Here is a 110,738-nt window from a genome sequence, read left to right as displayed (position 1 = left end):
TCGGCGGCCTGCAGGGCCAGTTCGAGCTGAACGTGCGGATCCCGCTGATCGCGCGCAACCTGCTGCAGTCGATCGACCTGCTGTCGAACACCGCGCGGCTGTTCGCCGAGAAGTGCGTCGACGGGATCGAGGCCAACCTGCCCGGCTGCGAGCGCTCAGCCGAGTCGACGTTGGCCGTGGCCACGGCCCTGAACCCCTTCATCGGCTACGACAAGGCCGCCGCGATCGTGAAGGAGGCGGCCGCCTCCGGACGCCCGCTGCGCGAGGTCGCGCTCGAGGCGGGCGTCAGCGAGGAGACGTACAACGAGGCGATCGACCTGCGCAGAATCGCGCGCGGGAGCGCCGGCTAGGAACCCAACCGCGGCCAGAGGTCGTAGGCCGGATAGGGCGGCTCGAACGGCGTCAGCACGCCGTTCGCGTCGCCCCGCACCGGCCCGCGCAGGCTGCTCTGGAAGCGCAGATCCTTGTCGTTGACGAGGTACTGGCTCCACAGCCGCACCGGCAGTCGCTCCATCGCCCGCCAGTTCTCGCGCAGCAGGTCGACCTGCTCGGCGAACACGTCGGTCGCGCGCGGATCGGCCGTCTTCGCCGGGTCGACGACGTAGACGTTCGGCGCCGTCGCTCTGACACCGAACTGGTACCCGCCCTCGGTCAGCCACAGCGCCGGATCGGGCCAGCCGCCGTCGCGCAGCAGCGCGATCGCCTCCTCCGCCCGCCACAGCCCGCTGCCGGGTCCCTCGCGCTGCACGCCGTACTTGACGTCGGCGTAGTTGTGCTGGGACCAGCCGACCGGCGTCGGCGGCTCCCAGCCGTCGAGCTGCGTGAGCAGGTCGCGCGTGAAGTCGCGCCACGGCGTGCCGAAGCTGCTGTCGGCGGTGACGACGTCGGCGGTGTTCGGCATCAGCAGCTCCGGGCCGCGCGGTGTCGCGGCGGTGCGGTAGCGCGCGGCGACGGCCGCCGCACTGCGCATCATCTCGGCGACGGCGGAGGCGAGCGTGCCGTCGGGGTAGAGCGGCGAGGTCTGCGGCCACCATGCGAGGTTGGGCTCGTTCATCGGCTGCAGCCAGTCGAGCCGCGCTCCCGCCGGGTTCCCCGTGCTCGCGCCGCCCCGACCCGGGCCGGGAGTTCTGACGCCGCCGGTGTCGGCCCAACGGGCGCAGCACCAGGCGACGAACCACGCCCACGGTCCGTCCTCGGAACGGTCATCGGGAACGCGGGCGCCGGCGTTGAGCCGACCGGCGCCGGGGTAGCCGGGCCCGCCGACGTCTCTCGACAGGCGCGGGTCGAGGCAGCCGGCGCTCGGATGGGTCCAGTCGGGAAAGCCCTGGTAGATCGTCAGTCCGGTGCGGCGGCCGTCGGCGTTGGCGCGCGCGATCTGCGCGTCGATCGACGCGATCTTCGCCGCCGCCGGGCCGGCCGGGTCGCTCAGCTGCGCGAACGACTGCGCCAGCGTCAGCGGGTCGGGCCGGTGCGGCTGCAGCTCGGGCCAGACGACCCACAGCGTGACGACCTCGGTCGGGCGCGCGCCGCCGAGCAGGTAGGGACGGACGCCGAGCGCGTCGTCGTAGGGATTGACGTCGCCGATCAGCGAGACGCCTTTGAGCATGCGCTTGCTCGGGAGCGTGACCGGTGGCGGCGCGGAGGCCGCGGCCGGTGCGCTCGACGACTGCGCGCCGGCCGGCAGCGCGTCGAGCAGCAGCGCCGCGCTCGCGGCGCCGGCACCGCGGGCCAGCAGCTGCCGGCGGGTGAGGCGATCGCGGCTGTGGGACACCGGTTAGAGGTATCCCCCGCTCGGGAGGAACGGCCGCAGCGGGCCGAGCTGACCGCGCGTGAAGAGCGGCCCGTCGAGCCGCAGCCGCAGGCCGGCGCGCACGACGACGTCGAGCGCCCACTGCTGACCGTCGCCGATCCGCTCGACGACCGCCTCGACGCCCGGCGGCGTCTCCGCCAGCACCCGCCACAGCAGCGCCTGCGCCGCCAGCTCGTCGGTCGCCGCGAGCGTGATCAGCCGCCCCTGGCGACCGACCGCGTAGCCGCGCTCGCCGGCGAGGAAGAGGTGGGTGTCGGGGACGGTCAGGAGCGTCGCCAGATGGGCCGATCGCGCACCGCCGCGGATCGCGCGGTCGATCGGCACCGTCCGCTCGACCGCGGCGGCATCGGCCTGCGCGACGGTCGCGTCGAGGCCGGCCGGCAGCGCGGCGCGCGTGATCGGCCCATCGGCGGCGACGACCGGGTGCAGCGCGAAGCCGGCGGTCGCGTAGAGGCGCAGTGCGCGCGGGTCGTCGCTGGAGGCGATCAACGCGCCGCGGCAGTCGTCGCCGTACGCCAGCGCCCGCTCCAACAGGCCGCGGCCGATCCCGCCGCTCTGCGCCGCCGGCGCGACGGCGAGCAGCCCGAGCACCCACAGCCCGTCGCTGCGCAGCGCCAGCGCGACGCCGACGGGAACGTCGCCCTCGCGTGCCAGCCAGAGACCGCCGGGGTCGCTCGCGAGCGCGCCGGCGAAGCGGCCTCGCTGCCGTTCCAGCCGCCCCTCCGGCGTCTCGGTCCCGCCGACCGGCGGCGGCAGCGCGGCCGAGGTGACCTCGGCCGCATCGTCGACGTCGGCGGCGCGCAGCGGCGCGAAGACGACCGCCATCAGGTCGCGACGGTCTCCGTGCCGAGCTGCTCGGTGAGGGCGACGTCGGGCGAGTAGTCGATCGGCAGCACGAGCAGCGACGGCACGTCGAGCGTCAGCGCGTGGCGGAAGCGGGCGCCGAAGTCGTCGATCGACTCGGCCCGCCACGCCGGCAGCCCGAACGCCTCCGCCAGCTTGACGAAGTCGGGGTTGGTGAAGTCGACGCCGAAGTGGCGGCCGAACTTCTTGTCCTGCTTCCAGACGATCGAGCCGTACTGCCGGTTCTCCCAGATCACGTTGACGAACGGCGTTCTCAGCCGCATCGCTGTCTCCAGCTCCTGCGCGTTCATCAGGAAGCCGCCGTCGCCGCTGACCGTCACGACGTTGCGCTCCGGGTGGACGAGCTTCGCGCCGATCGCGCTCGGGACGGCGAAGCCCATCCCGGCGAGGCCGTTGGCGATCATCACCGTGTTCGGTTCATGCGCGGGGAACATCCGCCCGATCCACAGCTTGTGCAGGCCGACGTCGGAGATGAGGATGTCGTCGCGGCCGAGCGCCTTGCGGATCTCCAGCAGCACGCGCGGCGGCTGCGCGGGGAAGGCGTCGTCGTGCGCTGCCGCCTCCAGCCGCCCGCGGACGAGGTCGCGCAGGTCGTGCGAGCCGCCGGTGTGGCGCGTGTCGCGGCATTCGTCTGCCAGCCGCGCCAGCACGCCGTAGATGTCGCCGATCAGCTCCACGTCGGGCACGAAGTTGGCGTCGATCTCCGCCGGCACGGTGTCGATCACGACGATCCGCTTGTCGCGCAGGGGGTTCCAGTGCTTCGGCGCGTGCTCGACGAGGTCATAGCCGATCGCGATCACGACGTCGGCCTCCTCGAAGCCGGCGAGCGCGTAGTCGCGCGCCTGCAGGCCGACGGTGCCGAGCGCGAGCGGCGACTCGGCGTCGAGCACGCCCTTCGCCATGAACGTCTCGGCGACCCTGATCCCGGTCGCGCGGGCGAACTCGCGCAGCGCGGGGGCGGCGCCGCCGCGCACGACGCCGTTGCCGGCGAGCGCGACCGGCCGCTGCGCCGAGCGGATGATCTCGGCGGCGCGCAGCAGGTCGCGGGCGCGCGGCTCGGTGCGGACCGGCTGCTGGCGCGGCAGCGGCGTCGAGGCGGCGACGTCGCTGCCGTCGACCGCAGCCATCATCACGTCCTCCGGCAGCTCCAGATGGGTCGCGCCGGGCTTCTCCGCCTCGGCCAGCTTGAACGCCTTGCGCACGACCTCGGGGACGATGTCGGGGCTCGACACGCGCGCGTTCCACTTCACGACCGGTCTGAGGATCTGCACGAGGTCGATGTACTGGTGCGACTCCTTGTGCATCCGCTCGACGTCGGCCTGGCCGGTCAGCGCGACCAGCGGCGCGCGGTCGAGGTAGGCGTCGGCGACGGCGGTGATCAGGTTGGTCGCGCCGGGGCCGAGCGTGCCGAGGCAGACGCCGGCGCGGCCGGTGAGACGACCGTACATGTCGGCCATGTACGCACCGCCCTGCTCGTGGCGGACGGGGACGAAGCGGATCGAGGAGTCCTCGAGCGACTCGTTGAGGTCGAGCGTCTCCTCGCCGGGGATGCCGAAGACGTACTCGACCCCTTCGGCTTCGAGGCATTCGACGAACAGGTCGGAGGCGCGGCGCGGAGAGGGCATCGCCCATTCAACGTAACACCGCCCGCGCAGGCTCAAACCGGGAAGGCGAGCCGCCAGGCGAGCGTTCCCAAGGCTGAGCAAGGCCTCCGGCCGCAGCTCAGCCCGCGTAGATGCGTACGAGCGTCTCGGCGACGCAGACCGGCTTCTCGCCGCCGTCGCGCTCGAACGTCAGCGCGGTCGCCATCTGGATCCCGCCGGGGATGTCGTCGACGGAGGCGATCGTCGCGCGCATGCGGACTCTGCTGCCGACCGGCAGCGGCGACGGGAAGCGGACCTTGTTGACGCCGTAGTTGAGCGCGAAGGCGACGTTCGTGACCTCGTAGAGCGCGTAGGAGAACTTCGGCGCCAGCGAGAGCGTGTAGTAGCCGTGCGCGATCGTGCCGCCGAACGGCGTCTGCGCGGCTCTCTCCGGATCGACGTGGATCCACTGGTGGTCGCCGGTCGCGTCGGCGAAGGCGTCGATCTTCTCCTGCGTGACGTCGTCCCAGTCGCTGACGCCCAGCTCCTGCCCGACGCGGGCCTTGATGTCGTCGATGCCGTTGAGCGTGATCACGCGGTCTCTCCTCGATCCGTGGGGCTGGGACCGCGCAAGGCTAGTTCGCGCGCTCGCCGCGCCGCGCCGCTTCTACAGCGTCGCCGCGATCGGCTCCATCTCGCCGTCGGCGTGCCGGTCGTGGTAGTGCTCGGTGTAGATCCGCGCGACCAGCTCGCCGCGGCCGGTCACGCCGACCTTCTCGTAGATCGCCTTGAGGTGATCGCGGACGGTGTGCGGAGAGAGGTGCAGCGCCGCCGCGATCGCGCCGGTCGCGCTGCCGCGCGCGACGTGCGCGGCGATCTCGCGCTCGCGCGGCGTCAGCTGGTAGGCGGCGGCGATCAGCGGCGCGACCTCGACCGGGCGCGCGCGGTCGATGATCAGCGCCGCCCCGGCGACCGCTCCGCTCGCGTCCTTCGTGCAGGAGGCGTGCAACACGATCCACTGGCCCGAGCGGGTCCGCACGCGCGCTCGCGCCGCCGGACCCTCGCGGCCGGCGGCGAGCGCACGGGCGCGCGCGACGACGACATACGCCGCTGTCGGCAGCGGAAAGCCGAGCGCGGTCGGGACGACGTTGACCGGGTCGAGGTCGGCCAGCCACTCCTGCGCCTCCGGCGTCGCGGCGGTGAGGCGCCCGTCGGCGGCGAACATCAGCAGCCCCGGGGCGTCCGCTCCGCCTTCCTTCGCCTGCTCCGCCAGCAGCGCGTTGCGCAGCCCCTCCGCGACGTCGCGCGAGATCGACCGCACGAACGCGATCTCGCCCGCGTCGAAGTCGGCTCTGCCCTGCTCGCGCAGGAGGTTGCCGATCCCCCAGGTGCGGTCGCCGGCGCGGAAGACGCAGCGCAGCTCCGCCTCCAGGCCGAGTCTGCCGTTGATCTCGACATGGCGGGCGCTGCGCGAGTGCTTGCCGCCGGTCGCGTCCGTCAACGTCGCGACGCCCTCGGCGCTCGCCGCCAGCAGCGCGAACTTGTTGAAGTCGTCGACGAGATACTCGTTGTCGAAGTACGGCTGGCAGCACCAGTGCGGCATCTCCTCGACGATCGCCGCCGACATGAACAGCATCGTCGAGGGGTCGACACCTGTCAGGAAGCAGGCGTCGAACGGCACGGCCAGCTTCAGCGCACCGGCGACCCGCGCCAGCAGCTCGTCGGCCGGCAGGTCGGCGCACGAGAGCGAGATCAGCTCGCTGCGCACACGGGCGCGGAGGGCAGCGCTGGGGGCGGACATGAACGGGAGCGTACGCGGACGGCGCCCACCGGTCCATCCCTCACATGTAGGGGGTGCGATCACCCCGCCGCAGGGGATGGGAAGCGCGGCACGGCACGGCCAAGCTGGCGGCCATGAACCCGCTGATCCACATCCCCACCGATGCAGCCGCCGACGTCCGCCACGCCAGCTGGACGATGGATGCGCTCGTGATCGACCTGCTGACCGGCGCCGAGAGCGCCGACGCGTGCGCCCAGCAGCTGCACGTGATGGCGCGCGGCTTCGCGACGCCGCTGCACCGCCACACGAACGAGGACGAGCTGTTCCACCTGATCGAGGGCGAGCTGACGCTCTTCGGCGAGGACGGCGAATCGACGCTGCGAGCCGGCGAGAGCGCCTTCCTGCCGCGTGGCCGCGCGCACGCCTTCACCGTCCGCTCGCAGCGCGCGCAGCTGCTGGTGACGATCACGCCGGCCGGCTTCGACCGCTTCTTCCACGCCGTCGGCGAGGCCGCGCCGGAGCGCGACCTGCCGCCGGCGGGACTCGGCACGCTCGGTCCCGAGGCGCTCGGCGCGATCCTCGCCGAGTACGGCGTCGCCGTCGAGGGCCCGCCGCAGGTGGCGTCGTGAGAACCGTCCGCCTGCTCAGGCGCGGCGCGCTTGCGGCCGCGCTCGTCGCGGCAGCCGCGCCGGCGGTCGCGAGCGGCGACTCGCTCGTCTACGTGCAGAACCACGACATCTGGCTCGCACGGCCTGACGGCAGCGGCCAGTACCGCGTCACGACCGACGGCAGCGCCGCCGCGCCCTACCGCTCACCGTCGCAGGCCGACGACGGCACGATCGCCGCCGGCCACGGGACCGAGATCGTGCGGCTGCGGCAGAACGGAGAGGTGCTGAGCCGCTTCGACCCGCCGGCGCTCGTCAACTCGGCCGGCGACTGGGTCGACGGCCCGCCGGTCCAGGTCGCGCTCGCGCCTGACGGCGCACGGATCGCGTGGACGGTCGTCTCCAACAGCTGCCCGGTCGGCGTCAGCTGCGGGATCCGCTCCGCGACGGCGGTCACGTCGGCCGACGGCACGGCGTCGCCGGACAGAGAGGCGATCACCCACCTGCGCCAGCCGTCGTGGGCGACGAGCACGCGGCTGCTGCAGTTCGGCGGTTACGGCTCGCACGTCAACGTCGTCGACCTCGGCGGCGGCGGGCCAGTCCACTGGTTCGACGACCAGGACACCGTCTCCGGCGCGGGGACCGACCTCGGCGACGGCGAGCTGTCGCCCGACGGGCGACGCTTCGCGGCCGTGCGCGGCTACGCGGAGAGCACCCACCTCGTCTGGTACGACGTCAGCGGGTCGGCGCTGAGCGGCGCCCCGCCGGCGGCGCCGGCGATGCGTTGCGCGACCAACGAGGTCGCCGGCCTCGCGGGCCCGACCTGGTCGCCGGCCGGCGACGCGCTCGCCTGGGCGATCCCAGAGGGCGTGCTCGTGAAGCGCGGCCCGGACGACTGCGGCAGCCCACAGCCGTCGGTCGTGCTGCCGGGCGCCAGCCAGCCCGACTGGGGCCCGGCCGACGTCAATCCGGGGCCGCGCCCGGTGACGCCGATGCCGCCCGCGCCGCGCCCGGCTGTCCCTGTCACGCCGCCCGCTGACGGCGGCGGTCAGCAGCCGGCGAGACGAACGCGGCCGGGCGGCGGCGCGGCCAGGCTGACCGCGCGGCTGTCCGCGGCCTCGCTGTCGCGCGCGCTGAGAAGCGGCCTGGTCGTGCGCGTCCGCGTCCCCGGCGCGGGCACGCTGAAGGCGCTTGCGACCACGAGCGCGGGGCGCGTGACGATCGCGAGCGGTGGCGTGAGAGCACGCCGCGCCGGCGAGCTGCCGCTGACGCTGCGGATCGGCGCGCGCGGGAGAGCGGCGCTGCGCGGCAGAAGAACGGTGCGCGTGACGGTGCGGGTGACGTTCACGCCGCGCAACGGCGCCGCGCGCGCGACGACGGTCGCGACGACGCTGCGGCGGTAGCGGGCAGAGTCGGGGTGGACGTTCGCTGGGGCCGTTAGGCTCCCCGCCATGCCCGCCCCGCTGCTCGCCGTCGACGCCCCGTCGCTGCTCTACCGCGCCTGGTTCGCGCTGCCGGACAAGATCACGGGGGTCGACGGGATGCCCGTCAACGCGCTGCTCGGCGCGACCAACGCGATCCTGCGGATCGTCGCCGACCGCCGGCCGCGCGCGGTCGTGATCTGCAACGGCGCGGAGGCGGCGAGATATCGCGTCGAGCGCTACGGCGGGTACCACGCCGACCGGCCCCCGGTCCCCGACGGGCTGGCGGCGCAGTTCGCGCGCGCCGGCGAGCTGTTCGAGGGCTTCGGCTGGACGCTCGCCGGGACCGACGAGCTGGAGGCCGACGACCTGCTGCACTCGTTCGCGCTGAGCGAGGTCGAGGCCGGCGGCGAGGCGCTGCTGATGACCGGCGACCGCGACATGTTCCAGTGCGCGACCGATGCCGTCACGGTCCTCTACCTGAAGACCGGCGTGAGAGGGTTCGAGCCGATGACGCCGGCCGCCGTGGAACAGCGCTACGGGATCCCGCCGGCGCTCGTGCCCGACTTCATCGCGCTGCGCGGCGACCCGTCCGACGGCCTTCCGGGCGCGAGAGGGATCGGCGAGAAGGGCGCGGCCGACCTGCTGCGCCGCCACGGCTCGCTGGAGGCGGCGCTGGCCGATCCCGACGGCGAGAGACCGCGCGTCGCCAGAGCGCTGCGCGAGCAGGCCGGCGAGCTGCGCGACTACCTCGCGATCGCCACGCTGCAGCGCGTCGAGGTCCCCCGCCCGGCCGATCGGCCGCTCGACCTCGCCGGCGGCGCCGACGCCGCCGAGGCGCTCGGGATGAACAGACTCGCCAGACGCCTGCGCGACGCCGGCGACCCGTCGCGGCTCTGACGCAGAATCGTCACGTTCCGCGTCCCACGTGACGCGATTCGCTCCCTAGCGTTTCCGGGGTGCCAGCGCCGAGCGCCGACGAGCTGATCTACGACGAAGCCCAGCGGGCGATCGGGCGGCAGCAGGCAGCCGCATCAGAGATGCGCAGTGGCGCGAGCCTCTTGATCGCAACAGCCGCGATCGCGATCTCGCTGTTGGACGAGCGGGCCTTCGAGGGCTCCTCCGCGCTGTTCGCCTGGTGCGCCATCACGGCGTTCCTCCTGGTGACCGCCAGCGCGCTTGCGGTGATCTGGCCGCCCGGTCGAGTGCCGAACGGCCTCAGCATCGATGTCTTGGTCAGATCGCTGACGATCGCGGCGCTGCCACCAGGCCAGTCCGCTGAGCGCGATCTGTGGTTGCACTTCATCAGAGGTCTGGCGTTGCACCAGAAGCTGCTGTCACAACGCACGATGGTCGTTTCGCGGTCATTTCGACTCGGCGCGATCGGCCTGCTCATCCAACTCGCCGCGACCGTTGCGAGCCGAATCTTCACGACCTAAGGTGCCTGCATGTTCAAGAAGCGCGACGACATCGACTGGCCGCCCGAGGCTGACGAGATACCGCTGCTCGACATCTACGGTGAGCCGGTGACGCCAGAGCGGATGACGTTCCGGCAGTACATCCGCTGGTTCTTCTTCGGGTGAGCGCGCGCCCCGCTACGGCGTGAACTTGACGGTGATCACGTCGCCGTCCTGCATCACGTAGTCGCGCCCCTCGACTCTGAGCGTGCCCTTCTCTCTCGCGGCGGCGTAGCCGCCGGCGTCGAGCAGCGCTCTCCAGCCGATCACCTCGGCGCGCACGAAGCCCTTCTGGATGTCGCCGTGGATCTCCCCGGCGGCGTGCCAGGCGGTGAGGCCTCTGCGCAGGTGCCACGACTGGGCGCGGACGCCGCTGCCGACGGTGAAGAAGGCGTTCAGGTTGAGCAGCTCGAAGGCGCCGCGGACGATCCGCTGGAGGCCGGACTCGGCGATCCCCAGCTCGTCGCGCATCACCTGCGCCTCCTCGTCGTCGAGCTCGGACAGCTCGGCTTCGATGCGGGAGGAGATCGCGACCGCCTTCGCGCCGTGCGCCTCGGCGTGGGCGAGGATCGCGGCCGGCACCTCGTCGGTGCCCTCGTCGACGTTGGCGACGAACAGGACCGGCTTCGCCGTCAGCGGCTGCAGCTCCTTGATCGCGTTCGGCGCGTCCTCGGGCGCGGGCACGGTGCGGGCCGGTCTGCCGGCGTGGAGCGCCTCGATCAGCGCTCTCAGCCACGCCTCCTCGGCGATCGCGACCTTGTCGCCGCCGCGCGCGGCGCGCACGACGCGGCCGTGGCGGCGCTCGGCCTGCTCGAGGTCGGCGAAGATCAGCTCGGTCTCGATCGTGTCGATGTCGGAGAGCGGGTCGACGCGGCCCTCGGGGTGGATCACGTTGTCGTCGTTGTGAGCGCGCACGACGTGGACGATCGCGTCGGTCTCGCGGATGTTCGCGAGGAACTGGTTGCCGAGGCCCTCGCCCTCGTGGGCGCCTCTGACGAGCCCGGCGATGTCGTGGAAGTCGATCGAGTCGTGGACGATCTCGGAGGAGCCGAGCATCTCCGCGAGCGCGTCGATCCGCTCGTCCTGCACCGGCACCACCGCGACGTTCGGCTCGATCGTCGTGAACGGGTAGTTGGCGGCCTCCGCGCCCGCGCGCGTGAGCGCGTTGAAGAGCGATGACTTGCCCGCGTTCGGCATGCCGACGATCCCGACCTTCATGTGCGTGCTCCCTTGCCGATCGCCGTGCCGAGCGCGGCGCCTATGACGATGTCCGACGGCCAGTGCACGCCGAGGTAGAGCCGCGAGCCCGCCATCGCGAACGCCGCCGCCTTCAGCGGCCCGGCCGGCAGCAGCCCGGCGTACGCTTGCGCCGCCGCGAACGACGACGTCGCGTGCGCGCTCGGAAAGCTCAGCTGCGTCGGCGTCTGCATCAGCTGCGGCAGGTCCGCCAACTGCGGCCGCGGACGGCGGACGGCGAACTTGATCGTCTGATTGGCGACGTAGGCGACGCCGACACCGGCGACCGCCCGGACCCACTCCGCTCGTCGCGGCCGGTCCAGCGCCGCGCCGGCGACGCCAAGCGCCAGCCAGCCGGCCGCGTACTGCCCCAGCTGCGAATAGCCCCGCACCGCCCGCTCCAGCGCCGGCGTGTGGCCGAGCGTGCGCGTCAGGCGCAGACCGGCGAGGTCGAGCGCCTGCAGCGAAGCGGGGAACGTCACCATCGTCGTCGGGGCTCCGGCCGGACGGGGCTCAGCCGAGCCCGAAGCCGACGCGCTGCTCGTGCGCGTCGGTGCGCACGTACTCGACCTTGCCGAGGTCGAGGAAGATCGAGCCGTCGTCGGTCTTCAGGTCGTACCAGCCGGTCTGACCGTTGCCGAGCGCGCCGATCAGCTCGGTGACCTGGTCGGGCGTGGCGCGCACGGGCAGCGTCTGCCCGCGGAAGCCGATCGTGATCTTCTGCTCGCCTGCCATCAGTGTCCCTCCGCGGGTTGGACGATCTCGGTCAGCACGCCGCCGGTCGCGGCCGGGTGCACGAAGGCGACCTTGGAGCCGCGGATGCCGATGCGGGGAGTCTCGTCGATCAGGCGCAGGCCGGAGGCCTTCAGCGACGCGAGCGTCGCCTCGATGTCCTCCACCTGGTAGGCGACGTGGTGGATCCCCGGGCCCTTCTTCGCGAGGTACTTGCCGACCGGCGTGTCCGGGCCGAGCGGCTTCAGCAGCTCGACGTGACCTTCGCCGACGTCGAGCAGGATCGCCTCGACCCCCTGCTCCGTGACCGTCTCACGATGGACGACGGGCATTCTGAGCGCGCCCTCATAGAGCGCGAGCGCGGCGTCGAGGTCCTCGACGGCGACGCCGATGTGATCGATGCGGCCGAGCATGCGCGCCGGAGCATAGCGAGCGCCGTCGCGCGCCGAGCCCGACGCGCGCGCCCGCGCCGCGGCACGACGCCGCGCCGCCCCTACTCGACGCGCGCCAGCCGCGGGTTGGGCCGCTCGCGCCGCCCCGCCTTCGCGCACGGCGCGCCGTCGACGCGCACGACGTCGGCGGTGTAGTCGTTCTGGCCGCGGATCAGCGACGAGCCGACGCCGTAGGCGTCGACCGGCACGCCGTCGGCCTCGAAGGCGCGGATCCGCTCAGCGTCGAACCCGCCGGAGGCGACGATCCGCACGTGGCCGAAGCCGCCCGCGTCGAGCGCGCCGCGGACCTTCTCGACCAGTCGCGGATTGACTCCCGCGGGCTTGAAGTCGCCCAGCTCGTGCCACAGCGAGCGGTCGACCATCTGCTCGCCGGTGTCCAGCCGCACGCCCCAGAGGCGGTCGCCGAGCGCCTCCGCGACCGCCAGCGCGGTCGTGACCGAGTCGTTGTCCCAGTCGACCAGCACGGTCACGTTGACGTCGGGATCGAAGCGGTCGGCGAACTTGGTGGCCGCCAGCACGGTGTCGCCGCCGTACGCGGCGATCAGGCCGTGCGGGACGGTGCCGATCCCGCGACCGCCCCACCACGACGCCTGCGCCTCGGTCGAGACGCCGATCGCGCCGGCGACGTGCGCCGCCCAGCCGTCGCCGGTCTGCACCAGCCAGTGGTCGTGACGGGCGGGGAAGAACAGCACCTGCTTGCCGCCCGCGGCCTCGACGACCTCGCGCACGTTGCGCATCACCAGCGAGCGGCGCGCGAGCGTGCCGAGGTAGACCGTCTCGAGGTGGGCGAACAGCGTGTAGTCGCCGGCGATCGTCAGCACCGCCTCGCGCGGAGCGATCGCGTCGCCCTCGTGGAGGGCGTGGACCTCCAGCTCCTCCCAGCCCGGCAGCCACCTGCCGTCGGCGGCGCGGCGACCGGCGCACAGCTTCAGGATCGCGATCGCCTCATCGATCCCGCCGAGCAGCGAGTCGCGTTTCTGGAAGACCTGCAGCAGCACGCGCGGGTGACGGTCGTCGTCTTCGAGCAGCTGCTTCGTCGAGACGAAGTAGGCGTCGGAGTACCAGCCGTCGCGAATCCGCTCGACCGGCAGGCGGAACGTGTCGGGATCGAGCCGCTGTCGCTGCGCCACTATCTGAGCAGTTCCCGCGCGACGTCCTTGTAGAACGTCGCCGCGAAACCGAGATCGCGCACGTCGATCCGCTCGTTGGCGCTGTGCACGAGCGGCGCGGTCTCGAAGCGCGTCTGGTGCTGCTGCGGGAAGAAGCCGTAGGCGACGCAGTCGGGGAAGGCGGCGCGGAAGTGGCGCGAGTCGGTGAAGCCCGGCAGGATCAACGGGACGGTCGAGGCGGCCGGGTCCTGCGAGGAGATCCAGCCGTTGATCGCCTCGCGCAGCCGCGAGCCGACCGGCGAGCCGTTGCCGCTGATCCGCGAGTCGAACTCGAGCCGGTAGCCCTCCTCGGGGCCGAGCACCTCGGCGAGCGCGCGGCGGACCGACTCCTCGCCGAGCCCGGGCGGCACGCGGCAGTCGACGCTCAGCCGCGCGCGGCTGGGGATCACGTTGATCTTCTCGGAGGCCGAGACCTTCGTCGGCGTGAAGGTGACGCCGAACATCGGCTCGAACATCGGGATCAGGCGCGGGTCGGCGGCGGCCATGCGCGCCACGGCGGCCTGCGGGTCGGCGGGGTTCTCGCCGAGGCCGCGGAGGAAGGCGGCGGGCGCCTCGGTCAGCTCGTAGGAGGGCTGACGTGTCGCGAAGGCCTCCAGCAGCGGCGCCAGCTTCAGCAGCGCGTTGTCACCCATCTTCGGCTGCGAGGCGTGGCCGGCGACGCCGTCGGTCGTGAGCGTGAAGCGGAAGACGCCCTTCTCGGCGGTGCAGACGCCGTAGCGGCGTCTGCCGCGGTATTCGAAGACCTCGCCGCCGCCCTCGTTGAGGAGGTAGTCGCAGCGGACCTTGTCGGGGTGGTTCTGCGTCAGCCACTGCGCGCCGAGCGCGCCGCCGGTCTCCTCGTCGACGACCGAGACGACGAGCAGGTCGCCCTTCGCCGGCCGCCAGCCCTCGCGCGCGAGCGAGACGGCGGCGGCGACCTCGGCCGCCACCTGCGACTTCATGTCGAGCGCGCCGCGACCCCACAGGTAGCCGTCGGCGAGCGCCCCCGACCACGGGTCGTGCTCCCACTCGTCGGGGTTCGCGAGGACGGTGTCGACGTGGCCGAGCAGGCAGAGCGTCGGGCCCTCCGCTTCGCCGCGCAGCCGCGCGACGAGGTTCGGCCGCTCCTCCACCGCGCCGAGCAGCTCGACCTCGAAGCCGGCCGCGGTCAGGTGCGCGGCGAGGTACTCCTGGCAGGCGCGCTCGTTGCCGGGCGGGTTGACGGTGTCGAACTGGACGAGCCGCTGCAGCAGCTCGGTCGTCTCCTGCTGAAGGTCTGCGGGCATCGCGGGGGACTCTACGGCTTCACGGCGAGCCCGCGCAGGAGCCGCGCGAAGACGCCCTCCAGCGTCCTGGTCGCGTACTCGTGGCTGGGGCTGCCGCTCGTCAGCACGGCGACCGCGACGCTCTGCCGGCCGCGTCGCAGCAACGCGACCTGGTGCTCGACGGCGCCGCTGCCGCTGCCCCAGCCGCCCTTGAAGTACAGCGCCCAGCCGCGCGGCCGCACCTGCCCGATCCCCCAGCGCTGCGCCGGCACGACGCGCGCCAGCAGCCGCATCGCGTAGGCGCGGTGGCGTCGGACGACGCGGCGGTCGATCGCGCTGAAGAAGCGCGTCTGGTCGTCGGCGTCGATGCGGCTGCGGCCCCAGATGATCGGGTCGAGCACGAACCGCCGCATGCCGGCGCGATGGGCGACCGAGGCGACACCGCCGCTGCCGACGATCCCCAGCACGCGCGTCGCACTGCCGTTGTCCGACCAGCGGATCATCGGCTCCAGCAGCGCGCGGTCGCCGGCGTGCAGCGGACGGCCGCGAACCGGCGGATGGTCGAGGTAGGCGACCAGCAGCATCGCCTTCAGCACGCTCGCGGAGCCGACGCCGTCGCGCGCGTGGTGGCCCCACGCTCTGCCGTGCGCGCGCACTGAGATGCGCACGTCGCCGCTGCGGCCGCGCGCCCACGCGACGGCGGCGTGCAGCGGCGGTCTCCACGCCGCGGCACGCTGCTCGGCGAGCGCACGCCGTTCGGCGGCAGCGCGCCGCTCCGCGGCGGTCCGCTGCTCGTCGGCCGCGCTCGCGAGCGCCGGTGCGCACAGCAGCGCGAGCGCGAGCGCCGCCAGCACGGCGCGGCTGACGAGACGTGGCATCGCGGCAGTCTCCCGCGCGACCAGGACGGCGCGCACCGGACGGCATCGCCGGCGTGCGCCAGACTGCATCCCCATGAGCAGCCTCTTCGAGCCGCCCGAGCCCGACGCCGCGACGGTCCGCGCGAACGCGCCGCTGGCCGCGCGGATGCGGCCGCGGACGCTCGACGAGTACGTCGGCCAGGGTCACCTGCTGCACGACGGCTCGCCGCTGCGGACGGCGATCGAGTCGGGCCGGCCGCACTCGATGATCCTGCACGGCCCACCGGGGACCGGCAAGACGACGCTGGCGCGGATCGTCGCCGACAGCGCCGACGCCGTCTTCGAGGAGCTGAGCGCCGTGCAGGCCGGCAGACCGGAGGTGCGGGCGGTGATGGAGCGGGCGCAGCAGCGCCGCCGGCTCGACAGACGGACGGTCTTCTTCCTCGACGAGATCCACCGCTTCAACAAGGCGCAGCAGGACGCGCTGCTGCCGGCCGTCGAGGAGGGGCTCGTGACGCTGATCGGCGCGACGACCGAGAACCCCTCCTACGAGGTCAACGGCGCGCTGCTGTCACGGGCGCGCGTCTACGAGCTGAGAGAGCTCAGCGACGACGACGTGCGCACGCTGCTGCTGCGCGCGATCGAGCGCAGAGAGCTGGGGCTGGTGACGGTCGAGGACGAGGCGGTCGAACTCCTCACGGCCCGCGCCGCCGGCGACGCCCGCACGGCGCTCGGGGCGCTGGAGCTGGCCGCGACGACCGCGCCGGAGAGCGTCGTCACCGTCGCCCACGCCGAGGACGCGCTGCAGGGCCGGATCCTCCACTACGACCGTGCCGGCGACAACCACTACGACACGATCTCGGCCTGGATCAAGTCGACGCGCGGCTCGGACCCCGACGCCTCGCTCTACTACCTCGCGGTGATGCTGGAGGGCGGCGAGGACCCGCGCTTCATCGCACGCCGGATGGTGATCCTCGCCAGCGAGGACGTCGGCAACGCCGATCCGCAGGCGCTCCAGGTCGCGACCTCGACGGCCGCCGCGGTCGAGCTCGTCGGGCTGCCGGAGGGCGCCCACGCGCTCGCGCAGTGCGCGGTCTACCTGGCGCTGGCGCCGAAGTCGAACGCGGCCTACAAGGCGCTCGGCCGGGCGCGCGAGTACGTGCGCGACAAGGGCGCGGCGCGGCCGCCGGTGCCGCTGCGCTCGGGCGGCCGCGGCAAGGGCTACGACTACCCGCACGACCGGCCCGGCCACGTCTCGCCGCAGGAGCTGCTGCCGGAGTCGGTCGCCGGTCAGCGCTTCTGGCAGCCGAGCGCGACCGAGAGAGCGCTCGGCGAGCGCCACGAGCGGATCCGCAAGGCGCGGGGCAAGCAGCCCTAGGCGGTCTGCGGCAGGCGCGGGTTGGCGTACCGCAGCCGGCCCGGCAGCAGCGGCACGAGCACGCGGCGGGCGTACTCCTGGCCGCCGCGCAGCGCCAGCCCGCGCGCCGGGTCCCAGCGGAAGCCGTAGAGGCGGCGGATCTGCTTCGGCAGCAGGCCGACGGTGGCGAAGTTCGCGTACTCCAGCAGCGGCCGCACGTGCAGCGGCACCGGCGGCCGCATCACGATGTCGATCGCGGTCGCGCGCGCCGCGGGGCCGACGTGCAGGTCGCCGCCGTCGAGCATCCCGCGCATGTACTGGTCGAAGCCCTCGATCGTCTGCGGCATGTCGCGCTCGCGCAGCCCGAAGAGGCGGCCGAAAACGCGGTAGTCGCGCCAGTAGGCATCGCGTTCGTCACGCGTCAGGCGGCGCACGTAGCGCTCGTGGACGGTGATGCCGGAGTCGACCAGCGTCGCGAGGATCCACAGCAGCAGCGCCGGGTCGTCGGCCGCGTACGGCGTGCCGGCCGGGAAGCGGCCGGCCGGCTCGCTCAGCTCGCCCCTGATCCCGCCGTGCACTCTGCGCACGATCGCCGTCACCCGTTCGGCCTCGGCGCGCGGCCCGAAGACGACGAGGTTGACCGCCATCGCGGTGCGGTGGAGCCGCTCGTACGGCTCGTCCATCGCGCCCGTGTGGGCGAAGAAGCCGGCGAACGCGACCGGGTGCGCGGCCTGCATCAGCAGCGCGCGCGGTCCGGCCAGCGCGACGACCTGCTCGCGGTGGATCCGCCGGATCGTCGCGTCGTCGTCGTAGACCCCCTCGGCGCTCATCTCTCTCAGAGTACGAATGCGCGACGGCGATGGATGGAATGCTGACACCGTGAGCATGGACGCAAGCGAGCAGATCGAACGGCGGCTGTCGGAGCTGCGCATCCGCTGGGGCGGCTTCTGGCCCGACGACGACCTCTCGGCGATCGCCGCCGACGTGCGCCGCCGGATCGGCAGAGCCCGCGACGGATGGGCGCTGAGCGAGCTGGAGCCGCTGCCCGACGGCCACGTCGCCTTCGCGGCGCGGACCGAGCGCGACGGCGAGGCGGTCGTCCTGAAGGTCAACCCGCGCGAGCACCCCGACGCGCGCGATCTGCTCGCCGAAGGTCAGGCGCTGCGCTTCTGGGAGCCGACCGGCGCCGCCGCGCGACTGCTCGACGAGCGCGACGACGGCTTCACGCTGCTGCTGGAGGAGCTGCGTCCCGGCACGCCGCTCGACGCCGCCGGGCTGTCGTGGGAGGAGCGGCTGACGACGATCGGCCGCCTCGTCGCGCGCCTGCACCGCGCCGGCACGCCGCCGGCCGCGCTGCCCCGCCTCGGCGCCGGCTACGCCGACGGCTGGCGCAGCGCGCTGGCCGACGACAGACCGGCGCTCGCCGAGCTGGAGCTGCTGCTGCGCCCCGACGCCGACGACCTGCTGCTGCACGCCGACCTCCACGGCGGCAACGCGCTGCGCGCCGGCGACGAGTGGCGGGCGATCGACCCGCACGCCCTCCGCGGCGACCGCCATGCCGACGTCTGGGCACTGATCGATCCGCTCGCGCCGGCGCTGCCCGACGCGCCGCGCGCCGCGGCGGAGGAGGCGCGGCGCTGGCTCGAGCTGTACGCGGCCGCCGCCGAGCTGGAGCCGGAGCGGGCGGCCGCATGGACGTGCCTGCGGGCGCGTGCCGAGGCGCTCGCGATCGACCGCGACGGCTTCACCGCCTCCGACGAGGACCGCGCCTGGGCGACGCGGCTGCACCGGATCGCGAACGCGCTCGCCTGACCGGCGCGGAGGGTGCCGCGCTCGTCTGACGCGGTGCCGCTGCGCAAGCCGGGTACCCTGGTTCCAATGCCAGCACAGGCCTATACGGGCAAGGAATGCGTCTGCCAGTACCGCAAGGGAATCTGCGACCAGACCTGCGTCCGCGACATGCTCGACACGCCGTTCTACATCGCGTGTCTGAAGCTCAGAGGACGCCGCAGCCTCGTCGTCGGCGGCGGTGACATCGGCCTCGAGAAGGTCGAGGGGCTGCTCGCCTGCGACGGCGACGTGACGGTCGTCGCGCCCGACCTGCAGCCCGAGCTGCAGCGGCTCGCCGACGAGGGCTCGATCAACTGGATCGCCCGCCGCTACGAGCCCGCCGACCTGGAAGGGACGTTCATGGTGATCGCCGCCACGAACGACTCCGAGGTCAACATCGGCGTCTACGACGACGCCGAGAAGCGCGCGATGCTCGTCAACGTCGTCGACGTGCCGCCGCTGTGCAACTTCATCCTGCCCGCGATCGTGCGGACCGGTCCGCTCGCGATCGCGATCTCGACCGCGGGCGCCTCGCCGGCGCTGGCGAAGCGGATGAAGCACGAGATCTCGCAGCTGTTCGGCGAGGACTACGCGCGCCTGGCGGTGATCCTCAACGACGCCCGCGGCTGGGCGAAGTCGACGCTGCCGACCTACCAGGAGCGCAAGGACTTCTTCGAGTCGATCGTCAACGGCACGCCCGACCCGATCGAGCTGATCCGCGCCGGCGACGAGCAGGCCGTGCTCGACATCGTCGCGGCCGCGCAGCGGACCCACACGCCGGCGTAGGCGGGGCGGTGTCCGCTTTCGCGCGCGGACTCCGTCTCAACAGGTGACATGGATCTCGACCTCCTCATCGCCACCCACCGCCGCCCGATCGAGCGTCACCTGCGCCGCTACGTCGGCGACGCAGGCCTCGCCGAGGATCTCGCCCAGGAGGTCTTCCTGCGGGCCTGGCTGCACGTGCCCCGCGACATCTCGGAGGAGCGCCAGCGCGCCTGGCTCTTCCGCGTCGCCCGCAACGCCGCGATCGACGCGCTGCGCGCGCGCCGCCCGCACGACGACACCGCGCTGCTCGACGGCCTCGGCGCCGCAGCCGCGGCGCCGGCCGAGGACCACGACGAGCGGCTCGCGATCGAAGCCGCGCTGGCGCAACTGCCGGCGCGCGAGCGGGCGCTCGTGACGCTGCAGTTCGCCGGCTTCGGCCCGACCGACGCCGCGCGGTTGCTGCAGACGACGCCGGAGGCCGCGCGCAAGCGGCTGACGCGGGCGCGCGAGCGCTTCCGCGTCGCCTACGCCGGGCTGCGGCCGGCCGGAGAGCCGCCGCTGGTGCTGCTCGTCGCGCGCGACGACAACCCGGAGATCTACGAGGGCTGGCTCGGCGCCGGCGACGTGCGCGTGCGCCGCGTCGCGCCCGAGGACGCCTCGCGCCAGCTCGCGACCGCCCACGCGCTCGTGCTGACCGGCGACACGCACGACGTCCACCCGGCGATCTACGGGCAGCCGATCCGCGCCGCGCGCAACCCGCGCATCGAGGCCGACCGCACCGATGTCGCGATCGTGCGCGAGGCGCTCGCGACGCGGATGCCGGTGCTCGGGATCTGCCGCGGCCACCAGCTGATCAACGTCGCCCGCGGCGGCTCGCTGCACCAGGACCTCAGCGAGATCGGCCACGGCGACGGCGAGGAGCACAGTGAGGGCACGCACGCGATCGGCTCGCGTCGCGAGACGCTGTCGCGGCGGATGCTCGGCGCGCACGCCGCCGTCCCGACGCTCCACCACCAGGCGGTCGACCGCCTCGGCCGCGGGCTGACGGTCGCTTCGACCTCCCGCGACGGCCTGATCGAGGCGATCGAGGATCCGCGGCTGCCGTTCGCCGTCGGCGTGCAGTGGCACGCCGAGCTGCCGGAGGCGAGCGAGGCCGGCCGGCTGCTGCGCGACGGGCTGGTAGAAGCCGCGCACAAGCACGCCCTGGCCGCCTGAGGAAACCGCCTCGCGGCGCCGGACACGACCCGCCGAGCCTCAAAGGCCTCCGGCTTGATCGGCCCGGCCGGCCCGCGCCCGGCATCCACGATCCGGCTCCCTCCGGCGGCCAGGTAGCCTGAGCTGATGGCCGAGCTGACCCATCTCGACGACGAGGGCCGCGCGCGGATGGTCGACGTCGGCGCCAAGGCCGTCACCGACCGGCGCGCGGTCGCCCGCGCGACCGTGCGGATGGCGCCGACGACCGCCGCCGCCGTGCGCGACGGGAACGCCCCGAAGGGCGACGTGATCGCGGTCGCGCGGATCGCCGGGATCCAGGCGGCCAAGCGCACCTCCGAGCTGATCCCGCTCTGCCACGGGCTGCCGCTGTCGTTCGTCGACGTGGTCGCCGAGGTCGACGTCGAGGCGGGCATCGTGACGCTCACGACCGACGCCCGCACGAGCGCCCAGACGGGCGTCGAGATGGAGGCGCTGACAGCCGCGTCGGTCGCCGCGCTGACCGTCTACGACATGGTCAAGGGGATCGAGAAGGGCGTCGAGATCGCCGAGGTCGTGCTGCTGGAGAAGTCCGGCGGCCGGTCGGGCACGTGGCGGCGCGGCGGCTGACCGCGACGATGCGGCCGGCGGCGACGCTCTAGGCTGCGCGGCGATGCAAACGGCGATCCTGACGATCTCGACGACGCTCGCGCGCGGCGAGGGCGAAGACCTCTCCGGCGCCGAGCTGGAGCGGCTGGCTCGGGAGGCCGGCTGCGAGGTGGTCGCGCGCGACCGCGTCACCGACGATCGCTCGGCGATCGCGTCGATGTTGCGCGGCTACGCAAGCGAGCGGCTGCCGCTCGTCTTCACGACCGGCGGCACCGGCCTGACGCCCGACGACCACACGCCCGAGGCGACGCGCGACGTGATCGAGCGCGAGGCGCCCGGCTTCGCGGAGGCGCTGCGCGCCGAGTCGCTCAGATTCACTCCCTTCGCGATGGCCTCGCGCGGCGTCTCTGGGATCGCCGGCCGCACGCTGATCGTCAACCTGCCCGGCAGCCCGAAGGCGATCGCGCAGCTCTTCCCCGTCCTCGCGCCGACGCTCGCCCACGTCGTCGCGCAGCTGAATCGCAGCGGTGGACGCGGCGCCGGCCATTGAGCTGCGCGGCGTCGGGCGCCGCTATGGCGAGCGCTGGGCGCTGCGCGACACGTCGGTGACGGTCGCGTCCGGCGCGACGCTCGTCGTCTTCGGCCCCAACGGCGCCGGCAAGTCGACGCTGCTGCGGGTGCTCGCGACGCTGCTGCGGCCGCACGCCGGCGACGTGACCGTGCTCGGCGAGTCGCTGCCGAGAAGAGATTGGGCGGTACGCGGCAGAATCGGCCTGCTGGCGCACGACGCGCTGCTCTACCGCGACCTCAGCGCGCGCGAGAACCTGCGCTTCCACGCGCGCCTGCACCGCCTCGGCGAGGAGCGCGTCGAGCAGCTGCTGGAGCGCACGCGGCTGACCGGCCGCGCCGACGATCCGGTGCGCACGCTCTCGCGCGGCCTCCTGCAACGCGTCGCCGTCTGCCGCGCGATCCTGCACGACCCGCCGCTGCTGCTGCTCGACGAGCCGCGCGCCAACCTCGACCCGGCCGCGACCGAGCTGATCGAGCCGCTGATCGGGCGCGAGAGCGGCCGCACACGCGTGATCACCAGCCACGACCCGGCCGGCGGCCTCGCCGAGGCCGACCTCGCGCTGGGCCTGCGCGACGGCAGACCGGCGCTGCTGGCACCGGCCGCCGAGGTCGACGTCGTCGCGGTGGAGGCCTTGTATCGATGACGGGCGATCGCTCGGCCGGAGGCCTCGAATCGCCTTCGAGAACTCGCCAGGGGGCTCGTTCTCGCGCGTCTCGCCCGATGCGCCCCACGATGGTGCTGCTGCGCAAGGATCTGCTGCTGGAGCGGCGGGCGCCGGAGTCGGTTCCGGCGATGATGCTGTTCTCGATCGTCACCTTCGTGCTGTTCCACTTCGGCCTCGGCAGAGACGAGGTCGACGGCTCGCTGGCGGCAGGTGTGCTGCTCGTGACGATCCTCTTCGCCGCGATCCTCGGGATCAACCGGCTGTTCATCTCCGAGCATGCCGAAGGCGGCTTCGACGGCGTGCTGATGGCGCCGATCGACCGCACCGCGCTCTTCCTCGCGAAGGCGACCGCGCTCTTCCTCTTCCTCACGCTCGTCGAGCTGGTCGCGGTCCCGGCCTTCGCGATCCTGCTGCTCGGCCCCTCGCCGTGGGGCGCGCTGCCGGGCCTGCTCGTCACGCTCGCGCTGCTCAACGCGGCGCTGTCGCTGGTCGGCGCGCTCGTCTCCGCGCTTGCGATCCAGACCCGCTCGCGCGACCTGATCGTGCCGATCGTCGGGCTGCCGCTGCTGGTCCCGGCGCTGATCGGCGCGGCGCGCGCCTGCGCGCCATTGCTGGCCGACGGGGGCGCCTCCTGGCCGGCGGCGAAGTGGCTGTTGATGCTCGGCCTCTATGATCTCGTCTTCGGGCTTCTCGCCTACGCCGTGTTCGATTTCCTCCTGGAGGACTGACCGCATGTACGGGAAAGGGCTGCGAACGCTCACGTTCGCGACCCTCATCGCACTCTCCGCAACGTTCGCCCTCGTCGTCTTCTGGGCGCCGAACGATGCGGATCAGGGCTTCATCCAGAAGATCTTCTACGTCCACGTCCCCGTCGCCATCGTCACGCTCATCGCGTACGTGGTGGCCGGCGTGTTCGCGGTCAAGCACCTGCGCTCCGACGACCGCAGATGGGATCTGCGCTCGTACGTGGTGATCCACATCGCGCTGATCTTCAACATCGTCGGGCTGCTGACCGGCGCGATCTGGGCGAAGGCCTCGTGGGGCCACTGGTGGGTCTGGGACGAGCCGACGCTCGTCTCGTTCCTGATCGTGTTCCTGCTGTACGCGACCTACCAGCCGCTGCGCTTCTCGATCGAGGACCCGGAGAAGCAGGCGCGCTACGCGTCGGTCTTCGCGATCATCGCCGGCGCCTTCGTGCCGCTCAACTTCATGGCCGTGCGGATGGCGACCAGCCTCGTCCACCCGCGCACCTTCGCGACCGCCGAGGGCGGCCTCCCCGGCGAGATGATGTTCGTCTTCCTCGTCTCGATCGTCGCGATGAGCCTGCTGTTCTGGCTGATCGTCAAGTACGAGATCACCCAGAAGAACGTCACCTGGCAGCTGCGCGCGCTCAGACGCCGCCTGCTCGGCGACGACGCCGTCGCACCCCTCGGCCGCTCCGCCGCGCCGACGATCGCCCCGGAGAGAGCCACATGAACCCCCTCGCCCTGCTCGCCGCCGCCCCCGCGGTGCCGTACGACAAGGCCGGCCGCTACGTCGCGGCCGCCTTCATCGTCCTGTTCGCCTGCGTGCTGATCTACGTCGCGATCATGGCGACGAAGCTGCAGCGGCTGGAGCGCGAGCTGACCGACATCAACCGCGCGCTCGACGAGCGCGACCGCGCGCGGGCCGAGGCGCCCGACCCGGTCGGCCCGGCGGTGGGAGCCGCGACGACGCAGGAGACCGCTTCGTGAGCGAAGTGCTCGCGATCGGCGTCTCGCACAAGACCGCGCCCGTCGCGGTCCGCGAGCGGCTCGCGCTGACGCCCGGGAGGGTCAGCGAGTTCCTGCGCGACGTGCACGCCGTCGGCGACGTGCAGGAGGCGGTCGCGATCTCGACCTGCAACCGCACCGAGGTCTACGTCGTCGCCGGCGACCCGGTCGACGCCGAGTCGGCCGTGCTGAGCATGCTCGCGCGCAAGGCCGGCATCCGCCCGACCGAGCTGGCCGGCTCGATCTACTCGCTGCGCAACTGCGACGCCGCCCGCCACCTCTACCGCGTCACCAGCGGGCTGGAGTCGATGATCGTCGGCGAAGCCGAGGTCCAGGGCCAGGTCAAGCGCTCCTACGACGACGCGCTCAGCTCGCACTCGACCGGCCCGCTGACCAACCACCTCTTCCGCTCCGCGCTGGCGACCGGCAAGCGCGTTCGCAGCGAGACGAAGATCGGCGAGCGCCAGATGAGCGTCTCGTCGGTCGCCGCCGCGCTCGCGAGCGAGCAGCTCGACCAGGTCGAGCACGGGCAGGTGCTGCTCGTCGGCGCCGGTGAGACGAGCGAGCTGGCCGCCCGCGCGCTCGCCGCCCACGGCGTCGAGGCGATCTTCGTCGCCAACCGCGGCCGCGAGCGCGCGATCAGCCTCGCGCAGCGGTTCGGCGGCCAGGCGACCAGCTTCGACGCGCTGCCGGCCGAGCTGGAGCGCGCCGACGCCGTCATCTGCACGACCTCCTCGCCCCACGCGCTGCTCGGCGCCGACGAGATCGCGGCCGTGATGGAGCGCCGCGGCGGCCGTCCGCTGCTGATCCTCGACCTCGCCGTCCCGCGCGACGTCGAGCCCGAGGTGCGCGACGTGCCGGGCGTCTCGCTCTACAACGTCGACGACCTCAGCGCTGTCGTGCGCCGCAACAGATCGGTCCGCCAGGTCGAGGCGCAGCACGCCGAGGGGATCGTCGAAGAGGAGATCCAGCGCTTCGCCGAGTGGCTCGGCCAGCTCGAGGTGCTGCCGACCGTCGGCGCGCTGCGCGCCCGCGGCCAGGAGATCGCGCGGCAGATCGTGCGCGAGAACGCCGGCCGCTGGGAGACGGCGTCGGAGAAGGACCTGGAGCGTGTCGAGGCGCTCGCGCAGGCGGTCGTCAACCGCATCCTGCACGAGCCGACGCTGCGCATGAAGGGCATGGCGGACGACCGCATCCACCTTCGCATGCAGGTGATCCGCGACCTCTTCGGGCTCGAGGAGGAGCAGGACGAGCCGGCGGCCGAGCGGCCGCTCGCCGAGGTGCGTGCGCTGCGCCCGGGCCGGCGCGCGCAGAGCTGATGCGCGTCGGCACGCGCGGCAGCGCGCTGGCGCTCGTGCAGGCCCGCCACGTCGCGACGCTGCTCGGCGGCGAGCGCGCCGGTGTCGAGGTCGTGCCGATCACGACCAGCGGCGACCGCGGCGCGCTGCTGGGCGACAAGTCGCGCTGGGTCAAGGAGCTGGAGGCCGCGTTGCTGGCCAGGGAGATCGACCTCGCCGTCCACTCCGCCAAGGACGTGCCGGCGGAGCTGCCCGACGGGCTGGTGCTGGCCGGTGTTCCGGCGCGCAAGGACGCGCGCGACGCGCTCTGCGGCGCCCCGTCGCTGGCAGCCTTGGCGCCGGGCGCCGTCGTCGGCACGAGCAGCCTGCGGCGCGCCGCCGAGCTGCGCGCGCTGCGGCCCGACCTCGACGTCGTCGCGCTGCGCGGCAACGTCGACACGCGTCTGCGCAAGCTCGCCGACGGCGACGCCGCCGCGATCGTGCTGGCGGTCGCGGGGCTGGAGCGGCTCGGCCGCGCCGACGCGATCGACGCGCTGCTCGATGAACTGATCCCCGCCCCCGGCCAGGGCGCCCTGGCGCTGGAGACGCGCGCCGACGACAACGCCGCGCGCGAAGCCGCGGCGGCGATCGGCGACCGTGACGCGACCGCCTGCCTGGCAGCCGAGCGAGCGCTTGTCCGCAAGCTTGGCGCGACCTGCCACACGCCGCTCGGCGCGCACGCGACGCGTGGCGCCGACGGCGGCATGACGCTGCGCTCGTTCATCGGCCTGCCGGACGGCTCGCAGTGGCTGCGGGACGAGCTGAGCGCCGCGGCGGGTATCGATCCCGAGGTCTTCGGGACCGCCGCCGGCACGCGCCTGGAGGCGGCCGGCGCACGCGAGCTGCTGGCCGCCGCCGAGGCGCTCGCCGCCGGCTCCCCACCACCGGCATCGACACCTGAAGGGGTCAGACTTTGAGTCAGCCAGGGCGCGTGTACCTCGTGGGCGCTGGTCCCGGCGACCCCGGCCTGCTGACCGCGCGGGCGCTGGAGCTGATCGCGCGCGCCGACACGATCCTCTACGACCGCCTGATCCCCGTCACGTCGCTCGACGGCGCCCGCGCTGACGCCGAGCTGGTCTACGTCGGCAAGGAGGGCCGCGGCCCGTCAATGCCGCAGGAGCAGATCGACCGCCTGCTGGTCGAGCACGGCGGCGCCGGCAAGCAGGTCGTGCGGCTGAAGGGCGGCGACCCGTTCGTCTTCGGGCGCGGCGGCGAGGAGGCGCTGGTCCTGCGCGCCGCCGGGATCCCGTTCGAGGTCGTCCCCGGCGTCACCTCGGGCGTCGCCGCGCCGGCCTACGGCGGCATCCCCGTCACCCACCGCGACCGCGCCAGCGCCGTCGCGCTGATCACCGGCCACGAGGATCCCGCCAAGCCCGAGTCGGCGATCGACTGGCCGGCGCTCGCCGCCTTCCCCGGCACGCTCGTCTTCTACATGGGCGTCAAGCAGCTGCCGCGGATCGCCGAGCAGCTGATCGGCGGCGGCCGCGCCGCCGACGAGCCGGCCGCCGTGATCGAGCGCGGGACGCTGCCCGGCCAGCGGACGGTCGTCGCGACGCTCTCGACGATCGCCGACGAGGCGGCCGAGGCCGCGATCAGACCGCCGTCGATCACCGTCGTCGGCCCGGTCGCGGGGCTGCGCGACGAGGGGCTGCGCTGGTTCGAGGAGCGGCCGCTGGCCGGCCGCACCGTCGCGGTCACGCGCGCGCGGGCGCAGGCGAGCGGCCTCGCCGCACAGCTGCGTGAGCTGGGCGCCGAGGCGCTCGAGACGCCGGCGATCCGGATCGTCCCGGTCGACTCCGGTCTCGCGCTCGACCCGTCCGGCTACGACCTCGTCTGCCTGACCTCGCCCAACGGCGTCAGACACCTGTTCGAGCGACTCGCCGCCGGCGGCCGCGACGCACGGGCGCTGGCGGAGGCGACGGTCGCCGCGATCGGCCCCGGCACCGCCCGCGCGCTGCGCGCCCACGGCGTGATCGCCGACGTCGTGCCGGAGAGATTCGTCGCCGAGTCGCTGATCGAGGCCCTCGCCGAGGTCCCGGTCAGACGGGCGCTGATCGCCCGCGCGCGGGTCGCGCGCGACGTGCTGCCCGACGCGCTGCGGGCGCGCGGCGCCGAGGTCGACATCGTCGACCTCTACGAGACGGTCGCCGAGCGGCTCGATGGCGACGCTCGCGCCGCGGCCGGCAGCGCCGACTACGTCACCTTCACCTCCTCCTCGACGGTCCGCTTCTTCCTCGACGCGCTCGGCGGCGCCGACGCGATCGGCCCCGCGACGCGCTTGGTCTCGATCGGCCCGGTGACGAGCGCGACGCTGCGCGAGCTGGGCCTGGAGCCGCACGTCGAGGCGAGCGAGCACGACGTCGACGGCCTCGTCGCGGCGCTGCTGGCCGACGCCGCGGCGCAGGCGGCCGCGAGATGAGCCCCACGACGCAAGCAACCGTGTGAGCGCGCGCGACGCCGTGTACACCGGTACTCATCCGCTCGGCCTGCCGCGGCTGCACCACCGCACGATCGGTTCGACCAACGCGCGCGCACAGGCGCTGGCGGCTGCCGGCGCGCCGCACGGCACTCTCGTGACGAGCGCCGAGCAGACGGCCGGCCGTGGCCGGCAGGGACGGGCGTGGGCGACGCCGGCCGGCACGGCGCTGGCGGCGTCGATCGTGCTGCGCGACCCGCCGCCGCTGCTGACGCTCGCCGCCGCGCTCGCGGTCGCCGAGGTCGCGGCCGCGCTCGACGCGGCCGGGCGCGAGCCGGCGATCAAGTGGCCCAACGACGTGCTGCTCGACGGCCGCAAGGTCTCGGGGATCCTCGCCGAGGGGCGACTTCAGGACGGCTGGGCGGTGCTGGGGATCGGCATCAACGTCGCGATCGACCAGGCCGACTTCCCGCCCGAGCTGGCGGCGCGCGCGACGACGCTCGGGCGCCGGCCGGACGAGGTCGAACGGGCGCTCGAGCTGCTGCTGGCGGCGCTCGAACGGTGGCTCGACGCCGACAGCGCGACGCTGCTCGACGCCTACCGCGGACGCGACGCGCTCGCCGGCCGCGTCGTCAGCTGGGATGGCGGCAGCGGCACGGCCGCCGGGATCGCCGACGACGGCCGCCTGCGCGTGCGCGGCGACGACGGCGCCGAGCACCTGCTCGACGCCGGCGAAGTGCACATCGGCGCGCTGCCGGGCTGAGCGCCGGGCGGCGCCCTTCGGCGCATGGGCGCGACGCGATGCCGCGCCGCGGACGCCCGCGCTACTCGTCGGCGGTCGCCGCGGCGACCGCTCTTCTGGCTCTCGCGGCTCTTCTGGCCGGCGCTCTTCTTGCGGCGGCTCTGGCGGCAGCTCTGCTGGCCGGCGCTCTTCTCGCGGTGGCTCTGGCGGCAGCTCTTCTGGCGGGCGCTCTTCTCGCGGCGGCACTTCTCGCCGGCGCTCTTCTGGCGGCCCCCGCGACCGGCGCTCTTCTCACGGGCGCGGCTCTTCTGGCGGCCGCTCTCGCTCTCGGCGCTCTCGCGACCCTTTCTATCCCGACCCTCGCCACCGCGGCTCTCGCGGCCGCTCTTCTGGCGGGCGCTCTTCTCGCCGCGGCTCTCGCTCTCGGCGCTCTCGCGGCTCTTGCGGCGGCTGCCGTTCTCGTCGCCGGCGCCCTTCTCGCGGCCGCTCTGCGCGGTCTCGGGTCGGTGCCGTTGGCCGCGACGCGCACGGCCTCCGCCGCCGCGGTGACGGCGTCGAGGATCCCCGGTGCCGTCGACGAGCGACGGGCGCGCGGTCTTCTCTGCAGCTCCTCGACGACCGTCGGGACCAGCTCGAGCTGTTCGGTCGCTGCCGCGCCTCTTCTCGCGCGCGCTCGTCTCGCTCTCGGCGCTCTCGCCGCCTCAGCGTCGCCAGTGCCTCTCGCGCTCACAGCGGCCAACTCGACATCGGCGCCGCCGGCTCTCCTCGCCGTCCGGCGCGCGCGTCTCGCTCTCGGCGCGGGCGCGGCGTCGCTCGCCGCCGCCGTGCCAGCTGCCTCGGGCATGCCGGACTCGGCCGGCGAGACCGGGGCCTCCGGCGCGGGCGCCTCGGCGCCGGCCTCGGACGCGGGGGCAGCCGGCGCAGCCGACTCCGGCGCGTCGGCCTCAGCCGTGCGCTCACCGTCGCGGCGCGGACCGCCGTCGGGCGCTCCGCCGCCTCTGCGGCCGCGCGAGCCGCGCCGCCGACGCGAGCCCCTTCTCGAACGTTGCTGATCGCCGTCGCCGGAGCCGACGACGGCCGCCTCGCGGCCGTCGGCGAGCGCCTCGTCGAGCACGTCTGATTCAGGCCCGCCCGCCCCGTCGCCGTCGTGATCGAGCGCGTCGGTCGCGACCGCGGTCGCGGCCAGCGCCTCCTCGGGCGCGGCGCCCTGATTCGCTCCCTTGCGACGACGACGCGCCCCGCGGGAGCGCCTGCCTCTGGGGAAGTTCCGCAGCAGCTCGCGCGCGAGCGCCGAGGGCTTGCGCGCCATCCTCGTACGGGCGCCCCGAAGGGCCTCCTCGGCCTCCGGCGTGTGCGCGAGCGCGGCGGCGAGCAGCGCGGCGGAGAGCCGGCGGTCCTGTCTCCTCGACGCGTGCACGAGCCGGCGCGCGTTGCGCGCATGCGCCCCGCCGGAGGAGTTGACGAGCAGGCCCAGCAGGCGCTTGGTCTCGGGCCAGCGCTGCACGGCGTACTCCTCGTGCACCTCGCGCGTGTACTCGGCCATCCGCCAGATCCAGGCATTCGCTTGGTCCCTACGGCCAATCCTCTTCTCGGCGAGCGCCTGCAGCATGATCTTGACGCCCTCGCGGCGCTCGTCGCGCGGCCAGGTGCCCATCAGGTCGATCGCCTGGTCGAACGCCTCCGCATCCCTCGCGGCGGCGATCTCCTGCAGCGCCCGCAGGCGCAGCTGCGCGTTGCGGTTGCGCTCGACGGCGGTGATCAGGAAGCGGCGCTTGAGGTCGCCCTGGCGGTCGAAGTGCAGCATCGCCTTCGCGCGCCGCCAGCCGTTCGGCGCCACGCGCGCGCCGGCCAACGCCGCCCACACGTGCTGCTCGCCGTAGTCGAGGTGGTCGACGGCGATCCGCCACAGCTCGCGCTCGAAGACCTCGGCACGTCTCTCGGGATCGGGCGTCACCGGCAGCACGCGGCGCTCGACGCGCACACGCCGGCCGCGGCCGCGGCGGACGGGCCCGACGACGATCGCGCCGCCGCGGTAGACGTCGCGGTCGAGCAGCGAGTGAAGCGTGATGACCGACTCGTCGTTCTTCGTCGCCGGGTGGACGAAGTCGACGACGATGCCGGCCTCCTTGCCCTGGTGGCGACGCGTGACGCGGCCGACGCGCTGCTGGTAGATGCGCTTGGAGGCGGTCGGCGCGAGGTGCATGCAGACGGTCGCGCGCGGCGAGTTCCAACCCTCGGCGAGCAGCTGCGCGTTGATCAGCACGTCGATCTTGCCGCGCTCGTAGTCGGCGAGGATCCGCGCCAGCTCGCGCTTGGGAGTCTCGCCGGAGACGGCCTGCGCCTTCATGCCGACGTCGCGGAATGCCTGCGCGACGTTGTAGGCGTGGCGCACGCCGGCGGTGTAGACGACGCCGGGCACGCCGTTGAAGCGCGTCTTGTAGAGGTCGGCGATCGCGAGGTTGAACGGCAGCTGATCGAGCAGCTCGGCCAGCATCTCCTGGTCGAACTCGGTGTCGACCTCGCCGCGGCGCAGCGGCACCTTGGCGATCGTGCGGACGCCCGGGCCGGGCGGGATGCGGATGCAGCGCAGCGGCGAGATGACGCCGCGGCGGGCGGCCTGCGCGAGGTCGAAGCGCGAGGTCTGCGTCGGGAAGAGGTCGGTGACGTGGCGGGCGATCAGCGCGCCGGTCGCGGTCATGCCGACGAAGACGGGGCCGGCCCACTGACGGATCGAGCCGCTCGTCTTCTCGCCGAGCGCCGTGTGGGCCTCGTCGCAGATGACGATCGTGTAGGCGTCGGAGATTCTGCCGGCGTTGCGGACGAACCACTGGTAGGTCTCGACGGTGACCGGGCCCCTCGGGCTGTCCTGTCCGGCCAGCAGCGGCGCCGATATGCGGTCGGCGTACCCGCGCTCTCTCAGCTCGCCGTGGAACTGGTCGACGAGGTTGCGGCGGTGGGTCAGGATCAGCACGCCGCCGGTGCGCGAGGCCTCGACGAAGCCGAGCGCGGCGACCGTCTTGCCGGCGCCGGTCGCATGCTCGAACCAGAAGCGGCGGGCGGCGTTGGGATCCTCGGGCTGCTCGGCGAGCTGGACGTTGTCGTCCTCCTCGCCCTGGTCGTCCTGCCAGTCCTGCGGCTCCTCGTCGGGCTCGCCCTCGTCGAGGTCGATGTCCTCCTCGCCGGGGATCGCGGAGGAGGCCAGCTCGGCCGGCTCCTCGACCGGCTGCGGCGTCCCGTTGGACCCGTTGCCGGTGCGTTGAACCTCCGCCATCAGGGCGGTCAGCGTGCCGGAGAGCGCGTCGACCTGGTGCGGGTTGAGCAGCGTGCCGTCGGCGAGGTGCGCCTCCTCCTCGCTCAGCAGCCGTTCGAGGCCGACGAGCAGCGAGTACTCGCGCCGCCACGCGACGGACGGCACCTTGGCGCCGCCGGCGATCTCGGCCAGAGCAGCGTCGAGCGCGCGCCGACGGGCGCTGCCGGGCGCGAGCGCGTCAGCGGGCTCTTCGCCGTCGTGGACGAAGCGCTCTCGCGTGAAGCGCTCAGCGCTCGCAATTGATCTGGCGTCAGGAAGGGACGTTGATTCAGCCATCAAACGGCGTACAGGCGTAGCCTCGAGTTGGACGTTGCCTCTGAGACAAAATGAGCCGCGGTGGTGCTTTTCGGCGACTCAGAGGACCGGCGTCGGCCGGGCACGGAGGGGGTTCCTCACAGTGCTCCCCCCGTGCAACACAGCAGGATATCCGTATTGAAGCAGATAGGGCGTCCGGATCGACCGATGTGCCAAGCTTTTCGCGATGCGCCGCCTCCCCGTCCTGATCGCCTGCTGCATGCTCGCGGCGGCTTTGCTCACAGGATGTGGAGGGGACGAGCCGTCGGGCGACGTGCCGACCCCCGCCGAGGCGAGAGCGGCGCTGAGAGGGTCGCCGCCGCCGCTGGCGGCGCTCCACGCCCAGGCGAACGAGCTGCTGCCCGGTGAGACGGCCGCGTTCGAGAGACGGCTGGCAGAGCTGAGGGGCTATCCGGTCGTCGTCAACGCGTGGGGGTCGTGGTGCGGCCCGTGCAAGGAGGAGTTCCCCGTCTTCCAGCGGCTGGCGACGAGATACGGCAGATCGGTCGCCTTCCTCGGCCTCGACGTGACCGATCCCGAGGACGACGCCCGCGCGTGGCTGAGAAGAAACCCGGTGCCGTATCCGAGCTTCCTCGACCCCGACGAGAAGGTGGCGCGCAAGATCGGCGCGCGCGTCGGCCTGCCGACGACCGTCTTCTACGGCAGAGACGGCGAGGTCGCGACGATCAAGCAGGGCCCGTTCCGCGACGACGCCGACCTCGAGACGTACCTGCAGCGCTACCTCGGAGCGGTTCCGACGTCATGACGGTCGAGATCCGGCGCGTCGCCGGCCGTGCCGAGATGGAGGCCGCGCTGGCGGTGCGCGACCGCGTCTTCTGCGTCGAGCAGGGCGTTCCCAAGCGCGAGGAGCAGGACGGGCGCGACCGCGAGGCGCTCCACCTCGTCGCCGTCGAGGAGGGCGTCGTGATCGGCACCTGCCGGCTGCTGTTCGTCGACCGCACGGTGCAGTTCAGCCGCCTCGCGGTCGAGCAGACGGCGCGCCGTCGCGGGATCGCGTCACGGCTGCTGCAAGCCGCCGACGCGGAGGCGATCGGCGCCGGCGCGCGCCGGATCGTGCTGCACGCGCAAACCTACGCCGCCGACCTCTACCTCGCCGACGGCTACGAGCCGCGCGGTCACGTCTTCGTCGAAGCGGGCATAGAGCACATCGCGATGGAGAAGCGGCTTGTCTGAGATCCGTGTCGATCCGCTCACCGGCCTGCGCACGATCATCGCCGCCGACCGCGCCAACCGGCCGGGCGCCGGCCTCAGCGCGACGCCGGCCGAGCCGCTGGACCCCGCGACCGATCCGTTCGCCGAAGGCCACGAGCAGCAGACCCCGCCCGAGCTGTACGCGCTGCGCCCCGGCGTCGAGCAGCCCGCGCCCGACACGCCCGGCTGGAGCGTGCGCGTCGTGCCGAACCGCTACCCGGCGCTCGCCGCCGAGGCGCCGGAGCCCGCGCTGGAGGCCAACCGCGACCTCTTCACCGCGGCGCCCGCGCGCGGCGCGCACGAGGTGATCGTCAACGCGCCGCAGTCGGTCACCGCGCTCGCCGACCTGCCGGTCGAGCAGGTCGTGACGGCGATGGAGGTGTGGCGCGAGCGGATGCGCGCCCACGCCGGCGCCGCCTGCCGTCACCTGCTCGTCAACGAGCGGCGCGAGGCCGGCGCCTCGCTGCCGCACACGCATGCGCAGCTGTACGCGCTCGACTTCGTGCCGGCCGCGATCGCCCGTGAGCGCGAGCGCTTCGGCGCCTACGCCGTCCGCACGATGGGCGGCAACCTGCTCGCCGACCTGCTCCAGGAGGAGGTCCGGCGGCGCGAGCGGATCGTCGCGATCGACGACGAGGCGGTCGCGATCGCGCCGTACGGCAGCCGCCTGCCGTACCAGCTGATGATCGTCCCGCGGCAGGCGCGCGACCGCTTCGAGGACGACGGGCCGATCGCGGCCGCGCTGCTGCACGACGTGCTCGGCCGGCTCGGCCGTCAGCTCGGCGCCAACCCGCCGTTGAATCTGTGGGTGCGCACGGCGCCCAGCGGCGCCGACCACTTCTGCTGGCGGATCGACGTGCTGCCGCGCCTGACCCACCTCGCCGGGCTGGAGCTCGGCACCGGCGTCAACCTCAACATCGTCGCGCCCGAGCGCGCCGCCGCCGAGCTGCGCGAGGCGTAGGAGCGGTGCGCGCCCTCGTCCAGCGCGTCTCGCGCGCGAGCGTGCGCGTCGACGGCGAGACCGTCGGACAGATCGGCCCGGGGCTGCTCGTGCTGCTCGGCGTCACGCACGACGACGGCGAGCGCGAGGCCGACCGGCTCGCCGACAAGCTGCTGGCGCTGCGGCTCTTCCCGGACGCCGACGGGCGCATGAACGAGCCGCTCGGCCCCGCTCGCGGCATCCTCTGCGTCAGCCAGTTCACGCTCTACGGCGACACGCGCAAGGGCACGCGCCCGAGCTGGGGCGCGGCGGCGCCCGGCGAGCTGGCGCAGCCGCTCTACGAACGCGTCTGCGAACGGCTCGGCGCCGAGCGCGGTGTCTTCGGCGCGCAGATGGAGGTCGAGTCGGTCGGCGACGGACCGGTGACACTGCTGGTCGAAGTCGCCGCGCAGTAGGCTCCGCGACCATGCCGCCGACCGATCGCTACGTCATCCGCTTCGCGGCCGAGCCGCCGCAGGAGACGCTCCCCTACGGCCGCTGGGCCGACACGCTCCGCAGCTGGTTCCTCGAGGCCGTCGACGCGATCGACCCGGGCGAGGACGAGATCGGCGAGCCCGGCGACGTCGTCTGGTTCCCGGACCGCAGCTACGGCGGCCGCACCTACGTGCCGGCGACGGCGCGCACCTCGACCGGCCTGGAGCTGTTCGGCTACGTCTCCTTCGCGGAGGGGGCCGGCGGCGCGCCCGACGACTTCGCCGCCCACGCCGACTTCACCAGCGAGACGGCCGACGCCAACCCCGAGTGGCAGATCGACCTCAACGAGGAGGTCGTCGGCAGCTGGCGCGGCCACAACGGCAGAACGGCCGACATGACGCTGATCTGGGGGATCCCGCTCGTCAAGAACGGCGCGATCGTGACCGCGGAGCTGGCCGACCTCGCCGTCGACCAGTGCGAGCTGGTCGACTACCGCTTCACGCTCATCGCCCCGGACGCCTACCGCTCCGACTACCTCGACGTGAAGCTCTTCTCGGCCGCCGGCGACGAGCTGGCGCGCGAGTCGCTCTACGTCGAGGACGACGACGAAGACGAGGAAGAAGAAGCCTAGGTCCGGACGCGCGGGTCGAGGTAGGCGTAGACCACGTCGACCACGAGGTTCGCGAGCACGACGAAGAGCGCGGCCAACAGGACCGTGCCCTGGATCACGGGGAAGTCGGCGTAGCGGATCGCATCGAGGCTGAGGCTGCCGATGCCCGGCACGTTGAAGACGGTCTCGGTCAGCAGCGCGCCGCCGAGCAGCACTCCGAGGTCGATCCCCAGCAGCGTCACGACCGGCGTGATCGCGACGCGCAGGCCGTGGCGCAGGACGACCTGCCGCTCCGGGATCCCCTTCGCGCGCGCCGTACGGACGAAGTCCTCGCTCATCGTCTCGATCAGGCTGGAGCGCAGCATCCGCGCGTAGACGCCGGCGAAGGCGCCGGCCAGCACCAGCCACGGCAGCAGCAGCGAGCCGAACCAGCCGCCGGGATCCTCCGTCAGCCCGACGTAGGAGTTGGCGCCCGGCAGCAGCGGGAAGCGGCCGATGTCGTCCGCGAACAGGTAGAGCGCGAGCAGGCCGACCCAGTAGACGGGCGCGGAGATCGCGATCAGCGCCCCGCCCATGAAGAGGCGGTCGACCCACGTCCGCCGCCGCAGTGCCGAGACGATCCCGATCGGCGTCGCGATCGCGACCCACAGGACCGCGGCGCCGACGGTCAACGCGAGCGTCGCCGGCAGCCGGTCGCGCAGCAGCGAGGAGACCGAAGCGCCGCTGTAGTAGCTGTAGCCGAGGTCGAAGTGGAGGAAGATCCCCTTCACGTACGTCCAGAACTGGGTGTAGACCGGCTCGTCGAGGCCGAGCTGTGCGCGGATCTGCGCGATCGTCTCCGGCGAGGCGTTCTTGCCCGCGCGCAGCACCGCCGGGTCGCCCGACGGCAGCAGGAAGAAGAGCGCGAAGGTGACCGCGCAGACGCACAGGAGCACGACGACCGACCACAGCAGCCGCCGGACGATGTAGCCGATCATCGCCGGCGCGCCCCGTCGAGGGCGCGCCGACGCTGACGCGGCCCTATCTCAGGGAGCTGAAGGCGAGGTCGCAGTGCCCCTGGTTCCACAGCTGGTTGGCGCAGCGCACGTCCTCCGAGGAGACGACCGGCTGCTTGTCCCACAGCCATGGGATCGCAGCACCGGTCTCGGTGATCATGCGATCGATGTTCGCCCACGCCTCGGCGCGTTCCTGCTCGTCGACGATCAACTCGGCTCTCGCCATCGCCGCGTTGATGCTCGGATCGTTGAGCTGCGGCCAGTTGGGGTTGCTGCCCTCCTCCATGCTGATCGCGGCGCCGTTGAAGGCGGCGTCGAGCACCGTCTGGGCGTCGGCGAAGTCGCGGATCCAGCCGAGGTTGGGGCAGACGTTGACTCTCGCTCTCGGCGACGCGCAGTAGCGGCCCATCATCGTGCCGGCGTCGACCAGCTGCAGTCTCGTCTTGAAGCCGAGGCTTCTGAGCGCCTCGTCGACCAGCTCCGCGTTCTTGTCGGAGGGGTCGCCGGAGTCCCCGACGACCGAGATCGTCTCCTCGCCGGTGTATCTGCCGTCCGGGTAGCCGGCAGCGGCCATGTATCTCTTCGCGACGTCGGGATCGCCCGCTGGGTCGGCGAGGAAGTCGACGCCGGTCCCTCTCAGCCCGCCTGCCTGCTCGAAGCCGGGGACGCCGGGGTAGAGGAAGTGCGTCGCGACGTCGCCGAGCACCTCGCCGCCGCGCACGAGCCGCATCTGCTCGCGGTCGAGCTGGGCGGCGACCGCCTTGCGCAGGTCGGGATCGTCGAACGGCGGGATCGCCGTGTTGAGCGCCGTGTAGCGGTTGCCGGCGCCGGGGCTGAAGTAGATCTGCTCGGGGCTCTGCTGGACGGCGCGCTTGACGATCGCGGCCGTCGGCGTGTCGCCGAGCGTCATCCCGTCGCCCTCCAGCACCTGCCGTCCGGCGACGTTGGGGTCGTTGCCGACCGACCATTCGATCCCATCGAGGTAGGCCGGGCGGTCGTCGGTCGCCGGATCCCAGTTCGGGTTGCGCTTCAGCACGTATCTGCGGCCGGGCACGATCCCGACGCCCTGGACCGTCCCGTCGGGCTTGGCGTCGAACATGTAGGGGCCGGTCGCGACCTGGTGGGCCGAGTACTCGCTGACCCCTCCGGACGGTCTCTCGTCATATCTGCGCGCGACCTCCGGCGGGACCGGAGCCGACAACGGCAGCACGGTCGCCGCCGCCAGCACGGTGCCGGTCGGGCGCGTCAATCTGAAGACGACCGTCTGGTCGTCGGGGGTCGTGATGCCCGCGATCGGGCCGCCCTCAGCTCTGTCGGCGCCGATGACGTCACCGTAGTAAACACCGGCGTACCCGTTTGCGACCGACGGGTTGAAACCGCGCTCGATCGCGTACTTCACGTCTCTGGAGGTGACCTCACGGTTCACCGGCGGGCTGTATCTGACACCTCTGCGAATTCTCACGGTGACGGTTCTGCCGTCGGCGGAGACCTGCGGCGGTCCGTCCGCGAGGTCCGGCACGGCTCTCGTCGGGTCACTCGGCTCGTAGCGGTAGAGCGGCCGAACCGTCCCGCCGAGCACGTTGAACGCGGCGCTGGAGTAGGTCGCGCCGGAGTCCAGCGGCGCCGCCAGGTCCTCCTCGGTGACGACTCTCAGCACGCCCCCTCTTCTCCCGCCCGCGCCGTCGTCCGCTCTCGCGGTGTTCTCGGCGACGGTGCCGCCGTCCGTGCCGCCGTCGTCGTCGCCGCCGGAGCCGCAGGCGGCCAGCAGCGATGCGAGGGTCATGCAGAGGAGGCTCACGAGGAGCATCCGCACGACGGATCGCGGCATGGTGGGTCCTTTCATGGGCAGGTGAGAAAGAGGTTTCACAGTTGAGTTCTCGGATCGAGTGCGTCTTGCACGCCGTCCCCCAGCAGGTTGAACGCCATCACAGTGACGAGCAGCGCCAGCCCGGGGAAGAGCATGTACCACCATTGCGTATCGAAGTTCGGTGCTGCGTCAGAGATCATCGAGCCCCAGCTCGGTGTCGACGGTGACACTCCCACTCCCAGGAAGGACAGCGCCGCCTCGAACAAGATCGTCTGCGGGATCATCAGACTTGAGTAGACGATGATCGTGCCGGCGAGATTGGGCACGATCTCGCGCACGACGATCTGCCGGTCGGAGGCGCCCGCGAGCCGCGCCGCGTCGACGAACTCGCGCTCGCGCAGCGATATCACCTGACCGCGCACGACGCGCGCGATCACCGTCCAGCCGATCACCGCGACGACCAGCAGCACCGTCCGCAGTCCGGGCTCGATCAGGCCGCCGGCGCAGCCGTCGCCGAGCGTGCAGGCGGAGGCGATCCCGAGGCCGAGCAGCAGCACGGGGAAGGCCAGCATCACGTCGACCAGACCCGACAGCAGCGTGTCGACCCAGCCGCGGTGCCAGCCGGCCAGCAAGCCGAGCGTCACGCCCATCACTACGGCGATCGCGGTGCCCGCGAAGCCGACGAAGAGCGAGACGCGCGCGCCGTAGACGGTGCGCGAGAAGACGTCGCGGCCGAAGTCGTCGACGCCGAAGAGGTGCTCGGAGCTGGGACCGGCGGGGGCGCCGAAGGCGTCGAGCGCGTCGCGGTCGCGCACGTTCGGCGGCGGTGCGCCGACGAGCTTCACGACGAGCGGCGCCAGCAGCGCCACCAGCACCAGCGCGACGATCACGGCGAGCGCCCCGAGCGCGACGCGATCGCGCCGCAGCCGGATCCAGAAGAGCTGTGCGGGGGAGCGGGCGTGCAGTCCGGCCGCTTCGCCGAGCGGCAGATCGGCCGGCGGCTCGTGCAGGAGACCTGGCGCGCCGACGCTCATCGGACGGCCCCCGCCGTCCGCGATTCAAGCCCGAGAGTTGCATCGCCGATGGCACCCATCCGAACCGTTCCCTGTTCGCGCACGGGGGTTCGTCTCCTGTCTGGAACCGTGACATAGCACAGGCTCGCGGCGTATACATGAACCATTACGCTGTGCCATGCGCCCCGGTAGCTCAGTTGGATAGAGCGACTCCCTCCTAAGGAGTAGGCCGCTGGTTCGAATCCAGCTCGGGGCATCGAGGGGCGGTCAGACGTTCATCGACCGGGGCGCGAAAGGTACGGAGCCGACGCGGATCGGCGCATGCGGGCATGCTGTTTGACGTGCTCGAACCGGCGCGCAGACGGATGCGGCTGAGCAGCCGCCTCGACGACGTGCGGCGCGCGGCGCTGCCGATCGCGCAGGCGACGCTCGCGGCGGGCGCGGCGTGGTTGCTGGCGACCGAGGTCTTCCATCACCAGCGGCCGTTCTTCGCCCCGATCTCGGCGATCATCTGCCTCGGCGCGACCTACCTGGAGCGCGGCCGCCGCACCGTCGAGCTGATGATCGGCGTGACGCTCGGGATCGCCGTCGGCGACCTGCTGATCGCGGCGATCGGCGTCGGCACGCTGCAGCTGATGGGCGTGATCGCGCTGGCGATGGCGGTCGCGGTCTTCGTCGGCGGCGGTCCGATCCTGATCACGCAGGCGGCCGTCTCGGCGATCCTCGTCGTGACGCTGCAGCCGCCGACGGAGGGGATCTACTGGGGGCGGATGATCGACGCCTTCACCGGCGGCCTGCTCGGGATCGCCGTCTCGATCCTGATCCCCGTCGACCCGCTCGCGCTCGCGCGCCGCACGGTCCGCCCGCTGCTCGACGAGCTGGCCGGGGCGCTGGAGGACGTCGCGACCGCGCTCGACGAGGGTCGCACCGACGCCTGCGAGCGAGCGCTCGCGCGGGCGCGCACGCTCGACACGAAGTCGGGCGCCTTTCACAGCGCGGTGATCGCCGCCGGTGAGACGGCGCGGCTGGCGCCGCCGCGCTGGAGCGCGAGGGATCAGCTCGTCCACTACGCCGAAGCCGACCCGCAGCTCGACAACGCCGTCCGCAACGTGCGCGTGCTCGCGCGCGGCGCGCTGCGCGCGCTGCAGCTGCACGACCACGTGCCACCCGACATCCCGCTCGCGCTGCGCGAGCTGGCGGCCGCGGTGCGCGGCTTCGACGATGCGCTCGCCGACCCGCACGGCCGCGCCGCGAAGGCGCCGCGCGCCGCCGCGCTGCGGGCCGCGGCGCGCGCGACGCTGGTGCTGGAGCGGACCGGCAACATGTCCGTCAGCGTGCTCGTCGGGCAGGTGCGCTCGACCGCCGTCGACCTGCTGCGCGGCCTCGGACTCGACGGCGACGAGGCGCGCGCGGCGGTCCGCGCGGCGGCGCAGGAGGTCGCGGCCGAGGAGCTGGAGGGTGCCGGCGCGGGAGTTCCCCACCGGTCGCTGCACTAGGCTGGAGGGATGTCCAGGACGGGGCGACGCGTCGTGCTGCTGACGGTCTGTGCGCTGTCAGCCGGCGTCGCGACGGTGAAGGCGTTCGGCGGCCTCGGCGACGACGGCGCCGCGCGCACGATCACGACGACGGTCCCGGCGGAGACGGCGCAGGTGCCGCTGGCGCCGGCCGGCCCGACCCCTTCGCTGCCCGACGGCTGGCGCCGCGTGCGCGACAGACAGGGTGGCTTCAGCGTGGGGCTGCCGCCCGGCTGGGCGGCGAGACGCAGCGGCGGCACGCTGGTGCTGCGCTCGCGCGACCGCACGCTCGCGATCGCCGTCGGCGCCGATCGCAGCGCGCCGGGCAGAGTCGCCGCGCCGAGCGCCTACGCGCGCGAGGCGATCGAGAGCCTGAGGGGCTACAGAGGGCTGCGCTCCTCGCCGTCGCGCACCGTCCAGACCGCGCCGTATCCCGGCGCCCTGGCCACGGCGACCGGCACCTACGCCGACACCGGCGTCAAGCAGGCGATCACGCTCGTCGCGCTGCAGCGCAGAGGCGACGCGACCTTCACGCTGCTCGCCTTCCGCAGCGCCCAGTCGCCGCAGTCGCCGGCCCAACGCGTCGTCGACAGAATCGTCGACACGGTCCACGCCGAGCGGCCTGCGTAGCGGCGCCGCTCAGCAGCCCCACGCCGACGCCGACGCGGAGCGACTCCGCGCTCCCTACTTGTCCGGGCGGCCGGGGTAGACGTCGTCGATCGTGCTGAGCGCGACGTACGGCGCCTGGGCCGCCTGCTCGATCGCGGCGGCGCCGCCAGCGAGGCGGTCGCAGATCGCGACGACGCCGCAGATCTCGTAGCCCTCGGCGCGCACCGCCTCGATCGCCTTGACGGTCGAGCCGCCGGTCGTGACGACGTCCTCGACGATCAGGCAGCGGTCGCCGGCGGTCAGCAGCGGACCCTCGATGCGACGGGAGAGCCCATGCGCCTTCGTCTCCTTGCGGACGAAGAAGGCCTTCACGTCGGCGCCGCCCGCGAGCGCGGCGCAGGCGAGCGGGTCAGCGCCCATCGTGAGGCCGCCGACCGCGGTCGCGCCGAGCGCGCGCGCCTGTTCGGCGATCAGCACGCCGGCGGCGAAGAAGCCCTCCGGCAGCAGCACCGCGCGCTTGACGTCGACGAGGTACTGCGCGGTCGCGCCGCTGGTCAGCACGACCTCGCCGATCACCAGCGCCTCCTGGCGCAACGCCGCGACGAGGCGCTCGCGCGCCTCGTCAGCGCCGTACGGGGGCTCGACGACCGCCACCGGGCTCAGTAGTAGACGTCGATCTGATCGCCGAGCTGCACCCAGTTGTAGATGTCGAGCGCGACGCGGATCGGCACCCGCAGGCAGCCGTGGCTGGCGGGGTAGGTCGGGACCGACGGGTAGCCGTGAATGGCGTAGCCGCGGATGAAGTAGCTGGAGTGGACCATGCCTCTGTTGTTCACGCCGGGCTGCTTCCAGTAGAAGCGGTAGTTGCCGAGCACGGTCGGCGTGACGGAGGCGCCGGAGCTGGTCGTGTAGGTGCGCAGCACTCTGCCGTTCTCGATCAGCGCGAGCACCTGCTGGCTGAGGTTGGCCTCGACGTGGCGGCCGTGGTCCGGGTAGCGGATCTTGAAGCCGCCCTGGCCGCGCAGCAGCTTGTCGACGACCGCGCCGTCGATCGTCTTCAGACGCGCCGAGCCGAGCACCTTGCGGTAGGCCTCGACGGCGTCGCCGGTGCCGGCGTCGTAGACGCCGGACCGCGGGACGGCGTAGCCGAGGTCGGCCAGCTTCTGCTGCAGCAGCGCGACGAACGGGCTGTTGGTGCCGAAGCCCGCGAGCGGCGCGACGACGGCGACGGAGGCCGCCTTCGACTGCGCCGCCGCCTGCTGGGGCGACTGCTCGTGGACGGCGAAGACTCTGACGTCGCCGAGCTTGCCGGCGGTGAACTTCGCGCGGAAGGTCGCCGTCTGCTTCGTCTTCGTCGGCTTCGGCGTGACCGTCACCTGCTTGGCCAGTCTGTCGCCGAGCCAGATGCGCACTCTGACCTTCTGTCCCGGCACGTACGGCACGATCCGACCGGTGATGTGGACGACTCTGCCGGGCACCGTCAGCGTCGAGGAGCCGACGCGGTAGACGCCGCTCTCGAACGAGGTGCCGATTCTCGCTCTCGCTCTGCGCACCGCTCTTCTCGGCGCGGGCGGCGTCGGCGTCGGCGTGGTCGTCGTCGGCGGCACCTGCTCCGCGCCGGCTCTGGGAGCGGCAGCGGCGGCGACGGCGGGATCGACGGCGGCAGGCTCGGCGGGCGCGTCCTGGGCGAACGCGGCGGCCGGTGTCGCGGCGATCGCAAGCGTCGCGGCGAAGGCGGAAATTGCGGTGCGACCGGTCATGAGGCGGACAATCCTAGATGAGGGGTGTGATGTCACGTCGCCGCGCCGATCGGACGGTCAGATCGACGACCGGCGAACGGCCAGCAGATCAGCATGCAGGCGCCGACCGAGCCGAGCACCAGCAGCACGATCGCCCAGGCGTCCCAGCCGGCGGCGGTGACGCCGAACGCGATCGAGTTGTTGACGGCGTGCAGTGCGATGCACGGGAGCAGCGAGCCGGTTCTCCAGCGCAGCAGGCAGAGCAGGAAGCCGAGCAACATCAGCGGCGGCAGGAACTCGGCGTCGGTTCCGGCGGCGTGGATGCCGCCGAAGATCACGCCGGTGATGATCGCCGCCGGCCACACGCCGCGCCAGTTTCTGAGCGCGCCGAACATGTAGCCGCGGAAGAGGAACTCCTCCGCCAGCGGGGCGACGACCGTCACGAGGATGCAGACGCCGATCAGCGCATAGGTGCTCTCGTCGACGCCGAGCGAGTCGGGCAGCTCGTCGGTCGCGCCGGTGTCGATGATCGCCGCCCATACCGCGCTGAGGAAGTAGAAGGCGAGCATCGTCGCCAGCGCGGCGCCGATCGCCGGCCACAACGGCGTCTTGCGCAACCCGAACTGGGCGGGCGTGACCGGGCCGACGGAGCGCGCGAAGAAGATAGCCGCGCCGATGAAGGCGAAGTCCTGGAACAGCGTCGAGAGGATCAGCACCGCCGGCGGCGGGTCCTCGATCGTGGCGCCGAAGAGCGTGGCGACCGCGGCGATCACGAGCTGCCCCGCGAAGGCCGCGAAGAAGCCGGCGATCAGCGCCGCGAAGGCCGTCCACGGACGCCACGCCGTCTCGCGCTCCGGGGCGGCAGGCTCATGCGACTGCGGCGCGATGAAGCGTGGGGGCGGGGCGCTGCTCACAGTCGAAGAGCTTACGCAGCCGCGATCCCCGGCAGCTCGCGCAGCGAGCGGACGGTCGCGACGCCGGCCGGCGCGGGGGCGCCGTCGCGCAGCACGAGCCGCGCGTCGATGCCGGCGGCACGGGCGCCGCCGACGTCGGCCTCGAGGTCGTCGCCGACGTGCAGCGCGGCGGCCGCCTCGACGCCGGCCAGCGCGAGCCCGCGAGCGAAGATCTCGCCGCCCGGCTTGGCGCTGCCGACCTCGGCAGAGGTAACGACGCCGTCGAGCAGGGACGCCAGCCCCGTCTGCTCCAGCGCGTCGTGCAGCGAGACGTCCCAGTTGGAGACGACGACGAGCCCGATCCCCGCCGCGCGCGCCCGCCGCAGCACCTCCGGCACCTCCGGGAAGGGGCGGAAGCGCAGCGCCGCCAGCAGCGCCTCGGTCAGCGCGTCGAGGTCGAGCCCGGCCGCGGCCGGCGGCAGCGCGTCGCGCAGCGCGCTCGCGGCGCCGCGCCGCAGCCGCGCGAGCGTCGCGCGGTCGTGGGCGATGTCGTGGTTGGCGCGGTAGAAGCGGATCTCGGCCTTCATCGCCGCGCCCGCCTCGGCCGCGGTCAGCCGCAGCCCGAAGCGCTCGGCCAGCGCTCGCCGCAGCGGCTCCACCGGCGGCTCCAGCTCGAGCAGCGTGCCGAGCGCGTCAAGCAGGTACGCCTGCGGCGCATCAGCCATGGAATGCCTCCAACCGGGAAGGCGAGCCCCAAGGCGAGCGTTCCCAGTGGCGCAATGGGCAAGCCCCCTGGGCGCAGACCATTACGCCACGAAGCCCCAGCGCGCGAACTGCGCCGTCAGCAGACCCAGCAGCACGGCGCTGACGGCGACGCCGCGCTCGACGGCGCCGTCGCCGCGCGCACCAAGCCAGCGCGCCAGCCACATCTGCAGCGGGAACAGCACCAGCAGGAAGCGCGGCAGCGACATCAGCGGCTGCGCGTCGACCGGGTAGGAGAGCGTCAGCGCGAGCGCGACGAGCGTGTAGGCGCCGTAGGCAAACGGCAGCCGTCGCAGCACCCCGACGAGCGCGATCAGCGCGAAGACGAGGAAGGCGAACAGCATCAGGTTCTGCCCGGCGGTCGCGAACGGGTCGCCGCCCGACTCGCTGAAGTAGACCGGCGTCGCGGTGCCGTGGACGAGCTGCCGGAGGCCGAGCCAGGCGGCGCGGGCACCGTCCCAGATCCCGCCGAGCGGGACGAGGTGGCGACCCCACAGCCCCTGCGCCGAGAACGGCGCGAAGAGGTCGTCGAGCACGACGCCGCAGTAGACGAGGAAGCCGGCGAGCGCGGCCGGGATCAGCGCCAGCCAGGCGATCGACGGCGCCAGCGGGTAGCGCGGCCGCCACCACGCGCGCGGCCCGGGCAATGGCGGCCGATCCTCACGCGGCCCATAGAGGTAGATCAGCAGCAGCGGCAGCAGCAGCACGGCGCCGCTGTTGCGCGTCAGCGCGGCGAGTGCGCCGGCGACGCCCACCCACGCCCACCTCCCCTGCCGCGCCGCCAGCACGGCGCCGACCGACAGCAGCAGGAAGAGCGACTCGGCGTAGACGGCAGAGAAGAAGAAGGCCGACGGGAAGAAGGCGGTCAGCAGCAGCGTCGAGCGCGCGTCGCGCTCGCCGAGGTCGAGCGTCGCGAGCTTGTGCAGCAGCACGAGCGCGCCGAAGAAGCAGGCGAGCGAGATCAGCAGCCCGGCGACCAGCGGCGCGCCGACGACCCACCCGAGGACCTTCGTCAGCAGCGGGTAGAGCGGGTAGAAGGCGGCCTTCCCACCGTCGGCCGTGTCGCCGTAGCCGTCCTGCGCGATCGACAGGTACCAGACCGTGTCCCAGCGCGCGGCCGGTCCGATCAGCAGGTCGGCGAACGGCGAGAACGGCCTGGTCAGCCCGCCGGGGTCGAACTGCTCGGCGCCCGGCGCCTGGCCGAGCCACAGCAGCCCGAGCAGCCCCGCGCCCCAGACGACCGCGCGCGACGTCCAGAAGACGCGCCACGCCTCGCCGATGCTGCCAGTACGCTCGCGGTCCATGGTCGTCGCCGATGTTGTCATCCCGCTCGCCCAAGCGACGGAGCCAGGGTTCCTCGACGAGCACAGATGGCTCGGCGCGCTGCTCGCGATAGCCGTCGCGGTCGTGCTCGCGTGGGCGGTCGACAGGGCGATCCTGCACCGCGGTCAGCGGATCGCCGAAGCGGTCATGCGCGACGATCTGACCGCCGCCGTCGATACGCGGATGCGCTTCCTGCGGCGGCTGACGACGCTCGTGATCCTCGTGATCGGCGTGATGACCGCGATCGCGCAGTTCGACGGGCTCAACCGGATCGCCACGACCGTGCTCGCCTCCAGCGCCCTGCTGGCGGCCGTCGTCGGCTTCGCGGCGCGGCAGACGCTGGCCAACCTGATCGCCGGCGTGATGCTGACGATCGCCCAGCCGCTGCGGATCGGCGACGCCGTCACGATCGAGGACGAGAGCGGCACGGTCGAGGACGTGCGGCTCAACTACACCGTCGTGCGCGGCGCCGACGGCCACCGCCTGTTCGTGCCGAACGAGCGGCTCGCCTCCGGCGTGCTGCGCAACGACACGATCGTCGACCCGCAGGTGGCGCTCGAGGTCGAGCTGTGGCTGCCGCTGGAGCTCGACGCCGACGCCGTCCTCGCCGCCTTCGCGACGCTCGACGGTCCGCCGGTCGCGCGCGTCGCCGAGATCGCCGTCGAGGGCGTCCGCTACACGCTGGCGCGCGGCCTGGTGCCGCCGCGCGAGCGCCCGCTGCACGCCGCGGAGCTGCGCGCCGACGCGCTGCGGGCGCTGCGGGCGCAGGGCTTGCTTGCAAGCGCCGCTGCGCCTTGAAGGAGTCGCGCCTTACCTGGGCGAAAACCCCGTCTGGCTATCCTTTCCGGACCGGCGTCGCAGCCCCGCGACGCTTCGCCTGCCTTTAGACCGTGAGTCGTCGAGAGCGACAGAAGCGCCGCAAGCGCAATCGCGGCCGCCCCGTGCGGCGCGCTGTCTTCGCCATCTTGGCGTTGTTGCTGCTGGGCGGCATCGGCGCCGGCGTCGTCGGCGCGACGTGGGTGATGGGCGTCGTCGACGACACGCCCGACATCGAGCAGATCCGCCCCAAGCCGGCCGGCGCGATCTCGACCGTCTACGCCGCCGACGGCACTCGTCTGGGCTTCATCGCCGGCGGCGACACGCTGCGCACACCGGTCGACGGCAGACGCATCCCGCTGCTGCTCAAGCGCGCGACCGTCGCGATCGAGGACAAGCGCTTCTACAAGCACAGAGGCGTCGACTACGTCGGCGTCGTGCGCGCCGCGGTCAAGAACGTGACCGAGGACGCCGCCTCGCAGGGCGGCTCGACGCTGACGATGCAGCTCGTGCGCAACCTGTACATAACGGCGAACAGATACAGAAAAGACATCACCCGCAAGATCCGCGAGGCGAAGCTCGCCGACGAGCTCGAGAAGCAGCACTCGAAGGAGTGGATCCTCGTCTCGTATCTGAACAACGTGCCGTACACGACGGTCGGCGGCCAGGAGTCGGTCGGCGTGCAGGCGTCGGCGCGCGTGCTGTTCGACAAGGACGTCTCGAAGCTGAACCTCGCCGAGTCGGCGCTGCTCGCCGGCCTGCCGCAGGCGCCGAGCGACTACAACCCGTTCTCGAACCCGAGAGGGGCGAAGAAGCGCCGCGGCGACGTGCTGCGCGCGATGGTCGACTCGAGATACATCACGCAGGCGGAGGCCGACGAGGCGACCGCCGCGCCGCTGGGCGTCAAGTCCAACGCCTTCTACCAGCAGCGCAAGGAGCCGTTCGTCTTCGACTACGTCAGAGAGCAGCTGATCGCCAAGTACGGCAACGACGTGCTGCGCGCCGGCGGCCTGAGGGTCTACACGACGATCGACCTCAGAAAGCAGGAGGCCGCGCGCGCCGCGATCAGAAGCGTCCTCTACGACCCGGCCGACCCGCCGGCCGCGATCGCGACGATCGACCCGGCCAACGGCCACATCCTCGCGATGGCCTCGTCCGCCATATACGGCGACGAGAAGGACGGCAAGACGAACTACAACTACGCCGCGACCGCGCAGCGCCAGCCCGGCTCGACGTTCAAGACGATGGTGCTGATGGCCGCGCTGCGCAAGGGCATCAACCCCGACTCGACGTACTACACGTCGAAGAAGCTCGAGCCCGGTTGGCTGTCGAGCGACCCGACCTACGAGGTCGCGACCTTCGGCCACAGCTACAGCGGCAGCATGAGCATCACGAGCGCGACGCTCAGCTCGGACAACACGGTCTACGCGCAGCTCGACGCCGACGTCACGCCCGAGGCGGTCCGCCAGGCCGCCTACGACATGGGCGTCACGTCGAGACTGGACGCCTACCCGGCCGAGGGCCTCGGCGGCCTCACCAACGGCGTCACCGTGCTGGAGATGGCCAACGCCTACGCGACGATCGCCAACGGCGGCATCCGCCGCACGCCGACGATCTTCACGAGAGTGAAGCTGCGCGACGGCCAGGTCCAGGACCTCGGCAGAACGAGAAGCAAGCGCACCTTCACGCCGGCGCAGGCGGAGAAGGCCCGCGAGGTGCTGGAGAAGAACGTGCAGTCGGGCACCGGCGTCAGCGCCGGCTACGGCTGCTCCGCCGCCGGCAAGACCGGCACCACCTCCGACATCAAGGACGCCTGGTTCGTCGGCTTCACGCCGAAGCTGTCGACCGCCGTGTGGATGGGCTACAAGACCCCGACGCCGATGGTCGTCCACGGCATGTCGGTGCAGGGCGGCACCTTCCCGGCGCCGATCTGGCATGAGTACATGTCGGTCGCCTCCGACGGCTACTGCGGGTCGGACTGGCCCGAGGGCGGCACCTTCGAGTCCGAGCCGTTCTTCGGCAGATTCGCCTCGACCGGCTCCGATGACGACGACGACTACTCCTACGACGGGACCGACGACGGCACCACCGACGACGGGACGACCGACGGCACGACCGGCACCGACGACGGCACCACCGGCGCGACCGACGGCGAGACCGGCGTCAACCCCGATCCGGGCGCCTACGCCAGGCCGCCCCAGGGCGAGCCCGACATAGACACCGAGGGCGGCGGCGCCGCCGCTCCCGGCAACTGACGCGCACAGCTCCCGGCGCCCCCGCGGCGGTCGCCGCGGCCGGCCGCCCCTCGCCGGCTCCGGCGGAGGCTGGTACCGTTCGTCTGTCGGCGCACGTGCGCTTCATGCGCGTGCCCACATCCATCCACCGCCAGATAGGACACGGTTTGTCGAAGGAAGAAAAGGTCGAGCTCGAAGGCGAGGTCATCGAGGCCCTGCCGAACGCAATGTTCCGCGTGAGACTCGACAACGGCCATCTGGTCCTCGGCCACGTGGCCGGCAAGATGCGCCGCTTCCGGATCCGCATCCTGCCGGGCGACCGTGTGCGCGTCGAGCTGTCGCCGTACGACCTCGACCGCGCGCGCATCGTCTACCGCCACCGCTGAGCGGTCGGCGTCCGCGCCGGCCTCGGAACGACTGATGCGAGAGCTCGCGCTGATCGAGGCGCTGAGCGAGATCCTCAAGCATGACCACGACCGCGTCGTCCGCCATCTCGGCGACGACGCAGCCGTCGTGCGCGCACGGCCGTTCTCTGTCACGTCCGTCGACACGATGGTCGACGGCGTCCACTTCCGCCGCTCCGGCCCGGGCGCGACCGCGACGCTCGCCGACGTCGGCCACCGCGCGCTGGCCGGCGCGCTCTCCGACCTCGGCGCGATGGGCGCCGACCCCGGCGAGGCATACCTCGCGCTGGTGCTGCCGCCCGGCCTGGAGCAAGACGACGTGCTGGAGCTGTTCCGCTCCGCGCAGGCGCTCGCGAGCGACTGCGGCGTCACGATCGCCGGCGGCGACCTCGCGCGCGGCCCCGTGCTGGTCGTGTCGGTCACGGTCGTCGGCTGGGCCGACAGCGCCGAGCAGCTGGTCGGCCGCGACGGCGCGCTGCCGGGCGACCTGGTCGGCGTGACGGGGACGCTCGGCGGCTCCGGCGCCGGCCTCGCGCTGCTCGACGGCACCGTCGGCGATGACGTCGTCGCCGACCCGCAGGTGCGCGAGCAGCTGGTGCGGGCCCATCTGCGGCCGCGGCCGCGGATCGCGGCCGGCCGTGCGCTGGCGGCCGCCGGCGCGCACGCGCTGGTCGACCTCTCCGACGGCCTCACGACCGACGCCGGCCACATCGCCCAGCGCAGCGGCGTGCGACTCGCGCTCGAAGCGGAGCGGCTGCCGCTGGCCGCGGGCGTCGCGGCGGTGGCGACCGCGCTCGGGCGTGCGCCCGCGATCTTCGCGGCGACCGCTGGGGAGGACTACGAGCTGTGCGTCTGCGTGCCGCCGTCGGCGCGCGCCGCGGCGGAGCGGGCGGCGCCGGTCACGTGGATCGGGACGGTGCGGGAGGCCGGCGACGCGGGCCCCGGAGCGTCACTGCTGTCGGCCGGCGACGACGCGGACGAGTCCGCGCCGCCGCGCGGCTACGAGCACGACTTCCGCGGCCCGCCGCCGATCTCGTCGTAGGCGTCGCCGAGCAGCTCGCGCACGTCGGCGCGCCGCAGCGCACCGTGCACGACGAGCATGCGGGAGACGAACGCCTCCGCAACCGCGTCGACGTCGACGTCGTAGTCCGCCCGCTCGATGCGAGCTCTGAGGTCGTTGATCTTCACTGTCTTGGTGTCCATTGAAAGAGCGGACGTGGTCGGCGCCCGGCGAGACACGGCGACCCGCTTTCTGCGGCCCGCCGTCACCGGATGCCCGTCCGTACCCTGTCTATCGCCAGCCAGGCGTTGGCACATGAGCAACCGTGTTCGCGGTTGGACATCCGGCCAGGCGCCTCCCGCCGGTTGGCGATGTTCGCCTTTTCAGGAGGTCGCGGCGCGCTGCGGCGGCTTCTGCTGCGCCGCGCCGCGCTCCTCGACTCTGCTGAGTCTCGCGAAGACGATCAGCCGCTCGGCGGCGCTGAAGAGCGGGTGGCAGGCCGACAGCACGAGCTGCTCGTAGCCGACGTCTCTCGTCACCCACGTCGCCGTCGGCTTCACGATCAGCTGTCTCGTGAAGACGTAGGTGAAGCGGCCGTAGGGCATCTCCACCACCAGCTCGTCGCCCTTGCCGAGCTGGTCGATGTTGCGGAACGGCGCGCCGTACGTCGTGCGATGGCCAGCGATCGCGACCGTCCCGCCGAGCCCGGGGAAGGTCGTGTCCGGGTAGTGCCCCGGCCCCATCCGCAGGTCGTCGGGCTGCGTGCCGTTGACGACGACCGAGTCCTGGTCGATCGACGGGATCCGCAACCTGCCGAACGGCTCGCCGTCGGTCGCCGTGCGGCGCGAGACGCGCGCGAGGAAGGCGATCCGGTGTCTGTCGGTTCTGAGCTGGGCGAGCGCCCGTCTCTGCACCGGCGTCGGCGCTCTCTGCTCGATCTGCTCCAGCTCGTCGGCGAGCTTCCCCTGCTGCCTGCTGGCGAGGAAGGCCGAGACCGGCTCCTGCCATGCGAGCGTGATCGCGGCATCGGCGATCAGCAGCACGCCGGCCACGATCAGGACACTGGAGAGAGCCCGCAGGGCGCGCCGCATCGCTTCAGTATGCCGTCTTCGCGTCGCCGGCGGCCTGGGTTCAGCGCCGCAGCGCCGACTCGGTTCCGCCCAGCGATCCCGGTCCGGCGTAGCTCGTCGGACCGCGCACCGTGACGTGCGCCTCGGCGTCAGGGCCGCCGCTCCAGTTGCGCAGCACGATCGTCAGGACCGCTCCGGCGCAGCCGAGCAGCAGCGCCCACACGAGCGCCCCGAAGACGTTGACCGAGCCGCCCGCGACGAGCAGCATCCCCATCCACGCCAGCTCCAGCGGGTCGAGCCCGAACTGGCGCGCGTAGGCGTAGGCGACCAGCAGCGGCGGCAGCAGGCCGATCAGGAACAGCCCCAGCGCGGCGAACGGATGCAGTCGCACCTCGGGTGCGATCGCCAGCAGCCACAGGTGCAGCGCCGGAATCAGCAGCAGCGCGGTGTAGGGGTTGACGACCCAGACGACGAGCGCGATCCCGCACAGCACCAGCAGCACGGCCGCGGCGGCGCCGGGCGCGGCGGGGTCGCCCTTGGTACCGCTCAGGCGCGTGACCAGCGGCCGCAGCGCGAACCAGCCGAGCACGATCACGACGAGCACGCTGATCAGCGCCGCCAGCGCGGTCCCGTCGCGCGGGATCTCGCCGGCGGCGACCGGTCCCGGCGGCGCGGCGCTCAGCAGGCCCGTCAGCTTCAGCACGAGCGTCAGCAGCAGCGCCAGCACGAACGGCAGCGCGCAGGCGCCGACCCAGCGCAGCCAGCGCCCGACCGGCTCGTGCCGGCGGCGGACGCGCGCGAAGCCGTCGACGGCGGCCAGCAGCACCGGCAGCAGCAGCGCGGCGCCGAGCAGCCGCACCGGCCACTCCGGCAGCAGCTTTCTCTCGATCAGGACGTAGGCGCTCGGCGCGGGCATGTCGCGCGCGCCGTCGAGCGCGCTGAGGCTGCGCAGCGCGGCGCGGCCGAAGACGGTCATCCGCGCCGCCGAGACCTCCTGGTCGGCCGCGGGCGTGCGCTCGCCGCTGGCCGACAGCAGCACCGCGGGCAGCCCGTGCGCGATGAACGGCCCTTGCAGCCCGAGCGTCAGCGGCGCCGACAGGCGCGCGTACTCGACCGCCGGGCGGGCGCGCCGCGAACGGATCGCGGTCTCTGTCGCGACCGCCGTCTCGACGGTGCGGCGCAGCTCCAGCGGCGCGACGGCGGCGTCGGAGCCCCACGGCACGACGAGCGGCTGGCGTGTCTGCGTTCCCGCCATGTCGCCGAGCACGATCACGGCGTCGACGGCGCCGCCGGGATCGCGCGCGAGCTGCTCGGCGGCCTCCGGGCCGCCGGAGACGGAGGCGAGCACGAGCGTGCGGTCGAGCGTGCGAGCGCCGAGCACCCGCGCCAGCTCCAGCAGCGCCGCGGTGCCCGACAGCTGCGCCTTCGCCGGCGACGCGATCGCGTCGCGCTGCGCGACGACGAGGATCCGGCGGCTGGAGAAGCCGGTCCGCTGACCCAGCACCGTCTCGACCTGCCGCTCGCCGACGCTCGTCTGCGCCTGGAAGCTGCGCGAGCTGACCTCGAAGCCGCTCGCTCTCAACCCCGCGCGGACGCGATCGGCGACCCGCTGGTCGCCGGCGGAGCCCGGCTGCCGGCTCGGCGCGGCCTCCGCGAGCGCGTCCAGGGACGCGAATGCGGCATCGCCGTCAAAGGCGTCGGGGGCGAGCGTCGTCGTGACCCCGCGCGGCTGATCTCGCAGCGAGAAGCCGACGAGCACCAACACGAAGAGGATGGGGAGGAACGCCGCGCGGTAGATCCGCGGATCGAGCACACGCGGAGGTTATCCACCCGATCACGTCGACTCGCCTTCCCGCCTGTGCGCCATGCCACTAACCTTCCGGGCGGAAAGCGGATGACCGAACGATCCACGCGCATCTTGCTGGTGGACGACGAGCAGTCGATCCAGACGTTGCTCTCCTACCCGCTGCGCAGAGACGGCTACGAAGTCGTCCAGGCGACGGACGGGCGGGAGGCACTCGAGCGCTTTGACGAGCGCCCGTTCGATCTGGTCGTGCTCGACGTCATGCTGCCTCAGCTCGACGGGCTGGAGGTCTGCCGCCGCCTGCGCAGCCGCAGCTCGGTCCCGATCATCATGCTGACGGCCAAGTCGGAGGAGATCGACAAGGTCGTCGGGCTCGAGATCGGCGCCGACGACTACATCACCAAGCCGTTCTCGATGCGCGAGTTCCGCAGCCGCGTGAAGGCCGCGCTGCGGCGCTCGGAGCTGACCCACGCGGCCGAGCGCGACGGCGGCACGCTCGACTCGCACGAGCTGAAGATCGACCCCGACAAGCGCACCGTGACCGTCCGCGGCGAGGCGATCACGACGACCTTCGTCGAGTTCGAGATCCTGTTGACGCTCGCGCGCAGCCCCGGTCGCGTCTTCACGCGCGACATGCTGCTCGCGCGCGTGTGGGGCGACTCGGCCTACCGCGACCCGCGCACGATCGACGTCCACATCCGCCACCTGCGCGAGAAGATCGAGCGGGACGCGAAGGAGCCGGAGTACCTCTTCACCGTGCGCGGGGTCGGCTACCGCTTCCGCGACACGGACTCCGCCTGAGCGGGCCGCGCGCCGCGCCCGTCGCCGATGCGCTCGCTCCGGAACCGCCTCGCGTTCCTCTTCTTCGCGATCACGCTCGCGGCGATCGGCGTCCTCTACCTCTACATCGCGCCGCAGCTGGAGACGCGCCTGCGCGACGAGAAGGTCACGCAGCTGCGCGCAGCTGCGCTGCAATCAGTCAATGACATCGAGAGGGTCGCCGGGTCGGAGCAGCGCGCGGATGCCGTCGAGGCAGCCGTGCGGCGCGCCGGTGAACGCGCCAACGCGCGCGTCACGCTCTTCCGCATCAACACCTTCGGCGGCGAGCCGCGTCCCGAGTCCGAGCCGGTCGCCGACTCGAGTGCGCCGCAGGAGAGACCCGATCCCACGATCGCCGAACGGATCGTGATCGCGCAGCGCGTCGCGCGCAGCGACCGTCTCGACACCGGGACGCAGACCCTCAACGACGATCCGGTCGCGATCGCGGCTCTGCCGATCAGACGCGACGGCCAGATCGGCTACGTCGCCGTCTACTCGACGCCGACGACCGACGTCGAGGGCAACGTCGCCGTCGTGCGCCAGCAGATCCTGATCGCCGGAGCGATCGCGCTGGCGTTGGCGGTGCTGGCCGGCTGGCTCGTCGCCCGCGCGCTGGCGCAACGCGTCAAGCGGCTGGAGGAGGCGGCCGAGCAGGTCGCCGCCGGCGACTTCTCGCGTCCGATCCCGGTCGACTCCGACGACGAGCTGGGCCAGCTCGCACGCGCCTTCAACGACATGCAGCGCCAGCTCGCGCAGCTCGACCGCGCGCGCAAGCAGTTCATCGCGACCGCCTCGCACGAGCTGCGCACGCCGCTCTTCTCGCTCGGCGGCTTCGTCGAGCTGCTGGAGGACGAGGAGCTCGACGAGGAGACGCGCAGACGGTTCCTGGCGCAGGTGCGGATGCAGGTCGAGCGGCTGCGCAAGCTGACCGTCGACCTGCTCGACCTGTCGCGCCTGGAGGCCGGCTCGCTGGAGCTGCGGCCGGAGCCGGTCGACCTGTCGGAGCTGGCCAGCGCGGTCAGCTCCGAGTTCGAGCCGGTGCTCGCGCAGCGCGACGCCCACCTCGAGGTGCGGCTGACGAGCAGGCCGGTCGAAGCACTCTGCGATCCTGTCCGCGTCGCCCAGATCATGCGAATCCTCATCGACAACGCGCTCACCCACTCGCCCGCCGGCACCGACATCGTCGTCTCCGCGACGCGCGACGACGGCTACGCGCGGCTCGCCGTGCGCGACCACGGCAGCGGCATCGAGCGCCAGGCGCTGTCGCAGATCTTCGAGCCGTTCTACACGACCGACGACGCGCAGGGCTCAGGCCTCGGCCTCGCGATCGCCAGCGAGCTGGCGGAGCGCATGCACGGCCGCCTCGGCGTCGAGTCGCGTCCCGGTCGCACCGTCTTCACCCTGGAGCTGCCCGCGTGAGCATAGCCCGTCCCACCGTCCTCGCGACCGGCCTCACGGCCGCGACGCTCGCCCTCGCCGGCTGCGGCGGCGATGACGACGCCGGCGACGGCCTCGCCGGCGGCCCGGTCAGCACCGCGACGACGCGCGTCGAGGTGATCTCGCAGCTGTCCGAGGGCCGCTTCGACCCGAGCGCGATCTACGCGCGCGAGGCGCCGGGGGTCGTGACCGTGATCAGCCTCTTCGCCGGCGACAGAGGCGACAGACTGCCGACCGGGGAAGGGCTCGGCTCCGGCTTCGTCATATCCGGCGACGGCCGCATCGCGACCAACGCCCACGTCGTCACCAACGGCGAGGGCAGCGCGCTCAGACGCGCCGAGTCGGTCTACGTCCAGTTCGCCGACGGCAACCAGGTGCCGGCTGAGATCGTCGGCACCGACTTCAACTCCGACGTCGCGCTGATCAAGGTCGATCCGGCCGACCTGACGCTGCGCCCGCTGCCGCTCGGCACCAGCAGAGGGCTGACGGTCGGCGCCCCGGTCGCCGCGATCGGCAGCCCCTTCGGCGAGCCGCAGTCGCTGTCTGTCGGCGTCATCTCCGGCACCAACCGCACGATCGACTCGCTCAACTCCGGCGGCGCGGCGAGCGGCGGCAACTTCGCGATCGGCGGCGCGATCCAGACCGACGCCGCGATCAACCACGGCAACTCCGGCGGCCCGCTCGTCGACGCGCAGGGCCGCGTGATCGGCATCAACGCGCAGATCCAGACGACCGGCGGCGGCGGCGAGGGCGTCGGCTTCGCGATCCCCGCCGACACCGTCAGACGGTCGCTCGACCAGCTCGCCGAGCAGGGGCACGTCGACTACGCCTGGATCGGCGTCTCGACCGTGCCGGTCTTCCCGCAGCTGGCGAGACGGCTCGACCTGCCGACCGCCGAGGGTGCGCTCGTGCAGTCGGTCAGCGACGACGCGCCGGCGGCGATCGCCGGGCTGAGCGACGGCGACGGCGATGAGCAGGTGCTGTTCCAGGGCACGCGCTACCGCGTCGGCGGCGACCTGATCACCGCCGTCGACGGCAGAGCGATCACGAAGGCCAACGATCTCGCGACCGCGATCGCCGAGCGTTCACCGGGCGAGTCGGTCACGCTCGACGTTTGGCGCGACGGCGAACAGCGCACCGTTCAAGTGACGCTCGGAACGCGACCCGGCTGAGCCCTTCCGGCACGGCTGTGCAGCCGGTACGCTCCGCGCGCCCGCTCCGATCCCCGAGCCAAAGCGCCCATGCTCCAGCCAGTAGCCGTCGGCCACAAGACACTCGCTGACTACTCCAGCATCGTCGGTCGCACGCTCGTCGAGGAGATCCGCGAGCTGGCGGAGCCCCTGCGCGGGAAGCGCGTCCTCCACCTCTCGGCGACCGCGTTCGGCGGCGGCGTCTCCGAGATCCTCTACACGATGGTCCCGCTGATGCGCGACGTCGGGCTCGACGTCGAGTGGCACGTGATCTACGGACGCGAGGAGTTCTTCAACGCGACGAAGGTGATGCACAACGCGCTGCAGGGCAACCCGCTGGACCTGACCGAGGACCAGTGGGAGTCGTGGCGCCGCTACAACGAGATGAACGCGCGCGAGCTGTCGCGCGGATGGGACGTCGCGATCGCGCACGACCCCCAGCCGGCGGCGATGCACACGCTCGCGCCGGAGAAGGCGCGCCACTGGATCTGGCGCTGCCACATCGACCTCTCGACGCCGAACCCGGGGACGATCGAGCGGCTGCTGCCGTACGTCCAGACCTTTCCCGACTCGATCTTCCACATGCAGCGGTACGTCCCGCCCGGGATGGACGGCCGCGTCCACATCGTGCCGCCCGCGATCGATCCGCTGGCGCCGAAGAACATGGCCTTCTCGCCGGAGGACGCGATCTACATCTGCGACCAGTTCGGGATCGACGTCGACCGTCCGCTGATGTGCCAGGTGTCGCGCTTCGACCCGTGGAAGGACCCGCTCGGCGTGATCGACGCCTACCGGATCGTCAAGCAGGCGGTCCCGCAGGTGCAGCTCGCGCTCGTCGGCTCGATGGCGACCGACGACCCCGAGGGCTGGGACTTCTTCAACGCGACGGTCGCCCATGCCAACGGCGATCCCGACATCCACATCCTCAACAACTTCAACAACGTCGGCGCGATCGAGGTCAACGCCTTCCAGTCGCACGCCGACGTGCTGATCCAGAAGTCGACGCGGGAGGGCTTCGGCCTGACCGTCTCGGAGGCGATCTGGAAAGCGCGGCCGTTCATCGGCGGCGACGTCGGCGGGATCCCGCTGCAGGTGGACGACGGCGTCTCCGGCTTCCTCGTCTCCAGCGTCGAGCAGTGCGCGGCGCGCGCACAGCAGATCCTGGAGGACCCGGGCCTCGGCCGCAGACTGGGGCTCGCCGGCAAGGAGCACATCCGCAAGCACTTCCTGATGCCACGTCTGCTGCGCGACTGGCTGAAGATATTCACCGAGCTCGAGAGGTAGTCCGCTGTCGTCTGAAGAAGGTGCACCGCTCGTCCTGGTCTCCAACCGTGGACCCGTCACGTTCCAGGAGGGCGGCGAGGTCAAGCGCGGCGGTGGCGGTCTCGTCACCGCCCTGACCGGCCTCGCCTCCCACCGCGACGCGATCTGGATCGCCTCGGCGATGACCGAGCAGGACATCGCCGTCACGGAGGAGCACGGCGGCAGACCGTTCGTCGCGGAGCTGCCCGACGGCGGCAGCTACAAGGTTCGCCTGGTCGCCTCCGACCCGGGCGCCTACGACCGCTTCTACAACGTCTTCGCGAACCCGATGCTGTGGTTCATCCAGCACTACCTGTGGGATCTCTCGAACGCGCCGGACATCCGCCGCGAGGAGGTCGAGGCGTTCGAGTTCGGCTACAACGTCGTCAACGAGGACCTCGCGCGGGCGGTGCTGGAGGAGATCGAGGGCCAGAGCGAGCCGGTCGTGATGGTCCACGACTACCACCTCTACACGCTGCCGGGACTGATCCGGCGCGAGCGGCCCGACGTCTTCCTGCATCACTTCGTCCACATCCCGTGGACGCAGCCCGACGCCTGGCGCGTGCTGCCGACGAAGATCCGCACCGAGATCTACGAGGGCCTGCTGGCCAACGACATCGTCGGCTTCCACACGCGCTCCTATCGGCGCAACTTCCTCCAGTGCTGCCGCGACCTGATGGACCTCGAGGTCGACTTCGAGCGCGGCGTCGTGCACTGCCCCGACGGACACGAGGTGTGGGTCCGCGCCTACCCGCTGCCGATCGACGCCGAGCAGACGCGCGCCGTCGCCAAGCGGCCGCGGACCGCCGAGTTCGAGGGCGAGCTGCTGCGCCGCCGCCGTGAGCACCTGATCCTGCGCGTCGACCGCGCGGACCTGTCGAAGAACGTGCTGCGCGGCTTCACCGCCTTCGACGTCTTCCTCGAACAGCATCCGGAGTTCCGCGAGCGCGTCACGTTCGTGGCGCAGCTGATGCCGTCGCGGACCGACGTGCCGGAGTACGCCGAGTACCTGGAACGGATCGAGGCGGTCGTCGCCGTCGTCAACCACCGCCACGGCACGCCCGACTGGATGCCGATCCACCTGAAGCTGCGCGACGACCTCGAGGAGGCGGTCGCGGCCTACAAGAACTACGACCTGCTGCTCGTCAACGCGATGTTCGACGGCATGAACCTGGTCGCGAAGGAGGGCCCGCTCGTCAACGAGCGCGCCGGCGTCTCGATCCTGTCGGAGAACACCGGCGCCCACGAGGAGCTCGGCGAGTTCGCGCTGTCGGTCAACCCGTTCGACATCCAGGAGCTGGCCGACTCGATCCACGCCGCGCTGACGATGCCGCGCGAGGAGCGCGAGCGGCGCCTCGACGGCCTCAAGCGGATCGTCACCCAGCGCAACCCCGGCGACTGGATCGACGACCAGCTCGCCGACATCCGCAAGAAGGAGCGCGCCAACGACGGCTGAGCCGTCGCCGGCGCGCCTACTCGAAGGCGAACTCCCCGCCGGCCGGGGCGCTCGGCGGCGGCGTCGATGCCTGCGGAGCCGCAACCGGAGGTGCCGGCGGGGCGAGCGGGCGCGTCCTCACCGGTGATCGCCGCGGGGTCTTCTTGCGCACCTCCCGCCGCACCGATCTGCGTCTCGGCGTCACGACGGGCCTCCGCCGCGGCGCCGCTCTCCGCGGCTGCGCCCGTCTGGGAGCCGGCCGCGGCCGCGACATCGGCGCCTCGGTGACGGGCGCTGGCTCCGGCGGGGTCGCGACCGGCGCCACCGGAGCGCCAAGCTCGTCGGTGACCGGGAGCGGGGCGGGAGCGCTGCCGCCGCGGCTCCACGCGATCAGCGCCAGGACGGCCGCGACGGCAGCCGCGGCGCGGGCGAGGTTGGCCCAGCGGACGCGGCGGGAGAGCGGCGCGGGCGCGGGCGCGCCAGCGGACGAGCGGTCGGAGGGCATCTCATACAGAGGGGACCGGACGCCAAAGTTCGCCCCCTTGGTATAGTGCTCCGCCGCTGTCAAGCCGACGAAAGTCCCATGGCCGAACTCACTCCCACTTACGACCTCATGCTCCTGCTCCGCACGTCGGTCGACGACGAGCGTCGAGCCACGATCCGTGCTGAGGTCGAGCAGACCATTGCCGAGCACAACGGCACGATCGAGCTTGCTCAGGAGTGGGGCATCCGTCATCTCTCCTACGAGATCGACCACACGAGAGACGCCGAGTACCACCTGCTGCAGTTCAGCGGTCCGGCTGCCCTCGTCGAGGCGCTGTCGTACAACCTGAAGATCTCGGACGGCGTCCTGCGCCACCGGATCATCAAGGCCGCCCCGGGCGAGGCCCCCGAGCCGCCGGCCGGTGCCGTCGGCGCCGTCCCGGTCGCCGCCGAGCCGGTCGAGCAGCCGGTCGCTTAATCGCGACCGGCGCGCGCTCTGCAACAGGACTCGCACACCGCCGTGAACTTTCAGCGCAGTTTCCGGGGTCAGGCTGGCAGCCAGCCCCGGAACGCGGTCTAGACTCGAACGCCGCTGGTATCTGCCGCCGAAAGGAGCCTCTTCATGGCCGCCACGAACATCAACCGCGTCGTCATGACCGGGAACCTCACGCGTGACCCCGACCTGCGCCACACCGGCAGCGGGATGGCCGTCTGCAGCCTGCGCATCGCGTGCAACACGCGCCGCAAGGGGGCCGGCGGCGAGTGGGAGGACAAGCCCAACTTCTTCGACGTCACCGTCTGGGGCGCGCAGGGCGAGAACTGCGCCCGCTACCTCGCGAAGGGCCGTCCCGTCGCGATCGACGGACGTCTGGAGTGGCGCGAGTTCGAGGACAGAACCGGCCAGAGACGTCAGGCGATCGATATCATCGCCGATTCCGTGCAGTTCCTCGGCGGCCGCGACGACGTCGGCGGCGGCTCCGGCAACGGATTCTCCGGTCCGCGCGACGTGACCGGTGGGAGCGACGTTCCCGTCGACTCCCAGGACTTCCGTTCCGCTCCCGCGCCGGTCGCACCCGCCGACGACGACATTCCGTTCTGATCAACCGAGGTAAGGCCAAGAGTGGCGAAGCAACGCAGAAGGCCGACGAGAAGCCGGCGCGACAAGAAGGGTGGTTTCGGGTCCAACCGGCGCAAGCCGTGCCCGTACTGCAAGGAGAAGATCGAGCAGGTCGACTGGAAGGACGTCGACGGCTTGAGAAAGATGGTCTCCGAGCGCGGCAAGATCCGCTCCCGTCGCATCTCCGGCACCTGCCGCCGCCACCAGAACCAGGTCTCGACGGCCGTCAAGCGCGCGCGTGAGCTCGCCCTGCTGCCGTACGTCGCCGAGGGCGCTCCCGAGCGCGCCGGTGGCCGCCGTGACCGCAGCGACCGCGAGGAGCGTTGACGATGCCCCAGGCGATTCTGCTTCAGGACGTCGAGCAGTTGGGTGAGAGAGGCGCCGTCGTCGACGTCTCCCCCGGCTACCTGCGGAACTTCCTGATCCCCCGCAAGCTGGCGCAGCCGGCGACGAAGGGCGCGCTCGAGATCGCGCAGCAGCGTCAGGCTGCCGCCGACAAGGCCGCCAGAGACGCCAGAGATCGCGCGCAGGAGAACGCCGCGACGCTCGGCCGCACGGTGCTGACGATCGCGCAGCAGGCCGGCGACGACGGCCGCCTGTTCGGCTCGGTGACCGCGCAGGACATCGCGGACGCGATCCGCGAGGCGCGCGGCCTCAGAGTCGACAAGCGCAAGATCCAGCTCGAGGAGCCGATCCGCAACATCGGCACCCACATGGTCGTCGTCGAGGTCGACGAGGGCGTGCACGCGACCGTCAAGACGATGGTCGTCGAGCAGAAGTAAGCAGCGCCCCGCAGCACCTGCACGGAACCTTGCCTCGCACGAAGCGCCGCGTCTGACGCGGCGCTTCTTCGTTAATCGCCCAGTTTGCGACCGCCGCGCCGACGGCGGGCGCGCGGGCGCGTCGAGGCGCGCGGCTTCGCCTAAGCTGCTGCGTTCGTGTCCGCCACCGAGCAGCACCAGCACCCTCTCGCGCCGCCGCACAACCTCGAAGCCGAGCAATCCGTGCTCGGCGCGATCCTGCTGGCCGACACGACGCTCTACGGCCTCGTCATCAACGAGGGGCTGAAGCCGGAGCACTTCTACCGCACCGAGCACCAGGCGGTCTACCAGGCGATGCTCGATCTCTACGGCGAGAGCCGCGAGATCGACGTGCTGACGGTGACCGAGCAGCTGCGCTCGATCGGCAGACTCGACGAGGTCGGCGGGCCCAACGTCGTCGACGCGCTCGCGGGCGCCGCGCCGGCGGCCGGCAACGTGCGCGAGTACGCGCGCATCGTCCACAACAACGCGCTGCTGCGGCGGCTGCTGAAGACGACGCAGGAGATCCAGGCCAACGTCTACGGCCACGCCGCGCCGGCGCGCGAGGTCGTCGAGTGGGCCGAGCGCGACATCCTCGACGTCGCCCACGACGACCGGCAGAAGGACTTCCGCTCGATCGGCGCGGTGCTCGACGACGAGATCGACAAGCTGCAGCGGCTGTCGGTCCAGCACACGTCGATGACCGGCACGCCGTCGGGCTTCAAGGACCTCGACGAGATCACCGGCGGCTTCCAGCCCGGCAACCTGATCATCCTCGCGGCGCGTCCCTCGATGGGCAAGTCGGCGTTCGTCACCAACATCGCCGAGAACGCCGCGATCGAGCACAGAAAGCCGGTCGCGCTGTTCTCGCTCGAGATGTCGGAGGCAGAGCTCGCCCAGCGCTTCGTCGCCTCGCAGGCGCGCATCAAGGGCGAGGACCTGCGCAAGGGCAGAGTGGCGGAGAACCGCTGGCCGAAGATCCTCGAAGCAAGCCAGCGCTTGGCCGACTCGCCGCTGTACGTCGACGACTCCTCCGACATGAGCATGCTGGAGGTCCGCGCGAAGGCCCGCCGCCTCCACCAGCAGAACCCCGGCGGGCTCGGCTTGATCATCGTCGACTACCTGCAGCTGCTGCGTCCCGACGGTCGCGTCGAGAGCCGCGTCGAGCAGGTCGGCCAGATGAGCCGCGGGCTGAAGATCCTCGCGCGCGAGCTGCAGGTCCCCGTGATCGCGCTGTCGCAGCTGTCGCGCGCCGTCGAGACGCGCACGGACAAGAGACCGATCCTCTCCGACCTGCGCGAGTCCGGCCAGATCGAGCAGGACGCCGACCTCGTCATGTTCATCTACCGCGACGAGTACTACGACAGAGAGTCCGAGCGCGAGGGCGAGGCCGACGTGATCATCGCCAAGCACCGCAACGGCGGGCTCGCGGACGTCGTCCTGACGTTCCAGAAGGAGTACCCGAAGTTCATGAACTTCGCGGGCGACCGCTTCGGTTAGGGCTTCCCTACACTGTCCAGCGTGTCCGGAATCGTGATCGTGGGCGCCCAGTGGGGCGATGAAGGCAAGGGCAAGATCACCGACCTGCTCGCCGAGCGGGCCGATGCGGTGATCCGCTTCCAAGGCGGCAACAACGCCGGCCACACGATCGTCCGCAACGGCGAGACGTGGAAGCTGCACCTGATGCCGTCGGGAATCCTCTACCCCGGCAAGACGTGCGTGATCGGCAACGGCGTCGTGATCGACCCGAAGGTGCTGACCGACGAGCTCGACGAGCTGCGCAGGCGCGAGGTCGACACGAGCGGGCTGCGGATCTCCGCCAACGCCCACATGATCATGCCGTACCACATGATGCTTGACGACGCCGGCGAAGCGAGACTCGGCAAGCTGAAGATCGGCACGACGCGCCGCGGCATCGGTCCCGCCTACGCCGACAAGGCGTCGCGCATCGGCATCCGCGTGCAGGACCTGCTCGACGAGAAGATCCTGAAGAAGAAGATCGTCGCGGCGCTGGAGCCGAAGCGACTCGCGCTGCGCCCGTACGCGCGCGATCCGAGACTCGACCTGCAGGCGATCACCGAGGAGTACCTCGCCTACGGCCGCCGCCTGTCGGAGTACATCGCCGACACGACGAGCCTCGTCTGGGAGAAGCTCGACAAGGGCGACATCGTGATCTTCGAGGGCGCCCAGGGCGCGCTGCTCGACATCGACCACGGCACCTATCCCTTCGTCACCTCCTCGAACCCGATCGCCGCCGCGGCCTGCATCGGCAGCGGCGTCGGCCCGAAGGACATCGACGAGGTCTGGGGCATCGCGAAGGCATACTCGACGCGCGTCGGCTCCGGTCCCTTCCCGACCGAGCTGCACGACGACATCGGCGAGGACCTGCGCAGAAGAGGCGGCGAGTTCGGCACGACGACCGGCCGTTCGCGCCGGATCGGCTGGCTCGACCTCGTCGCGCTCAAGTACGCCGCCCGCCTCAACTCGCTGACGGCGCTCGTCGTCACGAAGCTCGACGTGCTCTCCGGCCTCGACACGATCAAGGTCTGCGTCAGATATCGCGGCGAGGACGGCGCGGAGTTCGACACCTTCCCGTACCACCAGACGGTGCTCCACCACGCGACCGGCGACTACGTCGAGCTGCCGGGCTGGAGCGAGGACATCAGCGACGCGCGCAGCGAAGACGAGCTGCCCGAGAACGCGCGCGCCTACCTGCGCTACATGGAGGAGGCGATCGGCGTGCCGATCGTGCTCATCTCCGTCGGCCCGGGTCGCGAGCAGACGATGTGGACCGAGGCCGGTCTCGCGACCGCGCCCGGCCAGACCGTCGCCGCCGGCTGAGGCCGCCGCGGGCCGCGCGAGCGGCTAGCGCCAGCGCTCGATCAGATCCTCGTCGGGGACCTCGCGCACGACGCGCGCGGGGACGCCGATCACGACCGCTCGCGGCGCGACGTCGCGGGTGACGACGGCGCCGGCGGCGACGAACGCCTCCTCGCCGACCTCGACGCCCGGGACGAGCACGGCGCCGCCGCCGATTCGGCAGGCACGTCGCAGCGTCGCGCCTCTCAGCGGCGCGCCCTTCGCGATCCGCCCCATCGCGTCGTCATTCGTCGTCATCGCGCACGGCCCGACGAAGACGTCGTCCTCGACGACGGAGAAGGCCGTCAGGTAGACCGAAGTCTGCACTCTCACGCGCGCGCCGATCGTGACGTCGTTGTCGACCGCCGAGCCGCGCCCGATCACGCTGCGCTCGCCGACGACGGCGCGCTCGCGGACGTACGCCTGGTCGCCGACGATCGCGCGCGGGCCGATCGAGGCGCCGTTGAAGACGATCGCGCCGCAGCAGATCGTCGCGCCCGCCGCGATCGTCAGCGGCTGACCGCCGCCGGCGGCAGCGGCCGCCGAGCCGGGCGCCAGGCGCGGCCCCTTGCCGAGCACCACGCCGTCCTCGATCGTGACGCCGTCGCCGATCACGACGCCGTCATGGACGACGACGTTGGCGCCGAAGCGGACCTCTTCGCCGATCACGGCGGTTGGGCTGAGGACGAGACCGGGTGCGCTGGACATGCGCGAAGCGTAAGCGGTCGAAGGGCGGCGTCACTGACGCGGTCGCGGCGCGAGCGAGCGCGACGCGCGTCGCGATCCGCGGGCCAGGGCGGTCGACGCGCGCCGACAGATACCCTTTCGCGCGGCCCCATGACCCACTCCTCCCCCGCACCCCTCCGCGCCGCCGTGCTCGGCCTCGGCATGATGGGCCGCCACCACGCGCGCATCCTGCAGGCGCTGCCCGGCGTCACCTTCGCCGGCGCCGTCGACCCTGCCGGCGACAGACACGACGCGGTCCGCGACCCCGCGCTCGTCTTCCCGACGCTGGAGGCGCTGCTGGAGGCCGGCCCGCTCGACATGGCCGTCGTCGCGCTGCCGACCGAGGAGCACCTGCCGGCGGCGCTCGCGCTCGCATCCGCCGACGTGAACATGCTGATCGAGAAGCCGCTCGCCGCCTCGACCGAGGATGCCGAGCTGATCATCGCCGCTGTGAGGCGGCGCGGCCTGGCGGCTGCGGTCGGCCACGTCGAGCGCTTCAACCCGTCGCTGCTGGCGCTGCGCGAGAAGCTCGGCGAGGGTCTGCTCGGCGACGTCTTCCTCGTCGCGACCGAGCGCGTCGGCCCCTTCCCGGAGCGGATCCGCGACGTCGGCGTCGTGAAGGACCTCGCGACGCACGACCTCGACATCGTCAGCTGGGTCGCCGGCGCGCCGATCGCGACGGTCGCGGCGCAGACGGCCCACCGCACCGGCCGCCCGCACGAGGACCTCGTGCTCGTCAACGGCCGCCTCACCACCGACGTCCCCTTCAACACGATCGTCGACTGGCTGACGCCGACGAAGACGCGCCGCACGCGCGTGCTCGGCGACCGCGGCATGCTCGTCGCCGAGACCGTGACGGCCGACCTGACCTTCTACGAGAACGGGCGGATCACGTCGGACTGGGGCAGCTCGCAGGCGCTGCGCGGCGTCACCGAGGGCGACGCGACCCGCTACGCGCTGGCGCGCAGCGAGCCGATCCGCAGCGAGCTGGAGGCGTTCCGTGACCTCGTCGCGGGCGATCCGGACGCGCCGGTCGTGACGCTCGCGCAAGGACTCGCGGCGGTGCAGGCCGCGGAAGCGGTGCTGGAGAGCGCGCGCAGCGGCCAGAGCGTGCAGGTCGCGCCGTGAAGGTCGTCGTCGTCGCGCTCGGCAAGATCGGGCTCCCACTTGCCGTCCACGCCGCCCGCGCGGGCCATCAGGTCGTCGGCTGCGACGTCAACGCGACCGTCTGCGAGCTGGTCAACCGCGCCGAGGAGCCGTTCCCCGGCGAGACGGGCCTGAAGGCCGCACTGGAGGAGGTCGTCGGCGACGGCCGGCTGCGCGCCCAGACCGACACGACCGCCGCCGTCGCGGAGGGGCCCGACCTCGTGATCGCCGTCCCGCCGCTGATCGTCGATGCGGCGGCCAGACCGGACTGGACGATCCTCGACAGCGTCGTCGGCGACATCGCCGGCGGGCTGAGAGCGGGGACGACGGTCTCGATCGAGACGACCGTCCCCGCCGGCACGACGCGCGAGCGGATCGCGCCCGCGCTCGCCGCCGGCAGCGGCCTCGAGCCGGAGCTGGACTTCTTCACCGTCTTCAGCCCCGAGCGCGTCTACAGCGGCCGCATCTTCAGAGACCTCGACACCTACCCGAAGCTCGTCGGCGGCCTGTCGGCGGCCGGCGAGGCGCGCGGCGTCGAGCTGTACCGCGCCTTCATCGGCGGCAACGCGGAGGTGTGGCCGATGGGCTCGGCGGAGGCCGCCGAGCTGACGAAGCTGGCGGAGACCACCTACCGCGACGTCAACATCGCGCTCGCGAACGAGTTCGCCCAGCACGCCGACGTGCTCGGTGTCGACATCGGGCGCGTGATCGACGCGGCCAACAGCCAGCCGTTCAGCCACATCCACCGCCCGGGCGTAGCGGTCGGCGGCCACTGCATCCCGGTCTACCCGCACTTCTACCTGCAGGGCGATGCCGCCGCTCAGCTGCCCTCGGCGGCACGCCGCGTCAACGGCGAGATGCCCTCCTACGCCGTCGGACTGATGCAGACCGAGCTGGGCGGGCTGCGCGACAGGCGCGTGCTGATCCTCGGCGTCGCCTATCGCGGCGGCGTTCGCGAGACGGCCTTCTCCGGCGCCTTCGGGCTGCGCGACGCGCTGCGCGCGGCCGGCGCGACGCCGCTGGCGGCCGACCCGCTCTACAGCGACGAGGAGCTGCGCGCGCTCGGCTTCGAACCGTGGGACGGCAACCCGATCGACGGCGCGATCCTGCAGGCTGACCATGCCGAGTACAGCGCGCTGACGCCCGCCCAGCTGCCGGGGCTGCGGGCGCTCGTCGACGGGCGCGACGCGCTCGATCCCGATCCGTTCCGCGCCGCCGGCGTCGCCGTCCGCCGCATCGGCCGCCCGTAGCCCGGGCGCGTCCAGCCCGCGGTGCGTGCGTGACGCGGCTCAGGCGAGCGTCGCGAGCGCGTCGACGACGCGCTGCCCGGCTTGGCCGTCGCCGTAGAGCTGCGGCCGCTCGGCCGGCGGGGTCCGCTCCAGCGCCGCCAGAGCCGCGTCGGCGTCAAGGTCGACGAGCACGTTCCAGCCGGCGTCGACCGTCTCGACCCACTCGGTGCTGGGGCGCATCGTGACGCACGGGACGGCCGCGAGGTACGCCTCCTTCTGCACACCGCCGGAGTCGGTCACGACCGCCTGCGCGTTGCACAGCAGCGCGGTGAAGTCGAGGTAGCCGAGCGGCGGCGCCAGCCGCAGGTGGGCCGCCCCCTCCAACGCGGCGAGCAGGCCGGACGTCTCCAGCCGTGAGCGCGTGCGGGGGTGCAGGGGGAAGACGGTCGGCGCCGGCAGCGCGAGCAGCAGCTCGACGAGCTGGGCCAGCCGCACGGGATCGTCGACGTTGCCGGCGCGGTGCGCGGTCGCCAACAGGTAGCCGCCAGGCTCGACGCCGTACGGAGCGAGCGTCTCGACGCGCGCGCGGGCGCCCGGCTGCAGCAGCTGCGCGACGTCGACCATCACGTCGCCGACCAGCTCGACGCGGCCGGCGACCGACTCGCGCGCGAGGTTCTCGGCGGCCGTCTGCGACGGCACGAGCAGCAGCGTCGAGAGGTGATCGGTGACGACGCGGTTGACCTCCTCGGGCATCGCACGGTCGAACGAGCGCATCCCCGCCTCCACGTGCGCCACCGGCACGCCGGCCTGGACTGCTGCCAGTGCACCCGCGAGGGTCGAGTTGGTGTCGCCGTAGACGAGCACGGCGTCTGGTCTCGTCTCGGCGAGCAGCGGCTCGAGCGCGGCCAGCATGCGGGCCGTCTGCGCGGTGTTCGTGCCACCGCCGACGCCGAGCATGTGGTCGGGCGGCGGCAGCTCCAGCTCGTCGAAGAAGACCTGCGACAGCTCGCGATCGTAGTGCTGCCCGGTGTGGACGGTGATCTCCTCGCCCAGTCTCCGCAGCCGCGACGAGACGGCGGCGGCCTTGATGAACTGCGGCCGGTTGCCGATCACGGTCAGGACGCGCATCGCCGCTCAGCCCTCGCGCAGCTCGGTGCGGATCAGCTCGTGCAGGCGGGCGGCGACGTCGCGCGTGACGGCGCCGGCCTCCAGCTCGGCGTCGTCTATCCCGGCGATCGGGACGATCTCGTGGGCGGTGGAGGCGAGGAACGCCTCGTCGGCGCGCTTGAGCTGGTCGAGCGCGATCGCCTGCTCGCTGGCGCCGGTCAGCGCGACGACGCGGGCGCGCGTGACGGCATCGCGCACGTGGTCGGAGAGCGGCGTCGTGCGCAGGTGACCGGAGGCGACCCAGAAGATCGTCGCCGACGGCGCCTCCAGCACGCGGCCGTGCGGCGTCACCAGCAGCGCCTCGTCGAAGCCGCGCTCGACAGCCAGGCGCGTCGCGAGCGCCTGCGGCGCGCGCGAGGTCGACGCGATCTCGTCGAGCAGCCGCGACGGCGCGTAGGTGACCGACGCGAGCCGCAGTCTGCCCGGACGCGCGGGCAGCGGCTCGGTCAGCAGCAGCTGCCGTCCGCTGCGCGTCAGCACGATCCGCAGCAGCGCGTGCTCTGAGCCGGTGCCTGCGGCGGTCAGCAACGTCGCGACGTCGGCATGGACGGAGTCGAGGTCGAGCGGCAGCCGCAGGTTCGCGGCCGAGCGCTCCAGTCGCGCGAGGTGGTCGGCCAGCGCGAACGGCCGGCCGCCGTAGAGACGCAGCTGCTCGACGACGCCGTCGCCGTGCAGCAGACCCTCGTCGGTGGCGGGGATGCGCGCCTCGGCGGCCGGCATCACGACGCCGTCGAGGCAGGCGAGCTGGACGGTCGGCATCGGCGAGAGATGGTCGCAGGTTGCACGACGGGCCGCTTCCGGGGAGACTGGCCAGGCAGCCAGTCGTCCAGCCCACGAGGAGGATCGCACGAGATGGCCAAGCAACCCCGCCCGCTCACCGGCAAGGTGGTGGCGATCACCGGCGGCGCCCGCGGCATCGGCCGCGCGACCGCCGCAGCCCTGATCCGCAAGGGCGCGAAGGTGGCGATCGGCGATCTCGACCTCGCCGTCACCGAGCAGACCGCAGCCGCGCTCGGCGGCGGCACCGTTGCGCTCCAGCTCGACGTCACCGACGCCGGCTCCTTCGAGCGCTTCGTCGCCGAGACCGAGCGTCAGCTCGGCCCGCTCGACGTGCTCGTCAACAACGCCGGGATCATGCTCGTCGGCCCGTTCTCGGAGGAGACGGCCGCCGGCGCCCAGGCGCAGGTCGACATCAACCTGCTCGGCGTCATCACCGGCTCCAAGCTCGCGCTGGCGCGCTTCCTGCCACGTCGCACCGGTCACCTCGTCAACGTCGCGTCAACGGCCGGCAAGGCCGGGATCCCCGGCGGCGCGACCTACTCGGCGACCAAGTTCGCCGTCGTCGGTCTCACCGAGGCGATCCGGGGCGAGGTTCGCGGCACGGGGATCGAGACGAGCGTCGTGATGCCGGTGCCGGTCAGAACCGAGTTGGCGGCCGGCCTTCAGAAGGGCCGCGGCGTCGGACTGGTCGAGCCGGAGGACGTCGCCGACGCGATCGTCGACGCGCTCGAGTTCCCCCGCCACGACGTCTTCGTCCCGCGCCAGATCGGGCGGATCACGCGGATCGGCGCGCTGCTGCCGCGCAAGTGGACCGAGGCGGTCGGGCGCGCGATGAGAACCGACCACGTGCTCGGCGGCGCCGACCGCTCGGCGCGCGCCGCCTATGAGCAGCGTGCGAAGGCGAGCGACGCGGCTGTGAGCGAGCCCGCAGCGGAGAAGAGAGAACAGCCGGCGTCGGCCGAGGTGGGCGCCTGAGGCGCCTGCCGTCGCCGGCGGGCGGCGACGGAGCAAATGGGCCGTGAAGGAATCGAACCTTCAACCTTGGGATTAAGAGTCCCCTGCTCTGCCAATTGAGCTAACGGCCCGAGAACAGCCGGGCGCAGGGCCAGGCCGCCGGGAAATTCTAGAGGGTCCGGCGCGAAGGCGTCGTCTCGGGCGCGCGCCGCGGGGCGGGCGCCCGAGCGCCGGTCATCTGCCGGTTCTGATCGCCCCGCTGTCGATCGCGTCCTGCACCTGCTGCTCCTGGATCTCTCTCTTGGTTCTCTCCAGCTGCACTCTGACGACTCTGCGCTGCTGCTCGGGAGCCAATTCGACCGCCTTGGCCGCCGCGAGGTCGCCCTTGCGGTCCTGACCGGCGTAGTAGGCGTACGTCGCCAGCTGGCTGTACGCGGCGCTGGAGGGATCCTCTTCGGTCACGATCTCGAGCGCGTCGGCCGCGTCGGACGGTTGGTTGAGCGCGGCGTACGCCTGCGCCATCAGACGAGCGACATTGGCGTCAGGTCTCGCGGGTCTCAGGAGGATGTATCTCTCCCACGCCTGCGCGGCTGAGCCGAGCTGCTGCTGACCGCTCTCGGTGAAGGTCTGCTGCGTCTCGTTGAAGTTGTCGCCCTGTCCGGCGCGCAGATAGCGGGCGCGGGCGAGCTCGGCCCATGCGGCGGCGTCCTGCGGGTTGACTCTGACCGCTCTGGCAGCGCGCTTCTCGGCGTTGCTGACCTGGGCGCTGGTGTCTTGCGAGTCATCGCTGAATATGTCGAGCAGGCCGCCGCCACCGGTCCCGGTCCCGACGCCGAACAGCACGAGGCCGCCGCCGATCAGGATGGCGAGGCCGAGATAGACGATCTTTACGACGGTTCTGCGCCGTCGGCTCTGCAGGTCGAACAGCATTGCTCAGCTTCCCTCGGAGTCATCGCCGTCGAGCGGCTCCAGCGCCGCGATATCACCGCGGTCCCCCCGCCGCCGATCAGCGATCGTGAGAAGAACGATACTGAGCCCGTACAGCAAGAGCAGCGGAACCATCAGGATGCACGTCGTCACCGGGTCGACGCCAGGCAGGATCGCCGCCACCACTGCGATCCCGACGATCGCGTAGCGCCAGCTCGAGCGCAGTTGGCGCGCGCTGAGGATCCCGACGCGGTTGACGGCCAGCAGCCCGACCGGCAACTGGAAGATCAGGCCGCACGACAGCAGGGCCATCGCGGCGAAGCGGTAATAGTCTCTCGCCTGCAGCAGAACGTCGAAGTTCGTGTCGTTGAAGTTCTGCAGGAAGTTGATCGCCGGTGGCAGCACCATGTAGTAGCCGAAGGCGACGCCGCCGACGAACAGGAACGGCACCATCATCATCAGCGGGACCGCGGTTCTTCGCTCGTCCGGGCTGAACGCCGGCAGGATGAACGCGTACGCCTGGTAGAGCAGCACGGGCAGCGAGATCAGCAGCGCGAAGTACGCGACGACGGTGAGGGTCGCGGTGAACGGCTCGCCGACGCCGGTCGTGATCGGCACCCGCTCCGGCGTCGTTCTCGGCAGCGCGTCGACGGCGGCGCGGATTCTCGGCAGCGCCGCCCCGAGCGCCTGCTTGGTCGTGCCCGAGATCGCCGGATCGGCCTCGATCGCTCTGACGGCGTCACCGACGGCGTCGAGACCGCCCGCGACTCTCGCCTGCGCCGCGGCGGCCTGGGCGATGCGGCCATTGCCCTTCGCGTCCTGCGCGGTCGGCGTGCTCTCCTTCAACGGCTCGTTGAGGAAGTCGAGCAGTGCGTGGTTCTGCCAGAAGCAGACCGCGAACACGACGACGAAGACGATCGCGCACGTCATCAGCCGCGTGCGCAGCTCGTCGAGGTGGTCGACGATCGTCAGCCGGTCGTCATGTGCGATCGGCTTGAGGGCAGTCGCCATCGGCGTCGCCTGCGGCGTACGGCTCAGCCGCGCTGCTCGGGCGCTGCGTCGGCGGGCGTGGCGGGGGCGGCGTGCTGCTCGACCGGGGCGGCGACCGGCTCGTCGGCCTCCGCCTTCGTGATCGCCGGGCGCCCGGTCGCGTCGGTCTTCTCGTCGTCGTCGTCCTTGCCGGTGATCGAGTCCTTGAACTCGCGCATCCCGCCGCCGAGCTGCTTGCCGAGCGACGGCAGGCGCTTGGGCCCGAAGATCAGGAGCACGATGACAAGGACGACGATGAGTTCAAGTGGGCCGATGTTCGGCATTGGTTCCTCCGCTGAAGTCCTACGGAAGGGTACCGGGTCGAGATCACCGCCATACGTAAATCTCACTCAAGTCCGGCGCCACATCGGCCGATTCTGAGAGCACACCATGAGCCGCCCCGCCGATCACCGCTCCGTTCGCCGCGTCGTCCTCCCGAGCGGCAAGACCATAGAGGTGCTCTACTTCGAGGCGCATCAAGGCGCCGTCGGCGATCCGAAGCTCTCAGAGCAGATCGATGGGCTCCACGTCTGCCCCAGCTGCTCCTCGCAGCTCGTATCTCCCGTCGCGTGGGAGGAAGCCGGCAGCTCTCACTGGGACGTCACCCTTCACTGTCCGAACTGTGACTGGCTTGGGAACGGTGTCTTCCCGGAGGCGGCCGTCGAGAGCTTCGACGAGGAGCTCGATCGCGGCACCGAGGCGCTGGTGCGCGACCTGCAGCGGCTCATGCGCGCCAACATGGAAGACGAGATCGATCGCTTCGTCGCGGCACTCGCGGCCGATCAGATCTGGCCGATGGACTTCTAGCGGCGCTTCGCCGCTCTACGCGTAACGTTCGACGACGCCGTCGGCGACCAGCTCCAGCGTCGCCCGCTGCGCCGGGGGCAGCGAGGACGGCAGCGCCGACTTCGCGTCGGCGACGACCGTGAGCGCCCGCGCCTTGGCGTCCGCGAGCGCGCCCGTCGCCGCGATGCGATCGCAGATCGCCTCCGTCTCGGCGCCCGAGCGCAGCGCGCGCAGGTCGGTCGCAGCGAGCTGGGGATCGCGCTCGCGCGCGACGATCAGCGGCAGCGTCACGGTCCCATCGAGCAGGTCGGTGCCGCGTGCCTTGCCGGTGCGGCTGGCGGGCCCGGAGACGTCGAGCACGTCGTCGAGCAGCTGGAAGGCGAGCCCGATCGCACGGCCGAAGGCGGCCAGCGCGTCGGCCGGACCGCCGCCGGCGAGCGCGCCGAGGCGGCAGGCGGCCTCGAACAGGGCGCCGGTCTTCAACTCGCAGCGCTGCAGGTAGCGCGCGAGCGGGACAGCGACGTCCCAGGCGTCCTCGCGCTGCATCAACTCACCCTGCGCGAGCGCGGAGCTGGCCGCTGAGAGCGCGCGCACGTCGTCCGCCTCGCCGCCGGCCGCCAGCTCGGCGAAGGCGCGGGAGAAGAGCAGATCGCCGGTGGCGGTCGCGGCCGTCCGCCCGGCGGCAGCGAAGACCGTCGGCTGTCCGCGGCGCGTCGGCGCTCTGTCGAGCACGTCGTCGTGGACGAGGCTGGCGCTGTGGATCAGCTCGACGGCGACGGCCGAGCGCAGCAGACGGTCGGCGGCCTCTTCCGGCGGGTCGCCGGCGGCCAGCAGCACGAGCAGCGGGCGCAACCGCTTGCCGCCCGCGGCGATCGTCTCGCCGGCGTGGTGCGAGAGCAGCGGGCCGTAGCCGGTCGCCAGCGCGGCCAGCCGCGCCTCGACCCGCTCCATCAGCGATCCGAGCTGCGGACCGGCAGCGCGCACGACGGCGTCGAGCGTCGCCGCGGTCGCCATGGCTAGGAGGGGACCTCGCCGACGTGGGTGGCGATGATCCCGCCGGCCGTGAGCACGTAGCGGATGTTGACGAGGCCCGCCCGCTCCATCGTCGCGGCGAGCTCGTGCGGGCCGGGGAAGCGGCGCACCGAGCTGGGCAGGTAGGTGTAGGCGTCGCTGTCGCCCGCGACGCGGCCGAGGTTCGGCACGATGCGATCGAACCAGAAGCGGTAGAAGGTCGACAGCGGTGGCTTCGTCGGCGTCGTTATCTCCAGCACGACGACCTTGCCGCCGGGTCGCACGACGCGCCGCATCTCGCTGAGTCCGCGCTCGAGGTCGGAGAAGTTGCGTGCGCCGAAGCCGACGGTCGCGGCCGCGAACTCGCCGTCGGCGTACGGCAGCTCGAGCGCGTTGGCCCACTCGAAGCGAACCCCTGCCGCGAGCGCCTGCTCACGGCCGGCCTTCGCGCGCGCCAGCTCCAGCATCTGCTCGGAGAAGTCGCAGCCGATCACCTCGCCGCCGGCGCCGACACGGCGCGCCAGCTCCAGCGAGAGGTCGCCGGTGCCGCAGGCGACGTCGACGACGCGGTCGCCGGGGGCGACCTGCGCGAGGTCGACGGCACGGCGCCGCCACTGGTGGTGGAGGCCGGCCGTCATGACCGAGTTCATCCGGTCGTAGACGCGCGCGATGCGATCGAACATTGCGCGCACCTGCGGTTCTTCGAGCCGACCCGCGGCGGGGCTCTGCTCGGCGCTGCCGCCGCTCACCGGCGGCTCCCTACTTGAGCGAGCCGAGGAAGGCGACCATCGCGTTGAACTTCTCGGGCTGCGACTCCGCAAGTCCCTGGAACGATGGCATCGGAGCCGTCGGATTGCGCAGCGTCTGCGCGATCGCGGCGGCGGGCAGGTCTCTCGCGACGTGCGTCAGTCTCGGGCCCGGACCGTGGTTGCCGTTCTCGCCGATCGCGTGGCAGGCCAAGCAGCCCGACTGCGCGACGACGAGGCGGCCCTGGTTCCACTCGGTCAGCGCAGCGCCCTTGAGGTCCGCGGGCGGCTCCATGTCGATCTGGTTCGGCGAGCCGGCGTTGGCGCCCAGGAACGTCAGGTAGGCCATCGCGAAGATCGTCAGGATGCCGGCGGCCGTCGCGATCGGACGACGTTCGGGACGCCGCTCCGCGCTGCGGTCGTAGAACGGCAGCAGGAACAGCAGGATCATCGCGAGCGTCGGGATGCCGATCGTCGCCATCGGGACGTACTCCGGCGGCTTGATGACGCGCAGCACCTCGAAGAGGAAGAAGAAGTACCACTCCGGGCGGGGCACGTAGGTCGTCGTCGTCGGGTCGGCCTTCGGGCCGAGCTCGGCGCCGAGCACCAGTGACATCACGATGATGACGATCAGGACGATGACCGCCATCGCGGAGTCCTTCGCGATCGCGTACGGGAAGAAGGGCTTGCCCTTCGTCTTCAGCAGCGCGTATTCGCGGAGGTACTCCTCCTTTTCGAGCTGATTCATCGCCTAGACCTCATCCTCGGTCAGGGTCTTCTCGCGCTCAGCTCTCATCCACGGCGGCGCGGTCGTGCCGAGCTTCGCCACCAGGTAGAGGTGCGCGCCGATCAGCGCGGCGATCAGACCCGGGACGAGCATCATGTGGATCGCGTAGAAACGAGACAGCGTGGTGGCGCCGAACTCGGGCCCGGCACGCAGGAAGTCGGACAGGTACGGACCGACGAGCGGGCCGGTGCCGTTGATGTTGACGCCGACGATCGTGGCCCAGTAGGAGCGCTGATCGAACGGGAGCAGGTAGCCCGTGAACGACATCGCCATCGTGAGGATCAGCAGCGCCACGCCGATGACCCAGTTCAGCTCGCGCGGGTACTTGTACGCGCCGAAGAAGAACGTTCGCGCCATGTGCAGGAAGACGAGGATGACCATCACGGACGATCCCCATCTGTGCATCCCGCGCACGAACTCGCCGAGGAAGGCGTCGTTGACGATGTAGCGGACCGACTCGTACGCGCCGGTGGGCGACGGGTCGTAGTACATCGCCAGGAAGATTCCTGTGACGGCCTGCGACAGGAAGGCGAACATCGTCGCCGACCCGAGCGTGTAGAACCAGTTGGTCCCCTTGGGGACCTTGCGGAACATCATCCAGCGCAGACCACCCGAGAGCGAGGTGCGCTCGTCGAGCCAGTCGACGACGTGGATGCCGCCCTCGGCGGCGGTCTCGACCGGGGTGGCCGGACCTCTGGCGGAGCCGGGCCGCTTGGGCTTCGGCTGCAGGGCCGCGGGGGGAGATGGAAGCTTGAATCTGGGCATGGACTACTTCTCCGGCGTCGAGAAGCGGGCCGGGTACAGGTACTGGCCGATGCCGTCGACCGGCTGGCCGGGGTCGCGCGGCGAGAAGCGCTTCAGCTCTGAGTTGACCGAGTAGCGCGCGCCGACGACGACGCGGCTGTCCTCGATTCTCGTGTAGAAGCGATCGAGTGGACGGACCGGAGGACCGCCCTCGCGCAGGCCGCGGAAGTCGTAGACGCCGCCGTGGCACGGGCAGAGGAACTTGCCGGCCGCGGGGGTGAAGCGGACCGGGCAGCCAAGGTGGTTGCAGCGCGTGGAGATCGCGATCACCCGGTTGTACTGGTCCTCGGGCTCGGTGTCGATCGCGGGATTGCGCAGGCGCACGTAGGCGGTCGTCTTGCCGGCCTCGCCGATGCCGTTCACGATCGTGAAGACACGAGGGATGTACTCGTCCTCGTTGAAGTCGGCGAGCGGGCCGATGTCCTGCCACTGCATCTTCGTGCGCTCGAAGACCGGTCCCAGTGCGAAGCCGAGAGCCGGCAGCGCGAAGGCCGCGACGGCGACTCCGCCGAGGCCCTGGGCGGTCACGTTCATGAATCGGCGCCGAGTGACGGTCTCCCCCTCGAACGCGCCGGGGATTCCACGATCGGCTGTGTAGGGGGAGGTCTTCTTGTGCTTGTCGCTCACGATGAAAGTCCGTAGGGGCGACCCGGATGGATCGCGGCGGGAACCATAGCGACAACGACACCCGCTGCGTCGCACGGGTGCCGTCCGCCCCAGCAGCTATGGGAGATTCGGAACATCAGCAGCGTCCCGCAACGCGGCCTCCGCGTCCACTTCCCCGGCGCGCGCGCGCTCCTTCGCGCGCGTGTGCGCGAGCCGCGGACCGTGACCGATCGCGGTTGCCGCCGCGTGCCAGGCCGCGTCGGCGAGCGCCTGCGCGCCCGCGTCGTCCTCGGCGGCGCCGGCGTGCGCCTGCGCGCAGAGCGAGATCAGGTCGGCCAGCTCGATCACGGCGTCGAGATCGCCGAGCGCGGCGAGGCGCGCGAGACCGAGGGCGAACAGCCGATCGCCGCCGAGCAGGCCGAGGTCGCGCTCACGCGGCCGCACGACGTCGCCGGCCGCGTCGCCGTAGTGCAGCAGGTAGCCCTCGCGCACAGCGGCGAGCACGACGGCGTAGTCAGCAGGGGCGCGCTCCCCGCGCGGCCCAGCGACTGTCGCAGCGGCCAGCGCTTCGACGTCGAGCCCGGCACGCGGCGCGGCGCCGTCCGGCGCGAGCGCGGCGGCGAGCAGCCCGCCCTCTTCGCGCAGCGCCTGCGCGAGGTCGCCGCGCGCGCTCACGGCGCCGTCTCCTGGAAGGCCGCCGCGGCGGCATCGAGCGTGCGCCGCACGACCGCGTCGTCGTGCGCCAGTGACGGGAACCAGGCCTCGAACTGCGACGGCGGCGGGTAGACGCCGTGGGCGAGCAGGGCGCGGCACCAGGCGGCGTGGGCGTCGCGGTCGCTGGCGGCGGCGTCGGCGTAGTCGCGCACCGGGCCCTCACGGAAGAAGACGGTCAGCAGCCCAGGCACGTCGACGACCTCGACGGTGCGGCCGGCCGCCGCGGCGCCGTCGCGCAGCCCGGCGGCGAGCGCCGTCGTCGTCGCCTCGAGGCGGTCGTAGGCATCGCCGTCGAGCAGCCGCAGTGTCGCGAGACCGGCGGCGACCGCGAGCGGATTGCCTGACAGCGTGCCGGCCTGGTAGACGTCGCCGGCTGGAGCGATCTGCTCCATCAGCGCCCGTGGGCCGGCGTAGGCGGCCGCCGGCAGCCCGCCGCCGAGCACCTTGCCCATGATCGTCAGGTCCGGTCGGATCTGCTCACGCGCCTGCGCGCCGCCGCGCGCGACGCGGAAGCCGCTGATCACCTCGTCGAGGATCAGCAGCGCCCCGCTGGCATCGGCCTGCTCGCGCAGCAGCGCGAGGAACCCCTCCCGCGGCAGCACCACGCCCATGTTGGCCGGGTACGGCTCCGCGACGATCGCGGCGAGCCGGTCGCCGTGCTCCGCGACCGCGGCGCGCAGCGCCTGCGGGTCGTTCCAGGGGACGATCACGGTCGCGGCGGTCGCGGCCGCCGGAACTCCCGGGCTGGCCGGGATCCCCTGCGTCGCGAGCCCCGAGCCGGCCTCCGCCAGCAAGCCGTCGACATGGCCGTGGTAGGCGCCGGCGAACTTCAGGACCTTCTCGCGGCCGGTGGCGGCGCGCGCGAGCCGCAGCGCGCTCATCGACGCCTCGGTCCCCGACGAGGTCATCCGCACCATCTCGACGGAGGGGAAGCGCGCGGCGACCTCCTCAGCCAGCTCGACCTCACCGGCCGTCGGGGCGCCGAAGCTGGTGCCGCGCGCGGCAGCGGCGCTGATCGCGGCGACGACCTCCGGGTGGGCGTGCCCGTGGATCAACGGACCCCACGAGCAGACGTAGTCGATGTAGCGATTGCCGTCGGCGTCGACGATCTCGGCGCCCTCGCCGCGTTCGACGAAGAGCGGATCGCGGCCGATCGCGCGCATCGCGCGGACGGGCGAGTTGACCCCGCCCGGCAGCACCTTCAACGCCTCGGCGTAGAGCGCGGCCGAGCGCGCGTCGGTCAGTGGCGGCGACATGCGCGGGAGGGTGTCACACGCCGGTGTGCGCGCGCTCCCACGCCTTGAACTCGTCGGTGAAGTAGAGCAGGCGGATCTTCTTGAACTCGGTCGAGGAGTAGAGCGTCGCGCGCTCCCCCGGCCCGTCGATCCCGTGCGTCTGCGCGATCGAGTCGAGGATCGCGTCGCACTCCTCCTTCGAGCGGCCGTGGGCCATCGTGAAGACCGAGTACGGCCAGTCCTCGTACGTCGGGCGCTGGTAGCAGTGCGAGATCCCGCGCACGGCGGCCATCTGACGGCCGACCTCGAGGATCTGCTCGTCGGGGACCTTCCAGACGCCCATGCCGTTGGCGGAGAAGCCGGCGCGGCGGTGGTAGAGGATCGCGGCGACGCGGCGCAGCAGACCGCGCTCCTGCATCCCCGCGAGGTGGTCGAGGAAGCGCTCCTGCGTCACCCCCAGCTCAGCAGCGGCGGCCGCGTACGGCTCCTCGACGACGGCCATGTCGCCCTGCAGCGCTCGGATCACGGCGACGTCGAAGTCGTCATAGGGCTGGCGCTCCAGCTCGACCGGCTCGGCGGCGACGGCCTGGGCCGCGAGCGCTCTCGTGTCGCCCTCCATCTCCAGGTCCATGCGGATCTTGAACAGCTTCAGCGTCGGCAGCTGGCGCACGGATGTGGCGCCCGCCTCCTCCGCCAGCGCGTTCAGCGTCCCCTCCAGACCGAGCTTCGAGTCGGGCTCGGTCGCGATCGTGAACCACATGTTGAAGTCGTGGTTGCGCAGGTAGTTGTGCGAGACGCCGGGGTGGGCGTTGATCACCTTGGCGGCGCGATGCGGGTTCTCGGCGTCCACCTTCGCCGCGACCAGCATCGACTCGTAGCCGAGCGCGCGCGTGTCGAAGATCGGCGTCACCTGACGGATGATGCGCTGGTCGAGCAGATGCTGGACTCGCTGCATCACGGTCGTCTCGTCGACCTCGGCCAGCTCTGCGACGCGCTGGTACGGGCGCGGTTCGAGCGGGAACTTGCCCTGCATCAGGTTGAGCAGCCGTCTGTCGAGCTCGTCGAGCGGGATCGCCGCGCCGAATCTGCGGCTGCGGAGCTTGGGCGTCGCCTGTCCGGCGTTGGTCATGTCGACTCCTGGAGCCAGCGGGCGGCATCCTTGGCGTGGTAGGTGATGACGACGTCCGCGCCGGCGCGGCGGAACGCGGTGAGGGTCTCGAGCACGGTCGCGCGCTCGTCGATGTAGCCGGCGGCCGCGGCCGCCTTCACCATCGCGTACTCGCCGCTGACGTTGTAGGCGACGAGCGGCAGGTTGTGCGTCTCCTTGACGCGGCGGATCACGTCGAGGTACGGCAGCGCGGGCTTCACCATCAGCATGTCGGCGCCCTCCTCGACGTCGGCGGCGACCTCGCGCATCGCCTCGTCGCCGTTGGCCGGATCGAGCTGGTAGCTGCGACGATCGCCGAAGGCCGGCGTGGAGTCGGCCGCCTCGCGAAAGGGACCGTAGTAGGCCGAGGCGAACTTGGCCGAGTAGGCGAGGATCGGGATCTCGGCGAAGCCGGCCTCGTCGAGCGCGGCGCGCAGCGCGCCGACGCGCCCGTCCATCATGTCGCTCGGCGCGATCACGTCGGCGCCGGCGCGCGCCTGCGACACGGCCGTGCGTGCGAGCAGCTCCAGCGACGCGTCGTTGTCGACGTAGCCATCGCTGCGCACGACGCCGCAGTGGCCGTGGCTCGTGTACTCGCAGAGGCAGAGGTCGGGGATCACGAGCAGATCGGGATGGGCGTCCTTGATCGCGCGGATCGCGAGCTGGACGACGCCCTCGTCATCCCACGCGCCGGAGCCCTCCTCGTCCTTGTGGTCGGGGATGCCGAACAGCATCACCGCCGGGATCCCCAGCGCGGCCGCCTCGCCGGCCTCGGCGACGGCGTGGTCGATCGAGAGGCGCGCGACGCCGGGCATCGCGTCGATCGGCGCGCGCACGTCGCTGCCGTGGGTGACGAACAGCGGGAGCACGAAGTCGCCCGCGTCGAGCTGCGTCTCGCGCACGAGCCCGCGCAGCGCGCCGGTGCGCCGGAGGCGGCGCAGGCGGGTCAGAGGAAAGGCCATCTCCGGCTCAGGATAACGTCGCCTTCTCGCGGCTCCGCGCCGAACGTCAGCGCGTCGCCCGGCAGGTCAGCCGAATCGCCGCAGCGCGAGCCGCGCGATCGCCACGTAGGCGGCCGCGAGCGCGGCGAGGTGCAGCAGCGGCACCGCGAAGCTCGACGGCGCGTCGTTGATCGCCACGTCGAGCGCCTGCAGCGTCGGCTTGAACGGGAAGATCGCGCAGACGACGCGTATGACGTCGTAGGCCCAGCCGGAGACGGAGCTGCTCGGCACGAGCGCCAGGAACGCGATCGGCAGCGACAGCGTGAAGGCGAGCAGCGACGCGGCGCGCACCTCGCGCGCGAGGCCGCCGAGCGCGACGCCCAGCGCGCCGAAGGCGGCGCTGCCGAGCGCGAGCGCGACGACCCACAGCGGCAGCCGCGCGAAGTCCAGCTCGACCCAGAACAGCCCCAGCGCGACGAGCAGCAGCAACGTCACGAAGAGGCCGCAGAGCGCGGCCAGCGCCGCCTTCTCCAGCAGCAGCCCGACACGCGAGACGAGCCCGCGCACGAGCCGCGCGAAGGCGTGCTCCTCGCGTTCGAGCGCGAGCAGGCCGGACGCCAGCAGCACCGTCAGGAACATCAGCGAGATCGTCACCGCGACGGCGATCGCGTAGGCGTCCAGCGGCGTCCGTCTGCCGCCGATCACCGTCTGTCTGACCGCGAGCGGCTCGGCGACCGAGCGCAGCACTCTCGTCGAGACGCCGAGGTTCTCGATCGCGAGGCGCGCGAAGCGGTCGACCTGCTCCAGCGCCGTGTACTCGGGCGACGATCTCGGCAGCGTCGCCATCACGCCCGCGATCAGCCGCTGCGACGTTCTCAGGCCGAGGATCGAGACGTCGGTGCCGAAGACATTCAGCGAGCCGCCGTCGCGCAGCATCTCGATGTAGTCGAGCGTGATTCTCTGGTACTTCTCGCGCAGCGCTGTGTTGGCGTCGGCGATGCGGGCCTTGATCAACGACTCGACGAACTGCTGCTTGACCGGATCCTCGCCGTTGTAGGCGACCTCGAGCGTCGGCTGCTCGCGACCGCTCTGCAGCTGCTGCGCGATGTCCGGCGGCAGGATCAGCGCGGCCAGAACCTCACCGTCCTTGACCAGCTGCACCGCCTGTTCGCGCGAGGTCGCTCTGATGATGTCGACCGATCTCGACAGCTCCGGCAGGAACTCGTCGGCGTTGACCGCGGAGCCGCCGACGTCGAAGGTGCGCTGCTCTCTGGGAACCCCGCTGAAGAGCGCGATCGACGGGTTGCCGGGACCTCTGGAGAGCGCGCTGCCGATCAGCAGTGCGATCAGGATCGGGTAGAGCACCAGCAGCGCCACCAGCAGCGGCGAGCGGCGCAGGATCTGCACGTCCTTCAGCAGGAGCCAGCGCATCGGTCAGTGCCCGCGCTCGTGGAGGAAGCGCACGAAGGCGGCCTCGAAGTCGCGCGGGCCGGCCGCGTCACCGCCGACGGTCGCCTCCAGCTCGCCCGGCGTGCCGTTGAACAGCAGCTCGCCGTCGGCGAGCACGAGCACGCGGTCGGCGTAGCGCTCCGCCTCCTGCACGTTGTGGGTCGAGTACACGACCGTCGTGCCGGCGGCCGCGAGCCGCGCGATGAACTCCCACAGCCGCTCGCGCTGGCGCGGGTCGAGCGACGAGGAGGGCTCGTCGAGCAGCAGCACCGGCGGCGCCGCGAGCAGCCCGACGGCGATGTTGACGCGCTGCTGGTTGCCGCCGGAGAGGCGTCCGACCTCGTCGCCGGCACGATCCTCCAACCCCGTCTGCGCGAGCATCGCGGCGACGACGGCGTCCGGCTGCGGCACCTTCTCCAGCCGCGCGAAGAGGCGCAGGTTCTCAGCGACCGACAGCTTCGAGTAGACGGCCGGCTGCTGCGGCACCCAGCCGATCTCACGACCGCTGCGCGAGACCGTCCCCTCGTCCGGTGGCTGGATCCCGGCGAGGATCGAGAGCATCGTCGTCTTGCCGGCGCCGTTCGGTCCGATCAGCGCGACCAGCTCGCCCGGCGCGGCGTCGAAGCCGACCCCGCGCAGCGCGACGCGCTCGCCGTAGCGCTTCGTCAAGCCGGCGACCGCCAAGGCGGGTGGGGCGTCGGTCTCGACGGATGGCATCGCCCGTAGGCTAACCGGGCGCGGCCGGGACGCGACGCAGCATCCGCTATACACGCCGGATGAACATCCTCTTCGTCGGCGACGTCGTCGGCAGCGCCGGCCGCCGGCTGCTGCTGCGCCTGCTGCCCGAACTGCGCGAGCAGCACGATGCGACCTTCGTCGTCGTCAACGGCGAGAACGTCGCCGGCGGCGTCGGCATCACGCCGAAGATCGCCGACGAGCTGTTCGCGCACGGCGTCGACGTGATCACGCTCGGCAACCACACCTACCGTCAGCGCGCGATCTACCCCTACCTCGATCGCCACGACGCGATTCTGCGGCCGGCCAACTTCCTCAAGAGCCAGCCCGGCCACGGCCACTGCGTCGTCGAGCGGGCCGGCGTGCGCCTCGGCGTCGTCAACCTCTCCGGCAACCTCTTCCTGAAGGCGGGCCGGCCGGCCTTCGCGGAGGCCGACGCGGCACTGCACGCGCTGCGCGGCAGAGTCGACCACGTGCTCGTCGACATGCACGCCGAGGCGACGAGCGAGAAGGTCGCGATCGGCTGGCACCTCGACGGCAGAGTGACGGCCGTCGTCGGGACGCACACGCATGTGCCGACCGCTGACGCGCGCGTGCTGCCGGGCGGGACGGCCTACATCACCGACGTCGGCATGACCGGCGCCCGCGGCGGCGTGATCGGCGTCAAGAAGGAGCTGGCGATCGAGTCGCTCGTCACGCAGATGCCGGTCCGCTTCGAACCGTCCGAGGACGATCCGTGGCTGATGGGCGTCGTGATCTCGGGGACGTCACCGCTGCGCGCCGACAGGATCGAACAGCTGCTCGTGCCCGCCCCCGCCGGCTTCCGCTGAGCCGCTCGCGGCCGCGGGCGGCGGCGAGCCGGGATCGCCGTAGCGGCCGAACAGCGCGACGATCACGAACGGGAAGAACCACACCAGATAGAGGTAGAACCAGTAGGTCAGGCTGAGCTGGAGCGCGATCAGCACGACGGCGCCGAGCGCCGCCGTCTGCACGAGCGTACGCTGGCGCCAGCAGAAGGCGAGCGAGAGCGCGAACAGCACCGCCGCCAGCTGCACCGCCGTCTGGACGGTGTCGAGCCCGTCCCACAGCCCCCAGATCGAGAACGGCGAGCCGCGGTCGCGCTGGAACGCGAGCGTGTGGTCGAGGAAGGTCGACCAGTTGCCCTCCAGGATCACCGGCAGCATCGCGACGGCCGCCGCGACGAGGAAGCCGAGCGCGTAGCCGAGGAATGCACGCGGCCCCCGCCGCGCGACCGCGGCGCCGCGCGGGACGGCGTCGATCGGCGTGCGCATGAACAGCGGCGCGAGCGCCAGCGAGGCGAACTTCGTCAGGCCGCCGAGGGCGGTCAGCGCCCCGCGCGCGCCCGGCCGTGCGGCGACCAGCAGCGTGCAGACGAGCAGCAGCGCCACGAGCGCGTCGTTGCCGTTCGTGTTGGAGACGTAGAGCGTGAACGGGAAAGCCGCCCACAGGTAGGCGAAGACGATCCCCAGCGAGGGCCCGCGGATGCGACGGCCGAGCAGGAACAGCGCCCCGATCGTCAGCAGGTCGAAGACGACCGCGGCGGCGTGCGCGGCCGGCAGGTCGTCCCAGCGACCGCTCCAGCCGAAGATCCGCTCGAACGGCACGTAGGCGAGGTAGTTGACCGGGCCGTAGGTGTCGCCGTGGGCGTTGTCGGTCGGCCAGCCGCCGTAGAGCGGCTCGCCATCGACCAGCTTGTTGGCGCCGATCACGCCCGAGTAGCCGACGTCGATCACGTTCGAGTTGGTGACGTTGAGCCCGACGCGGAAGCCGATCAGGAAGACGAGCGCGACCGCCAGCCACGAGACCGGCACCAGCAACCGCAGCGGCTCAGGCCGCCCGCCGCGCCGCGCCACGACGAGCATTCGCGCGATCAGGTAGAGCAGCGGCGGATAGATCAGCGGCGTCGAGAGGCCGATCCGCGCGTGGTTGAAGAAGGCGAGCGAGACCGAGAAGGAGAGCAGCACCAGCAGGTCGAGGTGCAGCCACGACGGTCGCCGCCGCCACGGCAGGAACGGCGCGACGAACAGCAGGCACAGCGGGACCCACACGTACCAGGCGTTGACGCGGCGGCCGAACGCTCCCTCATAGCCGCGCGCCATCGTCCACGGCACCTGGTAGCCGGTCCACGCCTCGCGCACCGCGCCGGTCAGGTCATCGAGCGTCACCTGACCGATCTCGGAGCGCTTTCTGTCGAAGTAGCTGACCTGCCACTGCGCCGTGCCCTTCGTGTACGCCGTCGGGTAGGCGCCCGGGTGCTCGGCGACGACGCGTCTGATCTTCGGTACGGCGTCCGCGATCGCGGTCGCCTGTCTCGACGTGAGGCGGAAGCCGGGCGGCGGGATCGACGGGCTCGGCGGCGTCGCGAGCGCGTTCGGATCGGTCGCTCTCGCGGTCGCGGTGGTCGTCGTCGTCGCCAGCGGCGTCTGCGAACCGCCGAGCGGCGTCGAGCTGACCAGCGGCGGCGGCACCGCGACCGAGGTCGCCCCGGTGCCCGTCACCGCGGGCGTCTGCGCGCCGGTCAGCGCCGGGGCGAGCAGGAGCGCGAGCGCCGCGAGCAGGGCGGCCGCGGCGAGGCGCGCCGCGGCCGGCGTCATCTGCGGAAGCTCCAGAGCTTCTGGCCGAGGAAGTTCAGCGGCGTCGCGGCGACGATCGCGATCGCCTGCGCCGGCACCTCCGGCAGGCCGCCGACCTCGACGAGCGTCACCAGCACCGCGTAGTTGAAGCCGAACGCGATGACGCTGACGAGCAGGAAGCGGGCGGCCTGGAAGCCCGCGTGGCCGCCGCGGCCGTCGAAGGTCCAGTGGCGGTTCCACCAGAAGTTGTTCAGCACCGAGACCAGGAACGCGAGCACCGAGGCGATCCGGTAGCCGATCTCGAACGAGTGGACCGCGAGCGTGAAGACGGCGAGGTTGACGACGTAGCCGCTGGCGCCGACGAGCCCGAAGCGGACGAGCTGGAACCAGTTTCTCGGATGGCGCATGCCATGGCGGACCCGCCGATGCAGCGGCGATGCGACAACGGTCGTGTCCTTCGGCATGCCGGACAGCGTACCCCGCCGCCGCATCAGATTCCGCTGAGAGCGGTCAGGTGCCAGTGGTGCGCGCGACGCCGAAGTGGTCGGCGACGATCGGCAGCACGTCGCGCAGCGTCCACTGCTCGTGAGCATCCCGCGTCGGCGGTCCTGTGCCGCACCACAGGAGCGCGCCGAGCGAGTCGCTGCGATGCAGCGAGCCGTGGCTGCCGCCGCCTGGATGCCAGGCGCCGCCCCAGTCGACGAACTCGTACGCCGGACCGGCCGACAGCAGCACGTCGCCCGCCGTCGGACAGGTCAGCGCCGACCAGACGCGCCCGAGCGCGTCCGGGTAGTCGGGCGTCACAAGTCTGCCGTCGTGCACCTTGGCGGAGATCGCGGCGAGGTCGCCGTCGACGCTCCATCTGCGACCGCGCGCGTCGACGAGGTCGCCACCCGGAGCGAAGTGCAGCTCCCCGCGCTCGCTCGCGATCACGCCCTCCCGCGGCGCCGCGCGACGCATCGCGAGGTCGACGCCCGGGACCGTCAGCGCGACCTTCGCCGCCTCAGCGGCCAGCTGCGCACGCCGCTCCTCCGCCAGCACGTAGACCATCGCCGACCGCTGCGCCGGGCTGATCGCGATGTCGCCCTCGGTCGCCCGCCCGCCGTTGGGGCGCGCGACCGACCAGTCTGCGAAGGCGAGGTCGAGCTGGATCTTCTCCTCGACCTGGGTGTGCGAGTGATCGGCCATCACGACCATCGCGTGGTCGTCGAGGAAGCGGTCGATCCCGCCGCCGGCGTGCACGAGCCGCTCCAGCTGGCGGTCGGCCGCGGCGATCGAGGTGACCTGCGCGTGCGGCCCGTTGCGGTGCGACCAGGTGTCGTTGTCGGGCAGCGAGAAGAGCATGAAGTCGTAGAGGTCGTGCTCCTCCATGTACGCGCCGACGCAGCCGGTGTGCGCGTCGCGGGCGCCGGGCATCCCGAACTGCCCGCGGCAGCCGGTGCGGCGGCTGGCGAAGAGGTCGGCGTAGAACAGCTCCCGCGGCCCCTTCACCGGCTCTCTGAAGACGGTCGCGTTGGCGATCCGCGCCAGCGGCGTGTCGGTCGTCACGTGGTGCTCGTGGCGGCCGCGGTACATCAGGTACGTCGTCCCCGCCGTGCGCACGCCGGCGTCGTCGAGCAGCTCGAAGCACGTCGGCGTCTCGCGCGCCAGATGGACGGCGTTCATGTTGTAGACGGTGTCGGTCAGCGACCGCAGCACGCCGAACTTGCGCGAGGCGGAGAAGCTCGAGCCGTACTCGACGTAGCGCTGCTCCTCGCGCGAGAACCAGTTCATGCTCGGGATCCGGTGTCTGTCGGGCCCGGTCCCGGTCGCGATCGAGGCGGCGCAGACCGGCGTCACCGACGGGAAGGCGGCGCAGCAGTCGTCGACGTAGGCACCGCGGTCGCGGATCGCCTTCAACGTCGGCGCCGTCCCGCTGGCGATCGCTCGCTCCAGCATCGCCGGCTTCATGCCGTCGATGACCGTGAGAACGAGCTTCTTCGACATCGTCAGAACGCTGACACGTCTATCGCAGGACGCGCAGGCCGGCGTACTTCTGGCCCTCGCGTCTGCGCTGGCCGAGCAGCAGCCAGGCGAGGAAGGCGAGCGCGATCAGCGACAGCGGCGGAAACAGCACCGCCAGGCCCGCGACGGCGACGCCGGCACCCTCGGCGTAGACCGGCAGCGCGACCGCCGCGTCTCTGTCGAGCCGGGCGCGGGTGCGGCGGAAGAAGATCCGCGCCGTTGCGGCGGCGAGCGCGGCGCAGGCGAGACCGCCCACGATCCCCGGCCACCACGTGTATCCGTCGTTAGCGAGCGCGCCGGCGAAGAAGAGCGCGCCAAGGCCGAGCGCGATGCCCCCGACGGCGGCGCCGAGCGGTCCGGCCTCGACTCTGTCTGCGCCGACGCGACGCTCGGCGACGACGAGCACGACCACGCCGATCAGCAGCGCCAGCAGGAAGATCGGCGCCTCCAGGAAGGAGAGGTCGGTGCCCTCGAAGTCGATCCCGAGGTCGCCGCGCGCGAGCGCGCCGACCAGCAGGGCGGGCAGGAACGGGCGCAGGCCGACGCCGAGCGCGAGGCCGATCCCGAGGCAGATGGCGAGGAAGAGAGTCATCCGGTCCGGTAGCTTGAAGTTGGCATGACGATAGTCGACGGGCCGAGGTGTTCGGTCCGCTGCGGCGAAGTCCACACGGAGAGCACCCAAGGCCCGCCATGACGCGCAAGGAACCATCACGCTCAACCGCCCGCGATCTCGAACGATACGCGGCCCTGTTCGCCTCGCGCACGCAGGTGATGAAGAAGTCGGCGATGCGCGACCTGATGGCGCTCACCGAGCGCGCCGAGGTGATCTCGCTCGCCGGCGGTCTGCCCGACACCGCGAGCTTCCCGCCCGCGACCTACGCGAGCGTGATGGACAGAATCGCGCTCGAGGCCTGCGCGCGCGCGCTCCAGTACGGGCCGACCGAGGGCATGTCGGCGATGGCGGACTGCATCATCGACGTGATGGCCGGTGAGGGGATGCACGTCACCGGCGACGACCTGCTCGTCACGACCGGCGGCCAGCAGGTGATCGACCTCGTCTGCAAGACGCTGATCGACCCGGGCGACGTGATCGTCGCCGAGGGACCGACGTATCCGGGCGCCGTCCCGACCTTCTCCTCATACCAGGCCGACGTCGTCCAGATCCCGATGGACGCCGACGGCATGCGGGTCGACGAGCTGGAGGAGACGCTCGACCGGCTCGAGCGCGAGGGCCGGCGGCCGAAGTTCATCTACACCATCCCGACGTTCCAGAACCCGGGCGGCGTGACGATGTCGCTGCCGCGCCGCGAGCGGATCGTGCGGATCGCGCATGAGCGCGAGCTGCTGGTGCTGGAGGACAACCCGTACGGCATGCTGCGCTACGAGGGCGAGGCGCTGCCGCCGCTCTATGCGCTCGACGGCGGCGAGTTCGTGATCTACCTCGGCACCTTCTCGAAGATCCTCTCGCCGGGGATCCGCCTCGGCTGGGCCGCCGCGCCGCAGCCCGTGCTGCAGAAGATGAACATCGGCAAGGCCGCCGCCGACCTCTGCTCCTCGTCGATGACGCAGCTGTTCGTCGCCAACTACTTCGCATCCGTCGACTGGCGCAGATACGTCGAGTCGCTGCGTGACATCTACCGCCATCGCCGCGACGCGATGTTCGACGCGCTCGCCGAGCACTTCCCGCGCGAGGCGCAGTGGACGAGACCTGAGGGCGGCATGTTCATCTGGGCGACGCTGCCCGACTACATCGACACCACTGACCTGCTGGCGCGGGCCCTGCGTGAGAACGTCGCCTTCGTGCCGGGTCGCGCCGCCTACCTGGACGGCCGCGGCGGCTCCTCGATGCGGCTGAACTTCTCCGGCGTGAGCGAGCACGACATCCGCGAGGGCATCCGCCGCATCGGTGCCGTGATAGCCGAGCAGGTCGCGCTCTACGGCACGCTCACGGGGATGGAGCCCGCTCCGTCACTGGAGCAGCCGCCCGCCGCGAGCGGCGAGAGCGAGCAGAAGCGGCTGGCGAGAATCGTCGAGCTGCCGCGCCGTCAGTCGTCGCAGCAGCGCGCCGAAGGCGACGGCTGATCGAGCGGCGGTCGGCGTGCGCCGACCGCGCTCAGGATTCCCCGCCGGCGAAATCCTCCGGCGTGACGCTGTCGAGGAAGTCCTTGAACTTCTCGACGACCTCTTCGGTGTCCTCGACCTCGTGCTCGAACTCGATCGCCGACTCGGCGATCACCTCTTCGGCGGCGAAGATCGGAGCGCCCGCGCGGACGGCGAGCGCGAGCGCGTCGCTGGGACGCGAGTCGATCTCGAGCTCGCGGCCGTTGACGGTCAGCGTGATCGAGGCGTAGAAGGTGTTCTCGCGCAGCTCCGTGACGGAGACGCGCGAGCAGTTGACCTCCAGCTCGGACAGCATGTCGGAGAGGAGGTCGTGCGTCATCGGACGTGGCGTCGTCGCGCCTTGCAGCTTCATCAGGATCGCCGCAGCTTCGGGGTGTCCGATCCAGATCGGCAGGAACTTGTTGCTGTCGACGGTCTTCAGCAACACGATCGGCTGCTTGCCGACCATGTCGAAGCTGACGCCGTAGATGACCATCTCCTGCACTTCCATGCTCCTAGGCCTGGGGTAGGGACCAAGTATAGGCAGCGGCTCAGCCGGCTCGAAGCGACGCCCCGGCGCCTGCTCGGCGCTTCCGAGAAAGTGCCAATTTGCTGGGACTTCTGATGTTCCACCGGTTCGTGTCGCGACACACGAGGCCGAAAACGAGCGAGGCCCGCGGACGCGGGCCTCGTGCAGTGGGCGATCCTGGATTCGAACCAGGGACCTCTTCCTTATCAGAGAAGCGCTCTAACCGACTGAGCTAATCGCCCCGACTGGAAGCGCGATTCTAGCGGGATCCGCGAGCGATGTGCGTGCTGCCCTCAGGCGACCGCGCGAACGCCCAGGCGACGCGCAAGAGCAAGCGCTTCGTCGAGCGATTCGAACGACAGCTGGACGCGGTAGCCGCTGCCCGCGGACGTCACCTCGACGTCGCTGCCGACCGCGCTGCCGAAGACGTCGCTGAGCTGCGAGATCGCCTCCTGCTGATCGGGATGGACACGCGACGGGGTCCGTCTCGCGGGACGCTGCGTGCTCTCGGTCTCCTCGGCCGCACGCGCGCGACGCTCCAGCTCGCGCACCGACCAGCCGTGCGCGGCGGCGTCGCGCGCCAGACGGCGACGATCGCCGTGGTCGGGCGCCAGCAGCAGCGCGCGCCCGTGGCCTTCGCTGAGGTCGCCGCGTTCGAGCAGCGCGAGCGCATCGTCGGGCAGGTCGAGCAGCCGAATCAGGTTGGAGACCGCGACGCGGCTGCGCCCGACGCGGCGACCCACGTCCTCGCGCGTGAGGCTCAGCTCCTCCACGAGTGCGGCGCAGGCGCGCGCCTCCTCGATCGGGTTGAGGTCCTCGCGCGCCATGTTCTCGATCACGGCCAGCTCGAGCGAGGCGGCGTCGTCGTGCTGCCGGATGATCGCGGGAATCTGCTGCAAACCGGCGATTTTCGCGGCACGCCATCGGCGCTCGCCGGCGATCAGCTCCCAGCTCCCGTCCACCAGCGGACGGACGAGCACCGGCTGCAGGACGCCGCGCACTCTGAGCGACTCGGCGAGCGCGACGAGCGCCTCCTCCTCAAACGTCCGGCGCGGCTGGTGCGGATTCGGCGCGATCAGGTCGACGGGGATCGAGCGCAGCTCCTCGGCCTCGTCTCTCGGCGCCGCCGAGAGGATCGCCGAGAGCCCGCGACCCATTCCACGGGGCTTCTCAGCCACGGGCGGCCACCTCCTTTGCAAGATCGAAGTAGGCGTCGGAGCCTGCACAGTGCGGATCGTGGTGGATCACCGGTCTCCCGAAGCTGGGTGCCTCACCAACGCGGATGTTGCGCGGGATGACCGTGTCGAAGACGAGCGTGGGAAAGTGCTCGCGCACCTCGCGCTCGACATCCTGAGCCAGGCGCGTGCGCCCGTCATGCATCGTCAGCAGCATGCCCGCGATCGTCAGACGGGGGTTCAGCTCACGCTGGATCAGCCCGAGCGTGTCGAGCAGGCCGGCCAGCCCTTCCAGCGCGAAGTACTCGGCCTGGACCGGGACGATCACGCGGTCGGCTGCGACGAGCGCGTTGACCGTCAGCGGCCCGAGCGACGGAGGACAGTCGAGGATCGTGAACGTGTAGCGCTCACGGACGTCCGCCAGCGCGTCGCGCAGTCGACCCTCCGACTCCTCGATCCGCGGCAGTTCGACCGACGCGCCGGCGAGGTCGGGGCTGGCCGGCACGAGCGAGAGGTGCTCGATGCCGGTGGGCCGGATCGCCTCCTCCATCGTCGCGTCCCCTGAGAGGACGTCGTAGATGCTCGGAGCGGAGTCCTTCGGAATGCCGAGGCCGACGGTCGCGTTCGCCTGAGCATCCATGTCGACCAGCAGGGCCTCGTAGCCAGCCTCGGCGACGCACGCCGCGAGGTTGACGGCGGTCGTCGTCTTGCCGACGCCGCCCTTCTGGTTTGCGATCGCGTAGACGGTTGCCATCAATGGTTCCTTCTGGGGTCAGGCCGCTGTGCCGGCGTCGAACGCCGGTCTGCGGCCATGTTTCGATCCTGCCCGAGGGTGAGAGCGCGGATGTGAGGCTCCCAACGCGAAGGACCTTAGCGCCGACGACGGTCGGACGCGCCCCGGAGAGCCGCTCAGAGCGGGCGTTTCCGCGCCATCCCGGCACGGCGTGGGAAGCGGTCGGGCGTCGGAGCGATCTTGCGCAGGACATGGAGATGCCGGTGATCAGCCCCCGCATAAGGGGCGACAGGAAGGATCTGCTCCAGTTCCAGGCCGACGATCGCTGCGGCCCGCGCGCCGTCGGCTTCCTCGTCCGCGTCACGACGGCCCTTCCACGCGACGAGCACTCCTCCGTCGCGCAGCAGCGGGGCGGCGTACTCGACGAGGATGGCAAGCGGCGCGAGGGCGCGAGCAGTGACGACGTCGTTCTGGCCGACGCCCGCCGCCCACTCCTCGGCCCGTGCGGGCACGACCTCCACGTTGTCGATCCGCGCCGCGTCGGCTGCAGCCGAGATGAACGCGCACTTGCGGGCGATGCTCTCGACCAGCGCGACGCGCGCCTGCGGCAACGCAAGCGCCAAGGGGAGACCGGGGAAACCGGCTCCCGCCCCGAGATCGGCAATCACAGAGGCCGCCCGAACGTCCGCCAGTTCCAGCCCGGTGAGGGAGTCCGCGAGGTGAACGCCGATTCCAGCCGCCGGTTCGCGCACGGTCGTCGGCGCATGCTCATCGTCGAGAGCGCTCAGGAGCGCTCCCAGTCGCTCGCCGCTGTCGTCGGGAAGCGAGTACTGGCGGGCAAGCGCGTCCAACCGCTTCTGAACGGCGTCAGGGAGGCTCATCAGGTGTCCGCGCGCGAGCGCACGCGCGCGATGTAGTCGGCGTACTTCGTCGTCATCTCGTCAAAGCGGGCGGCGGCGTGACCGTCGTAGTCGGCGAGGAGCGATCGCTCGAGCAAGGGAAGCACGTCCTCCACCAGCGCCTGGCCGCGCGCCATCCACTGGTAGTACGACCGATCGCCGTGGTGATAGGGCCCATAGAGCTTCGTGCGAGGGAACAGCCGCATCAGCAGTTCGAAGAGCGCCTGGTGGCGCGTGTGCATGCGAACGGTGACCTGCGGCTGCTTGCCATCACCACCGAAGGAGCCCTCGCCGATGAGGACCCCGATGACCAGTCCCTGCTCGAACTCGGTCAGTTCGCTCATCGCAGGCAGAGAAGTGACGGGGTGAGAGAAATCTGTTTCACCGTCATGAAAAACGTGAAACACCCGCCGGAGCGCGGCGTCGGCGAAACCGACCTAGCGCTTGATCGGCGCGACGACGAGATGGCGGTCGGGCTCGACACCCTCGCTGTACGTCTCGATCCCGTCGCGATCGCGCAGGTACTCGTGGACGACGCGTCGCTCGACCGCGTTCATTGCATCCAGCGCCACAGGCGCCGCGATCCGCAGCGCCTCCTCGACAGCCTCATCAGCATCGTGTTGGAGCAGCGAGGCGCGACGCTCCCGATAGCCGGCGGCGTCGACGGTGACACGCTTGCGACCATCTGCGCCGCGGAACGCGGCACGGTAGGCGAGATGCTGTATCGCGTCGATCGTCTGGCCATGGCGACCGATCAACAACCCGAGGTCCTCGCCGTCGAGGACGGCGGTGACCGCTTCATCAGTCTCGGTGACCTCGACCTCGGCGTCGATCCCGACGGCCGTGAGGATCCGCGCGAGCAGCTCTTCGACGCGCTCGGCAGCTTCGCTTCTTGCAGGTGTCACCGGCGGCGCCCCGATCGTTTCTTCTTTCTCCGCGCCGACGGGGGCGGACCGCCCGCCGCTCTGCGCGCCGTCTCGTCGGCGCTCGGCGCCGGCGCCTCATCCCGCTTGCGCGACATCACGCGGCCGGCCTTCGGTCTCGCCGGCGCATCGTCGTCGGCGGCTCCGGCCTTGCCTGTCAACGCCGCCGCTCCAACTGGGGCGCCCGCGAGCTCAGGTCTTCTGTTCGGCAGCCCGACGGTCTTGCGCACGATCAGCTGCTGCACGATCGTCCAGCAGTTCGTCGTGATCCAGTAGACCATGAGGCCGGCCGGGAAGTTGATTATGAAAGCGACGAAGACGATCGGCAGTGCCAGCATGATCATGCGCTGGTTTCTGTCCATCGAAGCCGTGCTCAGCAGGCCCGAGGCGATCTGCGAACCGACATACATGACGACGAGCACGACCAGCACAGCGCCGGTCGCTCTGTCCGTCAGGTCGGGGATGAAGAGGAACTCACCCGAGCCCGCGACGACGTCGCCGCACGCCTTCGCCGTCTGCCCGCAGATGTCGTAGCGCAGGTCGCCGCGCAGCATGTAGTACAGGCCGATGAAGAACGGCAGCTGGAACAGCAGCGGGAAGCAGGAGGCCAGAGGATTGACTCTGTTCTCCTGGTAGAACTTCATCATCTCCTGCTGCTGACGCTGCTTGTCGTTTCTGTACTTCGCCTGGATTCTTCTCAGCTCAGGCGCAAGCAGCTGCAGGCGCTGCATCGACTTGACCTGCTTCAGCGTCAACGGCAGCAGCAGCAGCCGGACGGTGATCGTCAGCAGGATGATCGACAGGCCCCAGCCGGCTCCGACCGTGTCGTGGAAGAACAGGAGGACCTGTTCGAGCACGTCGATCAGCGGCTGCAGGGGATTCGCGAAGACGAAAGGCATCAGAAGTCGTTCAGGCGCTCGGGGCGGTTGGTCGGCGGTGGGGGAAGAGGCGCTGGTCGTGGACGGGGTCGAAGCCCCCATGACTCCACGGATTGCAGCGCATCACGCGCCAGCCCGCGAGCACCAGCCCGCGGAGTATGCCGTACTCCCGAATCGCCTGCTCGGCGTAGCGGGAGCAGGTCGGCTCGTATTTGCAGCGACGCGGCAGGCCGGGAGAGATGAACCGCTGGTAGAAGCGGATCGGCGCAACGGCGACCGAGCGCGGCTTGCTCATCTGCCCGATCCCTCGGCCCGCTCTCTCGCGCGGGCGATCAACTCGGCCAGGGCGCTGCGGATTCCCTCGAGACCGTCGCGCTCGGCGACGGCGCGGGCCTCGGGCCGGGCGACGACGACGACGTCGATGCCGGCTGGCAAGGCGGCGGACTCCTGCTGGAAGGCCTCCCGCAGCAGTCGCTTCACGTGGTTGCGCTCGACGGCGCCTCCGACTCTGCGAGAGACGGAGACGCCCAAGCGCGGCTCACCCTCCTCGGAACGAGGAAAGGCGTAGAGGACGAGGACGCGATTCGCAAGCGAGCGTCCCTGTCGAAACACCCGGTCGAATTCGGCGCTGCGGGACAGCCGGCCCCGCTTGCTCCGCCGGGCTGTGACGCCCGGGCGCGCGCTCATCAGACGGTGAGGCGCTTGCGCCCCTTGTCGCGACGACGCTTGAGCGTCGCTCGACCGGCGCGAGTCTGCATCCGCTCACGGAAACCGTGAGTGCGGGCGCGCTTGCGCTTCTTGGGCTGGTAGGTGCGTTTCATGGGCTCACATATTCCCGTTGAGGGGGCAGGTCAGTATACGCGCGGAGGCCGGCGGCGACGTCCCGCCTCCCACGCGATCCTGGCAGAGCATCTCCGCGGGCGACGTCCCGGACGGCTCTCGACAGGGTTGTCGACAGTCCGCGAAACCCTGTCGACAACTCCGCCAGCGCCGACCCGGCAACCTTTTTCCCGCGATTTGCGCACTCCCCCAGGCGGGGGTTTCGCACAGGCGCCGGGCACCGTCCGACCACTGCTATATTCGCCGCCCCCCGGGGTCGCTCGCGGCCCTTTCATCCCCCTCCAGCACTCCGACGAGAGGTCGGCCGACGACGCCTGTGCAGATCCAGCTCGAGCACACCTGGTCCCAGATCCAAGCCGAGCTGCGGCGTGCCGTCACCGACTCGACGTACCACCTCTGGCTCGCGCCGCTGAAGGCGCGCGGGCTCGACGGCGACGTGCTGCTGGTCGGTGCGCCGGACGAGATCCGCACCTGGGTCGCCGACCGCTTCGCGCGCGTCATCCAGAGCTGCTCGGAGACCGTGCTCGGCAGAGCCGCGCGGGTCGAGATCGTCGCGCTCGACGCGCCGCTGCCCGAAAGCGCGGAACAGGTCGAACAGACCGCCGTCCCGGTCCTCACGCCGGCGCGGCGCGGCGGCCAGGCCGCCGCCGACGAGGCCTTCAACCCGAAGTACACCTTCGACCAGTTCGTGATCGGCGACGGCAACCGCCTCGCCCACGCCGCAGCGCTCGCGGTCGCCGAACTGCCCGGCCAGGCCTACAACCCGCTCTTCATCTACGGGCCTCCCGGTCTCGGCAAGACGCACCTGCTGCACGCGATCGGCAACTACGTGCGCGAGTACGGCGACGGCCTGACCGTCCGCTACACGACGATCGAGGCGTTCACGAACAGCTTCATCAACGCGCTCAACACGAAGGCCGTCGACGACTTCAAGCGGCGCTATCGCGACACCGACATCCTCCTCATCGACGACGTCCAGTTCCTCGAGAGCAAGGCGAAGACGGAGGAGGAGTTCTTCCACACCTTCAACGCGCTCTACGAGACCGGCAGCCAGCTCGTCGTCACCTGCGACCGCATGCCGCGCGACATGAACGCGCTCGCGGATCGCCTGCGCGAGCGGTTCGAGTCGGGTCTCGTGACCGACATCCGACCGCCCGACCTCGCTACGCGCATGACGATCCTGCGCAAGCGCGTCCAGCACGACGGAGTCCAGCTCGCCGATCCTGACGCGATCGCGCCGATCGCCGATCGCATCACGACGAACATCCGCGCGCTCCAGGGCGCGCTGATCCGCGTCGTCGCCTTCCACTCGCTGACGGGCAGAGCGATCGACCAGGCCCTCGTCACGCACGTCCTCGACGGGCTCTACCCCGGTGCCGCCGCGCCGCGCCAGCGGACTGTCGCCGAGATCCAGGAGGCGACCTGCGAACGGCTCGGCGTCTCGCCTGAGGCGCTGCGCTCGCCCGACCGCAGCGCCCGCGTGGCATGGGCGCGGCAGGTGGCGATGTACCTCGCGCGCGAGCTGACCGACGAGACGCTGCCGGCGATCGGCCGCGCCTTCGGGGGGCGCAACCACACCACCGTCCTGCACGCCTGTCGCCGCGCGACGGAGCGGATGGCCTCCGACGCCGAGGCCTACGAGCTGGTGCGCGCCCTCACCGCCCGCCTTCAGGAGCCCGATGCCGACCGGAGTTCCTGACACACTGTTGAGCCTTCGGGCGCGCCGATGTGCGCAGCCTGCCCGCAACCTGCGGCTTTTCGACGACTTGTGCACATCTCCTTGCTCCCTATGACGAAGATCTCTCTTATCTCCTCGAGGTACCCATCGTGAAGATCTCGGCCGCGCGCGAGGAACTCCTCGCCCAGCTTCAGACCGTCAGCCGCGTCGCCTCGACGCGCGTCCAGGCGCTCGCCGGGGTCCAGCTGATCGCGGCTGACGGCCGCGTCGAGCTGCGGGCGACCGACCAGGAGATCACGCTCCGAGTCCCGCTCGACGCCGTGATCGAGCGCGAGGGCACCGTGCTGCTGCCCGCTCGGCTGCTCGTCGACGTGGTGCGCTCGCTGTCGGCGCCGAACGTCTCGCTCGAGCAGCGCCCGGCCGAGCAGGACGTCGAGCTGGTCGCCGGCAACGCGCAGTTCCACATCCGCACGCTCCGCAACGAGGACTTCCCCGCCTTCCCGGAGCCTGAGTCCGACGGTGTCGTGACCGTCCCGGCCCGCGCCTTCGTCGACACGGTCCTGCGGGTCGCCAACTCGGCCTCGCGCGACGAGACCCGTCCGGTGCTGACCGGCATCATGGTCTCGGCCTCCGAGCGCGAGCTGCGCATGGTCGCGACCGACTCGTACCGCCTCAGCGTCAAGGAGACGACGCTGGAGCACCCGCTCGTCGGCGGCTTCGAGGCGAACGTGCCGGCCCGCGCGCTGCAGGAGCTGGCGCGCCTGGTCCAGCAGCTCGACGGCGAGACGCTGAGCGTCGGCGTGCGCCAGAACCAGGTCGTCTTCCAGCTCGGCGAGGTCGTGCTGTCCTCGCGCCTGATCGAGGGCCAGTTCCCCAACTACCGCCAGCTGCTGCCCGACAGCTACGAGCACGAGCTGTCGATCGCCGGCAGCGAGGTGACCGACGTGGTGCGCCGCATCGCGCTGCTGGCGCAGAAGAACGCGCCGCTGCGGCTGTCGTTCGCGCCCGGCGAGCTGACGGTGTCCTCGCAGACGCCCGACATCGGCGAGGCGAGAGAGTCGCTTCCGGTCGCCTTCCAGGGCGAGCCGTTCGAGATCGGCTTCAACCCGGACTTCCTGCGCGACGGTCTCGAGTCGGTCGGCTCCGGCGACGTGCTGCTGAAGCTGATCAGCCCCCTGCGGCCCGGCCTGATCCAGTCGGCGGAGGATGGCGGCTTCCTCTACCTGATCATGCCGATCCGCCTGAACGTGTAGCCCGCGGCGCATGCGCGTCGTGCGCCTCTCGCTGCGGAACTTCCGCAGCTATCCGAGCGCGGAGGTCGAGCTTGGAGCGGGGCTGACGGTGATCACCGGCCGCAACGGGGCCGGCAAGACGAACCTGCTCGACGCGCTCTACTTCGGCTGCACGGGGCGCTCGGCGCGCACGACCAACGACCGCGAACTGGTCCGCTTCGGCGAGAAGGTGACGCGCGTCGAGGTCACGACCGAGGCCGACGACGGCCGCCACGAGCTGAGCGTCGGCTTCGAGGCCGGCGAGCCGAAGCGGCTGATGGCCGACGGCGTCCGCGTCGAGCGCCTGCTCGACGTGGCCGGCCGGCCGCTCGTGTCCGTCTTCCTGCCCGATCGGTTGGAGCTGGTGAAGGGGACGCCATCGCTGCGGCGGGCCCACGTCGACCAGGTCGTCGCGGCGCTGTGGCCCGCGCGGACGGCGACGCGGCGGGCTTATGCACAGGCCCTTGCACAGCGGAACGCGTTGTTGACACGGGTGCGGGCGGGGCATGCGTCGCAGGCGTCGCTGCCGGCGTGGGACCGCGAGCTGGCGCGCCACGGGATCGGGCTGATGGCCGATCGCGCGGCGGCGATCGACGCCGTCGCGGGGCGCTTCCCGGCGATCGCGGCCGACCTCGGGCTCGACGGCGAGCCGGCCGTCGCCTATCGGCCGCGCTCGAAGGCATCCGACCCCGACGGACTCGCCGCAGAGCTGGCGGAGCGGCTGCCGAGCGACCTCGAGCGGGGCTTCACCCAGCACGGTCCCCATCGCGACGACCTCGCGCTCACACGGGAGCGGCGAGAGCTGCGTGCTTACGGCTCGCAGGGCCAGCAGCGGCTGGCGCTGCTCGCGCTGCTGCTGGCGGAGCGCGAGGCGATCGCCGCCACGCGCGACGCCGTGCCCGTCATGCTGCTCGACGACGTGATGAGCGAGCTCGACAGAGAGCGCCGCGGCCGCCTCGTCGAGCTGCTGCGCAGCGTCGGCCAGAGCGTCGTGACGACGACCGACATCGAACACGTCCCGGGCGGCGAGGGGAACGACGTGACGCGGCTGCGCGTCGAGGACGGTGTCGTGATCGCGGACGGCGCCGCGGAGGCAGCGTGAAGCGGCGCGCGCCGCGGCCGCTGGGCGAGGCGCTCGGAGCGCTGCAGGCGTCGCTGGCGCCCGCGACGCTGCTGGCCGAGGTGCAGCGCGTCTGGCCGGCCGTCGTCGGAGAGGCGATCGCCCGTGAAGCGGCGCCGGTGAGCGAGCGCGGGGGCACGGTCACGGTCGCCTGCAGAGCCGCGGTCTGGGCGCAGGAGCTCGACCTGATGGCCCCGCTGGTGCTGTCGAGAGTGAATGCCGCGATCGGCCGCGAGGGTGTCAAGAGACTGCGTTGCGTGACCGGAGGACGGGCCGGCGCGCGCAGGACGTGACCAAGTTGTCACAAAGTCGTCGCCGTTTGTTGCGATTTGCAGGGATTTCTCGTTGTGCAGAGCGGCCGTTCACGGTCCGCTCTGTGCTATTCTTCTGCTCACCTGCCTCTCACGCCCCGGAGAGCCGCATTCGCTGCGGGCCCGGGGCGTTGCAACGTCATCGGAGGATCGTTGGCCACCGACAGACCCGCGGCTGACAAGCCGACCCCCTCGTCCACTTACAACGCCCAGGACATCACCGTCCTCGAAGGCCTCGAGGCGGTCCGCAAGCGGCCGGGCATGTACATCGGCTCGACCGGCATTCGCGGTCTGCACCACCTCGTCTACGAGGTCGTCGACAACTCCGTCGACGAGGCGCTCGCCGGTCATGCGACCGAGGTCAGCGTCACGATCCATCCCGACAACTCGATCACCGTTGTCGACAACGGCCGCGGCATCCCTGTCGGCGTGATGGAGAAGGAGAGAAAGCCGGCGGTCGAGGTCGTGCTGACGGTCCTGCACGCCGGCGGCAAGTTCGGCGACGGCGGCGGCTACAAGGTCTCCGGCGGGCTCCACGGCGTCGGCGTCTCGGTCGTCAACGCTCTCTCCGAGAGACTTCATGTCGCCGTCCGCACCGACGGCTTCGTGCACACGCAGGACTACGTCCGCGGCGCGCCGCAGGCCGATCTCCTCAAGGGCGAGCCGACGAGCGAGACCGGCACCACGATCACGTTCCTGCCCGACGCCGAGATCATGGAGACGCTCGACTTCGAGTTCGCGACGCTCGAAGAGCGCCTGCGCGAGACCGCGTTCCTGACGAGAGGCCTGAGAATCTCGCTGACGGATGAGCGCGGCGAGGGCAGAAGAGTCGAGTTCCAGTACGACGGCGGAATCCAGGACTTCGTCGCGTACTTGAACGAGAACAAGGAGCCGGTCCAGAGAAAGATCGTCTACTTCTCGTCAGAGAGCGACGAGGGTGCGGTCGAGGTCGCGATGCAGTGGAACTCCTCCTACCAGGAGTCCGTCTTCTCGTTCGCGAACAACATCAACACGCACGAGGGCGGCTCGCACCTCTCCGGCTTCCGCTCCGCGTTGACGCGCACGCTCAACAAGTACGCGCGTGAGAAGAGCCTGCTGAAGGAAAGAGACGTCAACCTCTCCGGCGAGGACGTGCGCGAGGGCCTGACGGCCGTCGTCTCCGCGAAGCTCGCCGAGCCGCAGTTCGAGGGTCAGACGAAGACGAAGCTCGGCAACCCCGGCATGCAGGGGCTGACGGAGTCGATCGTCAACAAGGGTCTCGACGAGTTCCTCGAGGAGAACCCCTCGGACGCCCGCTCGATCATCCTGAAGGCGATCCAGGCCGCGCAGGCTCGCTCGGCCGCCCGCAAGGCGCGCGACCTCACCCGGCGCAAGTCCGCGCTGGAGAACTCCCGACTGCCGGGCAAGCTCGCCGACTGCTCGGTGAAGGACCCGTCGCTGTCGGAGATCTTCATCGTCGAGGGCGACTCCGCCGGCGGTTCGGCGAAGCAGGGACGCGACCGCGCGACGCAGGCGATCCTGCCGATGCGCGGCAAGATCCTCAACGTCGAGCGGGCCCGCATCGACAAGGTCCTCGGGAACAACGAGGTGCAGGCGCTGATCACCGCGATCGGCACCGGCGTGCGCGACGACTTCGACCTCGAGAAGGCGCGGTACCACAAGATCGTGCTGATGACGGACGCCGACGTCGACGGCGCCCACATCCGCACGCTCGTGCTGACGCTGCTGTTCCGCGAGATGATGCCGCTGATCGACGCCGGCTACGTCTACATCGCGAAGCCGCCGCTCTACAAGGTCAAGCAGGGCAAGAACGAGCGCTACATCGAGAAGGACTCGGAGCTGGAGGAGATCCTCCTCTCCGACAAGCTCGAGAGATTCGTCGTCATCGACCGGCTCGGCGAGGAGCAGAGACTGACGGAGGCGCGCTGGAAGCGCTTCACCCGCCTGTTGAAGCAGTACAACGGTTGGGCCTCGGCGCTGCGGGCGACGACGCGTCACGACACCGTCGACTTCCTGCAGGAGTCGGGCATCCTCCAGCAGCACATCCTCGAAGAGGACGCGCTCGTCGAGTTCCTGCAGAAGGACGAGCTCGAGGGCGCGTCGTTCAGCGTCGAGCTCGTCTCGCAGGACGAGGAGGAGCTGGTCGTGCGCTCGGTCGAGAAGAGAACCGGCCACGCCCGCACCCGTCACGTGCGCCGCTCGATGCTGCGCACGAACGAATACCGTCAGCTGATCCGCGTGCACGAGCAGCTCGTCAACGCGGTCGGATCGCCGGCCTTCAGCCTGAGACTCGGGGACCACAGCGACGTCGCGATCTCGTTCGACGAGCTGAGAGCGAAGGTGTTCGACATGGCCGGGCGCAACGTCGAGGTCAACCGCTTCAAGGGCCTCGGCGAGATGAACGCCGAGCAGCTGCGCGAGACGACGATGGACCCCGCGACCCGCACGCTCGCTCGCGTCACGATGGAGGACGCGGCCGCGGCCGAGCGGATCTTCTCGATGCTGATGGGCGATCAGGTCGAGCCGCGGCGGAACTTCATCGAGGAGAACGCAAACCTCGTGACCAACCTGGACGTGTGAACCGATGAGCGCAACCGATCAGCTCAGCGGCGGCAACATCGAGCCGCGCGCGCTCGAAGAGGAGATGCGCACCGCGTATCTCGACTACGCGATGTCTGTGATCGTCGGCCGCGCGCTGCCCGACGTCCGCGACGGACTCAAGCCGGTCCACCGGCGCGTCCTGTTCGCGATGAACGAGGCCGGCCTGCAGCCCAACCGGCCGCGCTCGAAGTCGTCGCGCATCGTCGGCGACACGATGGGCAAGTACCACCCGCACGGCGACCAGTCGATCTACGACACGCTCGTGCGGATGGCGCAGGACTTTTCGATGCGCCACACGCTCGTCGACGGCCAGGGCAACTTCGGCTCCGTCGACGACGACCCGGCCGCCGCGATGCGGTACACCGAGGCGCGCCTGTCGAAGATCGCGACCGAGATGCTCCGCGACATCGACGCGGACACCGTCGACTTCGGCCCCAACTACGACGGCAAGAACCAGGAGCCGCTGGTCCTGCCGGCGCGCTACCCGAACCTGCTCGTCAACGGCTCCGCCGGCATCGCCGTCGGCATGGCGACGAACATCCCGCCGCACAACCTCAGAGAGACGATCGCGGGGACGATCGCCTATATCGACAACCCTGAGATCGACGTCGACGGGCTGCTTCAGCACATCAGAGGGCCCGACTTCCCGACGGGCGGCATCATCCTCGGTGTCAACGGCATCCGCGAGGCGTACGCGAGCGGCCGCGGCAAGGTCCGGGTCCAGGCGCGCGCGCACATCGAGCCGCTGTCGCAGGGCAAGGAGGCGATCATCGTCACCGAGCTGCCCTACCAGGTGAAGAAGGGCGGCGACGGCGGTCTGATCACGAAGATCGCCGACCTGGTGCACGAGAGAAAGATCCCGGAGATCAGCGACATCCGGGACGAGACCGACCGCCACGGCATGCGCCTGGTGATCGAGCTCAAGCGCGACGCGCTGCCGAAGGTGGTGCTGAACAAGCTCTACAAGCACACCGCGATGCAGACGACGTTCGGCGTCAACATGGTCGCGCTCGTCGACAACGTGCCGAAGACGCTGTCGCTGCGCGAGGTCATCGGCCGCTACGTCGACCACCAACGCGAGATCGTCGTCCGCCGCACGAAGTTCGAGCTGCGCCGGGCTGAGGAGCGCGCCCACATCTTGGAAGGCCTGCTGATCGCGCAGGCCAACATCGACGAGGTGATCGCGATCATCCGCGGGTCGTCCGACCGCGAGCAGGCGCGCATCAACCTCGTCAACAGATTCGAGCTGAGCGAACGCCAGGCCGAGGCGATCCTGCAGATGACGCTCGGCCGCCTCACGGCGCTCGAGGTCGACAAGCTCAAGCAGGAGCATGGCGACCTGATGGAGCGCATCCGCGAGCTGCGCGACATCCTCGGCGACGAGGCGCGCGTGATGGCGATCATCAAGGAGGAGCTGCAGGAGATCGCCGACGCGTACGGCGATGAGCGCCGCACGCAGATCTCCTACGCCGAGGGCGAGATCGACATCGAGGACCTGATCGCCGACCAGCAGATGGTCATCACGATCACCCAGACCGGCTACATCAAGTCGCTGCCGCTGGCGACCTACCGCCAGCAGCGGCGTGGCGGCGTCGGCGTGACCGGGATGGACATGAAGGACGGTGACTACATCGAGCACCTCTTCGTGACCTCGACCCACGACTTCCTGCTGTTCTTCACCAACCGCGGCAAGGTCTACCGTCAGAAGGTCTACGAGCTGCCGGAGGCTTCGCGCACCGCGAAGGGCCGCGCGCTCGTCAACCTGCTGCCGCTGCGCGAGGGCGAGCGGGTCCAGTCCGTGCTCTCCACGCGCGACTTCAGCGAGGCGCCGTACCTCCTGTTCGCGACGCGCAGAGGCACGGTCAAGAAGACCGAGCTGCAGGCGTACAACACGCCGATCAAGGCCGACGGCATCATCGCGATCAAGATCCGCGAGGACGACGAGCTGGTCGCGGTGCGCCGTGTCGACGTCGGCGACGAGGTGATCATCGTCTCGCGCGCCGGCCTCACCGTCCGCTTCACCGAGGACGACGCCCGCGCGATGGGCCGCGACACCAGCGGCGTGCGCGGCATGGACGTCGGCAACGGCGAGGTGATCGCGATGGACATCGCGCGCGACGACCAGGACCTGCTCGTCGTGACCGAGAACGGCTACGGCAAGCGCACGAGAATCGACCAGTACCGCAAGACCTCGCGCGGGGCCAAGGGCGTCAGAACGATCAGGCTGACCGAGGCCAAGGGCGGCCTCGCCGGCGCGCTCGTCGTGCGCGAGCACCAGGAGCTGGTCTTCATCTCGCAGGACGGCATGGTCCAGCGGACCGGCGTGCGCGGGATCAGCCAGCAGGGCCGTGCCGCGACCGGCGTGCGCGTGATGAACGTCCGCGACGACGACAGCGTCCGCGCGATCGCGCTCGTGGTCGAGTCCGACAGCGGCGAGAGCGCCGAGGCGCTCGAGCTGGAGCTGGACGCCGTCGAGGCGGCCGGTGTCGAGGGCGGCGTCGTCGCGCTCGGCGAGGACGGGGCGGTCCCGACGCCGGAGCCCGGCGACGACGCGCCGGCAGAGGCCGATGGCGCGCCCTCCGAGGACGGCGACGAGGGCGAGGTCTGATCGAAGACGTTCAGACCGTCGGACCGGTCCGCTACTCTGGTGAGACCAGAGAAAGGAGGTGGTCCGAAGTTGTCTGACAGTTTTTGCGGGACCCTGGAGGTGTCCGGCCACTAGGTCGGATGGCTGACCCCGCCTAGCGGAGTCCACACCGAGACACCGCTTCGACCGATGCCAGAGCTGGTCCCACTGGCCCTGACACATCCAGTCGGTCGAAGTCCTTGTTTAGCCACATAGATGTACGCGAAGGGCGCTCCTCGGTGGGCGCCCTTCGTGTTTCTGTGCTCGGCTGGCGCCGAGCATTGCGAGCTCCACGTCGGCGGGCGACAGGCCCGGCGAGAGCGGGAACTCACGGGGGGCGAGAACCGCATGGGAGGCGAGTCCCCGCGGACGCGGTTGGGCGCGCTGCCGTGGAACTCGCAATCGTTCGTTAGAACGACAGGTACTGCTGCCAGGCCCGCGGGATCGTCGGGCTGGCGACCTGGATGAAGACGTTCGGGCCCGGCGTGCGCGGTGTGTGCTTCGGGATCATGCCGGCCTGGTTGGGCAGCGAGTCGCCCTTGCGGCGGTTGCAGGGGGCGCAGGAGGCGACGATGTTGTCCCACGTCGAGCCGCCGCCCTTGGAGCGGGGGATCACGTGGTCGACTGTCAGGTTGCCGCGCGAGCCGCAGTACTGGCAGGTCCAGTCGTCGCGGGCGAAGACCGCCCTACGGGTGATCTTGCGACGGTGCGTGTCGCGCGGGACGCGCACGTAGGAGACGAGGCGGATCACCATCGGCCTCTGCACGGTCGAGCTGCCCGAGTGCAGGTGGTACTCACCGTGCTCGAGCATCTCCGCCTTCTCCTTCAACAGGAGCACGACGGCGCGGCGAACCGTGCAGACGTTGATCGGTTCAAACGTCGCGTTGAGAACGAGCACCCGGCCACCGTCACGCCCGCGTCGCTGGTGCTCCAGTGGCGACGCGGACTCGGATTGCGCTGGTGGTACCAAGGTGGCCATAACCGCCACAGCAGTGTAGCGAGGCGCGCCGCACGACTTGTGAACAACGCTTGGGCGGTCGGTGCGCTCAGGTCGCCGCGGGGAAGGAGCCGAGCACGCGCAGATGCTCGACGTGACCGCGCAGCGCGGCCAGCGCCTCCGCGACCGGCCCGTCGCCGTCGCGACCCTCCAGATCGAGGAAGAACATGTAGCGGCCGAGTCCCTGCTTGCGCGGTCGCGACTCGATCCGCGTCAGGTTGACGCCGCGGAAGGCGAACTCCGAGAGGCAGCGCACGAGCCAGCCCGGCGCCTCCGCGCCGACCCCCCAGAAGACGATCGCGGTCTTCCACGGGCCGTGCTCGCCGGTCGGCGTGCCGGCCGCCGCCAGCCACACGAAGCGCGTCTCGTTGCCGGCGACGTCGTCGACGCCGGCGCGCAGGATCTCGCAGCCGTACTGCTCGGCGGCGACTCTGCTGCCGAGCGCGGCGGCGTGCTCGCCCAGCTCGCCCTCGGCGACGGCGCGCACGGCGTCGGCCGTCGAGCTGGTCGCCAGCACGCGCGCCTGCGGCAGGCGCGTGCGCAGGAAGTGCGCGCACTGGCCGTTGGCCTGCGGATGCGAGAGGACCGTCTCGATCGCCGACAGCTCCAGCGGCGTGCGCGCGATCAGGCAGGTGTGGATCGCATGCACGTACTCGCCGGCGATCGTGACCTCGTCGGCATCGACGGCGAGCGCGTCGAGGGTCGCGTTGACCGAGCCCTCGATCGCGTTCTCGATCGGCACGAGCGCGCGCTCGACGGTGCCGTCCTGCACCGCCATCACGCAGTCGTGGATCGTCGGCAGCGGCACCTGCTCATGCGCCTCGCCCGCGAGCGCGTTCAGCAGCGCCTCGTGTGAGTTGGTCCCCTCGGGACCGAGATAGCCGACGCGCATGCGCCGAGCCTAGTGGGTTTCGCGCGGCTCCAGTGCGAGCCGCACGGCCTCGTCCTCCTCCGGCGACAGCTGCAGCTCGCCTCTGCCGCCGTTGACCTGCTTCGCGTACAGCCGCGCGGCGTCGCGGTGCATGATCGACGACAGCACGACGCCGTTTCTGCCCGCGTCGAGCAGCGCGATCGAGGTCGACTGGTGGCCGGTCATCTCGCCGTAGGCGTCGTAGCGCACGAGCGCGGAGTGCGAGATCGCGCCATCGAGGCGCAGCTCCGCTCTGTCCATGCGCGTGTGCAGGCGGGCCGCCGCGTCCTCGACGAAGGCGTGCAGCGCGCGGTACTCGACCTCGAGCGCGGCGGCATGCTCGACGAGGTCGGTCGTCGCGCCATCCTCACCGAGCAGCACGCGCTGGTCGCGGCGCAGGCGACGCAGCGTCACCGCCAGCGCGACCGCCACCGCGAGCGACACGATCGCCAGCGAGCAGCCGGCGATCGCGACGATCCCCGTCGTGCTCGTCAGCTCGTCCATCCGCGCGGTGACCTCACTCGAACAGGGCGGAGTACGTCTGGCTGTTGTTGTCCAGCCCCTCCTCGCCCGGAACCGGCTCGATCGTCACTCTGATGTTCGCGACGCCGCCGGTCGGGGGCGGCTCTCTGAACGCGACGCTCGCGGTCGCCGCCTCGCCGGCGGTGGTGGTCGCGACGACCGTCTCGGCGCTGATCGGCGAGCCGCCGCCGCCCGAGATCTCGACGACGACTCTGACGTTCTGCTCGTCGTGCTCGCCGCCGTTGGTGAAGCTGACGTCGAAGGTCGGCGGCGGGTCGGCCGGCAGCGTCGCCGAGCCGCCCGGCTCCAGCGTCGTGCCGCCGACGCTGACGGAGTCGATCTGGTGGCCGTGAAGGCCCGGGGCCGGTCTGCCGCTGTCGTCGGCGCTGGCGCTGCTGGTGCCGAGCGCTCTCGCGACGTTGGCCGGGTCCATCCAGCCGATGTTCGGGAGGAAGTCCGAGTACGGCAGCACGGTCTCGCCCGTCTCGCCGCTGTAGGTCGCGGGAATCCCCGCATCCTCCAGCGCCTGCTTGACGTACGGCGCGACGCGCTGCGAGTAGACGACGTCGGAGGCGTTGAACGCCTGCATCTGGCCGGCGATCAGGTCGAGCGCCGTCTGCGCCGAGGCGGAGGTGCCGATCGCCTGCTGGATTCTGTCGGCGATCACCCTCACGCCGTCCTCGCGCAGCGACAGCAGCAGCTCGAGGTTGTGCTGCGCGTCGGCGACCTGGTCGGGCGCGTCGAGCGCGCGGGCGCTGTCGAGCTGTCTCTCGGCGACGGCGCGCAGCTGCGCGATCGTCTCCGTGACCTGCTCGCCTCTCTGCCCCGCGGCGCCTGTCAGCGCGGCGAACAGCGGCGTGCTGACATCGCTTCTGGACTGCTGCATCAAACTGGTCACTTCGCGGTTGTAGTCCTTGAGCGCCTGCTCACGACCGCTGTTGACGCAACCGCGGACGAGGACGACCATCAACACGAGCACGACGACGACCGCTCCGGCAGCGACCAGTCGACGGACCAGCATCGTCTGGTCGTCGGCAGCAGGGGGGCGGCGGCCGCCGCCCCCGGACGGAGCGCGGCGCGGCCGTGGCGTTGTGCGCGGCTCGTCAGCCTCGTCGAAGAACGACAAAAATCATGCTCCTTGAGAAACCCGGAACGATCAGTATGACCGGCCAAGCGGCCGGACTTCGGGGATTCCTGCCCCCGCACGGGGTTCGACATGCGGGAGGGAGTGCCTGCAAAACGTGGAACACCGGAGAGTGAGCCGGACCGACGCACCCACCGCGCGCCTGGCCGGACACGGCGCGGAGCAGCTCGTGCTCGATCGCTACCGCCTGCTCGCGCAGCTCGGTTCCGGCGCCTTCGGGGTCGTCTGGCTGGCGCGCGACGAACGGCTGGGACGCGACGTCGCCGTCAAGGCGATCGCGCTCGACCACGCCTCCGGCCGCGCCGAGCAGGAGGCGCGCGCGGCGGCGCGGCTCGCCCATCCCGCGATCGTGACGCTGTACGAGGCCGGCAGCGAGGACGGCACGACCTACCTCGTCACCGAGCTGGTGCGCGGCGGCACGCTCGCCGACCTGCTGCGCGAGGGCGCGCTGTCGGACCGCGACGTCGCCGAGATCGGGATCGCGCTGCTGCAGGCGCTCGCGCACGCTCACGCGCAGGGCGTCGTGCATCGCGACGTGAAGCCGTCCAACGTGCTCGTGCCCGACGCGCCGCACGCCGGCGGGCCGCCGGCGAAGCTGACCGACTTCGGCGTCGCGCGGATCGTCGAGGGGGCCGGCGCCGAGGCGCTGACGCGCACCGGCGACGTCGTCGGCACGCTCGCGTACATGGCGCCCGAGCAGGCCGAGGGGAGAGAGGCCGGCGCGCCGGCCGACCTCTACGCCGCCGCGCTCGTGCTCTACGAGGCCTTCTCCGGTGTCAACCCGATCCGCGCCGGGACGGCCGTCGCGACTGCGCGCCGGCTCGGTGCGACGCTGCCGCCGCTGGAGCGCCAGCGGCGCGACCTGCCGCCCGAGCTGTGCGACGCGATCGACCGCGCGCTGCTGCCGCGCCCGCGTGAGCGCGGCACCGTCGCCCACCTGCATCGCGCGCTGACCGCCGCGCTCGAGCAGCTCGGCGACGAGCCCGGCACCGTGGAGGCTCCGCGCGTCGAGCGCTTCGCGACCGCCGTCACGCAGGTCGCCGAGCGCGGCCGGCACGGCTGGAGGCGCCGTTCGCGCGAGCAGGAGCTGGCCGACGTCGCCGCCGAGCTGGGCGCCGCCGCCGGCCCCTGGACCGTCCACGACCGCCGCGGCGCGCGGCCGGACGGCGCACCGCCGCCGCCCCCGCACGCCGAGCCGGTCGTCAGGGATCGCTGGTGGCGCCGCGGCCTGGCGCGCGCGGGCGCCGGCCCGGTCG

At 71.7% G+C, this 110,738-nt stretch carries 115 protein-coding genes, 3 tRNA genes and 1 pseudogene (1 of these 119 running past the window's edge); 56 read left to right on the top strand and 63 right to left on the bottom strand.

The window, feature by feature from the left end:
- On the top strand, positions 1-350 hold the 3' end of the coding sequence (locus tag R7226_RS03350) for a class II fumarate hydratase (protein WP_318595615.1). 979 nt of this gene lie to the left of the window's left edge; 350 of the gene's 1,329 nt are visible here — the last part of the coding sequence; its start codon lies off the left edge, out of view; it ends in the stop codon at positions 348-350.
- On the opposite strand, the gene R7226_RS03345 is transcribed toward R7226_RS03350, so the two are convergent.
- From R7226_RS03345 to R7226_RS03325, 5 genes are all read right to left on the bottom strand, one after another.
- Complete coding sequence (locus tag R7226_RS03345) at positions 347-1,771, bottom strand: hypothetical protein (RefSeq protein WP_318595614.1); 1,425 nt, start codon at positions 1,769-1,771, stop codon at positions 347-349. The genes R7226_RS03350 and R7226_RS03345 overlap by 4 nt on opposite strands.
- A 3-nt stretch (positions 1,772-1,774) precedes the next feature.
- A complete protein-coding gene (locus tag R7226_RS03340; RefSeq protein WP_318595613.1) occupies positions 1,775-2,635 on the bottom strand; it encodes a GNAT family N-acetyltransferase in 861 nt (286 codons plus the stop codon).
- The gene (locus tag R7226_RS03335; protein ID WP_318595612.1) at positions 2,635-4,299 is read right to left on the bottom strand and encodes an acetolactate synthase large subunit; all 1,665 of its coding nucleotides are present in this window, start codon (positions 4,297-4,299) and stop codon (positions 2,635-2,637) included. Before R7226_RS03335 ends, R7226_RS03340 begins: the two co-directional genes overlap by 1 nt.
- Positions 4,300-4,396: 97 nt before the next feature.
- The gene (locus tag R7226_RS03330; protein ID WP_318595611.1) at positions 4,397-4,852 is read right to left on the bottom strand and encodes a MaoC family dehydratase; all 456 of its coding nucleotides are present in this window, start codon (positions 4,850-4,852) and stop codon (positions 4,397-4,399) included.
- Between the two features lie 72 nt (positions 4,853-4,924).
- Positions 4,925-6,058 carry a helix-turn-helix transcriptional regulator gene (locus R7226_RS03325; protein WP_318595610.1) on the bottom strand — a complete coding sequence of 378 codons (1,134 nt, stop codon included), beginning with the start codon at positions 6,056-6,058 and terminating at the stop codon, positions 4,925-4,927.
- A 113-nt stretch (positions 6,059-6,171) separates the two neighbouring features.
- Between R7226_RS03325 and R7226_RS03320 the strand changes: the two genes are divergently transcribed.
- From R7226_RS03320 to R7226_RS03300, 5 genes are read left to right on the top strand one after another with little or no spacing between them, the layout of a single operon-like run.
- Positions 6,172-6,666, top strand: coding sequence for a cupin domain-containing protein (locus R7226_RS03320; protein ID WP_318595609.1), 495 nt, complete (start codon positions 6,172-6,174; stop codon positions 6,664-6,666).
- Entirely contained in the window at positions 6,663-8,045 is a 1,383-nt protein-coding gene (locus tag R7226_RS03315) for a TolB-like translocation protein (RefSeq protein WP_318595608.1), read from the top strand. The genes R7226_RS03320 and R7226_RS03315 overlap by 4 nt, the downstream gene beginning before the upstream one ends.
- A 48-nt stretch (positions 8,046-8,093) precedes the next feature.
- Positions 8,094-8,963, top strand: coding sequence for a 5'-3' exonuclease (locus R7226_RS03310; protein ID WP_318595607.1), 870 nt, complete (start codon positions 8,094-8,096; stop codon positions 8,961-8,963).
- A 59-nt stretch (positions 8,964-9,022) separates the two neighbouring features.
- On the top strand, positions 9,023-9,502 hold the full coding sequence (locus R7226_RS03305; protein WP_318595606.1) for a hypothetical protein: 480 nt from the start codon (positions 9,023-9,025) through the stop codon (positions 9,500-9,502).
- Positions 9,503-9,511: 9 nt separating this feature from the next.
- Positions 9,512-9,646: a hypothetical protein gene (locus R7226_RS03300; RefSeq protein WP_318595605.1), complete on the top strand. Its 135-nt coding sequence runs from the start codon at positions 9,512-9,514 to the stop codon at positions 9,644-9,646.
- A gap of 12 nt (positions 9,647-9,658) precedes the next feature.
- On the opposite strand, the gene ychF is transcribed toward R7226_RS03300, so the two are convergent.
- The 7 genes from ychF to R7226_RS03265 form a co-directional block, all read right to left on the bottom strand.
- The gene (gene ychF, locus R7226_RS03295; protein WP_318595604.1) at positions 9,659-10,738 is read right to left on the bottom strand and encodes a redox-regulated ATPase YchF; all 1,080 of its coding nucleotides are present in this window, start codon (positions 10,736-10,738) and stop codon (positions 9,659-9,661) included.
- Positions 10,735-11,238 (bottom strand): phosphatase PAP2 family protein, encoded by a 504-nt coding sequence (locus R7226_RS03290; protein WP_318595603.1) that lies wholly within the window; start codon positions 11,236-11,238, stop codon positions 10,735-10,737. Before R7226_RS03290 ends, ychF begins: the two co-directional genes overlap by 4 nt.
- 31 nt (positions 11,239-11,269) lie before the next feature.
- Positions 11,270-11,491, bottom strand: coding sequence for a hypothetical protein (locus R7226_RS03285; RefSeq protein ID WP_318595602.1), 222 nt, complete (start codon positions 11,489-11,491; stop codon positions 11,270-11,272).
- Positions 11,491-11,901: a methylmalonyl-CoA epimerase gene (gene mce / locus R7226_RS03280; protein WP_318595601.1), complete on the bottom strand. Its 411-nt coding sequence runs from the start codon at positions 11,899-11,901 to the stop codon at positions 11,491-11,493. Before mce ends, R7226_RS03285 begins: the two co-directional genes overlap by 1 nt.
- Positions 11,902-11,981: 80 nt before the next feature.
- On the bottom strand, positions 11,982-13,070 hold the full coding sequence (locus tag R7226_RS03275) for a nicotinate phosphoribosyltransferase (RefSeq protein WP_318595600.1): 1,089 nt from the start codon (positions 13,068-13,070) through the stop codon (positions 11,982-11,984).
- Positions 13,070-14,374 (bottom strand): M20/M25/M40 family metallo-hydrolase, encoded by a 1,305-nt coding sequence (locus R7226_RS03270; protein WP_318595599.1) that lies wholly within the window; start codon positions 14,372-14,374, stop codon positions 13,070-13,072. The genes R7226_RS03275 and R7226_RS03270 overlap by 1 nt, the downstream gene beginning before the upstream one ends.
- Positions 14,375-14,385: 11 nt before the next feature.
- Entirely contained in the window at positions 14,386-15,231 is an 846-nt protein-coding gene (locus R7226_RS03265; protein ID WP_318595598.1) for a serine hydrolase, read from the bottom strand.
- A 73-nt stretch (positions 15,232-15,304) separates the two neighbouring features.
- On the opposite strand from R7226_RS03265, the gene R7226_RS03260 reads away from it, so the two are divergent.
- Positions 15,305-16,588, top strand: coding sequence for a replication-associated recombination protein A (locus tag R7226_RS03260; RefSeq protein WP_318595597.1), 1,284 nt, complete (start codon positions 15,305-15,307; stop codon positions 16,586-16,588).
- Here R7226_RS03260 and R7226_RS03255 read toward each other — a convergent pair.
- A complete protein-coding gene (locus R7226_RS03255) occupies positions 16,585-17,397 on the bottom strand; it encodes an oxygenase MpaB family protein (RefSeq protein WP_318595596.1) in 813 nt (270 codons plus the stop codon). The genes R7226_RS03260 and R7226_RS03255 overlap by 4 nt on opposite strands.
- A gap of 55 nt (positions 17,398-17,452) precedes the next feature.
- Between R7226_RS03255 and R7226_RS03250 the strand changes: the two genes are divergently transcribed.
- The 13 genes and pseudogenes from R7226_RS03250 (at position 17,453) to R7226_RS03190 (ending at position 28,464) form a co-directional block, all read left to right on the top strand.
- A complete protein-coding gene (locus R7226_RS03250; RefSeq protein WP_318595643.1) occupies positions 17,453-18,379 on the top strand; it encodes an aminoglycoside phosphotransferase family protein in 927 nt (308 codons plus the stop codon).
- A 66-nt stretch (positions 18,380-18,445) separates the two neighbouring features.
- Complete coding sequence (locus tag R7226_RS03245) at positions 18,446-19,183, top strand: precorrin-2 dehydrogenase/sirohydrochlorin ferrochelatase family protein (protein WP_318595595.1); 738 nt, start codon at positions 18,446-18,448, stop codon at positions 19,181-19,183.
- Between the two features lie 48 nt (positions 19,184-19,231).
- The gene (locus R7226_RS03240) at positions 19,232-20,377 is read left to right on the top strand and encodes a sigma-70 family RNA polymerase sigma factor (RefSeq protein ID WP_318595594.1); all 1,146 of its coding nucleotides are present in this window, start codon (positions 19,232-19,234) and stop codon (positions 20,375-20,377) included.
- 126 nt (positions 20,378-20,503) lie between these two features.
- Positions 20,504-20,983: a cyclic pyranopterin monophosphate synthase MoaC gene (gene moaC / locus R7226_RS03235; RefSeq protein ID WP_318595593.1), complete on the top strand. Its 480-nt coding sequence runs from the start codon at positions 20,504-20,506 to the stop codon at positions 20,981-20,983.
- Between the two features lie 43 nt (positions 20,984-21,026).
- The gene (locus R7226_RS03230; RefSeq protein ID WP_318595592.1) at positions 21,027-21,512 is read left to right on the top strand and encodes a MogA/MoaB family molybdenum cofactor biosynthesis protein; all 486 of its coding nucleotides are present in this window, start codon (positions 21,027-21,029) and stop codon (positions 21,510-21,512) included.
- Between the two features lie 52 nt (positions 21,513-21,564).
- Positions 21,565-22,176, top strand: a pseudogene (locus R7226_RS03225) (ATP-binding cassette domain-containing protein); the annotation flags it as partial.
- Positions 22,177-22,253: 77 nt separating this feature from the next.
- Entirely contained in the window at positions 22,254-22,925 is a 672-nt protein-coding gene (locus tag R7226_RS03220) for a heme exporter protein CcmB (RefSeq protein ID WP_318595590.1), read from the top strand.
- 4 nt (positions 22,926-22,929) lie between these two features.
- A complete protein-coding gene (locus tag R7226_RS03215; protein ID WP_318595589.1) occupies positions 22,930-23,673 on the top strand; it encodes a cytochrome c biogenesis protein in 744 nt (247 codons plus the stop codon).
- On the top strand, positions 23,670-23,930 hold the full coding sequence (locus R7226_RS03210; RefSeq protein WP_318595588.1) for a hypothetical protein: 261 nt from the start codon (positions 23,670-23,672) through the stop codon (positions 23,928-23,930). Before R7226_RS03215 ends, R7226_RS03210 begins: the two co-directional genes overlap by 4 nt.
- Positions 23,927-25,267 (top strand): glutamyl-tRNA reductase, encoded by a 1,341-nt coding sequence (hemA, locus tag R7226_RS03205; RefSeq protein ID WP_318595587.1) that lies wholly within the window; start codon positions 23,927-23,929, stop codon positions 25,265-25,267. The genes R7226_RS03210 and hemA overlap by 4 nt, the downstream gene beginning before the upstream one ends.
- Entirely contained in the window at positions 25,267-26,202 is a 936-nt protein-coding gene (gene hemC / locus R7226_RS03200; RefSeq protein ID WP_318595586.1) for a hydroxymethylbilane synthase, read from the top strand. The genes hemA and hemC overlap by 1 nt, the downstream gene beginning before the upstream one ends.
- A gap of 14 nt (positions 26,203-26,216) precedes the next feature.
- The gene (cobA, locus tag R7226_RS03195; RefSeq protein ID WP_318595585.1) at positions 26,217-27,704 is read left to right on the top strand and encodes a uroporphyrinogen-III C-methyltransferase; all 1,488 of its coding nucleotides are present in this window, start codon (positions 26,217-26,219) and stop codon (positions 27,702-27,704) included.
- Positions 27,705-27,726: 22 nt separating this feature from the next.
- Complete coding sequence (locus tag R7226_RS03190) at positions 27,727-28,464, top strand: biotin--[acetyl-CoA-carboxylase] ligase (protein WP_318595584.1); 738 nt, start codon at positions 27,727-27,729, stop codon at positions 28,462-28,464.
- 61 nt (positions 28,465-28,525) lie between these two features.
- Here the strand turns inward: R7226_RS03190 and R7226_RS03185 are convergent, their stop codons facing one another.
- Complete coding sequence (locus tag R7226_RS03185; protein WP_318595583.1) at positions 28,526-32,029, bottom strand: DEAD/DEAH box helicase; 3,504 nt, start codon at positions 32,027-32,029, stop codon at positions 28,526-28,528.
- 205 nt (positions 32,030-32,234) lie between these two features.
- On the opposite strand from R7226_RS03185, the gene R7226_RS03180 reads away from it, so the two are divergent.
- Genes R7226_RS03180 through R7226_RS03160 form a run of 5 tightly spaced genes read left to right on the top strand, consistent with a single transcriptional unit; the run spans position 32,235 to position 35,304 of the window.
- Entirely contained in the window at positions 32,235-32,813 is a 579-nt protein-coding gene (locus tag R7226_RS03180) for a TlpA disulfide reductase family protein (protein ID WP_318595582.1), read from the top strand.
- Positions 32,810-33,241 carry a GNAT family N-acetyltransferase gene (locus R7226_RS03175; RefSeq protein WP_318595581.1) on the top strand — a complete coding sequence of 144 codons (432 nt, stop codon included), beginning with the start codon at positions 32,810-32,812 and terminating at the stop codon, positions 33,239-33,241. The genes R7226_RS03180 and R7226_RS03175 overlap by 4 nt, the downstream gene beginning before the upstream one ends.
- Complete coding sequence (locus tag R7226_RS03170; protein WP_318595580.1) at positions 33,234-34,220, top strand: galactose-1-phosphate uridylyltransferase; 987 nt, start codon at positions 33,234-33,236, stop codon at positions 34,218-34,220. The genes R7226_RS03175 and R7226_RS03170 overlap by 8 nt, the downstream gene beginning before the upstream one ends.
- A 5-nt stretch (positions 34,221-34,225) precedes the next feature.
- A complete protein-coding gene (dtd, locus tag R7226_RS03165; RefSeq protein WP_318595579.1) occupies positions 34,226-34,654 on the top strand; it encodes a D-aminoacyl-tRNA deacylase in 429 nt (142 codons plus the stop codon).
- 11 nt (positions 34,655-34,665) lie between these two features.
- The gene (locus tag R7226_RS03160) at positions 34,666-35,304 is read left to right on the top strand and encodes a hypothetical protein (protein ID WP_318595578.1); all 639 of its coding nucleotides are present in this window, start codon (positions 34,666-34,668) and stop codon (positions 35,302-35,304) included.
- Here R7226_RS03160 and R7226_RS03155 read toward each other — a convergent pair.
- From R7226_RS03155 to R7226_RS03145, 3 genes are all read right to left on the bottom strand, one after another.
- Entirely contained in the window at positions 35,301-36,260 is a 960-nt protein-coding gene (locus tag R7226_RS03155) for an ABC transporter permease (RefSeq protein ID WP_318595577.1), read from the bottom strand. The two genes, R7226_RS03160 and R7226_RS03155, sit on opposite strands and share 4 nt — an antisense overlap.
- Before the next feature lie 43 nt (positions 36,261-36,303).
- On the bottom strand, positions 36,304-38,061 hold the full coding sequence (locus R7226_RS03150) for an ABC transporter substrate-binding protein (protein ID WP_318595576.1): 1,758 nt from the start codon (positions 38,059-38,061) through the stop codon (positions 36,304-36,306).
- Between the two features lie 80 nt (positions 38,062-38,141).
- On the bottom strand, positions 38,142-39,119 hold the full coding sequence (locus R7226_RS03145; protein ID WP_318595575.1) for an ABC transporter permease: 978 nt from the start codon (positions 39,117-39,119) through the stop codon (positions 38,142-38,144).
- A 161-nt stretch (positions 39,120-39,280) separates the two neighbouring features.
- Between R7226_RS03145 and R7226_RS03140 the strand changes: the two genes are divergently transcribed.
- From R7226_RS03140 to R7226_RS03130, 3 genes are all read left to right on the top strand, one after another.
- A tRNA-Arg gene (locus R7226_RS03140) sits at positions 39,281-39,354 on the top strand.
- A gap of 73 nt (positions 39,355-39,427) precedes the next feature.
- Positions 39,428-40,594, top strand: coding sequence for an FUSC family protein (locus tag R7226_RS03135; protein ID WP_318595574.1), 1,167 nt, complete (start codon positions 39,428-39,430; stop codon positions 40,592-40,594).
- 9 nt (positions 40,595-40,603) lie between these two features.
- Positions 40,604-41,242: a hypothetical protein gene (locus R7226_RS03130; RefSeq protein ID WP_318595573.1), complete on the top strand. Its 639-nt coding sequence runs from the start codon at positions 40,604-40,606 to the stop codon at positions 41,240-41,242.
- A gap of 54 nt (positions 41,243-41,296) precedes the next feature.
- Here R7226_RS03130 and pyrE read toward each other — a convergent pair whose 3' ends face one another.
- The 5 genes from pyrE to R7226_RS03105 all read right to left on the bottom strand — a co-directional run bounded on the left by pyrE (position 41,297) and on the right by R7226_RS03105 (position 45,919).
- A complete protein-coding gene (pyrE, locus tag R7226_RS03125; protein ID WP_318595572.1) occupies positions 41,297-41,875 on the bottom strand; it encodes an orotate phosphoribosyltransferase in 579 nt (192 codons plus the stop codon).
- A 5-nt stretch (positions 41,876-41,880) separates the two neighbouring features.
- Positions 41,881-42,981: a L,D-transpeptidase family protein gene (locus tag R7226_RS03120; protein ID WP_318595571.1), complete on the bottom strand. Its 1,101-nt coding sequence runs from the start codon at positions 42,979-42,981 to the stop codon at positions 41,881-41,883.
- Between the two features lie 32 nt (positions 42,982-43,013).
- Entirely contained in the window at positions 43,014-43,874 is an 861-nt protein-coding gene (locus R7226_RS03115) for a CPBP family intramembrane glutamic endopeptidase (RefSeq protein WP_318595570.1), read from the bottom strand.
- A gap of 11 nt (positions 43,875-43,885) precedes the next feature.
- Positions 43,886-44,578, bottom strand: a complete 693-nt coding sequence (locus R7226_RS03110; protein ID WP_318595569.1) for an HAD family hydrolase — start codon at positions 44,576-44,578, stop codon at positions 43,886-43,888.
- Positions 44,579-44,659: 81 nt separating this feature from the next.
- Positions 44,660-45,919: a mannosyltransferase family protein gene (locus tag R7226_RS03105; RefSeq protein ID WP_318595568.1), complete on the bottom strand. Its 1,260-nt coding sequence runs from the start codon at positions 45,917-45,919 to the stop codon at positions 44,660-44,662.
- Here R7226_RS03105 and R7226_RS03100 point away from each other — a divergent pair.
- The 4 genes from R7226_RS03100 (at position 45,918) to thiL (ending at position 50,434) form a co-directional block, all read left to right on the top strand.
- Positions 45,918-46,736 (top strand): mechanosensitive ion channel family protein, encoded by an 819-nt coding sequence (locus R7226_RS03100; RefSeq protein WP_318595567.1) that lies wholly within the window; start codon positions 45,918-45,920, stop codon positions 46,734-46,736. The genes R7226_RS03105 and R7226_RS03100 overlap by 2 nt on opposite strands.
- A gap of 167 nt (positions 46,737-46,903) precedes the next feature.
- Positions 46,904-49,009: a transglycosylase domain-containing protein gene (locus R7226_RS03095; protein ID WP_318595566.1), complete on the top strand. Its 2,106-nt coding sequence runs from the start codon at positions 46,904-46,906 to the stop codon at positions 49,007-49,009.
- A 146-nt stretch (positions 49,010-49,155) separates the two neighbouring features.
- The gene (gene infA / locus R7226_RS03090; RefSeq protein ID WP_304686918.1) at positions 49,156-49,374 is read left to right on the top strand and encodes a translation initiation factor IF-1; all 219 of its coding nucleotides are present in this window, start codon (positions 49,156-49,158) and stop codon (positions 49,372-49,374) included.
- 34 nt (positions 49,375-49,408) lie between these two features.
- Positions 49,409-50,434 carry a thiamine-phosphate kinase gene (gene thiL / locus R7226_RS03085; protein ID WP_318595564.1) on the top strand — a complete coding sequence of 342 codons (1,026 nt, stop codon included), beginning with the start codon at positions 49,409-49,411 and terminating at the stop codon, positions 50,432-50,434.
- On the opposite strand, the gene R7226_RS03080 is transcribed toward thiL, so the two are convergent.
- The 3 genes from R7226_RS03080 to R7226_RS03070 form a co-directional block, all read right to left on the bottom strand.
- Positions 50,392-50,595: a hypothetical protein gene (locus R7226_RS03080; RefSeq protein WP_318595563.1), complete on the bottom strand. Its 204-nt coding sequence runs from the start codon at positions 50,593-50,595 to the stop codon at positions 50,392-50,394. The genes thiL and R7226_RS03080 overlap by 43 nt on opposite strands.
- A 180-nt stretch (positions 50,596-50,775) precedes the next feature.
- Positions 50,776-51,483 carry a class E sortase gene (locus tag R7226_RS03075; RefSeq protein ID WP_318595562.1) on the bottom strand — a complete coding sequence of 236 codons (708 nt, stop codon included), beginning with the start codon at positions 51,481-51,483 and terminating at the stop codon, positions 50,776-50,778.
- A 40-nt stretch (positions 51,484-51,523) separates the two neighbouring features.
- Positions 51,524-53,275 (bottom strand): zinc-binding metallopeptidase family protein, encoded by a 1,752-nt coding sequence (locus R7226_RS03070; RefSeq protein ID WP_318595561.1) that lies wholly within the window; start codon positions 53,273-53,275, stop codon positions 51,524-51,526.
- Positions 53,276-53,356: 81 nt separating this feature from the next.
- Between R7226_RS03070 and R7226_RS03065 the strand changes: the two genes are divergently transcribed.
- From R7226_RS03065 to R7226_RS03045, 5 genes are all read left to right on the top strand, one after another.
- The gene (locus R7226_RS03065) at positions 53,357-54,067 is read left to right on the top strand and encodes a response regulator transcription factor (RefSeq protein WP_318595560.1); all 711 of its coding nucleotides are present in this window, start codon (positions 53,357-53,359) and stop codon (positions 54,065-54,067) included.
- Between the two features lie 27 nt (positions 54,068-54,094).
- A complete protein-coding gene (locus R7226_RS03060; protein WP_318595559.1) occupies positions 54,095-55,504 on the top strand; it encodes a sensor histidine kinase in 1,410 nt (469 codons plus the stop codon).
- Positions 55,501-56,694 (top strand): S1C family serine protease, encoded by a 1,194-nt coding sequence (locus tag R7226_RS03055; protein WP_318595558.1) that lies wholly within the window; start codon positions 55,501-55,503, stop codon positions 56,692-56,694. Before R7226_RS03060 ends, R7226_RS03055 begins: the two co-directional genes overlap by 4 nt.
- A gap of 69 nt (positions 56,695-56,763) precedes the next feature.
- Complete coding sequence (locus R7226_RS03050; RefSeq protein ID WP_318595557.1) at positions 56,764-57,996, top strand: glycosyltransferase; 1,233 nt, start codon at positions 56,764-56,766, stop codon at positions 57,994-57,996.
- Positions 57,997-58,000: 4 nt separating this feature from the next.
- Entirely contained in the window at positions 58,001-59,470 is a 1,470-nt protein-coding gene (locus tag R7226_RS03045) for an alpha,alpha-trehalose-phosphate synthase (UDP-forming) (protein ID WP_318595642.1), read from the top strand.
- Positions 59,471-59,486: 16 nt separating this feature from the next.
- Here R7226_RS03045 and R7226_RS03040 read toward each other — a convergent pair whose 3' ends face one another.
- On the bottom strand, positions 59,487-59,954 hold the full coding sequence (locus R7226_RS03040) for a hypothetical protein (RefSeq protein ID WP_318595556.1): 468 nt from the start codon (positions 59,952-59,954) through the stop codon (positions 59,487-59,489).
- 108 nt (positions 59,955-60,062) lie between these two features.
- On the opposite strand from R7226_RS03040, the gene rpsF reads away from it, so the two are divergent.
- The 6 genes from rpsF to R7226_RS03010 all read left to right on the top strand — a co-directional run bounded on the left by rpsF (position 60,063) and on the right by R7226_RS03010 (position 64,690).
- Positions 60,063-60,410, top strand: coding sequence for a 30S ribosomal protein S6 (gene rpsF, locus R7226_RS03035; RefSeq protein WP_318595555.1), 348 nt, complete (start codon positions 60,063-60,065; stop codon positions 60,408-60,410).
- A 144-nt stretch (positions 60,411-60,554) separates the two neighbouring features.
- Positions 60,555-61,031 carry a single-stranded DNA-binding protein gene (locus R7226_RS03030; RefSeq protein ID WP_318595554.1) on the top strand — a complete coding sequence of 159 codons (477 nt, stop codon included), beginning with the start codon at positions 60,555-60,557 and terminating at the stop codon, positions 61,029-61,031.
- 21 nt (positions 61,032-61,052) lie between these two features.
- The gene (rpsR, locus tag R7226_RS03025; RefSeq protein WP_318595553.1) at positions 61,053-61,376 is read left to right on the top strand and encodes a 30S ribosomal protein S18; all 324 of its coding nucleotides are present in this window, start codon (positions 61,053-61,055) and stop codon (positions 61,374-61,376) included.
- Positions 61,377-61,378: 2 nt separating this feature from the next.
- The gene (gene rplI, locus R7226_RS03020) at positions 61,379-61,831 is read left to right on the top strand and encodes a 50S ribosomal protein L9 (protein ID WP_318595552.1); all 453 of its coding nucleotides are present in this window, start codon (positions 61,379-61,381) and stop codon (positions 61,829-61,831) included.
- A 156-nt stretch (positions 61,832-61,987) separates the two neighbouring features.
- On the top strand, positions 61,988-63,349 hold the full coding sequence (dnaB, locus tag R7226_RS03015; protein WP_318595551.1) for a replicative DNA helicase: 1,362 nt from the start codon (positions 61,988-61,990) through the stop codon (positions 63,347-63,349).
- A 21-nt stretch (positions 63,350-63,370) separates the two neighbouring features.
- The gene (locus R7226_RS03010; RefSeq protein WP_318595550.1) at positions 63,371-64,690 is read left to right on the top strand and encodes an adenylosuccinate synthase; all 1,320 of its coding nucleotides are present in this window, start codon (positions 63,371-63,373) and stop codon (positions 64,688-64,690) included.
- 24 nt (positions 64,691-64,714) lie between these two features.
- Here the strand turns inward: R7226_RS03010 and R7226_RS03005 are convergent, their stop codons facing one another.
- On the bottom strand, positions 64,715-65,416 hold the full coding sequence (locus R7226_RS03005; RefSeq protein WP_318595549.1) for an acyltransferase: 702 nt from the start codon (positions 65,414-65,416) through the stop codon (positions 64,715-64,717).
- Between the two features lie 129 nt (positions 65,417-65,545).
- Here R7226_RS03005 and R7226_RS03000 point away from each other — a divergent pair, with 129 nt between their 5' ends.
- The gene (locus R7226_RS03000) at positions 65,546-66,562 is read left to right on the top strand and encodes a Gfo/Idh/MocA family oxidoreductase (RefSeq protein WP_318595548.1); all 1,017 of its coding nucleotides are present in this window, start codon (positions 65,546-65,548) and stop codon (positions 66,560-66,562) included.
- Positions 66,559-67,830, top strand: coding sequence for a nucleotide sugar dehydrogenase (locus tag R7226_RS02995; RefSeq protein ID WP_318595547.1), 1,272 nt, complete (start codon positions 66,559-66,561; stop codon positions 67,828-67,830). The genes R7226_RS03000 and R7226_RS02995 overlap by 4 nt, the downstream gene beginning before the upstream one ends.
- Before the next feature lie 39 nt (positions 67,831-67,869).
- On the opposite strand, the gene wecB is transcribed toward R7226_RS02995, so the two are convergent.
- Both wecB and R7226_RS02985 read right to left on the bottom strand, forming a co-directional pair.
- Positions 67,870-68,937: a non-hydrolyzing UDP-N-acetylglucosamine 2-epimerase gene (gene wecB, locus R7226_RS02990; protein WP_318595546.1), complete on the bottom strand. Its 1,068-nt coding sequence runs from the start codon at positions 68,935-68,937 to the stop codon at positions 67,870-67,872.
- Positions 68,938-68,943: 6 nt separating this feature from the next.
- Positions 68,944-69,735, bottom strand: a complete 792-nt coding sequence (locus tag R7226_RS02985; RefSeq protein WP_318595545.1) for an aminotransferase class IV — start codon at positions 69,733-69,735, stop codon at positions 68,944-68,946.
- A gap of 93 nt (positions 69,736-69,828) precedes the next feature.
- Between R7226_RS02985 and R7226_RS02980 the strand changes: the two genes are divergently transcribed.
- Positions 69,829-70,731 (top strand): SDR family oxidoreductase, encoded by a 903-nt coding sequence (locus tag R7226_RS02980; RefSeq protein ID WP_318595544.1) that lies wholly within the window; start codon positions 69,829-69,831, stop codon positions 70,729-70,731.
- Between the two features lie 37 nt (positions 70,732-70,768).
- Here the strand turns inward: R7226_RS02980 and R7226_RS02975 are convergent.
- The 4 genes from R7226_RS02975 to tatA form a co-directional block, all read right to left on the bottom strand.
- Positions 70,769-70,841, bottom strand: a tRNA-Lys gene (locus R7226_RS02975).
- A gap of 103 nt (positions 70,842-70,944) precedes the next feature.
- Entirely contained in the window at positions 70,945-71,640 is a 696-nt protein-coding gene (locus tag R7226_RS02970; RefSeq protein ID WP_318595543.1) for a tetratricopeptide repeat protein, read from the bottom strand.
- Between the two features lie 3 nt (positions 71,641-71,643).
- The gene (gene tatC / locus R7226_RS02965; RefSeq protein ID WP_318595542.1) at positions 71,644-72,648 is read right to left on the bottom strand and encodes a twin-arginine translocase subunit TatC; all 1,005 of its coding nucleotides are present in this window, start codon (positions 72,646-72,648) and stop codon (positions 71,644-71,646) included.
- Between the two features lie 23 nt (positions 72,649-72,671).
- A complete protein-coding gene (gene tatA, locus R7226_RS02960) occupies positions 72,672-72,950 on the bottom strand; it encodes a twin-arginine translocase TatA/TatE family subunit (protein ID WP_318595541.1) in 279 nt (92 codons plus the stop codon).
- Between the two features lie 106 nt (positions 72,951-73,056).
- Here tatA and R7226_RS02955 point away from each other — a divergent pair, with 106 nt between their 5' ends.
- A complete protein-coding gene (locus R7226_RS02955; RefSeq protein WP_318595540.1) occupies positions 73,057-73,473 on the top strand; it encodes a hypothetical protein in 417 nt (138 codons plus the stop codon).
- Positions 73,474-73,488: 15 nt separating this feature from the next.
- Here the strand turns inward: R7226_RS02955 and R7226_RS02950 are convergent, their stop codons facing one another.
- The 11 genes from R7226_RS02950 to R7226_RS02900 form a co-directional block, all read right to left on the bottom strand.
- Positions 73,489-74,466: a polyprenyl synthetase family protein gene (locus R7226_RS02950; protein ID WP_318595539.1), complete on the bottom strand. Its 978-nt coding sequence runs from the start codon at positions 74,464-74,466 to the stop codon at positions 73,489-73,491.
- A gap of 2 nt (positions 74,467-74,468) precedes the next feature.
- Entirely contained in the window at positions 74,469-75,212 is a 744-nt protein-coding gene (gene ubiE, locus R7226_RS02945) for a bifunctional demethylmenaquinone methyltransferase/2-methoxy-6-polyprenyl-1,4-benzoquinol methylase UbiE (RefSeq protein WP_318595538.1), read from the bottom strand.
- A gap of 10 nt (positions 75,213-75,222) precedes the next feature.
- Positions 75,223-75,957 (bottom strand): c-type cytochrome, encoded by a 735-nt coding sequence (locus tag R7226_RS02940; RefSeq protein WP_318595537.1) that lies wholly within the window; start codon positions 75,955-75,957, stop codon positions 75,223-75,225.
- 3 nt (positions 75,958-75,960) lie between these two features.
- Positions 75,961-76,761, bottom strand: a complete 801-nt coding sequence (locus R7226_RS02935; protein WP_318595536.1) for a cytochrome b — start codon at positions 76,759-76,761, stop codon at positions 75,961-75,963.
- A 3-nt stretch (positions 76,762-76,764) separates the two neighbouring features.
- Positions 76,765-77,334: a QcrA and Rieske domain-containing protein gene (locus R7226_RS02930; RefSeq protein ID WP_318595535.1), complete on the bottom strand. Its 570-nt coding sequence runs from the start codon at positions 77,332-77,334 to the stop codon at positions 76,765-76,767.
- Positions 77,335-77,523: 189 nt separating this feature from the next.
- Positions 77,524-78,081 (bottom strand): hypothetical protein, encoded by a 558-nt coding sequence (locus R7226_RS02925; RefSeq protein WP_318595534.1) that lies wholly within the window; start codon positions 78,079-78,081, stop codon positions 77,524-77,526.
- A complete protein-coding gene (gene hemL, locus R7226_RS02920; RefSeq protein WP_318595533.1) occupies positions 78,078-79,376 on the bottom strand; it encodes a glutamate-1-semialdehyde 2,1-aminomutase in 1,299 nt (432 codons plus the stop codon). Before hemL ends, R7226_RS02925 begins: the two co-directional genes overlap by 4 nt.
- Before the next feature lie 13 nt (positions 79,377-79,389).
- Positions 79,390-80,484 carry a siroheme decarboxylase subunit alpha gene (ahbA, locus tag R7226_RS02915; RefSeq protein WP_318595532.1) on the bottom strand — a complete coding sequence of 365 codons (1,095 nt, stop codon included), beginning with the start codon at positions 80,482-80,484 and terminating at the stop codon, positions 79,390-79,392.
- Positions 80,481-81,464 (bottom strand): porphobilinogen synthase, encoded by a 984-nt coding sequence (hemB, locus tag R7226_RS02910; RefSeq protein WP_318595531.1) that lies wholly within the window; start codon positions 81,462-81,464, stop codon positions 80,481-80,483. The genes ahbA and hemB overlap by 4 nt, the downstream gene beginning before the upstream one ends.
- A gap of 66 nt (positions 81,465-81,530) precedes the next feature.
- Positions 81,531-82,874 (bottom strand): ABC transporter permease, encoded by a 1,344-nt coding sequence (locus tag R7226_RS02905; RefSeq protein WP_318595530.1) that lies wholly within the window; start codon positions 82,872-82,874, stop codon positions 81,531-81,533.
- Between the two features lie 3 nt (positions 82,875-82,877).
- Entirely contained in the window at positions 82,878-83,609 is a 732-nt protein-coding gene (locus R7226_RS02900) for an ABC transporter ATP-binding protein (RefSeq protein WP_318595529.1), read from the bottom strand.
- Positions 83,610-83,668: 59 nt separating this feature from the next.
- Between R7226_RS02900 and R7226_RS02895 the strand changes: the two genes are divergently transcribed.
- Positions 83,669-84,457, top strand: a complete 789-nt coding sequence (locus R7226_RS02895; RefSeq protein WP_318595528.1) for a TIGR00282 family metallophosphoesterase — start codon at positions 83,669-83,671, stop codon at positions 84,455-84,457.
- On the opposite strand, the gene R7226_RS02890 is transcribed toward R7226_RS02895, so the two are convergent.
- Genes R7226_RS02890 through R7226_RS02875 form a run of 4 tightly spaced genes read right to left on the bottom strand, consistent with a single transcriptional unit; the run spans position 84,395 to position 88,817 of the window.
- The gene (locus R7226_RS02890) at positions 84,395-86,242 is read right to left on the bottom strand and encodes a glycosyltransferase family 87 protein (protein WP_318595527.1); all 1,848 of its coding nucleotides are present in this window, start codon (positions 86,240-86,242) and stop codon (positions 84,395-84,397) included. The genes R7226_RS02895 and R7226_RS02890 overlap by 63 nt on opposite strands.
- Complete coding sequence (locus tag R7226_RS02885; RefSeq protein ID WP_318595526.1) at positions 86,239-86,685, bottom strand: GtrA family protein; 447 nt, start codon at positions 86,683-86,685, stop codon at positions 86,239-86,241. Before R7226_RS02885 ends, R7226_RS02890 begins: the two co-directional genes overlap by 4 nt.
- 46 nt (positions 86,686-86,731) lie before the next feature.
- Entirely contained in the window at positions 86,732-88,207 is a 1,476-nt protein-coding gene (locus R7226_RS02880; RefSeq protein WP_318595525.1) for an alkaline phosphatase family protein, read from the bottom strand.
- A 19-nt stretch (positions 88,208-88,226) separates the two neighbouring features.
- Complete coding sequence (locus R7226_RS02875) at positions 88,227-88,817, bottom strand: DUF4126 family protein (RefSeq protein ID WP_318595524.1); 591 nt, start codon at positions 88,815-88,817, stop codon at positions 88,227-88,229.
- A 194-nt stretch (positions 88,818-89,011) separates the two neighbouring features.
- On the opposite strand from R7226_RS02875, the gene R7226_RS02870 reads away from it, so the two are divergent.
- Positions 89,012-90,307: an aminotransferase-like domain-containing protein gene (locus R7226_RS02870; RefSeq protein ID WP_318595523.1), complete on the top strand. Its 1,296-nt coding sequence runs from the start codon at positions 89,012-89,014 to the stop codon at positions 90,305-90,307.
- Positions 90,308-90,338: 31 nt separating this feature from the next.
- Here R7226_RS02870 and R7226_RS02865 read toward each other — a convergent pair whose 3' ends face one another.
- The 11 genes from R7226_RS02865 to rpmH all read right to left on the bottom strand — a co-directional run bounded on the left by R7226_RS02865 (position 90,339) and on the right by rpmH (position 96,283).
- On the bottom strand, positions 90,339-90,836 hold the full coding sequence (locus tag R7226_RS02865) for a bifunctional nuclease family protein (RefSeq protein WP_318595522.1): 498 nt from the start codon (positions 90,834-90,836) through the stop codon (positions 90,339-90,341).
- A gap of 186 nt (positions 90,837-91,022) precedes the next feature.
- Positions 91,023-91,096 (bottom strand) — tRNA-Ile (locus R7226_RS02860).
- A gap of 51 nt (positions 91,097-91,147) precedes the next feature.
- A complete protein-coding gene (locus tag R7226_RS02855; RefSeq protein ID WP_318595521.1) occupies positions 91,148-92,032 on the bottom strand; it encodes a ParB/RepB/Spo0J family partition protein in 885 nt (294 codons plus the stop codon).
- Positions 92,025-92,783: a ParA family protein gene (locus R7226_RS02850; RefSeq protein WP_318595520.1), complete on the bottom strand. Its 759-nt coding sequence runs from the start codon at positions 92,781-92,783 to the stop codon at positions 92,025-92,027. Before R7226_RS02850 ends, R7226_RS02855 begins: the two co-directional genes overlap by 8 nt.
- A gap of 155 nt (positions 92,784-92,938) precedes the next feature.
- Positions 92,939-93,643: a 16S rRNA (guanine(527)-N(7))-methyltransferase RsmG gene (gene rsmG / locus R7226_RS02845; protein WP_318595519.1), complete on the bottom strand. Its 705-nt coding sequence runs from the start codon at positions 93,641-93,643 to the stop codon at positions 92,939-92,941.
- A complete protein-coding gene (locus tag R7226_RS02840) occupies positions 93,643-94,005 on the bottom strand; it encodes a hypothetical protein (RefSeq protein ID WP_318595518.1) in 363 nt (120 codons plus the stop codon). The genes rsmG and R7226_RS02840 overlap by 1 nt, the downstream gene beginning before the upstream one ends.
- Before the next feature lie 93 nt (positions 94,006-94,098).
- Positions 94,099-94,566 (bottom strand): Jag family protein, encoded by a 468-nt coding sequence (locus tag R7226_RS02835; protein WP_318595517.1) that lies wholly within the window; start codon positions 94,564-94,566, stop codon positions 94,099-94,101.
- Positions 94,563-95,483, bottom strand: a complete 921-nt coding sequence (locus R7226_RS02830) for a YidC/Oxa1 family membrane protein insertase (RefSeq protein ID WP_318595516.1) — start codon at positions 95,481-95,483, stop codon at positions 94,563-94,565. Before R7226_RS02830 ends, R7226_RS02835 begins: the two co-directional genes overlap by 4 nt.
- Before the next feature lie 10 nt (positions 95,484-95,493).
- A complete protein-coding gene (yidD, locus tag R7226_RS02825) occupies positions 95,494-95,757 on the bottom strand; it encodes a membrane protein insertion efficiency factor YidD (protein ID WP_318595515.1) in 264 nt (87 codons plus the stop codon).
- Positions 95,754-96,149, bottom strand: a complete 396-nt coding sequence (rnpA, locus tag R7226_RS02820; protein ID WP_318595514.1) for a ribonuclease P protein component — start codon at positions 96,147-96,149, stop codon at positions 95,754-95,756. Before rnpA ends, yidD begins: the two co-directional genes overlap by 4 nt.
- On the bottom strand, positions 96,149-96,283 hold the full coding sequence (gene rpmH, locus R7226_RS02815) for a 50S ribosomal protein L34 (RefSeq protein ID WP_012937401.1): 135 nt from the start codon (positions 96,281-96,283) through the stop codon (positions 96,149-96,151). The genes rnpA and rpmH overlap by 1 nt, the downstream gene beginning before the upstream one ends.
- A gap of 335 nt (positions 96,284-96,618) precedes the next feature.
- On the opposite strand from rpmH, the gene dnaA reads away from it, so the two are divergent.
- The 6 genes from dnaA to gyrA all read left to right on the top strand — a co-directional run bounded on the left by dnaA (position 96,619) and on the right by gyrA (position 105,891).
- A complete protein-coding gene (gene dnaA / locus R7226_RS02810; protein ID WP_318595513.1) occupies positions 96,619-98,001 on the top strand; it encodes a chromosomal replication initiator protein DnaA in 1,383 nt (460 codons plus the stop codon).
- Positions 98,002-98,129: 128 nt separating this feature from the next.
- Entirely contained in the window at positions 98,130-99,233 is a 1,104-nt protein-coding gene (dnaN, locus tag R7226_RS02805; RefSeq protein ID WP_318595512.1) for a DNA polymerase III subunit beta, read from the top strand.
- A gap of 10 nt (positions 99,234-99,243) precedes the next feature.
- A complete protein-coding gene (gene recF, locus R7226_RS02800) occupies positions 99,244-100,353 on the top strand; it encodes a DNA replication/repair protein RecF (RefSeq protein ID WP_318595511.1) in 1,110 nt (369 codons plus the stop codon).
- The gene (locus R7226_RS02795) at positions 100,350-100,664 is read left to right on the top strand and encodes a DUF721 domain-containing protein (protein ID WP_318595510.1); all 315 of its coding nucleotides are present in this window, start codon (positions 100,350-100,352) and stop codon (positions 100,662-100,664) included. Before recF ends, R7226_RS02795 begins: the two co-directional genes overlap by 4 nt.
- 171 nt (positions 100,665-100,835) lie before the next feature.
- Positions 100,836-103,262: a DNA topoisomerase (ATP-hydrolyzing) subunit B gene (gyrB, locus tag R7226_RS02790; protein WP_318595509.1), complete on the top strand. Its 2,427-nt coding sequence runs from the start codon at positions 100,836-100,838 to the stop codon at positions 103,260-103,262.
- 4 nt (positions 103,263-103,266) lie between these two features.
- Positions 103,267-105,891, top strand: a complete 2,625-nt coding sequence (gene gyrA / locus R7226_RS02785) for a DNA gyrase subunit A (protein ID WP_318595508.1) — start codon at positions 103,267-103,269, stop codon at positions 105,889-105,891.
- 427 nt (positions 105,892-106,318) lie between these two features.
- On the opposite strand, the gene R7226_RS02780 is transcribed toward gyrA, so the two are convergent.
- The 4 genes from R7226_RS02780 to R7226_RS02765 all read right to left on the bottom strand — a co-directional run bounded on the left by R7226_RS02780 (position 106,319) and on the right by R7226_RS02765 (position 109,359).
- Positions 106,319-106,807 carry an HNH endonuclease gene (locus R7226_RS02780; RefSeq protein WP_318595507.1) on the bottom strand — a complete coding sequence of 163 codons (489 nt, stop codon included), beginning with the start codon at positions 106,805-106,807 and terminating at the stop codon, positions 106,319-106,321.
- 148 nt (positions 106,808-106,955) lie between these two features.
- Positions 106,956-107,798, bottom strand: coding sequence for a prephenate dehydratase (pheA, locus tag R7226_RS02775; RefSeq protein ID WP_318595506.1), 843 nt, complete (start codon positions 107,796-107,798; stop codon positions 106,956-106,958).
- A gap of 9 nt (positions 107,799-107,807) precedes the next feature.
- The gene (locus R7226_RS02770; protein WP_318595505.1) at positions 107,808-108,320 is read right to left on the bottom strand and encodes a DUF4446 family protein; all 513 of its coding nucleotides are present in this window, start codon (positions 108,318-108,320) and stop codon (positions 107,808-107,810) included.
- A 13-nt stretch (positions 108,321-108,333) separates the two neighbouring features.
- Positions 108,334-109,359: a hypothetical protein gene (locus R7226_RS02765; protein WP_318595504.1), complete on the bottom strand. Its 1,026-nt coding sequence runs from the start codon at positions 109,357-109,359 to the stop codon at positions 108,334-108,336.
- Between the two features lie 235 nt (positions 109,360-109,594).
- On the opposite strand from R7226_RS02765, the gene R7226_RS02760 reads away from it, so the two are divergent.
- A partial coding sequence (locus R7226_RS02760) for a serine/threonine-protein kinase (protein ID WP_318595503.1) occupies positions 109,595-110,738 on the top strand: 1,144 nt, incomplete at its 3' end.

Origin of the sequence: Conexibacter stalactiti (assembly GCF_033542075.1) — a bacterium.
GTDB classification, from domain to species: Bacteria; Actinomycetota; Thermoleophilia; order Solirubrobacterales; family Solirubrobacteraceae; genus Conexibacter; species Conexibacter stalactiti.
This window is presented reverse-complemented; position numbering and strand designations above follow the sequence as displayed.

Excerpts from the sequence above, each read along its gene's own strand:
- R7226_RS03340 (WP_318595613.1), bottom strand. The coding sequence starts at position 2,635 with ATGGCGGTCGTCTTCGCGCCGCTGCGCGCCGCCGACGTCGACGATGCG.
- R7226_RS03335 (WP_318595612.1), bottom strand. The coding sequence starts at position 4,299 with ATGCCCTCTCCGCGCCGCGCCTCCGACCTGTTCGTCGAATGCCTCGAA.
- R7226_RS03325 (WP_318595610.1), bottom strand. The coding sequence starts at position 6,058 with ATGTCCGCCCCCAGCGCTGCCCTCCGCGCCCGTGTGCGCAGCGAGCTG.
- R7226_RS03320 (WP_318595609.1), top strand. The coding sequence starts at position 6,172 with ATGAACCCGCTGATCCACATCCCCACCGATGCAGCCGCCGACGTCCGC.
- R7226_RS03310 (WP_318595607.1), top strand. The coding sequence starts at position 8,094 with ATGCCCGCCCCGCTGCTCGCCGTCGACGCCCCGTCGCTGCTCTACCGC.
- R7226_RS03300 (WP_318595605.1), top strand. The coding sequence starts at position 9,512 with ATGTTCAAGAAGCGCGACGACATCGACTGGCCGCCCGAGGCTGACGAG.
- ychF (WP_318595604.1), bottom strand. The coding sequence starts at position 10,738 with ATGAAGGTCGGGATCGTCGGCATGCCGAACGCGGGCAAGTCATCGCTC.
- R7226_RS03285 (WP_318595602.1), bottom strand. The coding sequence starts at position 11,491 with ATGGCAGGCGAGCAGAAGATCACGATCGGCTTCCGCGGGCAGACGCTG.
- mce (WP_318595601.1), bottom strand. The coding sequence starts at position 11,901 with ATGCTCGGCCGCATCGATCACATCGGCGTCGCCGTCGAGGACCTCGAC.
- R7226_RS03270 (WP_318595599.1), bottom strand. The coding sequence starts at position 14,374 with ATGCCCGCAGACCTTCAGCAGGAGACGACCGAGCTGCTGCAGCGGCTC.
- R7226_RS03265 (WP_318595598.1), bottom strand. The coding sequence starts at position 15,231 with ATGCCACGTCTCGTCAGCCGCGCCGTGCTGGCGGCGCTCGCGCTCGCG.
- R7226_RS03260 (WP_318595597.1), top strand. The coding sequence starts at position 15,305 with ATGAGCAGCCTCTTCGAGCCGCCCGAGCCCGACGCCGCGACGGTCCGC.
- R7226_RS03255 (WP_318595596.1), bottom strand. The coding sequence starts at position 17,397 with ATGAGCGCCGAGGGGGTCTACGACGACGACGCGACGATCCGGCGGATC.
- R7226_RS03250 (WP_318595643.1), top strand. The coding sequence starts at position 17,453 with ATGGACGCAAGCGAGCAGATCGAACGGCGGCTGTCGGAGCTGCGCATC.
- R7226_RS03245 (WP_318595595.1), top strand. The coding sequence starts at position 18,446 with ATGCCAGCACAGGCCTATACGGGCAAGGAATGCGTCTGCCAGTACCGC.
- R7226_RS03240 (WP_318595594.1), top strand. The coding sequence starts at position 19,232 with ATGGATCTCGACCTCCTCATCGCCACCCACCGCCGCCCGATCGAGCGT.
- moaC (WP_318595593.1), top strand. The coding sequence starts at position 20,504 with ATGGCCGAGCTGACCCATCTCGACGACGAGGGCCGCGCGCGGATGGTC.
- R7226_RS03230 (WP_318595592.1), top strand. The coding sequence starts at position 21,027 with ATGCAAACGGCGATCCTGACGATCTCGACGACGCTCGCGCGCGGCGAG.
- R7226_RS03220 (WP_318595590.1), top strand. The coding sequence starts at position 22,254 with ATGCGCCCCACGATGGTGCTGCTGCGCAAGGATCTGCTGCTGGAGCGG.
- R7226_RS03215 (WP_318595589.1), top strand. The coding sequence starts at position 22,930 with ATGTACGGGAAAGGGCTGCGAACGCTCACGTTCGCGACCCTCATCGCA.
- R7226_RS03210 (WP_318595588.1), top strand. The coding sequence starts at position 23,670 with ATGAACCCCCTCGCCCTGCTCGCCGCCGCCCCCGCGGTGCCGTACGAC.
- hemC (WP_318595586.1), top strand. The coding sequence starts at position 25,267 with ATGCGCGTCGGCACGCGCGGCAGCGCGCTGGCGCTCGTGCAGGCCCGC.
- R7226_RS03185 (WP_318595583.1), bottom strand. The coding sequence starts at position 32,029 with ATGGCTGAATCAACGTCCCTTCCTGACGCCAGATCAATTGCGAGCGCT.
- R7226_RS03180 (WP_318595582.1), top strand. The coding sequence starts at position 32,235 with ATGCGCCGCCTCCCCGTCCTGATCGCCTGCTGCATGCTCGCGGCGGCT.
- R7226_RS03175 (WP_318595581.1), top strand. The coding sequence starts at position 32,810 with ATGACGGTCGAGATCCGGCGCGTCGCCGGCCGTGCCGAGATGGAGGCC.
- R7226_RS03160 (WP_318595578.1), top strand. The coding sequence starts at position 34,666 with ATGCCGCCGACCGATCGCTACGTCATCCGCTTCGCGGCCGAGCCGCCG.
- R7226_RS03155 (WP_318595577.1), bottom strand. The coding sequence starts at position 36,260 with ATGATCGGCTACATCGTCCGGCGGCTGCTGTGGTCGGTCGTCGTGCTC.
- R7226_RS03150 (WP_318595576.1), bottom strand. The coding sequence starts at position 38,061 with ATGACCCTCGCATCGCTGCTGGCCGCCTGCGGCTCCGGCGGCGACGAC.
- R7226_RS03145 (WP_318595575.1), bottom strand. The coding sequence starts at position 39,119 with ATGAGCGTCGGCGCGCCAGGTCTCCTGCACGAGCCGCCGGCCGATCTG.
- R7226_RS03135 (WP_318595574.1), top strand. The coding sequence starts at position 39,428 with ATGCTGTTTGACGTGCTCGAACCGGCGCGCAGACGGATGCGGCTGAGC.
- R7226_RS03130 (WP_318595573.1), top strand. The coding sequence starts at position 40,604 with ATGTCCAGGACGGGGCGACGCGTCGTGCTGCTGACGGTCTGTGCGCTG.
- R7226_RS03120 (WP_318595571.1), bottom strand. The coding sequence starts at position 42,981 with ATGACCGGTCGCACCGCAATTTCCGCCTTCGCCGCGACGCTTGCGATC.
- R7226_RS03110 (WP_318595569.1), bottom strand. The coding sequence starts at position 44,578 with ATGGCTGATGCGCCGCAGGCGTACCTGCTTGACGCGCTCGGCACGCTG.
- R7226_RS03100 (WP_318595567.1), top strand. The coding sequence starts at position 45,918 with ATGGTCGTCGCCGATGTTGTCATCCCGCTCGCCCAAGCGACGGAGCCA.
- R7226_RS03105 (WP_318595568.1), bottom strand. The coding sequence starts at position 45,919 with ATGGACCGCGAGCGTACTGGCAGCATCGGCGAGGCGTGGCGCGTCTTC.
- thiL (WP_318595564.1), top strand. The coding sequence starts at position 49,409 with ATGCGAGAGCTCGCGCTGATCGAGGCGCTGAGCGAGATCCTCAAGCAT.
- R7226_RS03080 (WP_318595563.1), bottom strand. The coding sequence starts at position 50,595 with ATGGACACCAAGACAGTGAAGATCAACGACCTCAGAGCTCGCATCGAG.
- R7226_RS03075 (WP_318595562.1), bottom strand. The coding sequence starts at position 51,483 with ATGCGGCGCGCCCTGCGGGCTCTCTCCAGTGTCCTGATCGTGGCCGGC.
- R7226_RS03065 (WP_318595560.1), top strand. The coding sequence starts at position 53,357 with ATGACCGAACGATCCACGCGCATCTTGCTGGTGGACGACGAGCAGTCG.
- R7226_RS03060 (WP_318595559.1), top strand. The coding sequence starts at position 54,095 with ATGCGCTCGCTCCGGAACCGCCTCGCGTTCCTCTTCTTCGCGATCACG.
- R7226_RS03050 (WP_318595557.1), top strand. The coding sequence starts at position 56,764 with ATGCTCCAGCCAGTAGCCGTCGGCCACAAGACACTCGCTGACTACTCC.
- R7226_RS03040 (WP_318595556.1), bottom strand. The coding sequence starts at position 59,954 with ATGCCCTCCGACCGCTCGTCCGCTGGCGCGCCCGCGCCCGCGCCGCTC.
- rpsF (WP_318595555.1), top strand. The coding sequence starts at position 60,063 with ATGCTCCTGCTCCGCACGTCGGTCGACGACGAGCGTCGAGCCACGATC.
- R7226_RS03030 (WP_318595554.1), top strand. The coding sequence starts at position 60,555 with ATGGCCGCCACGAACATCAACCGCGTCGTCATGACCGGGAACCTCACG.
- rplI (WP_318595552.1), top strand. The coding sequence starts at position 61,379 with ATGCCCCAGGCGATTCTGCTTCAGGACGTCGAGCAGTTGGGTGAGAGA.
- R7226_RS03005 (WP_318595549.1), bottom strand. The coding sequence starts at position 65,416 with ATGTCCAGCGCACCCGGTCTCGTCCTCAGCCCAACCGCCGTGATCGGC.
- R7226_RS03000 (WP_318595548.1), top strand. The coding sequence starts at position 65,546 with ATGACCCACTCCTCCCCCGCACCCCTCCGCGCCGCCGTGCTCGGCCTC.
- wecB (WP_318595546.1), bottom strand. The coding sequence starts at position 68,937 with ATGCGCGTCCTGACCGTGATCGGCAACCGGCCGCAGTTCATCAAGGCC.
- R7226_RS02985 (WP_318595545.1), bottom strand. The coding sequence starts at position 69,735 with ATGCCGACCGTCCAGCTCGCCTGCCTCGACGGCGTCGTGATGCCGGCC.
- R7226_RS02980 (WP_318595544.1), top strand. The coding sequence starts at position 69,829 with ATGGCCAAGCAACCCCGCCCGCTCACCGGCAAGGTGGTGGCGATCACC.
- R7226_RS02970 (WP_318595543.1), bottom strand. The coding sequence starts at position 71,640 with ATGCTGTTCGACCTGCAGAGCCGACGGCGCAGAACCGTCGTAAAGATC.
- tatC (WP_318595542.1), bottom strand. The coding sequence starts at position 72,648 with ATGGCGACTGCCCTCAAGCCGATCGCACATGACGACCGGCTGACGATC.
- tatA (WP_318595541.1), bottom strand. The coding sequence starts at position 72,950 with ATGCCGAACATCGGCCCACTTGAACTCATCGTCGTCCTTGTCATCGTG.
- R7226_RS02955 (WP_318595540.1), top strand. The coding sequence starts at position 73,057 with ATGAGCCGCCCCGCCGATCACCGCTCCGTTCGCCGCGTCGTCCTCCCG.
- R7226_RS02950 (WP_318595539.1), bottom strand. The coding sequence starts at position 74,466 with ATGGCGACCGCGGCGACGCTCGACGCCGTCGTGCGCGCTGCCGGTCCG.
- R7226_RS02940 (WP_318595537.1), bottom strand. The coding sequence starts at position 75,957 with ATGAATCAGCTCGAAAAGGAGGAGTACCTCCGCGAATACGCGCTGCTG.
- R7226_RS02935 (WP_318595536.1), bottom strand. The coding sequence starts at position 76,761 with ATGCCCAGATTCAAGCTTCCATCTCCCCCCGCGGCCCTGCAGCCGAAG.
- R7226_RS02930 (WP_318595535.1), bottom strand. The coding sequence starts at position 77,334 with ATGAACGTGACCGCCCAGGGCCTCGGCGGAGTCGCCGTCGCGGCCTTC.
- hemL (WP_318595533.1), bottom strand. The coding sequence starts at position 79,376 with ATGTCGCCGCCACTGACCGACGCGCGCTCGGCCGCGCTCTACGCCGAG.
- ahbA (WP_318595532.1), bottom strand. The coding sequence starts at position 80,484 with ATGACCAACGCCGGACAGGCGACGCCCAAGCTCCGCAGCCGCAGATTC.
- hemB (WP_318595531.1), bottom strand. The coding sequence starts at position 81,464 with ATGGCCTTTCCTCTGACCCGCCTGCGCCGCCTCCGGCGCACCGGCGCG.
- R7226_RS02905 (WP_318595530.1), bottom strand. The coding sequence starts at position 82,874 with ATGCGCTGGCTCCTGCTGAAGGACGTGCAGATCCTGCGCCGCTCGCCG.
- R7226_RS02900 (WP_318595529.1), bottom strand. The coding sequence starts at position 83,609 with ATGCCATCCGTCGAGACCGACGCCCCACCCGCCTTGGCGGTCGCCGGC.
- R7226_RS02895 (WP_318595528.1), top strand. The coding sequence starts at position 83,669 with ATGAACATCCTCTTCGTCGGCGACGTCGTCGGCAGCGCCGGCCGCCGG.
- R7226_RS02890 (WP_318595527.1), bottom strand. The coding sequence starts at position 86,242 with ATGACGCCGGCCGCGGCGCGCCTCGCCGCGGCCGCCCTGCTCGCGGCG.
- R7226_RS02885 (WP_318595526.1), bottom strand. The coding sequence starts at position 86,685 with ATGCCGAAGGACACGACCGTTGTCGCATCGCCGCTGCATCGGCGGGTC.
- R7226_RS02880 (WP_318595525.1), bottom strand. The coding sequence starts at position 88,207 with ATGTCGAAGAAGCTCGTTCTCACGGTCATCGACGGCATGAAGCCGGCG.
- R7226_RS02875 (WP_318595524.1), bottom strand. The coding sequence starts at position 88,817 with ATGACTCTCTTCCTCGCCATCTGCCTCGGGATCGGCCTCGCGCTCGGC.
- R7226_RS02870 (WP_318595523.1), top strand. The coding sequence starts at position 89,012 with ATGCGCGACCTGATGGCGCTCACCGAGCGCGCCGAGGTGATCTCGCTC.
- R7226_RS02865 (WP_318595522.1), bottom strand. The coding sequence starts at position 90,836 with ATGGAAGTGCAGGAGATGGTCATCTACGGCGTCAGCTTCGACATGGTC.
- R7226_RS02850 (WP_318595520.1), bottom strand. The coding sequence starts at position 92,783 with ATGGCAACCGTCTACGCGATCGCAAACCAGAAGGGCGGCGTCGGCAAG.
- rsmG (WP_318595519.1), bottom strand. The coding sequence starts at position 93,643 with ATGAGCCTCCCTGACGCCGTTCAGAAGCGGTTGGACGCGCTTGCCCGC.
- R7226_RS02840 (WP_318595518.1), bottom strand. The coding sequence starts at position 94,005 with ATGAGCGAACTGACCGAGTTCGAGCAGGGACTGGTCATCGGGGTCCTC.
- R7226_RS02830 (WP_318595516.1), bottom strand. The coding sequence starts at position 95,483 with ATGCCTTTCGTCTTCGCGAATCCCCTGCAGCCGCTGATCGACGTGCTC.
- yidD (WP_318595515.1), bottom strand. The coding sequence starts at position 95,757 with ATGAGCAAGCCGCGCTCGGTCGCCGTTGCGCCGATCCGCTTCTACCAG.
- rnpA (WP_318595514.1), bottom strand. The coding sequence starts at position 96,149 with ATGAGCGCGCGCCCGGGCGTCACAGCCCGGCGGAGCAAGCGGGGCCGG.
- rpmH (WP_012937401.1), bottom strand. The coding sequence starts at position 96,283 with ATGAAACGCACCTACCAGCCCAAGAAGCGCAAGCGCGCCCGCACTCAC.
- recF (WP_318595511.1), top strand. The coding sequence starts at position 99,244 with ATGCGCGTCGTGCGCCTCTCGCTGCGGAACTTCCGCAGCTATCCGAGC.
- gyrA (WP_318595508.1), top strand. The coding sequence starts at position 103,267 with ATGAGCGCAACCGATCAGCTCAGCGGCGGCAACATCGAGCCGCGCGCG.
- pheA (WP_318595506.1), bottom strand. The coding sequence starts at position 107,798 with ATGCGCGTCGGCTATCTCGGTCCCGAGGGGACCAACTCACACGAGGCG.
- R7226_RS02770 (WP_318595505.1), bottom strand. The coding sequence starts at position 108,320 with ATGGACGAGCTGACGAGCACGACGGGGATCGTCGCGATCGCCGGCTGC.
- R7226_RS02765 (WP_318595504.1), bottom strand. The coding sequence starts at position 109,359 with ATGCTGGTCCGTCGACTGGTCGCTGCCGGAGCGGTCGTCGTCGTGCTC.